Here is a 112,411-nt window from a genome sequence, read left to right on the forward strand (position 1 = left end):
CCCCGGTGGCCGGCAGCCCGGCGCCGAACGCGGCCAACGCCGCGCCGGTCGTGCCGGCCTCGGGCGCGGTGCCGGCGGCCGTGCAGACCACCGGCGTGGCCGTCACCGGCACGCCCATGCCGGGTGTGGCGCCGCGCGCCACCGGCGTCTCCGCCAATACCATCACGGGCACGCCGGCCGGCAATGCAGCGGCCGCTCCCGGCGGCGGCGCCGCGCCGCGCAGTCCGCAGGCGCTGCAGTCGGCCAACGTGCCGATCAAGAGCGAAAAGCTCGGCACGGCCGCGCCGAGCACGGACGTCAAGAACAGGCCGACCGGGTCGGTCAAGGCCGGCGCCTCGCCGGCGGTCGACAAGGGCAACGCGAAAGAGACGAAAAACTGATGAAAATGTCCAGCATGCCGATCGCGGTCATCATGCAGCGCCGCAAGGTTGAACACCGCTGGGCCGACGAGGCCTGGGCTGCCGTCGGGGTCGTGCCCGACCGCGGCAACCTGCCGCCGCTGCAGGTGCTCGGCGAAAGCCCGGAGCGCGACTACTACCTCGTCTCCGGGCTCGAGCTCGAGCTGTATACCGACGAGAACGAGGGCTACTACGAAAACTGCATGGCGCCCGAGTCGAAGGTATTCGTCCTGTGGCGCATGATCGACGGCCGCGCGATGCCGGTACGCGCCTCGGTCAGTTATGTCGAGGGTACGCGCATGTTCGACTCCGGCGAAGCGGCCGACGGCGTGACCATGCCGGCCGACATCTATGCATGGCTGGCCGGCTACCTGCGCGAGCACTACACGCCGCGTCCGCGCCGCGGCCGCCAGCACGGGTAAGGAGGCAGGATGCCCGAAGAAGGATTCCTGCGCCGTTGGGCGCGCGTCAAGGCAAGCGGCCCCGAGGCGCAAGCCGAGGTGCAGGCTCAGGTACAAGCCCAGGCACAGGCAAAGGTAGAGACCAAGGCGCAGCCGCCGGCCCGGGCGCTGGAAGCGCCGGCGGCAGTCGCGCCTTGGCCATGGGGCAGGGCCGGCGATACCCTGCCGGAGACCGCCGCGCCTGCCGCCGAGCGGGCCGATGCGCCCGCCACCGGGCCCGCGGATGGATCCGGGCGCGCCTCGCCCACGCTGGAAGACGTGGCGCGGCTCACGCCCGACTCCGACTATTCGATTTTCGTCGGCCAGGGTGTCGACAAATCCGTGCAGCGCCTGGCGCTGAAAAAACTGTTCGCCGATCCGCACTTCAATGTCCTGGACCGGCTCGACATGTACATGGACGACTACAACATCCCGAGCCCGGTATCGGCCGAGATGCTGGCCCAGCTCGACCATGCGCGCAGCGCCCTGCGCCGCTTCGTCGAGGAGCCTGCGGCCGCGCTGGCGGCCGACGGCAGCACCCCGGCCGAGGCCCTTGCAGCGGCCGATCCGCTCGAAGCGGCGCCGGAGCGCGGCGCACAGGAAGCAAACCCGGCAGACCCGGCACACGAAGCGCACCCGGCACACGAAGCACCCGAAACACACACTGCACCTTCGCATAAGGAAGCCGCGCTTGCCGCGGCCGCCCACGAGGATGGCGCGCCCGGCGAGCTGCCGGCCGCCACTCCCGGCGGCGCGCCCACGCACGACAACGGCCCCATTCCACCGTCCACACCAGCATTTGCCTGAAAGCCAAGCATGAACATCCGATTTCTAGAAGGGCAGGCCGGCGACCCCCTGCAGGAACGCCGCAATGCCCTCGCCAAGACGGCCGCCATCCTCGCGGCCGAGGCCATCGCCCCGTTCGAACCGGGCAGTTCCGTCAGCTACCGCTCCGGTGGGCGCACGCTCGTCGTCGGCAGTTCGGCCCAGGCCTTGCCCTGGGCCGACCACCTCGCCAACAGCCTCCCGGTGACCTTGCTGCTGCTCGACAACGTCGACGTCGGCGAACGCCCGTATCCGGTCTTCGTCGCGCGCGCGGTCGCGGTCGCCGGCTGGCTGGGCGCCTTCGAGGCGCGCTGGCAGGCGCCCGGCCAGCCGGCCGAGCAGGGCAAGTTCGACCTCGTGCTCGACCTGTGCCCGAGCCCGCTGATCGCCAGCCATCAGCCGCCGCATGGCTATTACGCGCCCGGCTTCGATGACGCCGCGCGCCGCCTGGCCGCCGCCGAACTGATGGAGATGGTGGGCGACTTCGAGAAACCAAAATATTTCGCCTACAAGGAGCGCCTCTGCGCCCACAGCCGCAACGGCCTGACCGGCTGCACGGCCTGCGTCGAGATCTGCTCGGCCAAGGCGATCTCCAGCGCCGGCGACCGCATCAAGGTCAATCCCTACCTGTGCGCCGGCTGCGGCGCCTGCACCACCGTTTGCCCCTCGGGTGCGCTCGGCTATGCCTACCCCTCGGCGGCGCATACCGGCAGCCGCATCAAGGCGGCCCTGCGCGCCTACCGCGAGGCCGGCGGCGAAGACCCGGTGCTGCTGTTCCACAGCGAAGGCGGCGCGCCGCTGATCGAAGCGGTGGGGGCGGATGCCGCCACCGGGGTCCCGGGACGCGTGATTCCGATGGCCCTGCACCATACGGCATCGACCGGCATCGACGTCTGGCTGGCGGCCCTGGCTTACGGCGCCGCCGGCGTCACGGTACTGATGACGGCGGCCGAGGCCCCGCAGTATGCCGCCGCGCTCGACACCCAGATGCGCATCGCCGAGACCGTGCTCGAGGGACTCGGTTATGCCGGCCCGCATTTCCAGCTGTTGCGCGTGAGCGCCCCGGAAGAGCTGGCGGTGGCCCTGCAGCACGCGCCGCGCGGCGAGGCGCCGGCCGAGATGGCGACCTTCAACCTGGCCGCGGAAAAGCGCAATACGCTCGACTACGCCCTCGACCACCTGTTGCGCCATGCGCCGCAGCCGGTCCGGGAAGTGGCTTTGCCGAAGGGCAGCCCGTTCGGCGCGATTGCCGTCAACAAGCAGTCCTGCAGCCTGTGCATGGCCTGCGTCGGCGCCTGCCCGACGTCGGCCATCATGGACACGCCGACCGCGCCGCAGCTGCGGTTTGTCGAGCAGAACTGCGTGCAGTGCGGCCTGTGCGCGAATACCTGTCCGGAGAACGCGATCACGCTGGTGCCGCGCATGGCCTTCGGCGAGGCGCGCAAGCAGACCGTGGTGCTGAACGAATCGCAGCCTTTCCACTGCATCCGCTGCAACAAGGCCTTCGGCACCGTGCAGATGATCGAGAACATGCTCGGCCGCCTGTCCCAGCACAGCGCCTTCGCCGGCCACCTCGACCGGCTGCGCATGTGCGGTGACTGCCGCGTGATCGACATGATGCAACCCGAAGGCGAATTCGCCGTACCGCTGCGCCGCCCGGTCTGACCGGGCCGTCGTCAAGACAGAGCACGGCTTTTTGCATGGAACTCCTGTGGCCTGCAAAGCCGTGGCAAAATGTGCGCAAACAGACAACGCACGGCGAGCACCGCCGGCAGCACAGGAGACACCATGACCCCTTACCAGCGTTTCGTGCAGGCACGCGACTTCCTGCAACAGCATCGCCTCGACTACGACACCGCCTACCGCGACTACAAGGCTCCCCAGCTCGACGCCTTTAACTGGGGCCTCGATTACTTCGACCACGAAGCGAAGGACAACCACACCCCGGCGCTGTGGGTGGTCGAAGAGGACGGGCGCGAACAGAAGATCTCGTTTGCCGACATGGCAGCCCGTTCGAGCCAGGTCGCCCAGTACCTGCGCCAGTGCGGGGTGGAGCGCGGCGACCGCGTGCTGCTGATGCTGCCGAACCGCGTCGAGCTGTGGGAAATCATGCTGGCCGGAATCAAGCTGGGCGCGGTGCTGGTGCCGACCACGATGCTGGTCTCGACCGCCGACCTGCAGGACCGCATGGACCGGGGCCGGGTGCGCCACGTGATTGCCCAGGTATCGGAAGCGCACAAGTTCGCGGACTTGAGCGGCAACTTCACGCGCATCGCCGTCGGCGGCAAGGTCGATGGCTGGCACGATTTCGACGATTGCCGCCGCGTGCTGAGCGTCTTCACGCCGCAAGGCGAGACCCGCGCCACCGACCCGCTGCTGCTCTACTTCACCTCGGGCACGACCGCCAAGCCGAAGCTCGTGCTGCACAGCCAGCAGAGCTATCCGGTCGGGCACCTGTCGACCATGTACTGGATCGGGCTGCAGCGCGGCGACGTGCACTGGAACATCAGCTCGCCCGGCTGGGCCAAGCACGCCTGGAGCTGTTTCTTTGCGCCCTGGAACGCCGGCGCCACCGTCTTCGTCTACAACTACGAACGCTTCAGCGCCAAGGCCGCGCTCGAGACCGTCATGCGCTGCGGCGTCACCTCGCTGTGCGCGCCGCCGACCGTCTGGCGCATGCTGATCAAGGAAGACCTGACGCAGTGGCAGCCGCCGCTGCGCGAACTGGTCGGCGCCGGCGAGCCGCTCAATCCGGAAGTGATCGAACAGGTCGAGCGCGCCTGGGGCATCCGTATCCGCGACGGCTTCGGCCAGTCGGAAACGACCGCCCAGATCGGCAATCCGCCCGGCCAGCCGCTCAAGCCCGGCTCGATGGGGCGTCCGCTGCCGGGCTACCGCATCGCGCTGCTCGACGCCGACGACCAGCCTGCCAGGGAAGGCGAAATTTCCGTGCGGCTGGATCCGCATCCGCTGGGGCTGATGATGGCCTACGAGGGCGACGAGGAAAAGACCGCGGAGGTCATGCGCGCCGGTCATTACCACACCGGCGACACCGCCTACGTCGACGAGGATGGTTATTACTTCTACGTCGGCCGCAACGACGACGTGTTCAAGTCCTCGGACTACCGCATCAGCCCCTTCGAGCTGGAAAGCGTGCTGGTCGAACACGAGATGGTGATGGAGGCGGCCATCGTGCCGAGCCCGGACGCGCTGCGCCTGTCGGTGCCGAAAGCCTTTATTACGCTGCGCCAGGGCGTCGAGCCCAGCCGCGAGCTGGCGCGCGAACTGTTCGCCTTTGCGCGCGAACGGCTGGCCCCCTACAAGCGCATCCGCCGCATCGAGTTCCGCGAGCTGCCGAAAACGATTTCCGGCAAGATCCGCCGGGTGGAATTGCGCAAGCAGGAAGCGACGCGCGACACGGTGCCGGGCACCGGCATCGAGTTCCGGGAAGAAGACCTCGGCAACTGAGGGGCGCCGGCGCGCGCAGCTCAGGCGCGCCGTCCGTCATGCCGGCGCCCTGGAAGAGGGAGGTCAGCCGGCCAGTTCCGAGCGCAGCAGCCCATAGACGAGCTGGTCGACGAAGACGCCGTTCAGGCACTCGCCCTGGCGCAGCAGGCCTTCGCGCGTAAAACCCAGGCGTTCGGCCAGGCGTATGCTGGGCGCGTTCGTCGCGGCGCAGCGCAACTCGATCCGGTTGAGCTGCATCGACGCGAACGCATACGCGAGCACTGCCCGCACCGAGCGCAAGGCAATGCCCTTGCCGCCAGACTCGCTGCCGAGGAAAAAGCCGATCTCCGCCTTGCTGTCGCCGGCATCGATGTCCTTGAGGCGCACGGCGCCGCACAAGCTTGCGCCGGCGAACACGTGCCATTCGAGCGTTTCCCCGCGAGCGGCCCGTCCGGCCGCGTTGTCGAGATGGGCGCGCGCAGCATCGACCGAGGACAGGGCGGCCACCGCAGGCAGATACGCGCCCAGGTGACGACTGTTGCGCGCGACCAGCGATGCGAGCAGGGCGGCATGGTCGACCGCGACGGGAACGAGGGAGAGATCCGAATCAGCTTCGAGAGCAATGGCTTTCACGGGCGTCCTTGCGGTGAGGGCGGCAGCGCGAGCCTGCGCCGGCCTTGTCGGGGAGCCGATGTGCCCGCAGGCAGGCATCGGCGCAAGCGGCATGATAACAGGGCGCGCCCTGCGGGCGAATGCGCGCAGGCGGCCGTGATAAGCTGCTTGCAGGACATCCGGGCAGCCTGCGTCCGCGCGCAGTGGGCGCTGATGCTCAAGTGCGGCACGGCGGCCCGAAACGTATCATAATAGTAACGATTTCAATTGCGCACAGCGCCATCCGCCACCCGAACCTTCCATGCCCAGCAAATCCGCAGCCAAGGCCGATCCGGCCTATGAAGTCAGACAGTCCCCGATCCACGGCAACGGCGTCTTTGCCCGGCGCTTCATCGATGCCGGCGAACGCATCATCGAATACCGCGGCGAGCGCATCAGCTGGGAGGATGCGACCCAGCGCGCGGCGGACCGTGGCGGTCCGATCAACCACACCTTCTACTTCAGCCTGCACGACGGGCGCGTGATCGACGGCGGCAGCCGCGGCAACGAGGCGCGCTGGATCAACCACGCCTGCTCGCCCAATTGCGAGGCCTATGAGGAAGACGGGCGGGTCTATATCCACGCACTGCACCCGATCGAGCCCGGCGAGGAACTGAACTACAACTATGCGCTCATCTACGACGAACGCCACACGCCGGCGCTGAAAAAACTGTTCGCCTGCCGCTGCGGTACGCCCGGCTGCACCGGTACCATGCTGGCGCCAAAAAAGCGTCAGCGAAAAAAGGCCTGAGGCCAAGGAAACACGCATGAAGCCCATCGTCCACAGCCTGCTGGAAACCGACCTGTACAAATTCACGATGTGGCAGGCGCTGCTGCACCGTCATCCGAACGCCCACGGCGAATATGAATTCCGCTGCCGTAACGAGCCCGCCTATCCGCTGGCCGAACTGAAGGAAGAAGTCGAACGCGAACTCGACCACCTGTGCGAGCTGCTGTTCACGGACCAGGAAATCGAGTACCTGCGCAACCTGCGCTTCATCAAGAGCGACTTCGCCGACTTCCTGACGGTGTTCCGCTTCCAGCGCAAATTCGTCACCGTCGAGACCGACGGGCCGCACCTGCGCATCCGTGCCTGCGGGCCGATCGTGCACGTGATGGGTTTCGAGATCTATGTGCTGTATATCGTCAACGAACTGTATTTTCGCCGCTTCGACCAGCAGGCAGCGTTGGAGGAGGCGAGGCGCCGCCTGGCCGGCAAGATCGAGCAGCTGCGCGCATTCGACCAGGAGCCCAAGCGCGCCAATCCTTTCGAGTTCTTCGACTTCGGCGTGCGCCGCCGCTTTTCCGGCGAGTGGCAGGACGAGGTGGTCTCGACGCTGGCGCGCGAGCTGCCCCAGTTCTTCCGCGGCACCTCGAACGTGCACCTGGCGCGCAAGTACAACCTGGTGCCGATCGGGACCATGGCCCACGAATACATGCAGGCTTTCCAGGCATTCGGAACCCGCCTGCGCGATTTCCAGAAGGCGGCACTCGAGGACTGGGTGCAGGAATACCGCGGCGACCTCGGCACCGCGCTGACCGACGTGGTCGGCATGGATGCCTTCCTGAACGACTTCGACCTGTATTTCGCCAAGCTGTTCGACGGCCTGCGCCACGATTCGGGCGATCCCTTCGAATGGGGCGAAAAGGCGCTGGCGCATTACGCCAGGCTGCGCATCGATGCGCGCACCAAGCGCCTCGTGTTTTCCGATGGGCTGACCGTGCCGAAAGCATTGAGCCTGTACCGCCATTTTGCCGACCGCACCATGACCGGCTTCGGCATCGGCACCCAGCTCACCAACGACACGCCCTACAAGGCGCTCAACATCGTCATGAAACTGGTACGCTGTAACGGCCAGCCGGTGGCCAAGCTGTCCGACACCGCCGGCAAGTCGATGAGCAACGACGAAACCTTCCTCGCCTACCTGCGCCAGGTGTTCAACCACGCCGAGCCGAGCGCGGAAGGCGCCTGAACCCATTCCCACAGCGCGCCGCTGCACGGCGCTACGAAAGGAGATCGCCTTGAACAAGCTTGCCGCACTCGTCCTGGCCTCTGCCGCCTGCGCCGTCCCGGCTGCCCATGCGCAGCCGGCGGCCGGCACGCCACCGGCCGCCACGCCGCCGGCCGCCTCCGGCGCCAACCCCGAGACCGCCGCGCACATTGCCGCCGCCAGCGAGGCCGCCAGGCGCTGGCTGGCGCTGATGGATGCCGGCAAGTCGGCCGACGCCTGGGATGCCGGCGCGCCGGCCCTGCAGGCTGCCGTCGCCCGCGCGACCTGGGGCGATGTGGGCAAGTCGGTGCGCGCGCCGCTGGGCGAGGTCAAGTCGCGCAGGGAAACGTCGAGCGTGTTCACGCGGACGCTGCCCGGCGCGCCGGAAGGGGAGTACGTGGTGATCCAGTACGCCACCGATTTTGCCGCCCGCCCGGGCGTCATCGAGACCGTGGTGCCGATGCGCCAGCCGGACGGCAGCTGGAAGGTGACGACCTACCGCATTCGCTAGCCCTGGCGCGCTTTTCCCGGCTCTTTTCCCGGCCTGAAACCGTCCCAGTGTTCGAACACGTCCATGAATCCGGGAACGGTTTGCGTTCGCGCCCAGTCGCGCTGCAGTTCGCAGTAGAGCTGGGTCTTGCTGATGATCCTGGCACCAGCCTGCTCGACGCGGCGCAGGGCCGACTCGTGGGCGACCACGGAAGTGCCGCCCACGGCGTCGGCGAGGGCATACACTTCGTAACCTTCTTCGATGGCGTCGAGTGCGGGAAAAGCCAGGCAGGCCTCGGTCCAGAGCGCAGCCATGATCAGCTTTTTGCGTCCGGTTGCCACGACGGCCTGCTTGAACTCGACGTCCTCCCAACTGTTGATCGTCGTCCGGTCGTAGACCGGATAGTCTTTTAGCAAGTCCATCAGCGGCTCGATCGGGGGCTTGTTCTTGCCCGTCGTAACGTTGACGGACGAATGCACGATCGGCAGCTTGTAATTGAGCGCGGCCTTGACGCTGTGAACGATATTGAAGACGAGTTCGTTTTGATCCATCGAACGAATCGAACTGACCTGGATCGGCTGGTAATCGATCAGGATGAACGTCGCATTCTGCGGCGTCAACAGGTGGTCCTGGAGCGGATCACGGACAGGTGTGCTGGTCATCGTCAACCTCCATGCGATGAAAACGGGATCGGGAATACGGGCGCTGTCCATTGCTCATGTAGCGGCCCCTCTCCGGAAGTGTCCGCGTCGAGCACAGCCTACCCGATTGACCGGTCCGGTTTCCCTCGGTCGGGACACAGGCCAGCGTACTCCCAAGTGGGACCTGCCGCCGTACCCGCGCGTTCAATCGTGCGCAGCGGCGCCCGGCGTCATGCCGCCCGCGATTGGGGACGTGACTGCGGTCGTGACCCGGCGGCCTCGGCATCGTGCGCCAGGCGCTGCTGGAGCATGGCCAGCACCGCCGCCTCCTCGGGCTGCAGCGTATGCAGTTCGTCGACCAGTTGCTGTTCGGTGCGCTCGCGCATGGCTTCCAGCACCGCGCCGTCCAGGTAGGCGTCGAGGACGGCCGGGTGCACATAGCACTTGCGGCAGACCGAGGGGGTGTTGCCGAGCTTCTCGGCCACCGATTCGATGGCGCGCACGATGTTTTTCTTGGCCTGGGTTTCGGAGTCGAACTTCTCGAATTCCTGCAGCGCGAGCGCGGCCAGCACCGTGCCAGACCAGGTGCGGAAATCCTTGGCCGTGTAGTCTTCGCCGGTGATGCCGCGCAGGTAGTCGTTGACGTCGCTCGAATCGACGCTGTGGGTTTCGCCGTCCTCGTCGATGTACTGGAACAGTTCCTGTCCCGGCAGCTCGCGCGTATTGCGGATGATGCGGGCCAGGCGCCGGTCGTGCACGTGGATCTTGTGGTACACGCCGCTCTTGCCGCGGAAGCGGAACTCGACGTCGCTGCCGTCGACCTTCACGTGGCGGTTGCGCAGGGTCGTCAAGCCGAACGACTTGTTGGTGCGCGCGTATTCCTCGTTACCGACCCGCATCATGGTCGCCTCGAGCAGGTAGACGATGGTGGCCAACACCTTTTCGCGCGGCAGGCCGGGCAGCTTCAGGGCACGGTCGACCTCGCTCCGGATCAGCGGCAAGGCCTGGCCGAAGTTGATCATGCGCTCGTATTTGGCCTCGTCGCGCACGCTGCGCCATTTCGGGTGGTAGCGGTATTGCTTGCGCCCGCGCGCATCGCGCCCGGTCGCCTGCAGGTGGCCGTTCGCTTGCGGGCAGATCCAGACTTCGGTCCAGGCCGGCGGGATGGCGAGCGACTTGATGCGCTTCTGCGTGGCCTCGTCCTCGACCGGCTCGCCCTTGGCGGAATAGTAGCGAAAGCCTTCTCCCTCGCGCTCGCGCCGGATGCCGGGGCGGTCGTCGTGCACGTAGCGCAGGCCGGCCGCCTTGGCGGCGGCGGGCGGATCGCTGAGCGGCGCCGGGTCAGCCGGCTGGCGGTCGTCTAGGGTCATGGCGGCAGTCGAGAGTGGAACACGCCCGGCCGATCTTACGCCACCTGCGCGGGCGCACTGTTCGGGAGCGCACGTATGCGCTGCTAGCGGTAGCGTGCCTCGACGAGATCGATCTCGCGCAGCAGTTTGCGCGCCGTGGCGTCCGACAGCGCATGCCGGTGCACCATCGCCAGGATCGCGCTCCTCTCGGCCTGCAGGGCGGCCAGCCGGTATTCGCGCTCGGCGCCTTCGGCCACGCGCGCGCGCGCCGGATCGAGGCTGTCGGCGGCCCCGAGCCGGTGCTCGTAGATGCCGCGCACGTGGTCGATCGCGCTGGCGTAGACGTCGGCGTCGCTCTCGCGGTCGAGGTGGGCGTGGCCGGCCTTTTCGATGGCGGCGATGGCGGCCATGGCGGCATCGTGGCGCGCCTGGTCTTCCTCGGCCGCCTCGGTCGATTCCTCCGGCACCTCGAGCCCGCGCAGCACGCGCGGCAGGCCGATGCTCGCTACCAGCAGCGAGACGATGATGACCGCGCTGGCGTAGAAGATGGCGAGATCGCGTGCGGGGAAGGGGGCGCCGCCGGGCATGGCCAGGGGCAGGGTCAGCACGCCCGCCAGCGTGATCGCGCCGCGTACCCCGGCCAGCGAGGTGGCCAGCACGAGGCGGAAGTTCGGCTGGTAGGCGTGGCGCTGGTGGCGCCGCGCCGTGAGCAGGGTCAGGCGCAGCGAGACCCAGACCCAGGCCAGGCGCAGCAGGATCAGCGCCAGGCTGATCGCCAGCGCGGTGCCGGCCAGCGACCAGGGCGTCATGCTGGCGTCGGGCCCGGCGTCGCGCAGCGCGCGCTCCACGATGTCGGGCAACTGCTCGCCGAGCAGGACGAACATCACGCCGTTCAGCGAAAACTGGACCGTGTCCCAGACCACGGCGCGCCGCACGCGGGTCGTGGCCAGCGCCCGCCCCGACAGCTCGACATAGCTCATGGTGATGCCGGCGGCGACCGCGGCCAGGATGCCGGAGGCGTCGATGTGCTCGGCGGCGAGGTAGGCGCCGAAGGGAATCAGGAGGTTGACCAGGATCGGCGAGCCCGGCTCCTCGCCGAAGCGGGTGGCGATCACGCGCTGGGCGAAGGACACGGCGAGCGTGATCGCCACCCCGCAGCCGATCCCGGCCAGCGCCACCCAGAGGAAGGTGAGCGAGGCGCTGGCCAGCGAAAAGGTCCCGGTGAGGGCGGCGGCAACGGCAAACCGGAAGCACACCAGGCCGGTTGCGTCGTTGAGCAGCGACTCGCCCTCGAGAATGTGCATCAGGCGCCGCGGCACCGGCACGCGCGCCGTGATCGAGGCCACCGCCACCGGGTCGGTCGGGGCGACGATGGCCGCCAGCGCAAAGGCGACCGGCAGCGGCATCGACGGCACCAGCCAGTGGATCAGGTAGCCGGCGCCGACCACGGTGAACACCACCAGGCCGAGCGCCAGTTCGAGGATGGTGCCCTTGTCGCGGAACAGCCCGACCTTGGGGATGCGCCAGCCGTCGAGGAACAGCAGCGGCGGCAGGAACAGCAGGAAGAAAATCTCGGGTTCGAGTATCACCCCGTGTTCGAACACGCCGGCGATGGTCGCCCCGAGCCCGATCTGCACCAGCGGCAGCGGCACGCCGAAAGGCAGCATGCGCACCAGGTAGCCGCTTCCGATTACCGCCAGCAGCATTGCCAGCACCACGCCTACCGATTCCATTCCCGCTCCATTGATGTGTAGGGTGGGCGGGTCCGCCGCCCACGCGTTCGACGAAAAGCAACCCATTCGCGATATTTCGTCGGCCGCTTGAACGCGTGGGCGGGGGGACCCGCCCACCCTATGGCGCCTTCGGCTGCCCCCGCGGGCAATATGTCACGGCCGCGTCCTCCGTACGAAATGCCAGATCTTACCTCGGGTGCTTCTCCGCCGCCGCCTCGGCCAGCAGGCCCGACAGCTCGGCCGTATTGACCGGCTTGACGACGTAGTGGTCGAAGCCGGCCGCCATCGCGGCGTCGCGGTCCTGCTGGCGGCCGTAGCCGGTGGCGGCGATCAGCATGGCGTTGGTGGCCTGCGGCAGGCGGCGCAGGCGGCGCGCCAGTTCGTTGCCGTCGAAGTCGGGCAGGCCGATGTCGAGCAGGCAGACGTCGGGCGCGAACACGCGCGCGACGTCGACCGCGACGGCGCCGCAATAGGCGATCTCGACCTTGTGGCCGGCGGCCTCGAGGAAGAGCTGGAGGGTGTGGACCGCGTCCAGGTTGTCGTCCACCAGCAGCACCTTGAGCGGGCGCGCGGGCGGCGGCTGGCCGACACTCTGCGCCACCGTCAGCGGCGCTTCCTGGCTGTGGCGCGGCAGGCGCACCGAGAAGGTGCTGCCCTTGCCGAGGCCGGGACTGGCGGCCCGCACGGTGCCGCCGTGCAGCTCGACCAGGCTCTTGGCCAGCGCCAGGCCCAGTCCCAGCCCGCCCTGCGAGCGGTCCGGGGTGCGCTCGGCCTGGGTGAACAGGTCGAACACGCGCGCCACCAGCTGCGGCTCCATGCCGATGCCGTCGTCGGTCACGGTCATCAGGTAGTCCGGCCCGTCGACCGTCAGGCGCAATTCGATGCGCCCGCCCTCGGGCGTGTACTTGGTCGCGTTGTTGAGCAGGTTCGCCACCACCTGCACCAGGCGCTTGTGGTCGCCCTTGACGAGGGCCGGCTCCGCCAGCAGGTCGAGCACGACGCTGTGGCGGCGGGTCGTGATCAGCGGGCGGATCTGTTCGGCCGCGTCGTCGATCACCTGGCGCAGGTCGAGCACCTGGGTCGAAATGGATACCAGGCCGCGCGTGACGCGCGAGACGTCGAGCAGGTCGTCCACCAGCCCGGTCATGTGCTCGACCTGGCGCGCGATGATGGCGCAGGTCTGGGTAATTTGCGCGTTATCCGAGTGCAGCAGCTTGAGCAGGTGCGCGCCGGTGCTGATCGGGGCCAGCGGATTGCGCAGCTCGTGGGCGAGCATGGCCAGGAATTCGTCCTTGCGCTGGTCGGCCGCGCGCAGCTCGCGTTCGGCCTGGCCGCGCGCGGCTTCCTTCTTCTGCAGCGCGGCCGCCATTTCGTCGAGCGCCTCGGCCAGCTGGCCGATTTCCTCGCGGCCGTAGGGGATGCCGGAACGCGCATCGAGCTTGCCGGCGGCGATGCTGCGCGCGGTGTCCATCAGCTTGCGCACGCGCTGCACGATCAGGACATCGCCCGCCAGCCAGGCCGCCAGCAGCGCCAGCATGGTGGTTGCGGCCAGGCCGATCAGCGACATCAGCTGGGCGCGCCGGGCGCCGGCGGTGACGGTTTCGACCGGAATGCCGATCGTGATCGTGTAGTCCGACAGGGCGGACGCGCCCACCCGCGCGAACGTGTGCAGGCGCTCGACGCCGTCGTCCCCGCGCAGCACCAGCGCCTTGCCGCCGGCGCTGCGCATGGCCTCGCGCAGGGCGGCGGACACCTTGGTGCCGAACCAGCGCTCGGGGTCTGGGCGGCGCGAGATGATGCTGCCGTTGGCGTCGCTCGTCACCAGGATCGAACCGGGCGGCAGGTTGATGTCGGCCACGAAGGTATCGAGGGCCGCCAGGTCCATGGCCGCGAACACCACGGCGACGACGCGGCCGGCGCGGTCGATCACGGGGTAGGTGAGGTTGATCGTATGGCGCCGGATCACGCGCCCGAACACGTAGTCGCCGGCGATGAAGCGGCGCTCGAGGATGGCGCGCTTGAAATGGCTGCGGTCGCCCAGGTTGACCGGGTGGAGCATCGGCACCGCGCTGCAGCTGACGTTGCCGTCCATCTGGATCAGGCCGAAGTTGGCATAGCCTTCGTTGCGGTCGAGGACATCGGCCAGCAGCGCGTTGCAGCGCGGCGTCTCGCCCAGCAGGTCGGGCACGCTGGCCAGGTCGACCAGGATCTGGCGCGCGCGCTCGATCGATTGGGCTTCGTTGGCGGCAGCCAGGTTGGTCAGGCGGCGCAGGTTTTCCTCGGAGGCTTCGATCGCCTGCTCGCGCTCGCGCACGCCGCCCAGGATCGTCATCAGGGCCAGCGGCAGGATCGCCAGCGCGACCAGCAGCATCAGGCGGCTGCGCAGGCTGCCCGACCTGAAGAACGCGCCCGAGGTCATCGGGCGGCCGCGCGGTCGGCTGCGAGCTCAGTGGCCGACTGAGCGGCGAGGCGGTCGCCGAAGGCCACCAGCCGCCGCACCCCTTCCATCAGCGTGAACACGTCGTCGCAGATGTAGCCGATGCGGATGAAGCCGGGCACGCCGAGCGCGTCGCCCGGCATGATGGCCACGCCTTCCTCGGCCAGCAGGCCTTCGGCGAAAGCTTCCGTATCGTGGGTCAAGGAGCGCACGTCGCCCCACAGGTAAGGCCCGGAGTCGGGGCATTGCATGCTCAGCCAGGGCACCTCGCGCAAGTGGCGCAGCACCGTGTCGCGCCGCTCCCGGTATTCGTCGACCATGTGCTGCTGGACGCCGCAGTCGAAGGCGGCGACGGTGGCGACCTGGGCCAGGTGCGACGCGGCCGCGGTGATCGGTCCCTGCAGCGTCTGCATGGCGCCGGCAATCTCGGCCGGGGCCAGCGCGAAACCGAGGCGCCAGCCCATCATCGCATAGCTTTGCGAGGCCGAGAACAGCGTCACGACGCCGAGCGCGCGCCAGTCGCACAGGGTGGCGAAGCTGGTGTGGACGGGGCCGAAGCTGAGGTGTTCGTAGCTTTCGTCGACGATGGCCTGGGCGCCGATGGCCTCGATCCAGCGCGCCAGGTGTCCGAGTTCCTCGCGGTCGAAGACCTTGCCGGTCGGGTTGTGCGGGTTGTTGATGATGACCAGGTCGGCCTTCGGCGCCGCTGCCAGCGCGTCGGGCGTGATCGTGACCGGCAGGTCGACCAGCACCGGACGCAGCCCGAGCAGCTGGCAGGTGGTGACGTAGGCCGGCCAGTGCGGCTTGAAGATCAGCACGCTGTCGCCCGGATCGGTCATCGCGTAGAGCGCTTCGTACAGCGCCTGCTTGGCGCCATTCGTGACGATGATGTCGCTGGCCTCGGCCTGGATACCGTTTTCGCGCGCCAGTTTGGCGCACAGGCTGCGCCGCACGTCGAGCGCACCGGCAACGCCCGTGTAGGGCATGGTGCGCTCTTCCTGCACGGCGCGCGTCACGGCGTCGAGCACCGGCGCCGGAGGAGAAAAGTGCGAGATCGCAATCGAGAAGTCGATGATGCCCATGCCTTCGTTGCGGAAGGCTTCGACACGGCCATGCATGGCGGTCGTTGCCAGCGGACGGGATGCGGCGATGCGGCGTGAGATCTTCATCTTGTTCTGTACCGTAATGAGGTTGGACCAACTGTGTCCGGGGTGGCTTCTCCATGCCACAACATTTCCTGATTGTACTAAAGATTCGTTCCCCGTCCAGCCCAATCGGAAGCAATCGAAACCACCCGTTCCGGGCCTGTCCGCAACCCGGCATGCGGGCGGTCGCAAGCGCCCCGGCGGGCGGGCGCCGCAGGCTCGGGCTTTCTGGTACGGTGGCCTTTAACGTAACAATGGAGCAACCATGAATAACCAGATCGTACGCATGCTGCCCAGCTTCGAGGCCGCCGCTCAGGCACGCAAGGGCTTGCTGGCAGAAGGTTTCGACGACGATGGCATCCACATCAAGGTGACCACCGACGAAGCAGGTCCCGCCGAAAGCAATTTTTATGTCGGCGATGCGCCTGAAGTGAAAGGGGGGACCGACTACCAGGACGTCTTCAAGCCCGCCGACCGGGGCGACCTGTGCGTGATGATCGTGACGGTCGCCAACGCATCCCAGCTGGACCGGGCAGCGGCCATCCTCGAGCACAACGGCGCCTTCGACGCCGACCCGGCGCACAATCCGCCGAGCCGGGCATAGTCAGGCATGCGCGGCGTCGGCAACGTGCGCGCCGCCCCGGGCGCCGAAGCTAACTCCAGCTCAGGTCGGTTTTACTGAGCGGGAGTTCGCGCACGCGCTTGCCGGTGGCGGCGAAGATCGCGTTGCACACGGCCGGCGCCAGCGGCGGCAGGACCGGCTCGCCCAGTCCCGTCACCGGATAATCGGTTTTCAGGAAGTGCATCTCGATCTTCGTCGGGGTGTCCGGCATGCGCAGCAACTTGTAATCGTGAAAATTGCTCTGCACGATGCGGCCCTTGTCGATGTCGAGTTCCGGATACATCAAGGTCGACAGGCCGTCGATCACCGAACCCTGCACCTGGTTTTCCGCGCCGCTCAGGTTGACGATCTGGGCGCCGATGTCGGTTACCACGACCACCCGGTCCACCTTCAGCTCGCCGCTCTTCGACACCGTCACCTCGGCGACTTCTGCCACGTAGCCGCGGTGGCTGAAGTGGAAGGCCACGCCGGCACCCTGGCCGCGCGCGAAGCTGCGCTTGCCCCAGCCGGCTTTCTGCGCCACTTCGCGCAGGACATTGCGCATGCGCGCCACGCTGTAGGGCTGTCCGCGCTCGCCGCTGCCCGGCACGATGTCCTGCTCGCCCAGCAGCTCCAGGCGGAACTCGACCGGATCGCGTCCGCCTGCGTGCGCCAGCTCGTCGATGAAGCTGTGGAAGACCCAGGAAAACACGCTGCTGCCCGGCGCGCGCCAGGGTCCCATCGGGATCCGGCATTCGAGCGCGGTCTGCTCGAGCAGGCAGTTGGCGAGCCAGCGGCCCGGGAACTCGTCGCCCGACAGGCTGCCGCCGCTGCCCGGCTGCAGGATGCTCTTGCCGTCGCGCTCGACCCGGTTGGCGAAGGTGACGAAATGGTTGTGCCAGCCGACCAGCTTGCCCTTGGCGTCGACGCCGCCGCGCAGGTGGTGGAAGCCGCCCGGACGGAAATGGTCGTGCTGCAGGTCGTCTTCGCGGGTCCAGGTCAGCTTGACCGGGGCGCCGACGCGTTGCGCGATCGCGGTTGCCTCGACGATGAAGTCGGAACTCAGGCGCCGGCCGAAGCCGCCGCCGCTGCGGATGATGTGCAGGGTGATCTTTTCTTTCGGGATGCCGAAGGTGCTCGTCACCAGGGCCTGGCCGGAACCCGGATTCTGGGTCGGCGCCCATAGTTCGAGCGTGCCCTCGGCCGGCTTGAACCAGGCAGTGCAGTTCTGCGGCTCCATGCTCGCGTGCGAGATGAAGGGGTAGCGGTAGCTCGCCTCCACCAGTTTCGCGGCGCCGGCAAAGGCGGTGCGCACGTCGCCGTCCTGGCGCAGCACGCTGGTGCCCGGCTTGCCGGCGGCGGCCTGGGCCTGGGCCGTGAAGTCGGCCCAGCTGTGGCCGGCGCCGGCGCCTTCGTCCCATTTCACTTCCAGCCGGCGGCGCGCCTTGAACGCGTTCCAGGTCGAGTTCGCCACGATGGCCACACCCGGGCGCAGCCCGTTGAGGTTGGCATTCCCCTCGACGATGAAGGCGTCCTTGACGCCGGGCAGGGCCTTGATTGCATCCAGGTTGGCGCTGACGGGCTTGCCGCCGAACACAGGACACTTGACGTAGACCGCGTACAGCATGCCCGGCAGCTGGACGTCGATGCCGAACAGCGGCTTGCCGCTGACGATGGCGGCATTGTCGACGCCGCCGATGCGCGTGCCCAGCAGCTTGTAGCGGGCCGGATCCTTCAGCTGGACCTGGGCCGGGTCGGGCAGGGGCAGGGCGATGGCGGCCGGTACCAGCGCGCCATAGCCGAGCCTGCGTTTGGTCGGGCCGTGGTGGACCGCGCCATGGGCGGCGCTGCATTCGGCCGCCGGCACCTTCCAGATCTGGGCGGCTGCCTGCACCAGAACGGTGCGCGCGGTGGCGCCGAGGCGGTGGAAATCATTGTAATTGTTCGGGGTCGAGGTCGAGCCGCCGGCGCCCTGGCTGCCATAGGCCGGGTCCAGGTCGCCCTGGACGATGCGGACATCCTTCCAGTCGATCTCGAGTTCCTCGGCGATGATCATCGGCAGCGAAGTCTTGATGCCCTGGCCGATTTCCGGCTGCTTGGAGACCAGGGTGACGACGCCGTCGCGGCCGATGCGGATGAACACGCTCGGGACGAAGGCGTCCTTGCCGGCCGCGGCCGTGGCATTGCTTGCGTTGGCCGGGTTGGCCGCATTCGCCAGCAGCGCGGCGCCCGGGGTCATGCCGATGAACAGGGCGCCGGCGGCGCTGCTGCCCAGGAAGCGGCGGCGCGAAGGGGAGATGCTCATTTCTTGCCCTTTCCGTGAACGGAAACCGCGGCGATCTCGGCGGCGCGGTGGATGCCGGCGCGGATGCGGGTATAGGTGGCGCAGCGGCACAGGTTGCCGGCCATCGCCTCGTCGATCTGGGCGTCGGCCGGACGCGGATGCTGCTTGAGCAGGGCGCAGGCGCTCATGATCTGCCCCGACTGGCAGTAGCCGCACTGCGGCACGTCCAGTTCCTGCCAGGCTTGCTGGAGCGGATGCTGGTGCTCCTTGTGCAGGCCCTCGATGGTCGTGATGTCCTGCTTCCCGATGCTCGATACCGGGATCAGGCAGGAGCGGGTCGGGGCGCCGTCGATGTGCACGGTGCAGGCGCCGCACTGGCCCATGCCGCAGCCGTACTTGGCGCCGACCAGGCCGAGCGAATCGCGCAGGGCCCACAGCAGCGGGGTGTCCGCTTCGACGTCGACCGTCTGGCGCTTGCCGTTGATGTTCAGCGTGTATTTACTCATGGCTTTCCTTGCCTGATAACAAACTTGAGCATCGTATCAAAATGGGGGGAGGTAGCGGTGGCCGGAGGAAAGTTTAATTGTTGTGGAATTGTTGCGGGGGAGGGGCGGGGCGGTTCGACCATGCGGCGGCAGGTGCGAATGGGCGTGGTGACCGTCGTCGGTGCGTTCCTGCGGGAGGTTCGGTATCGGGTCAGTGGGGGCAACCGGGCTGGCATCGGTACGACCGCGTGGGCACGAGTGCCTACCCTATGCGAGCTGGCATCGGTACGACCTGCAGCGCCAGCAACGCGTGGACACAGGTGTCCACCCTACGTTGGCGGCCTGATCGCTTGCAAGACCTGGCATCCGGAAACAACGACGCCGGCATTGCGCCGGCGCCGATCTCGTGCACGCTTCGTTTAAATCCCTTCCGGATAGGTCTCCGGCGGTTCGTCCGAATGCCAGCCGCTCGTGATGTCGAGCGGGGTCAGGGCTTCGGTGCGGTCGATGTGGATGATGGCGTCGAATTGCTGGGCCAGCTGGGCGTCGAAATAATGGCTCTGGCGTTCGGTGCGCGGCAGGTAGAGCACGCCGATGGCGCGTTCCAGGCGGCGCTCGAGCAGCAGGCGCCGCGCCGGGCTCTCCTCGCGCAGGTTCAGGTAATAGCGCGGCAGGCCGACCGCGTGCAGCAATTCTTCATAGCTGCCGGCCATGCCGGGCCGCACCCGCTTGTGCTCGGCCGGGCCGTCCCATTCGGAGGCTGCCGTCACATGGCCTTCGTAGGTCGAAAAGCCGATCAGGCAGGTTTGCCCGGGATAGGCCTTGCGCGCCAGTTCGCCGACATTCCATTCGCCTAGGCCGCCCATATAGGTCGCGCGGGCGTCGCCGATGTGCGAGTTGTGCTCCCAGACGACGATCTTCGCCGGCGTGCCGTCACGCGACAGGTGGCGGTCGAGGGCATCGAGGGTTTCCGCCATGTGGCTGTCGCGCAGGTTCCAGGACGATACCCGGCCGCGGAACATGGTGCGGTAATACTCTTCGGCGTTCTTGACCAGGCGCGCATTCTGCTGGGCGTAGAAAAAGGCATCCTCGGCCGAGGCGCCGTCGGCCTGCATGTAGTCGAAGGCGCGCTGCTGCAATTGCTGCAGCTGGGTCAGGACGCCTTGCTGGCAGGATTCGGACAGGCCGATGCCGGTGGCATAGCCGTAGTGCTGGCTGTCTTCGCCGTAATGGTCGAAACAGGCGTAGCGGCGCCGGGCTTCCTGGGCGGCGACCGGGTCGACCTGGTCGAGGTAATCGAGTACTTCGCGCACGGAAGTGAACAGGCTGTACAGGTCGAGGCCATAGAAGCCGACCTTCGGACCGGCACGCACGCCCGCGTTGTGCGCGCGCAGCCAGTCGGCGAAGGCGGCGACGTCGGTGTTGCGCCACATCCAGGCGGGGAAGCGCTGGAAACCCGACAAGGCCTCGTTCGCGGTCTTGTCCTGTCCTTCGCCGCGCACGTAGCGGTTGACGCGGTAGGCGTCCGGCCAGTCGGCCTCGACCGCCACGGCCGTGAAGCCCTTCTCGCGGATCAGGCGCTGGGTGATGCGCGCCCGTTCCTCGTAGAACTCATGGGTGCCGTGGGTCGCTTCGCCGATCAGCACGAAGCGGGCGTCGCCCACGAGGCGGAGCAGGGCGTCGTAGTCGCCCGGCCCGCCGCTGAGCGGGTGGGCGGCCGCCGCCAGGGCGGCTGCGCCGATCTCGATCGCGGCGGTCATGGCATCATTGCCTCAGTGCAGGAAGCGGCTGCCCGATTTTTCGCGGCGGGCCGCGTCGTGCGGAATGACGCCGCGCTCGACGAAATGCTTCATGCGCGCCAGGTCGTCGTCCATCTGGCGTTTCGGGTCGGAACCGAGCAGGGACGCGAGACCATGGCCGAGCGCGCCGGCCGGCGGCGTGTACGACAGGCGCACGGTGACCAGGGTGCCGCCGCGGTAGGGCTCGAACTGGACCGAACCGGCGTTCTCGATTTCAGCGCCGGGCTCGCTGCGCCATGCCAGGCGGCGGCCTTTCGACTGCTCGGTCAGGACCGAGTCGAACTCGAACTGGGTGCCGGCCGGACCCTGTACCACCCAGTGCGAGCGGCGGCGGCCCAGGTCGCGCACCTCGATCACGTGCGACATGAAGCGCGGGAAGTTTTCGTAGTTGCTCCAGAGTTCGTAGACGTCTTCCGGCGAGGCGTCGATGCGGATCGATTTTTCGAGTTCGATGCGCTTGCCGCGGCCGCGGCCCGATTGGGCGCTGCTTCGGTCGGCGCCGAAGAGGCTCGAGATGCCGCCGCCGCTGCTGCGGGTGGCCAGCGCCAGGCCGGCCAGGCCGAGCGCGGCAGCGAGCGGCGAGCGGCGCATCAGGCCGAACAGGCCGAGCAGGCCGCCGCCGACCACGGCCGGATTGCGCAGCAGCGCCGAGACGTCGTCGCGGTCTTCGAGGTGCAGCGCGCCCATCGCGCGGCCGGCGGCCTGGCTGGCCATGCGGCTGAAGCGCGTCGCCGCTGCATCGGCGCGCGCGCCGGCCTCGCCGGCCATGCGCGAAGCGCTGTCATAGGAGTTTTCCAGCGCGCGTCCGGCGCTGCCGTTCGGCTTGGCCGACTCGTAGGCGCGGCTGGCGCGGTTGCCGGCCTCGTCGAGGAATTTGCTGGCGCCGGTCGTGGCGTCGTCGGCCAGGTCGCTGGCGGCATTGCCCGCTTCACGCGCCGCCATGCCGATGCGCTCGCCAATGCCATGCCAGGCATTGCCCAGCGCATCGCCCGTACGCGAGCCGGCATGGCGGATTGCCGCAGTCGAGGTCGAACGGCGGGCACTGCCGCGGTCCGGGTCGAGCATGTACATCAACAGGGCGCCGGCGGCGGCCCCTCCCAGCATCATGGCCACGTCGCTCGTTTCAAGATTGAGGCTGCTATCGGTGGTGGTGGTGTGTTGTCGCATGTTCTATCCTCTCTGTTGGTTAGGAGCCTGTCCCGGACAGGTCCTGGTTTCACGGACGATCGGCCCGGCTGCGCCAGGCCATCGCCAGCAAGTCCTGCACTTCCTCGTCGCTCGTTTGATCGAACGAGTCGTACCACTGGCTGACGGCACGAAAGCGCGCCGGCGCCGCCAGGCAGACGAGCTGGTCGGCCAGGGGCGCCAGCATCGCCAGTGTCTCGGGCGGCGCCACCGGCACCGCCACGACGACGCGCGCGGCGCCGCGCCTGCGCGCCACCTGCACCGCCGCCAGCATGGTCGAGCCGGTAGCGATGCCGTCGTCGGTCAGCACCACATCCCGCCCGCTCAGGACGGGTTCGGGGCGTTCGCCCCGGTACAGGCGCTGGCGCCGGTCGATCTCCGCCAGTTCGCGCTTGGCGATGGCATCGACCTGCGCCTGCGTTATACCCATCAGGCCGGGCACGCCCGGCTGTAATACCTGCACGCCGCCGCTGCCGACGGCGCCGATGGCGTACTCGGACTGGCCCGGCATGCCGAGCTTGCGCACGAGCAGGATGTCGAGCTCCAGGCCAAGCGCCATCGCCACGGCAAACCCGACCGGCACGCCGCCGCGCGGCAAACCGAGCACGATCGTGTCGGGACGGGGCGCCGCATTGGCTCGCTTCGCGCCGAGCTCCTCCGCAAGCAGCTTGCCGGCGTGTGCGCGGTTCTTGAAGCGTGCCGATTCAGCCATCGCCGTCGATCCCGATCATGTCCCGGCAGTCGCCGGGCGTTCAGCCCAGGCAGATCGAGCCCGGGCTGGCGCCACGCCCTTACTGCACTTCCAGGCGCCTTACCGGGCTGCCCTGTTTCTTCGGCAGCGTCAGGTGCAGGACGCCGTTTTCCAGCTTTGCCTGCGCGCCTGCGTCGTCGACTTCCGACGGCAGGGTAAAGCTGCGCATGAACTTGCGTGCTGAGCGTTCAGAATACACCACGTTTTCGCCCTCGCGCCGCTCGTTTGCCTTGCGGCATTCTCCTTCGATGGTGACACGCTGGTGATCGATGGCGACCTTCAGGTCATCTTTCTCGACGCCCGGCATTTCGGCCTGGACTTCGTAGGCGGTATCGCTCTCGGTCATGTCGAGCCGGGGCACCGTGGCATTGGTGTCGGACCAGCGGCCGCCCTGGGCCATCGGCGCGAAGAAATCCTCGAACATGCTTTCGACGAGGCGGCCGAACTGATCCTCGACCACGCCTGGCCGATAAGTCGACAGTGGCGTACTGCCTCTCCGGACGAGATTCATGGTAAGCCTCCTTTCCTCACGGTGAACATGCGCGGCAAAGGTGCCGCACCTGATTTATAGGGCAGCGCCGGGCCAATTTCAAGGCAGGCTGGAAGGGGAGGGGCGCCCCTGTGCCGGGACTTTGCGCAAGGGCAGAAATCGTGCAGCCGACCGGAACCGACAGGGCTTGTCGTGGTCGGCGCAGGCTGGCGAAAGGGCGAGCGCCGCGGCTGCGTCAGCCGAGCTGGGCGCGGTGGAAGCGCAGGTGGTCTTCGATGAAGGTCGAGATGAAGTAATAGCCGTGGTCGTAGCCGGCGTGGCGGCGCAGGGTGAGCGGCTGGCCGGCCGCCCGGCAGGCGGCCTCGAAGGCGTCCGGATTGAGCTGGTCCGGCAGGAACTTGTCGGCCAGGCCCTGGTCGACCAGGATGCCGCCGGGGAAGCGCACCGGCCCGGCGGCCACCAGTTCGGTAGCGTCATGGGCGCGCCAGGCGGCGCGGTCGGCGCCCAGGTAGCCGCCGAACGCCTTTTCGCCCCAGGGGCAGCGCGCCGGCGCGGCGATCGGGGCGAACGCCGACACCGAACGGAACAGCTCGGGGTTGCGCAGCGCGATCGTCAGGGCGCCGTGGCCGCCCATCGAATGGCCGAAGATGCCGCAGCGCGCTGGGTCGCCGCCGAACTCCTCGAGCACCAGTTCGCGCAGTTCGAGGATGTGGCTGTACATGCGGTAGTGGCGCGCCCATGGTTCCTGGGTCGCGTCGAGGTAGAAGCCGGCGCCGGCGCCGAAATCCCAGCTGTCGGTCTCGCCCGGCACCCCGGCGCCGCGCGGGCTGGTGTCGGGGGCGACCAGGATCACGCCTTCCTGGGCCGCCACGCGCTGGGCGCCGGCCTTGGTCATGAAGGTCTCTTCGGTGCAGGTCAGGCCGGCGAGGTAGAACAGGACGGGCAGCCTGCGGGCATCGGCGCCGGGCGGCAGGTACACGGAAAAGCGCATCGGCAGCCCGATCGCCTTTGATTCGTACTGGTAGAAGCGCTGGAGGCCGCCGAAGCAGGCGTGTTCGCTGAGCAGTTGTAGCATACCGTTCTCCGTCTTGGTCAATGGTCAACAGTGCAAGTATGCCATCCCGAACGCGGCCGCGTGAGGGCACGCCCGTTCAGACGATGCCGGCCGCTCCCAGCAGGGCGCCGAGGGCGAGCACCCACAGCAGGTGCAGCCGCGTGCGCCAGATGAGCACGCAACTGCCCAGTGCCAGCAGCCACAGCCGCCACGGCTGGGCGCCGGCCGCCCCGCTCGCGGTGGAGGTGGCGAGGATCCAGCTGGTGGCCAGCAACAGGGCGATCACGACCGGCGCCATGCCCAGCTTGAAGGCGCGCACGCCGAGCAGTTCGCGGTTGCGGTGGCCCCATTGTGCGACCTGGTAGGTGAAGATGCCCGATGGCAGCAGGATGCCGGTCATGGTGGTGGCCACGCCGAGCCAGGCGGCCAGCGTGCTGCCCGCGTTCATGCCGACCTTCCAGCCCATCAGCGCCACGAACAGCACGTTCGGCCCGGGCGCCGCCTGGGCCAGCGCGATCGCATCGTTGAACTGGGCCTGGGTCAGCCAGCCTTGCTGCTCGACCAGGAAGCGGTGCATTTCCGGCGTCATCGAGATGGCGCCGCCGAAGGACATCGCGGACAGCATCAGGTAGTGGCCGAACAGGTTGAGCCAGTCGTGCCAGCCGAGGGTGATCTGGAGGCCGGTCATGGGCGCATCCGGTGCCAGGTGAGCAGGCAGCCGAGGCCGCCGAGGCCGAGCAGCACGTAGACCAGCGGCAGGCGCACCAGCGCCACCAGCACGAAGGCGGCCAGCCCGATCGCAGAGGAAACGGGCAGCGGCAGCGGATGGCGCAGCAGGCTGCCGGCCAGCTTCAGGCCGGCGGCGGCGATCAGCCCCGCCGACACGGCGGCCATGCCGCGCAGGGCGCCGGCCACCTGCGGGTTGTCGACGAAGCGGGCGTGGAGCGTGGCGAGCAGCAGCACCACGAGCAGCGGGATGGCCAGCATGCCGGCCACGGCCGCCAGGGCGCCGGGCAGGCCGAAGTAGCGCGCGCCGATCATCATCGAGATGTTGACGACGTTCGGCCCCGGCATGATCTGCGCCACCGCCCAGTCCTCGATGAATTCTTCCTGGGTCAGCCAGCGCTTGCGGTCGACCAGTTCGCGCTGGACGACGGCCAGCACGCCGCCGAAACCCTGCAGGGCGAGCACCGTAAAGGCGAGGAACAGGTCGAACAGGGAAGCCGGATGCGGGTGGCCGGGCGCGGATGCCGGGGATGCTGCGGCGGACGTCGATTCGGGAGGAGGGGAGCTCATCCCGCAATTATCGCGCCCGCCCGGCCTGTCTTGCAATCAGCCGCCGCCGATCCCCCGCATGACGCGTCCGCTGCCGCCGCATTGGGGGCAGGATCTGCCGTCGGCGAGCTTGCCGCTGCCGGCGCAGGCTTCGCATACGTCTTCGCCGGCGCCGGGCGTGCCGGGAGCGGCTTCGTCGCCGGGGTTGAGGTCGGGTTCGGGAGTGGTTGCCATGGGTTCCTCGCAGGTGCGTTGGAGGCCGGATCGGCCCGGAAGGGACTACGCGGCCATTCTAGGCCGGGCGCCGGCGCGGCGGCGCACCGGTTGCCGTGCGGTCGTCTGTACAACTTTTGATGTTTTCGATAGGAACTTGACATTGACTTTGCGAGCGATTGATCGATACTCAATGGCAACCCAATGCTTCCACACAGAAAGGGAGGTCACGATGACGGTCAGTGCAGTTGCCGCAGTCGCGGTTCCCGGCACCCGTGCCGACGCCAGCGGAGAAGCCCGCCACGACCTGCGCCAGCGCGCAATCGTCGACGCCGGCCTCGCCGTACTGGTCAGCAGCAACATGATGTCTGCCTTCGAATACCTGCGGACCCGCGACATTGCCACCGATGTCATCGAGCGTGTGCTGCTCGAACCCGACCAGCGCAGGTCGACCGGTTAAAGTTTCCTCCAATCTACTCATTGCGATATAAATCTGGCATTTTTGTGGCGCTCGAACAAGTGCTGTTATACACAAAAATTGCTTTTTTTTAATAAAGCACGAGACCGCGCTCCCTCCGCACAACTGCATGCAAGTCCTTGATTTGCCGTAGTTTGGGCGCTGCCCGTGGAACGGGCAGTTTGTTGAAAGCCGCATCCTGACGGGTTTGCGGCATGTCAAGCCCCACCTTTTCCACAAAGTTATTCACAGACTTTGTGGATATCCGAAAAACTGCTTTGTTTCCGGCGACTTAGCCGACTAGCGTCGTGTGTTACCTGAGCTTGACTCAAGCATGGGGCATGGTTTGGCCGTCACGGCCGCCGCTCGGGATTGCAAAATCTGCTTGCTAGCCGGCACTGGACAAATGTACAGTTGCGCTGTCCTCCAACACGATCCACCCATGTCCGCTGCCGCCGCCGTTTCCGCCTCCACACCCGCCTCTGCATCTGCTCCCGCATCTGCTCACGCCTCTGCGCCTGTATCCGACGATCCGTTCGCCGGCCTCAATCCCGAGCAGCGCAGGGCGGTCGAACACGACCTGGACACGGCCGCGCCCCGTCCCTTGCTGGTGGTGGCCGGCGCCGGCTCGGGCAAGACGAATACCCTCGCGCACCGGGTCGCGCGGCTGATTCTGGCCGGAGCCGACCCGCAGCGCCTGTTGCTGCTGACCTTCTCGCGGCGTGCCGCCAACGAGATGACCCAGCGCGCCTCCAACGTGCTGCACCGCGTGCTGCACCGCGCGGGGAGCCAGACCCAGGTGATGTCCTCGCTGCCCTGGGCCGGCACCTTCCACAGCCTCGGCGCCCGCCTGTTGCGCGAGTATGCGGGGCGCATAGGCCTGGACGAATCCTTCACCATCCACGACCGCGGCGACTCCGAGGACCTGATGGGCATGGTGCGCCACGAGATCGGCGCAACAAACACCCAAAAGCGCTTTCCGCTGAAGGGCACCTGCCTGGCTATCTATTCGCGCGTGGTCAATTCGCGCGAGCCGCTCGACCAGGTGCTGCAGAGCACCTTCCCCTGGTGCGGCGAGTGGGAAGCCGAGCTCAAACGCCTGTTCGGCGCCTATGTCGACGCCAAGCAGGAGCAGAACGTGCTCGACTATGACGACCTGCTGCTGTTCTGGGCCGAGATGGCCGCCGATCCGGAGCTGGGGCCGGAAATCGGCGCGCGCTTCGATCACGTGCTGGTCGACGAATACCAGGACACGAATCGCCTGCAGGCGGCGATCATCACCGGCATGAAGCCCGATGGCCGGGGCGTGATGGTGGTCGGCGACGACGCCCAGTCGATCTATTCGTTCCGCGGCGCCACGGTGCGCAACATCCTCGATTTCCCCGGGCAGTTCTCGCAGCCGGCCGAGGTCGTCACGCTCGACCGGAATTACCGTTCGACCCAGCCCATCCTCGACGCCTCGAACGCCGTGATCGCAGCAAGCGTCGAGCGCCACGCCAAGACGCTCTGGACCGACAAGGCGGCCGGCGGCCTGCCGCAGCTGGTGCTGATCCCGGACGAGGCGGAGCAGGCGCGCTGGGTGTGCAGGCGCATCCTCGAACACCGCGAAGCCGGCATCAAACTGACCCAGCAGGCGGTGCTGTTTCGCGCCGCCAGCCACAGCGCCGCGCTCGAACTCGAGCTCATGCGACGGAATATCCCCTTCGTCAAGTTCGGCGGCCTGAAATTCCTGGAAGCGTCGCACATCAAGGATGTGCTGGCCGTGCTGCGTTTCGCCCAGAACCCGAACGGCCGCATGGCGGGCTTCCGGGTGGCCCAGCTGATCCCCGGCATCGGTCCGGCCACGGCGACGCGCCTGCTGGACGCGGTGGCCGAGGCGCCCGAGGCGCTGAGCGCGGTCGAGGCCTTCGAACCGCCTGCCCGCAGCCGCGCCGACTGGGACGCCTTCGTGGTCCTGTACCGGCGCTTGCGCACGCCCGGCCTGCGCTGGCCGGCCGACATCGAGCTGGTCAAGAACTGGTACCTGCCGCACCTCGAGCGCCTGCACGACGACGCCCAGGTGCGTGCGGCGGACGTGGAGCAGCTGGCGCAGCTGGCAGGCGGCCACGGCAGCCGCGAAACCTTCCTCGCCGAAATCACGCTCGACCCGCCCGAGGCCACCAGCGACCGCGCCGGCCCGCCGCTGCTCGACGAGGATTACCTGATCCTGTCGACCATCCATTCGTCCAAGGGACAAGAGTGGAAATCGGTGCACGTGCTGAACGTCGTCGACGGCTGCATCCCCTCGGACATGAGCACCGGCAGCGCCGAGGACATCGAGGAAGAGCGGCGCCTGCTCTACGTGGCCATGACGCGCGCAAAAGAGCACCTGCACCTGGTAGTGCCGAACCGTTTCTTCATCAAGCAGCAGGCCCAGATGGGCGACCGCCACGTCTACGCGGCGCGCACCCGGTTCGTCACGCCGGCCATGCTCAAGCAGTTCGAGGAATGCGTGTGGCTCGACGCGGAGACGGCGCAGTCGAAGAAGCCGATGCCCGAGAGCGTCAGGATGCTGGTGCGTGACCGGGCGCGCAGTGCGTGGAAATGAACTCGGTACAGTTTCGGCTGGGGACTTATCCCCCGTTGTAGGACTTTGTAGGAATTTGCTGATGCTGAGTTCGCATGCGCCAGATATGCGTGTGCAAGTCCTTGATTTATAAGGGCTTCGTTTTTGCCTTCAGAATGGGCATTTTGTTGAAACCCGCATCACTACTGCCCTTGCGGCTTGTCAAGTGGCGCTTGTCCACATAGTTATCCACATTTCTTGTGGATATCGAACGAAAACCAATAAAATCAATGGCTTAAGCTCTAGTGTTTGCGATTGATCAAGCTCGACAGCGCCGTCAGCGCCTCACCCGCCGTGAGCGAAATTGCAACGCCCGGATGTCCGTCCAGCTGGGCGTCGCGCGGGTTGATGCGGATGAGCGGCACCCCTTGCGCCTCGCTCATGCGGCGTACCGACGGGATCGCCAGCCCGGCGCCGAGTTCGATGACGACCAGCCGCTCGACCCCTGCGCGCCAGGCCCGCAGCCGCTCGAACTGCGCCTCGGCGCGCTCGGCGATCCAGGCGCTGTCGTTGAACATCAGGATGTTCGGACGCGCCAGCGCCCCGCAATGCGGGCAGCGCGGCGCGGGCGAAAGCAGGCGGCAGGCCTGCACGTCGACCTCGGGCTCGAAGCCGTCGGCCGGCCAGGTCGCGTTCGAGCAGGGCAGGGTGCATTGCAGGTGGTGGATCGAACCGTGGCATTCCACCACCTGCTCTTGCGTAAAGCCGGCGCGCTGGAACTGGCCGTCGACATTGCTCGTGAAGACGAAGGCGCCGCCGGCCACGCGTTCGGCGAGGCTGCGCAGGACGGCGAAACCCGGGTGCGGGAGCGTGGCCCGGTAGAGCGCGAGCCGGTGGCCGTAAAAGCCCCAGGCCAGCAGCGGATCGCTGCGAAAGCCGGCCGGGTTGGCGATTTCCTGGAAGGCGATGCCCGCCTGCGCCAGGGCCGGGTAGGCTTTCCAGAAGCCCTGGGTGCCGCGAAAATCGGGCAGGCCCGAGTCGACGCCCATGCCGGCGCCGGCGCAGACCAGCAGTGCGCCGGCCTGGTCCAGCAGCTGCGCGGCGCGCGCGAGTTCAGGGCGCGCCATGGCCTTCCCCGACCAGCTTGGTGAGGCGCTCGAGTTCGGCGAGGAAGCGCTCGCAGGCCAGCCCCGGCGGCCAGGGCTCCCAGGGCTGGCCGCCGTAGACGCCGACCAGGGGATCGTCGCGCAGCACGGCGGCCTGGATTTTGAGGGTGCGCCTGACTTCCTCGCGCGACCAGCCCGCCACATGCACCGCTTCGCTGGCCGCGGCCAGGCGGTCGGCGCGCTTGTGGCGCGCGTGCTCGGCCGTCGTCCAGGACGGCAGGCCATAGCGCAGGAAGACCACGTGCTCGAGGCGCCTGGTGAGGGCGCGGAAACCCTCGCCGAGGAAGGGCTTGATGACGGACAGGGCATCGAAGCCGAGCAGGCCTTCCTCGGCGTCGTGCAGCAGTTCGCGCAGCTCGATCAGGGGATCGGCCTGGCCCTTGAGCTCGGCGCGCCGCAGCAGCATGACCGTGATCGAATGCTGGGCCACGGACAGCGGCAGCGGCCATGCCGAGTGGCCGCCCCAGCGGTAAGTACGGGCCAGGCCGAGCGCGAGGTCGGCGTCGTCCCAGTCGAACGGAGTCGGATTGAGCAGGTCGAGCCGTTTACCCGACGGCATGCGCACCCAGGCGCGTTGCTGCAGCATCAGCTGGCATTCAGTGTTGGGGTCATGCCGCGATTTTACACACCGGGAGCGCAGGGTGCCGGCGGCAGCGGCCGAATCGGAGCGCGCACCGGAGTGCGCACCGGAGCGACCCGGGAAAGGGCGCGGCGGACCGGAACGCCTTGATCTATGCGAACATGATCGCAGGGAGTCGCCAATACACTGGATCGATTGCGATTCTTCGGGAGAAGGCCGTGGGCGAAGCGGTGAAGCGGTTCGATTGCGACGTGCTGATCGTCGGCGGCGGCATCAATGGCGCGGCGATCGCGCGCGATGCCGCCGGCCGCGGCCTGCGCGTGGTGCTGTGCGAAAAAGACGACCTGGCCGAGCATACCTCGTCGGCGTCGAGCAAACTGGTCCACGGTGGGCTGCGCTACCTCGAGCATTACGAATTCGGCCTGGTGCGCAAGGCCTTGCTCGAGCGCGAAATCCTGCTGCGCAGCGCGCCCCACATCATGCGCCCGCTGCGCTTCGTGATGCCGCACGAGCGCGGCCGCGGGCCGGGGGCGCGGCCGGCCTGGCTGATCCGCCTCGGGCTGTTCCTCTACGACCGGCTGGCGCGCCGCGAGTTCCTGCCCGGCTCGCATGCGCTGAACCTGCGCAGCCACCCGGCCGGCGCCCCGCTGCAGCCGCGCTTTACGCGCGGCTTCATGTATTCCGACGGCTGGGTCGACGATGCGCGCCTGGTCGTGCTCAACGCCCTCGACGCCCAGGAACGCGGCGCGACCATCCTGACGCGGTCGCGCTGCGCGCCGCCGCAGCGTTACCCCGGCGGCTGGAGCGCAACGATTGAGCGCTGCGTCGAGGGCGGCGTCGACGGCGCCCGGCGCCTGCGCGTGACGGCGCGCCTGCTGGTGAATGCCGCCGGGCCCTGGGCCGCGCGCTTCCTGCAGGGCGCGACCAGGGCGCCGGACGCGGGCGCGCTGCGCCTGATCAAGGGCAGCCACATCGTCGTGCCGCGCCTGTTCGATCATCCGCATGCCTACCTCTTCCAGCACCCCGACGGGCGGGTCGTGTTCGCGCTGCCCTACGAGGGGGCGTTCACCCTGATCGGCACCACCGACATCGATTATCGGGGCGACCTCGACCGGGTAACGATCAGTGCCGAGGAAACCGCCTACCTGTGCCAGCTCGCCAACCGTTATTTCGCGCAGCGCATCACGCCTGCCGACGTGGTCTGGAGCTATTCCGGCGTGCGCCCGCTGGTCGAGGATGCGGCAGCCAGCGCTTCGGCCGCCACGCGCGACTACCGGCTCGAATGGGACAAGGCCGGGGACGGGGCGGGCGCGCCGCTGCTGTCCGTTTTCGGCGGCAAGATCACCACCAGCCGCAAGCTGGCCGAGGACGCCGTCGACCGCATCGCCGCGGCGCTCGGCCACGCCGCGCCGGCCTGGACCGCGAACGCCTGCCTGCCCGGCGGCGACCTGTTCGGCGTCGAGCCGGGACAGCGCGGCGTGCTGGAGTTCGACGCCTGGAGCGCGCGCCAGGCGGCGCGCTACCCCTGGCTGCCGGCACGCCTGGTCGCGCGCTATGGGCGCGCCTACGGCACCCGCATCGATACGCTGCTCGCGCATTGCAGCAGCCTGGCCGACCTCGGGCCGGAAGTGCTGCCCGGCCTCTACCAGGCCGAGATCGCCTACCTGATGACCCATGAATGGGCGGCCAGTGCGACCGACATCCTGTGGCGCCGCACCAAGCTCGGGCTGCATGTGCCGCCCGGCAGTGCCGCGCTGCTGGACGACTGGATGCGCGTGCGCCAGCCGGAGGCCGCGCCCCGGGCCGGATCGGCTATGATTGTCGGGCAAACAACTACCTGAAGGAGCGCCATGAAACTGTACCTCAGCCCGCACGCGCCGAACCCGCGCCGGGTCAGCATGTTCATCCTCGAAAAAGGCATCACCGGCATAGACACCGTCACGATCGACATCCTCAAGGGCGAGCAGCGCAGCGAGAGTTTCCTCGCCAAGAATCCGCTGGGGCGGGTGCCCGCGCTCGAACTGGACGACGGCCGCGTGCTCAGCGAAACGCGGGCAATCTGCACCTGGCTCGAGGGCGTGTATCCCGAGCCGAACCTGATGGGCGTGGACTTCGAGGAGCGCGCCTTCATCGAGATGGCCGACCGCCGCATGGAACTGCACCTGCTGCTCGAGACCGCGCACAGCGCGCGCCACTCGCACCCGGCGCTGGCGCCGCTGGAGCAGCCCCAGTTCAAGGACTACGGCGCGGCCCAGGCCGACAAGATGCGCATCACCGCGCGCTGGCTCGACCAGGTGCTGGGGCGCCAGCCGTATGTCGCCGGCGAGCGTTTTACGATCGCCGACATCACCGCTTTCTGCGCCCTCGAGTTCGGACGCGGCCTGCTGAAGTTCCGGCCGGGCGAGGAGGGGATGGCGAACCTGCAGGCCTGGCGCGACCAGATCGCGGAGCGTCCGAGCGCGGTGGGGTCGAAATAAGCGCGCGGTGCTAACGTAGGGTGGGCGGCTACACCTGTAACCGATGAGCACGCGCGGCCGGGATGCCGCCCACGCGTTCAACCAGCGGGCGCACAGCCACGCAGGTATTCATGCGTGATTTGGACGCGTGGGCGGCGCACCGGCCGCGAATGCTCACCTGCTGCAGGTGTAGCCGACCACCCTACGCCGGGTCTGAAAAAAAGGGCGGCCAAGGCCGCCCTCCGTCATCACCCCACTCGCCGATACCACGGCAAGGGCCCCAGCAGCGGCTGGTAGGCCGTTGCATGCGCGTCCCCGGGCGCCAGTTCGCGATCGATCCCGAGCACGCCGAAGCGCGACAGGCTGTCGTGGAACAGGCGCAGCGCGCGCTGGCGCAGCATCGGGCCGAAGTCGGCCAGGGCGCGGCAGCAGACGATGGCCTGGAACTCGTTGAAGGAGGCGTCCGTCACCAGGTTGTAGCCGGCCCAGGTGATGCGCGCGCGCAGGCGCGGCAGCAGCACGGCGCGGCCCGCGCGCAGCTCGAAATAGTCGGGCAGGGCGCCGCTGCCGCCGGCCTGCAGGTAGCGTTCCTGGAGCGCCGGCAGGTCGGCGGCATCGATGCTCGCATCGCGCACCTCGGCCAGCAGCTCCTCGTTGGCGAGGGTGGCGAAGATCTCGGTGCGGGCCAGCAGGCCTTCCTCATGCAGCAGGATGGCGAGGGTCCAGGCTTCGCCCACGCCCGCGCATTCGGGCAGCCACACTTTCGGCACCGCTGCCGAACGCAGGTTCGCGCCCAGCACCTGGCGCGCGGCGCGCGCGCAGGCCGGGTCGTCGAACAGCGCGCCCGGGGCCACGCTCAGGGCGCGCAACAGGCTCGAGGCGACGCCCGGCTCGTGCAGCACCCGCTCCTGCAGGGCCGATACCGTCTTGAGCGCGCGCGCCTCCATCACCGCGAGCAGTTTTCGCCGCACCGTCTGGCGGTCGTAGTCGCGGAAATCGTAGCCGTGGCGCTGGAACAAGGCTTCCAGCAACAGGTCGATTTCCAGCTCCTCGACGGCCAGCGGCGCAGGACCCAACTGGGCAAGGGCGGCAAAGGCGGTCAATGCAGCCACACTCGCATCAGCGACAGCAGCTGGGCCACATCGACCGGCTTGGTGATGTAGTCGGAAGCGCCGGCGGCGATGCACTTGTCGCGGTCGCCCTTCATCGCTTTCGCGGTCAGGGTGATGATCGGCAGCGACTTGAACTTCGGAATGCGGCGGATCGCCCGCATCGTGTCGTAGCCGTCCATCTCCGGCATCATGATGTCCATCAGGACGATCTCGATGCTCGGGTCCTTCTCCAGCACCTCGATGCCGTCACGGCCGTTCTCGGCGAACAGCACCTGCATCTGCTGGCGCTCCAGCAGCGACGACAGGGCGAAGATGTTGCGCAGGTCGTCGTCGACGATCAGCACCTTGCGTCCCGCCAGGCCGCCGTCGAGCGCGTGGATCTCTTCCAGCATCTTGCGCTGCAGTTCAGGCAGCGAGGCGTGCGAGCGGTGCAGGAACAGCGCCGTCTCGTCGAGCAGGCGCTCGGGCGAGCGCGCGTCCTTGATGACGATGGTCTTGGCGTAGCGCTTGAGTTTCGTCACTTCCTTGCGGTTCAGTTCCTGCGCGGTATAGATCACGATCGGCAGGTCGCGCAGCGCCGGCTGCTTCCCGATCTGGTCGAGCAGGTCGAAGCCGGAAATGTCGGGCAGGGTCAGGTCCAGCACCATGCAGTCGAAGTGCTGGCTGCCCAGCGCCTCGAGGGCTGCCTGGCCGGTTTCCACGGTCACCATGTTCAGGTCGCTGTCGCCGATCAGGGCCACGATCGACTCGCGCTGGGCCATGTCGTCCTCGACCACCAGCAGCGAGCGCTTGCCGCCGACCAGGAATTTCTGGATGCGGGTGAACTCTTCGGTCAGCGCGTCGCGGTCGACCGGTTTGCTGATGAACGAGATCGCGCCCTGGCGCAGCGCGCGCTCGCGCTCGCGCAGCGCCGAGACCACGTGCACCGGGATGTGGCGGGTGCTCGGGTCGCGTTTCAGGCGGTCGAGCACCGTGAAGCCGTCGATGTCGGGCAGGTCGATGTCGAGCAGGATCGCGGACGGCAGGTAATCGCGCGCCAGCGACAGTGCCGAGTCGCCGCGGTGGGTGACGATGCCCTTGAAGTTCTTCTCGCGGGCGAATTCGAGCACGGTCTTGGCGAAGCGGTCGTCGTCTTCCACGATCAGCACCGAGGGGTCGCCCGGCGCGATCAGGCTGCGGTCGTCCAGCATCGAGGCGTATTCCACCAGGCCGCCGTTGTTCGGCGCCTGCACTTCGATGGTGGCCACGCCGCTCTCGTCGGGCTGGGAGGCCGTGTAGACCACCGGCGCGGAGACCGGGGCCGCGCTCGGCGCGACCAGGCGTGCCGGCTGCGGCTGGCGCGTCGCTTCGTAGTTGATGAAGCCGGCGCGGTTGTACGGCAGGTACAGGGTGAACGTGGAGCCGACGTTGACGGTCGATTCGACGCGGATTTCGCCGCCCAGCAGGCGCGCCAGTTCGCGTGAAATCGACAGGCCCAGGCCCGTGCCGCCGTACTTGCGGGCGGTCGAGCCGTCGGCCTGCTGGAAGGCCTCGAAGATCAGCTGCAGCTTGTCGGACGGGATGCCGACGCCGGTGTCGCTGACCGAGAACGCCAGCACCGCGTCCGCATGCAGCAGGTAAGGGTGGTCGGCAGTCCAGCCGCTGGTCACCAGGCTGATGTTGAGCGCGACCTGGCCGTGGCTGGTGAACTTGAAGGCGTTCGACAGCAGGTTCTTGAGGACCTGCTGCAGGCGCGTCGTGTCCGTCATCACCGCGGTCGGCAGGTTGTCCGCCAGGTCGACCTTGAAGCCGAGGTGCTTGGCTTCGGCCATGTGGCGGAAGGTGCGGTCGACGTAGTTGCGCAGGTTCGCGAAGCGGTATTCCGAGACGTCCAGGGTGACGGTACCGGATTCGATCTTGGACAGGTCGAGAATGTCGTTAATCAGGGTCAGCAGGTCGGAACCGGAGCCATGGATGGTCTTGGCGAATTCCACCTGTTTACCGGACAGGTTGCCCTCGGGGTTATCCGAGAGCTGCTGCGCCAGGATCAGCAGCGAATTCAAGGGCGTCCTCAGTTCGTGCGACATATTCGCCAGGAACTCGGACTTGTACTTCGAGGACAGGGCCAGCTGGGTCGCCTTTTCTTCCAGCGCCAGCTTGGCCTGTTCCACTTCGCGGTTCTTGCGTTCCACCTCGATGTTCTGCTCGGACAGCAGGCGCGCCTTTTCCGCCAGCTCCTGGTTGGTCTGCTGCAGCTCCTGCGCCAGCGATTGCGACTGGGTCAGCAGCGACTCGGTACGGCTGTTCGCCTCGATGGTGTTCAGGACGACGCCGATCGATTCCATCAGCTGGTCGAGGAAGGACAGGTGGGTTTCGGTGAAGCGGTCGAGCGAGGCGATCTCGATGACGGCCTTGACCTGCTGCTCGAACAGGATCGGCAGCACCACGATGTTGTTCGGCGGCGCCGAACCCAGGCCCGAGGAGACCACGATGTAGTCGCGCGGCACGTCGGTCAGCCAGATGCGGTTCTTCTCGACCGCGCACTGGCCCACCAGGCCTTCGCCCGGCAGGAAGGAGGTCGGCAGCTTGCGGCTGGAACGATAGCCGTAGGATGCGATCATCCGCAGGCGCGCATCGGCTTCCTGCGAATCCATCATGTAGAACACGCCGTGGTGGGCCGAGACCAGCGGCGCCAGCTCGGACAGGATCAGCTTGGTCACCGCGCCCAGGTCGCGCTGGCCCTGGAGCAGGCGCGTGAAGCGCGCCAGGTTGGTCTTCAGCCAGTCCTGCTGCGCGTTCTTCTGCGTGGTCTCCTTCAGGTTACGAATCATCTCGTTGATGTTGTCCTTCAGGTAGGACACCTCGCCGCGCGCTTCGACCTGGATCGAACGCGACAAGTCGCCGCGGGTCACCGCGGTCGCCACTTCGCCAATCGCGCGCATCTGGTTGGTCAGGTTCGCCGCCAGCTGGTTGACGTTTTCCGTCAAGTCCTTCCAGGTACCTGCGACACCCGACACGTTTGCCTGGCCGCCGAGCTTGCCTTCCGTGCCCACCTCGCGGGCGACTCGCGTCACTTCGGAGGCGAACGAGGACAGCTGGTCCACCATGACGTTGATCGTGTCCTTCAGCTCGAGAATCTCGCCCTTCACGTCCACCGTGATCTTCTTGGACAAGTCGCCGCGCGCCACCGCGGTCGTCACCGCCGCGATGTTACGCACCTGGCCCGTCAGGTTCGAGGCCATGAAGTTCACGTTGTCGGTCAAGTCCTTCCAGGTGCCGCCCACGCCCGGCACGTAGGCCTGGCCGCCCAGCTTGCCCTCGGTACCGACCTCGCGCGCCACGCGCGTCACCTCGGATGCGAAGGAGGACAACTGGTCGACCATGACGTTAATCGTGTTCTTCAGTTCGAGAATCTCGCCCTTGACGTCCACCGTAATCTTCTTGGAGAGGTCGCCGTTCGCCACGGCGGTGGTCACGTCCGCGATGTTACGCACCTGGCCGGTCAGGTTACCCGCCATCGAGTTCACGCCGTCGGTCAAGTCCTTCCAGGTGCCCGCAACGCCAGGCACGTTGGCCTGGCCGCCCAGGCGGCCCTCGGTACCGACCTCGCGCGCGACGCGGGTCACCTCGGATGCGAAGGAGTTCAGCTGGTCGACCATGACGTTGATCGTGTTCTTCAGCTCGAGAATCTCGCCCTTCACGTCCACCGTGATCTTCTTGGACAAGTCGCCGTTCGCCACGGCGGTGGTCACGTCCGCGATGTTACGCACCTGGCCGGTCAGGTTACCCGCCATCGAGTTCACCGAGTCGGTCAAGTCCTTCCAGGTACCGGCCACGCCCTTCACCTGCGCCTGGCCGCCGAGCTTGCCCTCGGTACCCACCTCGCGGGCGACGCGGGTCACCTCGGAGGAGAACGAGGACAGCTGGTCGACCATGACGTTAATCGTGTTCTTCAGCTCTAAAATCTCGCCCTTGACGTCCACCGTGATCTTCTTCGACAGGTCGCCGTTCGCCACCGCGGTCGTCACGGTCGCGATGTTACGCACCTGGCCCGTCAGGTTCGAGGCCATGAAGTTCACGTTGTCGGTCAAGTCCTTCCAGGTGCCGCCCACGCCCGGCACGTAGGCCTGGCCGCCCAGCTTGCCCTCGGTACCGACCTCGCGCGCCACGCGCGTCACTTCGGATGCGAAGGAACGCAGCTGGTCCACCATGACGTTAATCGTGTCCTTCAGCTGCAGGATCTCGCCGCGCACGTCGACCGTAATCTTCTTCGACAAGTCGCCGTTCGCCACGGCGGTGGTCACTTCCGCGATGTTACGCACCTGCGAAGTCAGGTTACCCGCCATCGAGTTCACCGAGTCGGTCAAGTCCTTCCAGGTACCGGCCACGCCTTTCACCTGCGCCTGGCCGCCGAGCTTGCCCTCGGTGCCGACCTCGCGCGCCACGCGCGTCACTTCGGAGGAGAACGACGACAGCTGTTCCACCATCGTGTTCGCGGTCGTTGCCGCGCGCAGGTACTGGCCCTTCAGCGGATGCCCGTCGACTTCCAGCGCCATCGTCTGCGACAGGTCGCCCTTGGCCACGGCGCCGATGACGCGCGCCATCTCGGTGGTCGGACGCACCAGGTCGTCGATCAGGGTGTTGACCGAGCTGATGATGGTGCTCCAGCCGCCGACCACGCCCGGCACGTCGGCGCGCTGGGTCAGGTGGCCCTCGCGGCCAACGACGCGCGACACTTCGGTCACCGCTTCCACCATCTTCGATTTGGTCTCGATGATATCGTTCAGGGTGTCGGCGATCTTGCCCGACACGCCGGTCCAGTCGGAAGGCATGCGTACCGAGAAGTCGCCCTTCTTGAGGGCCATCAGCGTTGCGAGCAGGAGCTTGACGTCCAGCTGTTCGGCCATGTCGGTCATTGTGTTCATCGACGTGTAATCCTTGTTTTGGAAAGTAAGACGGCGTTCTTTTCGGCGCAGACAGGCGTGTGTCTCGCTCCGGAGAAACTGTTAAGCGGAAAGTATGAAAGGTTACTCTTGTGCGACATCAAGTCAAGCTCTACCGCCAGAATAAAACTTGCATTTAGGGAATGTTCAGGATCGAGCGCAGGAGGGTAGCTGAAAAGTGATTTCCAGTGCGCACGATTGCTTTATGCACCCTAGATCGTCGTTGTGCAACAACTACAAAATATCTGACTAAAAATTCATGAACATTGTTAAACTTGCTAGGATGCATTCTTTACGGGCATTTTTGAACTAGCATAGCCAACTCATTTTTCACACCCGCGGGCGAGCGCCATGATTGAAACTGCACAGCTGGTGCAGCTTTTGGAAGCAAAGAACACGGAGGCCTGGCAACAGGCGCTTCTGGCAATTGCGCGTACGCTGGGTTTCGAGCAGGTGCTGCTTGGTGTGGTGCATACGCGTCACGAACAGTTCGAACGTGCCTTCTTACAGAGCAATTACTCCCCTGAATGGCGCGAACGTTACGACGCCGAGCGCCTGGCCTATGTCGACCCGACGGTGAGCCACTGCCTGACGAGTACCGTGCCGGTGATCTGGGAGCCTGAGCTGTTCGGTACGCCCCAGGGGCATGCGCTATACGAGGAAGCGTGCGCGCACGGCATCCGGACCGGCGTGACCCTGCCGATCCACGGGCCCAACGCGGAGTTCGGCGTCCTGAGTTTTGCCTCGGACGGCTCGGCAGGGTCGGAATTCCGCCGGGATGTGGCACACGTCATGCCAATGCTCACGCTGGTGCGGGACTATGCGTTCGCATCGTCGGTGCGCTTCCTCGAGCAAGCCGGGGCCGACCCGGTGCCGCGCCTGACCCGGCGCGAGCTGGAAGTGCTCCAGTGGGTCATGGCCGGCAAGTCCTCGTGGGAGATCTCGATGATCACCCGCTGTTCAGAAGCGACCGTGAATTTCCACCTGGCTAACGTGCGTCAGAAGTTCAACGTCAACACACGTCAGCAGGCTGTGGTCAAGGCAATCGCGCTGGGCCTGCTTATCCCTGAAGATCGCCATCGTTGAGCTTGCCGTTGACGTAGAGCTTCAACAGGATCGCCACCGGCGCCGGGATCGCCAGCCCCGTCTCGAAGCGGCTGCCGCTCGATTGGGTGACGCCGAAACGGCCCCAGAACTTCTCCTGACTTTCGCGCTTGCTGATGCGGAACTGCCGCAGGTCGACGTGCGGCGCCCGCACGGGCATCGGCATGGCGGTGTGGGCGCCCGGGCGGGCAAGCATGGATTCGCTGATGTAGTCGTTAGGCATGGCCGATCTCCTGGTTGAACGGGTGAAAAACTTAGTATTCCACTGTGTCACTTCCTAGCCACCTAGCAAACTTGCTAGTACCGCTGCTGCCCGAATTGCATGAGGCTTCATGCCTGTCGCATAGTTTTTTTTCGTCAACATACAGGGAGAACGACATGGCACTGCAAATCAATATCGCAGCACGGCGCGAGTTCCAATCCCGCGACCTGTGGGAAATGCATACCCTTCGCGCAAAAGTGTTCCAAGGCCGCCTGGGCTGGGAAGTGCCGGTGTTATCGGGAATGGAAATCGATGGCTACGACGCGCTCGAACCGCATTACATGATGATGCGCGAGCCGGGGCAGGGCATCCTGCGCGGCTGCTGGCGCCTGCTGCCGACCGAAGGCCCGTACATGCTGAAGGATTCGTTCTCGCAACTGTTGCACGGCCAGCCGGCCCCGTGCGACGAACATATCTGGGAATTGTCGCGTTTTGCCATCGAGACCGGCGGCAGCGACCATTTCGGGTTTTCCCAAATCACGATGGAGTCGATCGCCGCGATCATCCGTTACGGGCACGAACACGGCATCGAGCGCTACGTGACGGTGACCACCACCGCCATCGAGCGGCTGCTGCGCCGCGCCGGGGTCGTCACCGAGCGTCTCGGGCCGCCGCTGGTGATCGGGGTCGAGACCGCAGTGGCGCTGTATGTGGACATCGAGCCGACCTGCGCGGCGCTGGGCCTGTTCGAGACGAGGCTGGCGAGCTGACGCTGCCGGGGTGAGGCGGCCGGCGCCGTCCTGCGCCCGGCTAGAGCGCCAGCCGCATCATCTGTTCCAGCCGCGGATCCCCGGGCCTGGTCGGCTCGGCCCTGCCGACCGCGACAAAGCCCGAGCGCTCGTAGAGGCGGCGCGCCGCCTCGTTCCCCTCCATCACGCCCAGCTGCATCGCGCGTCCCTGGCGCGCGCGGGCCCACCCGAGCGCCGCGGCCAGCAGCGCCGCCGCCACGCCGCGGCCGCGGAATTCGGGCGCGACCCACATCTGGAACAGGTTGACGAGCCGGGGCTCCCTGGCGTCGAACTTGGCCCAGGCCAGCCCTGCGGCGACACCGCCGACTTCGGCCAGCAGCGGCAGGTCGCGCCCGGAACGGGCCGCCAGTCCCAGGCGCCAGGCCCAGTCCTCGTCCTTGCCGTCCTGTTCCGCCGCCAGCGTGCTGCCGAAGGCCGCCGGCGCGTCGGCCAGCGAGCGCAGGCGCAGGCTGCGATACAGCGGCCACTCGCTGCCGGCGAACGGACGGACGGTCAAGTTGTTGCGTTCTGGCGTCATGCCTGGCCTTTCGCCTGTCTATATAGAAGAGGAGTCAGCGGAGGCGCGCTTCATTGCAGCTGCTTGCGCAGGAAGGAATACGTCAGCGCCCACATGCGCGCCTGTTGCGTGTTGTTGGCCGCGCCGGCGTGGCCGCCTTCGATGTTTTCCCAGTACAGCACCTCGTGGCCCTGTTCCTCCATCAGCGCCGCCATCTTGCGCGCGTGGCCCGGATGGACGCGGTCGTCGCGGGTCGAGGTGGTCAACAGCACGCGCGGGTAGTGCTTGTCCTTGAACACGTTCTGGTAGGGCGAGTACTTGCCGATGTACGCCCATTCCTCGGGAATGTCCGGGTCGCCGTATTCTCCCATCCAGGAGGCGCCGGCCAGCAGCTTGTGGTAGCGCCGCATGTCGAGCAGCGGCACCTGGCTGACCACGGCGTTGAACAGGTCGGGGCGCTGGGTGAGGGCGGCGCCGACCAGCAGGCCGCCGTTGCTGCCGCCCATGATGCCGAGGTGGCGCGGACTGGTGATCTTGCGCCGGATCAGGTCCTTGGCCACCGCCAGGAAGTCGTCGAAGGCCTTTTGCCGGTTTTCCTTGAGCGCGGCCTGGTGCCAGCGCGGGCCGAACTCGCCGCCGCCGCGGATGTTGGCCAGCACGTAGACGCCGCCCTGTTCGAGCCAGGCGGCGCCGATCATGCCGCTGTAGGAAGGCTTGAGCGACACCTCGAAGCCGCCGTAGCCGTACAGGACGGTCGGGTTGCGGCCGTCGTGCCTGGCGCGCCGGTCCATGACCACGAAATAGGGGACCAGCGTGCCGTCCTTCGATTTCGCGTGGTGCTGCGACACCGTGTACGGCGCCGCGTCGAACCAGGCCGGCATCGCCTTCAGGCGCTCGCGCGCGTCGACGCCCGCCGTGCCGAGATACAGCGTGGTCGGGGTCAGGAAGTCGGTCACGGTCAGGAAGTATTGGTCGGACTCGATCTCGTCCAGCGCCGCTACCCCGAGCGTGCCGATCGACGGCGCCGCCACGTCGCGCCGGCGCCAGCTGCCGTTATCAAAGCGCAGTTCGACGATCCGGTTCTTCACGTTGTCGAGCAGGGTCAGCAGGATCGCGCCGCGCACCACCGTCACGCCGTCGAGCGAACTGGTGGCGCTCGGCGCGAACAGCAGCTCGAAGTCGCGCCCGCCCTGCATGAAACGGTCGAAGCCGATGGCCAGCAGCGCGCCCTGCGGCCAGGTGCGCCCGTCCACCGTCCAGTTCGACCGCAATTCGATCAGCAACTGGTCGCGCACCGCGTAGGCGTTGGCGTCGTCCGGCTTGTCCACCTTCACCAGGCGGCCGCCGGGTTGGCCCGTCTCGCGCAGGAACAGCTCGCTGCTATAAAAGCCGATCTGGCGCGTGACGAATTCGCGCTCGAAGCCCGGCGTCATGTCCTTGTGCGCGGAGGCCGACAGGTCGTCGGCAGCGGCCTCGAACACGAGGCGCGCCTGCGACAGGGGCGTGCCGCGCTTCCATTCCTTGACCAGGCGCGGGTAGCCGGACGCGGTCATCGTGCCGGGTCCGAAATCGGTGGCGACGAACAGGGTGTCGCGGTCGATCCAGCCGGCGCTGCCCTTGGACTCGGGCAGCGCGAAGCCGCCGGCGACGAAGGCGCGCTGTTCGAGGTCGAACTCGCGCACCACGTCGGCGTCGCCGCCGCCGCGCGAGAGCGATACCAGGCAGCGCGTGCCGCGCGGCTCGAGGCAGGAGGCGCCGGCCCAGACCCAGTTTTCGTGCTCCTCGCGCGCCAGCGCGTCGAGGTCGAGCACGGTTTCCCAGCGCGGCGCTTGCTTGCGGTACTCGTCCAGCGTGGTGCGGCGCCAGATGCCGCGTTCGTGGTGTGCGTCGCGCCAGAAGTTGTACAGCCAGTCGCCATGGCGGCTGACATAGGGAATGCGCTCCTTGGCGTCGAGGATGGCCTGCAAGCGCTTGCGCAAGGCCTCGTGCGCGGCGCCGCCCAGCTCGCGTTCGGCGAGCGCGTTCTTCTCCCGGACCCAGGCCAGGGGCCGTTCGCCGCCCACGTCCTCGAGCCACAGGTGGGGGTCTTGCGGCGGCGCCGCCGTCTGCGCCTGCGCCTGCGCGCCGCCCAGCGCCGCCAATCCAAGGACTACCTTTGCCGCCATCTTGCGCATCCGTTCCGATCCGTTCTTCGCTACTGCCGAGCGCCACCGTGGCGTTTCGATGACGTATATTATCAACAATCTTGCATACTCTACATAACGACCGACACCATGGGCCTTTCGATCACCCGCAGCATCGGCGCGGCCGGCGGCGCGCGGCGCACCACGCGCCCGGTGCTGTGGAGCGCCGGCCTGTTGCTGGCCCTGTTCGTGGGCATGGCCCTGCAGATGGCCACCAGCCGCGCGGTCGAAGAGGAAGCGCGGCGGCGTTTCGATAACCGCGCCCGCGCCACCCAGGAAAAGCTGGCCAACGCCATCAATTCGTACACCGAGGTCACGCGCGCGCTGGCGGCGCTGTTCGCGGCCAGCGAGCGCCCGGTGACGCGCCTGACCTTCCACCGCTACGTGGACGCGCTCGACCTGCGCACCCACTATCCGGCGATCGACGCCGTCTCCTACACCCACGAGGTCGAGGATGGCGGGCGCGAGGCCTTCGAGGCGCAGGTGCGCGCCGACCGCAGCGTGGATCCACGCGGCTATCCGGATTTCGCGATCGGCCCCCCGGGGCGCCGCCCCCGCTACAACGTGCTGACCTATATCGAGCCGCCCGAAGCGCTGCCGGGAAAACTGGGCCTGGACATCACGGCCAACCCGGCGGTCGCCGCGTCGATGGCGCGCGCGCGCGACACCGGCGGCATGAGCGCATCCGGCCAGCCGGTGCTGGCCCCGCTGCCCAAGCCGCACCTGGCGCTGGCGATGCGCGCCCCCGTCTATCGCGGCGGCGCCGTCCCCGCAACCCTGGCCGAGCGCCGCGCCGCCTATGTCGGCGGCGTCGGAATCGCGTTCTCGGTGCCGGCGCTGGTCGACGGCGCGCTGGCGGGCGTGGGCGAGGCGAAGGTCGCGCTGTCGCTGTTCGCAGCCGATACCCGAGCCGGCGCCGGCGCCGGCCTGCCGACCCTGGCTCCGGCCCCCGGCGACCGCCTGCTGTACGGCGACGGCGCCGTGCGTACCCGGGCGCAGGATGACGAGGACGCGGACGACAGCTTCACCGCAGTGCTGCCGGTCGATTTCGGCGGCGCGCTCTGGAAGGCGCATTTCAGCGCGCCCAAGAACGAGGTCCTGCTCCCGCTCGACCGCCGCTTCCCGCTGCTGGCATTCGCCGCCGGCTTCGTCGCCACGCTGCTCGTCTACAGCCTGTTCCTGACCCTGTACTGGTCGCGCCGCGGCGCCATCGAAGAACGCACGCTGCTCGACACGGTGCTCGACAACCTCGATGCCTATGTCTTCATGAAGGACCGCGACCGGCGCTTCCTCTACGTCAACGCCAAGATGGCGCAGGCGCTGGGGCGCGGTGCCGAGCAGGTCGTCGGGCGGGTCGACCGCGAGGTGATGCCGGCCGACCTCGCCAACGGCGCCTGGGAGCGCGAGCGCGCCGTGTTCGACGGCACCCGCCGCGCCAGCCAGGTCGAGGTCGTGCTGCCCGGCGCCGTGCCGCGCCAGATGTGGGAAGTCAAGGTGCCGGTGCGCCTCGACGGCGATGTCGGCGCGGTGCTGTGCGTGGCCACCGACGTCACCGAACTGCACCAGCTCAAGGCCAGGGCCGACGCCGCCAACCAGGCCAAGAGCGACTTCCTGTCGAACATGAGCCACGAGATCCGCACACCGATGAACAGCATCATCGGCATGACCCACCTGGCGCTCAAGGCGGGGCCCGACCGGCGCCAGCGCGACTACCTGGAAAAAATCCACCACTCGGGCCAGCACCTGCTGGGCATCATCAACCACATCCTCGACTTTTCGAAAATCGAGGCGGGCCACATGGAACTGGAACTGCTCGACTTTCGCCTCGACGCCCTGATGGGCAACCTCGAAACCCAGCTCGGCGACGCCGCCGCCGCCCGGGGCCTGCGCCTCGAATTCGACATCGCGCCCGAGCTGGCCCGTCCCCTGCGCGGGGACCCGCTGCGGCTGGAACAGGTGCTGCTCAACTTCCTCGGGAACGCGATCAAGTTTTCCGAGCACGGCAGCATCACGATCCGCGCCCGCGCGCTGCGCGCCTCGGGCCACGAAACCCTGGTGCGCTTCGATGTGCAGGACCACGGCATCGGGATCGACCCGGCCGAGGTGGCGCAGCTGTTCACGCCCTTCCACCAGGCCGACCCGTCGACCACGCGGCGCTACGGCGGCACCGGACTGGGCCTGGTGATCAGCAAGCAGCTCGCCGAGCTGATGGGAGGCGAAGTCGGCGTCGACAGCCAGCCGGGGCGCGGCAGCACCTTCTGGTTCACGGCGCGCCTCGGGCAGGGCGGGAAAGCGGCGGCGCGCCCGGCGCGTGGCGTGGCGCCGGCCGCCGCCCGCCTTGACGGCCGCGCGATCCTGCTGGTGGAGGACAACCTGTTCAGCCAGCAAGTCGGGCGCGAGCTGCTCGCAGCGGCGGGCGCCACGGTGGAGGTCGCCGCGGATGGCGCCGAAGCGCTGCAGCGCCTGCAGGAGCAGCCTTTCGACTGCGTGCTGATGGACGTGCAGATGCCGGTGATGGACGGCTTCGAGGCGACCCGCCGCATCCGCGCCGACCCCGGCTTGCAGGGCACGGTCGTGATCGCCATGACCGCCAACGCCGGCCTTGTCGACCGCGAACGCTGCATGGCCGCGGGCATGGATGACTTCCTGTCGAAACCGGTGGCGCCCGAGCACCTGGCGGCGGCGATCGTGCGCAGCATCGCGCGCGCGCGGGCCGGCGCCTTGCCCGCCGCGGCGGCGCCCGCCGCGCCGGCGGCACCCGGCGCGGCAGCGCCCTTGCTCGACCTCCAGGTGCTGGCCGCCACCTTCGGCGACGAGCGCGCGAAGATGCGCAAGTTCGCCTTCATGTTCCTCGACAGCGCGCGCGAAGGGCTGGCCGAGATCGACAGCGCGCTGGCCGCCGGCGACCTGGCGCGCGCCGGGGCCTGTGCCCACCGCATCAAGTCGTCGGCGCGCGCGGTCGGGGCGATCGGTTTTGCCGACGCCTGCCACGCGCTCGAGCGCCAGGAGAAACTCGGAGCAATTGCCCCGGCGCGGGCACTGGGCGCGCGGCTGCGCAGCATCTTTGCGCGCCTCGAGCGGCAGGTCCCCGCGGAACTTGGCGCACGCGCCACGGACGGGCAGTAAACGGCCGGCCCGTCTACGCTCCGCCTTTCGCCGCGTCCGCAAAAAGAGTATCCTGTGGCACCCCCCAAGCTGCCCGACCATATTTCCCAGATGTCTACCCCGATCACGCCCGGCCTGCTGATTTTGCATGGCAACCAGATGGAAATGCTGCGCGAAGCCGTGTTCGACTGGCTGCGCCGCCATCCGCTCGGGCCGCTCGAGCAGGAGACCATCCTGGTGCAGTCGAACGGCTTTGCCGAGTGGCTCAAGATCGCGCTGGCCCAAGAGCTGGGCGTGTGCGCGGCGACGCGGGTGGCGCTGCCGGGCCGCTTCCTGTGGGAAGCCTACCGCACGATGCTGGGGCGCGAACGGGTCCCGAGCCGTTCGCCTTTCGACAAGGACCCGCTCGCGTGGCGCCTGATGCGCCTGTTGCCGACGCTGCTGCGCGAACCGGTGTTCGCGCCGCTGACCCATTTTCTCGGCGACGGCTGCCCCGAGCGCCGCCTGCAGCTGGCCGAGCGCCTGGCCGACCTGTTCGACGGCTACCAGGTCTACCGCGCCGACTGGCTCACCGACTGGGAAATCGGACGCGACCAGCTGCGCCGCCCAAACGGCGACCCGGTGCCGCTCGCACCCGACCAGCTGTGGCAGGCGCGCCTGTGGCGCGCGGTGCACGAAAGCGTGCCGCCGATGCAGCGCGGCACCGGGCGCGCCGCGATCCACGAAGTGTTCGTCGCCAGGATCCTGGCCGGGGAGGCGCCGGCTGCGCGCCTGCCGCGCCGGGTGGTGCTGTTCGGGATGTCGGCGCTGCCTTACCAGACCCTGCAGGCGATCGCCGCGCTCTCGCACCACACCCAGGTCCTGCTGGCGGTGCCGAATCCCTGCCAGTTCTACTGGGGCGACATCATCGAAGGGCGCGAACTGCTGCGCGCCGCGCGCAAGCGCCAGCCGGCGCGCGGCGGCGTCGACCTGGCCAGCATGCCGATCGAGGAACTGCACGCGCACAGCCACCCGCTGCTGGCCAGCTGGGGCCGGCAAGGGCGCGATTTCGTGCGCATGCTCGACGAGTTCGACAACGAAGAGGGACGCCCCGAGACGGCCGGGAGCGCCAAGCTGCGCATCGACCTGTTTTCGAGCGGCGAGGGCGAGACGCTGCTGCAGCAGGTGCAGGCCGCGGTGCGCGACCTGCTGCCGCTGTCCGAGCATCCGCATGTGCCGCCCGCGCTGGATGACCGCTCGATCGAATTCCACATCACCCACAGCGCCCAGCGCGAAGTGGAGGCCCTGCACGACCAGCTGCTCTCGTGGTTCGCCGCGGACCCGAGCCTGCGTCCGCGCGACGTGGTCGTGATGGTGCCCGACATCGACAGCTTCTCGGCCGCGATCCATTCCGTGTTCGACCAGCACCGCAGGAGCGACCCGCGCTACATCCCCTTCGAGATCGGCGACACGCGCGACCGCAGCGTCAATCCGCTGCTGGTCGCCCTCGAGTGGCTGCTGCGCCTGCCGCAGCAGCGCTGCCGCCAGAGCGAAGTGCGCGACCTGCTCGACGTGCCGGCCGTGGCCGCCCGCTTCGGCCTGAACGAGGAAGACCTGCACACGCTCGGCCAGTGGATCGACGGCGCCGGCGTGCGCTGGGGCCTGGACCGCGAGCACCGCACCGGCCTGGGCCTGGGCGCGGCCGGGGAACAGAACGCCTGGATCTTCGGCGTGCGCCGCATGCTGCTCGGCTATGCCAGCGGCGCCGGCGCGCGCTTCGGCGAGATCGAGCCGTATGCCGAAGTGGGCGGCCTGGACGCCGCGCTGGCCGGCTCGCTGGCGCAGCTGGTCGAATGCCTGCTCGAGTGGCGCGCGCGCCTGGCCGAGCCGCGCACGCCCGAGGAGTGGGGCAGGCAGGCGCGCGCGCTGCTGGCCGCCTTCTTCGACGGCCGCGAGGAGGGCGACCGCCTGACGCTGGCGCAATTGAACGAGGCGCTGCAATGCTGGCTCGAGATGACGGAGGCGGGCGGCTTCGACGAGCCGGTGCCCCTGAGCGTGCTGCGCGAAGCCTGGCTCGGCCAGGTCGACCAGCCGACCCTGAACCACCAGTTCGTCTCCGGCGGGATCACCTTCTGCACCCTGATGCCGATGCGCGCCGTGCCGTTCCGCGCCGTCTGCCTGCTCGGCATGAACGACGGCGACTTCCCGCGCCGCGCGCCCCAGGCCGACTTCGACCTGCTGGCGCTGCCCGGCATGAGCCGTCCCGGCGACCGCTCGCGGCGCGACGACGACCGCTACCTGATGCTCGAGGCCTTGCTGGCCGCGCGCGACAGGCTGTACATCAGCTGGGTCGGGCGCAACGTGCGCGACAACAGCGAGCAGCCGCCCTCGGTGCTGGTGTCGCAACTGCGCGACTACCTGCGCGCGGGCTGGGAGCTCGACCTGTCGAGCATCACCACCGAACACGCGCTGCAGCCCTTCAGCCGCCGCTATTTCGAGGAAGGCGGCCTGCGCACCTATGCGCGCGAATGGCGCGTCGCGCACGGCGCAGGGGCAACGCACGAGGGCGCGCCAATCGCCGGCGCGCTGCCTCCCTATGAGCTGGAACCGGAGTTCCGCCTGAAGCTGTCGGAGCTGGCCAGCTTCGTGAAGCAGCCGGCGCGCTTCTTCTTCCGGCGCCGCCTGGGCGTGGTGTTCGGCGAAGCCGAGGTGATCGGCGAGGACGAGGAACCGTTCGCGCTCGACGCGCTGGACCGCTACTTACTCGAAGACAGCCTGCTCGACGACGCCGGCAGCGCCGAGGAACTGGACGAGGTGCGCGCCGTCCTCGGCACCCGCGCCGAACGCCTGGCGCGCGAAGGGGTGCTGCCGATCGGCCTGGTCGGGCGCCAGTGGCAGGCGCAGCTGGTCGACGGCCTGGTGCCGGTGCGCAGCGCCTGGCTGAAACTGGGCCAGCGCTTTCCGCAGGCCGCGCCCAAGCTCGCGGTGCGCCTCGACTTCGACGCCGGCGCCGGCACTGAGTGCGGACGAGTGGTGCTGGAGGACTGGATCGACCGCCTGCGCACGGATGGGCAGCAGACCGCCTGGCTGATGCAGATTTCCTCGAAGGTGATGGACAAGTCGGGCAAGCCGCGCGGCGACAAGCTGATCGGCCCCTGGCTGCGCCAGCTGGCGGCCAGCGCCGCCGGTGCCGCCGATGCCGGCGCGGCTCCCGGCATCACCGGCTACCTGGTCGCGCGCGACGCCGTGGTCACGATGGCGCCGCTCGAGCCGGCCGCGGCGCAGGCCGCGCTGGCACACCTGGTCGCGCTCTGGCGCCGCAACCTCGACGCGCCGCTGGCCGTCGCCTGCAAGACGGCGCTGGCGCTGCTGGCCGAGGGCGATCCGCGCGCCGTTTACGACGGCGGCTTCGAAGTGTCGGGCGAGGTGGAGACCGAACCCTGCCTGGCGCGCCTGTGGCCGGATTTCGCGGCGCTCACTGCCGGCGGCGATTGGCCTGACCTGGCCTACGCGCTGTACGGCGGCCTGGCCGACTGGCTCGCGGCTTACGTCACGCTGACCCCGCATGCAGGCGCTGCAGGCGATGCAGGAGTAGCGGCATGAGCCAGTTGCTCGATCCCTTGACCTTCCCGCTGCACGGCTCGCGCCTGATCGAGGCCAGCGCCGGCACCGGCAAGACCTGGACCATCGCCGCGCTCTACCTGCGCCTGGTGCTGGGCCACGGCTTAGAGGCCGCCTTTGCGCGGCCCCTGCTGCCGTCGGACATCCTGGTGATGACGTTTACCCGCGCCGCCACCCGCGAACTGTCGAACCGGGTGCGCGAGCGCCTGGTGAACGCCGCCGCCTGGTTCCGCGGCGAACTCGACGAAACCGATCCCTACCTCGACCAGCTCGCCGCCGGCTATACGCTCGAGAGCGAGCGCCAGGTGGCGGCGCACCGGCTGGTGCTGGCCGCCGAGACGATGGACGAGGCGGCCATCTTCACCATCGACGCCTGGTGCCAGCGCATGCTGCGCGAGCACGCTTTCGATTCGGGCAGCCTGTTCGACGAGGAGCTGGTCAGCGACGAGCGCGCGCTGTTCGAGGACGCGGCGCACGACTACTGGCGCCAGCACGTCTATCCGCTCGACAGCGCAGCCCTGGCCGCGGTGCTCGGCACCTGGGGTGACGTGCGCAAGATGAAGGCCTCGGTGCGCGACCTGGTGCAGCGCACCGCCACCCTCGGCATGCCGGACCCGGAACCGCTGTCGGTCCTGGTGGCGCGCGTGCAAAAGGCGCAGCAGGCCGAGCTGGCGCGCCTGAAGGAAGGCTGGCACGAGCGCGCCAACGAGATGGAAGCCTGGATCGCCGCCCAGCAGCAGCTCAACCCGAAATGCTTCAACGGGAACATGATGCGCGCCGCCTCGGTGCCGAAATGGTTCGAGGCGCTGCGTGCCTGGGCGCTCGACCCGTCGCAAGTGCATCCCGACCTCAACGAGACGGCCTGGAAGCGCCTCTCTACCTACGGGCTGCTTGAAGCCTTCAGCAAGAATTTTTCGGCCGCCGTCCCGGCCTGCTTCGACTGCACCGCCGACCTGCGCGCCGCGCTCGACGCGATCGATCCGCTCGCGCACGCGCTGGTGCGCCATGCAGCCGGCCACATCGCGCGCCGCACGGCCGAACTCAAGGAGCAGCGCCGCCAGTTCGGCTTTGCCGACATGCTGGCGCGCCTGAAGGAGGCGCTCGAAGGCCCGAACGGCGAGGCGCTGCGGCGCCGTATCGTGACCCAGTACCCGGTGGCGCTGATCGACGAATTCCAGGACACCTCGCCCGACCAGTACCGCATCTTCGACCTGCTGTACCGCGTCGCCGCCAACGATCCGGAGCAGGGCCTGTTCCTGATCGGCGACCCGAAGCAGTCGATCTATGGTTTCCGCGGCGCCGACATCCACAGCTACCTGGCCGCGCGCCGCGCGACCGAGGGCCGCCATTACCAGCTCGGCACCAATTACCGTTCGACCGCCGCGCTGGTGGAAGCGGTCAACCAGCTGTTCCGCTACGCCGAAGGCGACGGCACCCATCCGGGCCACGCCCAGGGCGCCTTCCGTTTCCGGCGCGGCGAGGTCAATCCGCTGCCCTTCGAGCCGGTGGCGGCCAAGGGCCACAAGGCCGAACTGGTCGGCGTCGACGGCCCCTACCAGGCGCTGGCCCTGTGCACGACCCAGCGCGAGGACATGAAGGCCGGCGACTACCGCGAGTTCTTCGCCCAGCACTGCGCAGAACACATCGTCACGCTGCTGAACGATCCGCGCGTCGGGTTCAGGGAAGAGGGCAGCTTCAAGCGCCTGATGCCGGCCGATATCGCGATCCTGGTGCGCTCGCGCGGCGAGGCGGCTGCCGTGCGCCAGGCGCTGGCGCGGCGCCGCGTCGCCAGCGTCTACCTGTCCGACAAGGATTCGGTGGTCGAGAGCGAGGAGGCGCGTGATGTGCTGCGCTGGCTGCACGCGGTCGCCAATCCGCTCGACGGCGCGCTGGCGCGGGCGGCGCTGGCCACGCGCACCGCCGGCCTGCCGCTGGGCGAGCTGGCCAGGCTGTCGGGCGACGAAACCGTGTGGGAAGAGCGGGTCGAGCAGTTGAAATCCCTGCACGTGTGCTGGCAGCGCCAGGGCGTGCTGGCCATGCTGCGCCGCTTCATCCACGAACTCGGCCTGCCGGCGCGCCTGCTGGCCGAAACGGGCGGCGAGCGGCGCCTGACCAATCTGCTGCACCTGGCCGAACTGCTGCAGGAGGCGAGCGGCCAGCTCGACGGCGAGGGCGCGCTGATCCGCTGGTTCGCCGAGCAGGTGGAAGGCCTGGGCGAGGGCGGCGACGAGCGCGTGCTGCGCCTCGAATCGGACGCCGAGCTGGTCAAGGTCATCACGGTCCATAAATCGAAAGGCCTGGAGTACCCGCTGGTCTACCTGCCGTTTGCCGTCACCGCCCGCAAGACCGACAAGCGCAACCGCGCCTTCTTCGAGTACGTGCACGAAGACGGCGGGCGCCGCATCGACCTGGCCTTGTCGGACGAGGCGCTGCAGGCGGTCGACCGCGCCCGCATCGAGGAAGACCTGCGCCTGCTGTACGTGGCGCTGACCCGCGCGCGCCACTTCCTGTGGCTGGGCGTGGCCGCGGTCGCGGCCGCCAAGAAGGGAGAAAACCGCCTGCACGAATCGGCGCTCGGCTACCTGCTGGCGGGCGGCGCACCGGTGCCGGCCGCGGCCCTGGACGAGCATCTCGGCCGGCTGCGCGGCGGCTGCGGCCACATCGCCCTGCACTCGCTGGACCCGCTGGACGGCTGCACCATGCTCAACCGGGTCGAAACGCGGCCGGCGCTGGTCGAGCCGCCCGCGTTCGACGCCGATTTCGAGCGCAACTGGTCGGTCGGGTCGTTCACCTCGATCACCCGCCATACGACGGCCACGCCCGCCGCCACCCCGATGCGCGCCGCCGAGGAGACCCTGCTCGAGGACGAAGCGGGCCAGGCCGCCGCGCGGCGGCCCGAGGACACGCCGTGGCACCGCTTCCCGCGCGGTTCGGTGCCCGGCAACTTCCTGCACGAGCAGCTCGAGTGGATCGGCCAGGAAGGCTTCCACATCGTCGACGACGCGAACTTCGACGAGCGCCTGGCGCTGCGCTGCGAACGCGCCGGCTGGGGCCACCGCGCCGAGGACACCATCGCCTGGCTGCGCGCGGTGGTCGGCACGCCGCTGCCGCCGCTGGGCACGAGCCTGTCCCGGATCACGGACACCGTGCCGGAGATGGAGTTCTGGTTCCCGAGCGAGGGCCTGGCCCTGGGCGCGCTCGACCGCCTGTGCCGGCGCCGCCTGCTGGGCAAGGCCGCGCGCCCCACCCTGCCCGAACGCGTCCTGCACGGCATGCTCAAGGGGTTTGCCGACCTCGTGTTCGAGCACGAGGGCCGCTACTGGGTGCTCGACTATAAATCGAATGCCCTCGGCCCGAACGACGCCGCCTACACCAAACGGGCGATGGAAGAGGGCATGGCCGGGCACCGCTACGACATCCAGGGCGCGATCTACATGCTGGCCCTGCACCGCCTGCTCAGGAGCCGGCTGGGCGAGGACTACGATCCGGCGCAGCAACTGGGCGGCGCGATCTTCCTGTTCCTGCGCGGGATCGCCAACACCTCGACGCACGGCTGCTGCCTGCTCGAGCCGGACATCGAGCTGCTCGACGGCCTCGACCGACTGCTGACGCCGGGTGACGCATGGGGCGACCAATGAAGCACAATCGAGCCATCCGGCCGGCCCATGCATCGCCGGGCGCCCTGTGGGAAGAAATCGACCGCCTGACCGAAGCCGGCGAACTGCGCCGCCTGTCGGGCGCCTTTGCGCGCTTCGTCGCCTCGCTCGGGCCGGTGGCGCCGCCCGTGCTGCTGGCCGCCACCTTGCTGTCCGAACTGGAAGGCAACGGCCACAGCTGCCTGCAGGTGGCCGACCTGGCCGACGACCCGGCCCTGCTGCTCGGCTGGAGCCAGGAACAGTGGCAGGCGCTGGCCGCCAGCGCCAGCCGGGACGCGGCGCTGCCGAAAAACGCGAAAGCCTGGGCCGCGCAGTTCAACGCCTGCGAGGAAGTCTGGAAGGTCGGCGAATTCGACTACGGCGAGCCGCTCGTGTTCGACGGCGAGCGCCTCTACCTGCGCCGCTACTGGCGCGACGAAACCCTGGTCGCCGCCAGCATCCGCGCGCGCGCCGCCCAGGCGCGTCCTGTCGACCCGGAAGCGGTGCGCGCATGGCTCGAGCTGTTGTTCGCCTCCCAGCGCGCCAGCGAAAAACCGGACTGGCAGAAGCTGGCCTGCGCGGTCGCCCTGCGCGGCTCGGTCGCCATCATCACGGGCGGTCCCGGCACCGGCAAGACCTATACGGTGGCGCGCCTGCTGGCGCTGCTGTTCGCGACCGCGCCGGACGCGGCGCAGCAGCGCATTGCGCTGGCCGCGCCGACCGGCAAGGCCGCCGCGCGCCTGAAGCAGTCGATCGACAAGGCGCTCACCGAACTCGCCGGGCGCGTCGGCGACAAGCTGCCGCTGGAGGAGCTGCTCGAGCGCATGGGCCCGGCGCGCACCCTGCACAGCCTGCTGGGCGCGCGGCCCGATAGCCGCGCCTTTGCCCACCATGCCGGCAATCCGCTCGACGTCGACGTCCTGATCGTCGACGAAGCGTCGATGGTCCACCTCGAAATGATGGCCAGCCTGCTCGACGCGTTGCCCGCGGGCGCCACCCTGGTACTGCTCGGCGACAAGGACCAGCTGGCCTCGGTGGAGGCGGGCGCGGTGCTGGGCGACCTGTGCCACAACGCCCAGGCCGGCGGCTACAGTTGCGAGACGGCCGACTACGTGCGGAGCGCCAGCGGCGAAGACCTGCCGCCTGAATTCCTCGGCAACGGCGGCGCGCTGGCCCAGCAGACCGTCATGCTGCGCCACAGCCGCCGCTTCGGCGGCCCGATCGGCCAGCTGGCGCTGGCCGTCAATGACGGCGACGCGGCACGCGCCGAAGCGGTCCTGCGCAGCGCAGAGCAGGCCGTGCGCTGGATCGAGAACGCGCGCCAGCACGAGGTGGTCGAGCTGGGCCTGAACGGCTACCAGCCCTACCTGGAACTGCTGCGGGCGGGGCCCGGCGAGGCTGCCCATGAAGACTGGGTGCGCCAGGTGCTGCAGCAGTTCGAGGCCTTCCGCATCCTGTGCGCCGTGCGCGAAGGGGAGTGGGGCGTGGGCGGCCTGAACACGGCCATCGAGGGCAGCCTGGAGTCGGCCGGGCTGTTGCGGCGCGGCGGCGAGTGGTATGCCGGGCGCCCGGTGATGGTCACGCGCAACGACTACGGCACCCGCGTCTTCAACGGCGACATTGGCCTGACGATAATGGATCCGGCGCGCCCGGGTTCGCTGCGCGTCTACTTCATGGAAGGCGACAATGTCCGCAGCGTACTGGCCACCCGCCTGCGCAACGTCGAGACGGCGTTTGCGATGACGGTGCACAAGTCGCAGGGTTCGGAGTTCCGCCACACCGTGCTGGTGCTGCCGGAAGACCGGAATGCCATCCTTACGCGCGAACTGGTCTACACCGGCATCACGCGCGCCAGCGCCCGGTTCACCCTGGTCTCGCCGGCCGGCCCGGTGCTGGCCGAGGCGATTGGACGGCGTACCCACCGCACCAGCGGCCTGCGCCACCTGATCGAGCGCGACGGGACGCGCTGATGCCCGCCCTGATCCGCGCCGCCCGGCCCGGCGACGCGCCCGCCCTGGCGGCGCTGTTCGGACAGCTCGGCTACCCATCCACGGCCGACGCGGTGCGCAGCCGCCTGGCCGGACCCGGCGCCGACCGGGCCCAGGTGCTGGTGGCGGAGGCCGAAGCCGAAGCGGGCGTGGTCGGACTCATCGTGGTCAACTTGGTCGCCCCGCTGCACGTCGCCGGCCTGTGGGCGCTGGTCTCGGCCCTGGTCACCGACGAGGCCGCGCGCGGCAGCGGCGTCGGCGCCGCCCTGCTCGACGCAGCCGAGCGCCTGGCACGCGGACGGGGCTGCATCCGTATGGAATTGTCGAGCAGCGAATACCGCACGCGGTCGCATGCCTTTTATCTTCGGCATGGCTTCGCCGAGGTGCGCAAGCGCTTCGTGAAAGCCTTGTAGCCGCTCAGCCCGTCCTCCCAGCCGCCCGGCTTCAGCCCTGTTCGGGAAAGAAATTTCTTTTCGGTTTCTTTTTTTGGTGCAATACTTCGTTGGTATGCGGCAACCGGCTTCCGGTTGGCCGCGCGCGCTGCGCCGGCGCCCTATGCACGCGCCGGCCGCTTTGCCCTCCACCGATCCGCACCAGAGGAAGCGATGCCCGATCTGCCCCTGCTGCCGAAGCCCTTGCGTAAACCCGTCCTCTGGATCGCGGTGCTGGCCGTGTTCGCGCCGGCTGGCGGCGCCTTGGCCCACGGAGGCGGACTGAACGCGGAAGGCTGCCATATGAACCGCAAGACGGGCGACTACCATTGCCATCGCGCTGCGGCCAGCCCGCCGCTTGCACGCACGGCCTACGCCCCTGTCCGCGATCGGCAACAGGCGCAGCTGGCCGATGCGAACGCGCCCCGCGCCAGGCCACGTGGCGCGGCATTCGCCAACTGCGCCGAAGCCCGTGCCGCCGGTGCCGCGCCGGTGCGCCTGGGCGATCCGGGATACGGCCCGCACCTGGACCGCGACAACGATGGCGTCGGCTGCGAGCCTTACCGCGGGCGGCGCTAGCGCTTCGGGCAGCGCCGGCAACCTGCCGATCGACGAAAAAAAAGGGATTGCCGCAAGCGGCAATCCCTTTTTCATTCGCTGGCGGCCGCCGGGCGGCCTCGCATCAGTTACGGCGGGTACGCTTCACCGTCACTTTTTTCTTCTTCGGCACGACCTTGGCCTTGCTGCGCGGCTGGGCCTTGGCCTTCGCGCGGCCGGCGCTGGCCTTGATGCGCGGGGAGCCGCTGCTGGCCTGGAGCTTCGCCGAGCGTGCCACGCCGGCCACCGCCGGCTCTTCGCCCGTGATGAAGCGGCGCACGTTGAGGGCGTCGAGGATGCGGGCCGAGGAGGCGCTGGCGTTGAGCAGGACCATGGTCGCGTTCTTGCCTGCGACCTTGATGCTCATGATCAGGCAGCGGCCCGCTTCGCGGGTGTAGCCGGTTTTCGAGAGGCCGATGTCCCAGCCCTTGGCGCCGACCAGGCGGTTGGTGTTGCGGTACTCGACGCCGCGGCCGTTGATATTGATGATGTTCTTGGCGTCGGTGCTGCGCTCGGTGATTTCCGGGTAGCCGGCGGCGGCGTTGGCCATCTTGATCAGGTCGCCGGCGGTCGAGCGGTTGTTCGGCGACAGGCCGGTCGGCTCTTCGATGTGGGTCTGGTGCATGCCGAGCGCGGCGGCCTTGCGGCGCACCGCTTCCTTGAAGGCCGCGTGGCCGCCCGGATAGGTGCGTGCCAGCGAGGCCGCGGCGCGGTTGTCGGAAGACATCAGGGCTAGCTGCAGCACGTCGGCGCGCGGAATGCTGGCGCCGACCGGCACCCGCGAACTGCTGTGCTTGAGGGTGTCGACGTCGCTGCGGTCGATCTCGATCAGCTCGTTCATATCCTGCTTGGCGTCGAGGATGACCATTGCGGTCATCAGCTTCGTGAGCGAGGCGATCGGCACCACGTCGGTGGCATTCTTTTCCAGCAAAACTTTGCCGGTGTCATCTTCCACCACGAGTACCGATTGCGATCCGAACGGCACCGCGAATGCGGCAGCAGAAGAGATCGACAACAATACCGTGGCGAACAGTTTTTTGATCATGGTCTAGGGAAATGGTGTCGGGTTGAGCCCAAGCGCCGTTGCGGCGCATCGTTTACGCGTCTAGCTGTACGGCAACTACCTCAGCGATGGAAGATAGCACCATCATTTCTATGTGTCTATGGCGCACAGGAAAAATCAATCCGAATGTAGTTGTTTTACCGAAAAAAAGCCCCGCACGCTGGCGGGGCTCGTTGTCGTCGGCAAAAGCTTGGCAAGAAGGCCAGCTGCCGGGACGCAGCTCGTGCAACCCGCCGGCGCTTACTTCGACTGGTAGATCTTGTCGAACTCGCCACCATCGTCGAAGTGGCGCTTCTGCGCATTGCGCCAGCCGCCGAACAGTTCGTCCACCGAGAACAGGGTGATCGGCTTGTAGTTGGCAGCATACTTCTTCATCACCGCCGCGTCGCGCACGCGCAGGTAGTGCTTGGCGCCGATTTCCTGGCCCTGCGGGGTGTACAGGAAATTCAGGTAAGCCGTAGCCTGCTTGCGCACGCCGCGGCGATCGACGACCTTGTCGACCACGGCCACCGGCGACTCGGCCAGGATCGAGGTCTGCGGGTAGACGACCTCGAAGTTGTTGCCGAACTCGGCGCGCACCATGCTCACTTCGTTTTCGAAGGTCACCAGGGCGTCGCCGATCTGGCGCTGGGTGAAGGTCGTGGTTGCCGCGCGTCCGCCCGCGTCGAGGATAGGCACGTTCTTGAAGATGGCGCGCACCAGGTCGCGCGCCTGGGCTTCGTTGCCGCCTTTTTTCAGGACCGAACCCCAGGCCGCCAGGTAGGTGTAGCGGCCGTTGCCCGCGGTCTTCGGGTTCGGGATGATCACTTGCACGCCCGGCTTGGCCAGGTCGTCCCAGTTGCGGATGCCTTTCGGGTTGCCCTTGCGGACCAGGAACACCATGGTCGAGTAATAGGGCGCCGCGTTGTGCGGGAATTTCTTGGCCCAATCCTTCACGACCAGGCCGCGGTCGGCCAGCATGTCGATGTCGTTGGCCTGGTTCATGGTCACGACCGACGCTTCCAGGCCATCGGCCACGGCACGCGCCTGCTTGCTCGAGCCGCCATGCGATTGTTTGATCGAAACGGTCTCACCTGTTGCTTTTTTCCAGCTCTCGATGAACGCCGGGTTAATGTCCTTGTACAATTCGCGCGCCACGTCGTAGGAAACGTTCAGCAGCTCGACATTGGCGGCGCTGGCCGACAGCGGCAGGGCGGCGCCAACGGTCAGCGCGAGCAGCCAGCGGCGCAGGGGCTTGAAAGCTTGATTCGGCATATTCTTCTCACTTTTCGGATGCAATGGAAACAGGGTCCATGTTCCATAAGTTGCGCCGGAAACGGAAGAATACTTTCGTCATATGCTTAGACCTGTATCGAGGTATGCATGGGTTCCGGCAGGCTGCAGAGCTTTCGGTGTATAGTCCGCACATCCGCAGGCGCCGCGGCGCCGATGCCTGTGTGTCATGAATCATGCATTGAATCATGCATTAGTAGTCAGTAAATAGTCACGAGTCACTGGGTTAGATGGTTATGGGTATCGATATTCGCAAAGCAGCACCGTTCGACGCGGCCTCCGCCTGCAGCCTGCTGCGCCGCTCGATCGAGCAGGGATGCGAGGCGGACTACCGCGGCCGTCCCGCCATCCTCGATGCCTGGCTCGGCAACAAGACGCTGGAGAACGTCGCCGCCTGGTTCGCCTCGGCCACCAATTTCGCCATCGTCGCCGAGCGCGACGGCCAGTTGCTGGGCATGGCCCTGCTGACCCAGGCCGGCAAGCTGGCGCTTTGCTATGTCCAGCCCGAGGCCGTGCGCAGCGGCGTCGGCAGCGCCATGCTGGCCGCCGTCGAGCAGCAGGCGCGCGCATGGGAAATCCGCAAGCTGCACCTGCACAGCCCGGCCAGCGCCGCGCCTTTCTTCGCGCGCCACGGCTACACGGATGCCGGCCTGGAAAAAGCCTGCTTCGGCCTCGAATGCCACCTGATGTGGAAGATGCTCGATGCCGACCCGGCCGCGCTTGACTCGGCCCGCAAGCGTTTCTGCAACTGCAGCCAATAAGCCGCAAACGCCAACGAAAAGCAACAAAAAGCAGCCGGGCACGTCTTCTGTCGGGCATGTCCTTGCGCTATAGTACGGGACTTCCCAAAGACGAGTGTTTTATGGCTTCCCGTAGAGATTTTCTTCATCAAGGCATGCGCCTGTCGGCCCTCGGGGTGCTTGGCCCGACCCTGATCGGCCAGGCCCAGGCGGCAGCGCAAGCTGCCCCGGCCGACCTGACGCCGCCACCCGACCTCTTCGACGCACAACTGCTCGACCTCGATTTCTGGGTCAAGCCGCGCACGCTGTCGGTGACGCGCCCGCAAAGCGGCGAACGCGCCACCGTGCTGTACTGGAAGGATGGCGAAGTCATCGACTCCGCCTATGAGCAGCTCTGCCACCTGCTGCGCGACGTCAACGGCCGCGAAACCGCGCCGATCGACCCCAAGCTGCTGGAAATGCTGTGGGGCACCCAGGCCTTCATCGCGCGCTACGGCTTGCACCAGCCGCTCGAGATCCTGTCGGGCTACCGTACCCCGGCGTCGAACGCGCGCCTGCAGGAAGCCGGCATCCCTGCTGCCCGCAAATCCCTGCATATGTCCGGCAAGGCGGCGGACATCCGCATCGCCAGCCTCAGCGAGGAAGTGCTGGGTGGACTCATACGGAGCTTCCGCCAGGGCGGAGTCGGGTATTATTACCGTTCCGGTCCGAAAGGCGGCTGGATCCACGCCGACACGGGGCTCAACCGTACCTGGAAGGGCTAAGCACCTTCCGCCAACCGCACCGGCCGCCGCCGGGGCGGTAGCGAAACTTGCGTGGGTTTTTGCTGTCGTAGGGCCGGAACGGCATGCATTGCCGGAAGACCGACTCATCTTTCCAAAGGAGAAACACGATGGCAACGATGAATGCACCCACCATGGATCGCCGCACCGGACCCGAACGCCGTACCGCCGTGCGCGAAGGCCGCGGTTCGGCCATGTCGGCAATGGATTACCTCGCCATGTTCCTGTTGATCATCGGCGGCCTGAACTGGGCGCTGGTGGGCCTGTTCCAGGTCGACATGGTCGCCACCATCTTCGGTCCGGGCAGCGCGGCGGCGCGCCTGGTCTACGTGCTGGTCGGCCTGGCCGCGCTGTACTCGATCTACACGACCGCGAAGATGGCGGGCGCAAAACGGCATTGAGCGGCACCGAAAACGCGCCGGGGCCGGCGCTGCGCGTCGGCCTGATCTCCGACACCCACGGCTTGCTGCGGCCGGAGGCGCTGGCCTTCCTTGCCGGCTGCGACCATATCGTCCACGGCGGCGACATCGGCCACCCGGGCATCCTCGAGCGCCTGGCCGAACTGGCCCCGCTGACGGTCGTGCGCGGCAATAACGACCGCGAGGACTGGGCGCGCGGCATTCCCGCCAGCGCCCGGCTTGCCTTCGGCGGCGTCGCGCTCTACGCCATCCACGACATCAAGGACATCGACATCGATCCCGTGCGCGCCGGGGTGCGGGTAGTGGTGTCCGGCCATTCGCACCGGCCGGCGCAGGCCGAGCGGGCGGGCGTCCTCTACGTCAACCCCGGCAGTGCCGGCCGGCGCCGCTTCAGCTTGCCGATCTCGGCCGCCGAGCTCCTGATCCGGGGCGACAGGGTCGAGGCGCGTATCGTGACCCTGGTTGCCCCCTAGGCGCACCATGTACGGCTGGTCCGAAATGCCGTAGGATACGGCCCTTACCGCTTTCCCTTCGCAGCCGATGACCGCACCACTCGACCCGCCGCCGCGCTTCCGTCCGCGCCCCTGGATTCACCTCGAAACCCCGCAGGACGTCGAACTCTGGATCGACGAGCACAATCTCGCGATGCAGGAACTCATCGGGCCGCAGGAAACCGGCTACGGCATCTGTTTCACGCTGGCCGAAGGCGGCAACCTCTACCTGCAGACGGCGGAAGACGCGGTCGTGCTGGACGTGGAGGAAGAGGCGTCCTGGATCGCGCCGCTGATCGTCGCCGCCACCGGCGCCGAGCCGCCCCAGGGACACTACTGGCTGCTGCCTGCCGACAAGCTGACCCAGCTGATCATCGGCCTGTCGAGCCTGGTGGCGAGCACGACCCTGGTCGTCGGCCACCGTTTTGGTTCGCGCGGGCGCAGGGTCGCCTACTGACAGGCTGCTTGCGATGCGTCCGCGTGGCGCTGTTCAGAAGTGGTGCAGTATCCCGACCGAGGCGGTGCGGGTTTCGATGCCCGTCTGCGGGAAGGTGGAGCCGGCCTGGAAGGGTAGGGCAATCCCGTTCAGGATGATGGTCGAGGCGCCGAAATTGCGCACCGACCCGGCGCGCGCGTACAGCGAGGTGCGGCGCGACAGGTTGTAGTCGACGCCCAGCATCAGCCCCAGCGCCGACGACTCGACCGGATTGCCGAGGGCATTGCGTGCGCCTTCCGTATCGCGGTGCACCAGCGAGGCGCTCCAGCTCAGGCGGTCCTGGACCAGGATCGCGCCCAGCGTCGCCAGCCGCGCTTCGCCGCTCTGCGCCAGCCGCGGCGCGATGCGCACCCAGGACGCCGACAGCACCAGCTTGCCCGTGTCGTAGATGCCGCCCACGGCAGGCATGTCGGTGCGCACCGGCTGCGCGGCCTGGCCGGGCGCCGCGGCCACGGGCGCGGTCCAGGACTGGGTCAGGCTGGCCGCCAGGTAGAACTTCCCGTCGGTGAACGACAGCACGCCGCCGCGCGTGCCGACCTTCGGTTCGGTCGTGCCGTAGGGGTTGGTGGCGTAGATCGCCTGCGCGCCCAGGCCCATCACGCGTGGCGTGGCGTAGGTGACCGACTTCGGCACGCGCACCGGGATCGTCGCCGCGCCCGGACCGAGGTCCGTGTTCGCGCCCACCCCGCGCGGCCCCTGCATGGCGCCGCCTCCGACCCAGGTGTAGACCGAGTTGGTCTGCACCAGCATGAAGGGGTCGACGAACAGCGGCAGCATCGCGTTGATCTGGTTACCGAAGCGCAGCGTGCCGAGCGTGGCCGAGCGCAGGCCGACCCAGGATTCGCGGTTGAACAGGGCGCTCGCCTGCTGGGTGCCGGTATCGGCATTGAAGCCCGCTTCCAGCTTCGCTTCGGCCTTCAGGCCGCCGCCCAGGTCTTCCGACGCATAAAAGCCCAGCTTGGAACTGTAGGCGCCGCCGCTTTGCTGCTGCCAGCGGCCGCGGCCCTTGTCGGTGCGGCCGTACATGGCGCCCAGGTCGACGGTGCCGTAGATGCGCACGCTGTCGCCGCCGCTGCCGTATTCGGGCAGCTGGGCCAGCCGGCTCATCAGGAAAGACTCCGGCTGGGCCTGGGCCGAAGCGGAGAAGGCGACCGAGAGGAGGGCGGAGAGCAGGGCTGGACGAAGCAGGGGCGAGCGTGACATTCGGTGAGGTTTGCGGAGATGGACAAGCGTCGGATTATTGCACATGAGAAATCTCCGACAAAGATTTGACGGCAATGCAGTTGCCTTGAAACAACAGTGGTGCTTCGGCCAAAAAAAACGGGCGCCACTGGCGCCCGCTTCATCGACCTGTTCGTCCGCTTACATGTTCGGATAGTTCGGTCCGCCGCCGCCTTCCGGCGTCACCCACACGATGTTCTGGGTCGGGTCCTTGATGTCGCAGGTCTTGCAGTGCACGCAGTTCTGCGCATTGATCTGCAGGCGGTCCTGGCCGGCGTCGGTTTTCACGAACTCGTACACCCCCGCCGGGCAGTAGCGCTGCTCGGGGCCGGCGAACTTGGCGAGGTTGACGTCGACCGGAATGCTCGGATTCTTCAGCGTCAGGTGCACCGGCTGGTCTTCGGCATGGTTGGTGTTCGAGATGAACACCGAGGACAGGCGATCGAAGGTCAGCTTGCCGTCCGGCTTGGGGTAGACGATCGGCGTGAACTCGGAGGCCGGGCGCAGGCACTCGTGGTCGGCATGCTTGTGGCGCAGCGTCCATGGCGCCTTGCCGCGGAAGACCATCTGGTCGACGCCGGTCATGAAGGTGCCGAGGTACAGGCCCTTGCTCATCCACGGCTTGAAGTTGCGCGCCACGTGCAGTTCCTTGTACAGCCAGGACTGTTCGAAGGCGGCCGGGTAGGCGCTCAGCTCGTCGTGCTGGCGGCCGCTGCCCAGGGCCTCGAAGGCCGCTTCGGCGGCCAGCATGCCGGTCTTGATCGCGCTGTGGCTGCCCTTGATGCGCGAGGTATTCAGGAAGCCGGCGTCGCAGCCGATCAGGGCGCCGCCCGGGAACACGGTTTTCGGCAGGGATTGCAGGCCGCCCGCCGTGATCGCCCGCGCGCCGTAGGAGATGCGCTTGCCGCCTTCGAAGAACTTGCGGATTTCCGGATGGGTTTTGTAGCGCTGGAATTCCTCGTAGGGCGACAGGTAGGGATTCTGGTAGGCCAGGCCCACCACGAAGCCGACCGCGACCTGGTTGTTTTCCAGGTGGTACAGGAAGGAGCCGCCGTAGGTGTCCTTGTCGAGCGGCCAGCCGGCCGTGTGGATCACCAGGCCGGGCTTGTGCAGGGCCGGGTCGATCTCCCACAGCTCCTTGATGCCGATGCCGTAGGTCTGCGGGTCCTTGCCCTTGTTGAGGTCGTACTTGGCCATCAGCTGCTTGCCGAGGTGGCCGCGCGACCCTTCGGCGAAGAACGTGTACTTCGCGTGCAGCTCCATGCCCAGCTGGAAGGCGTCGGTCGGATTGCCTTCGCGGTCCACGCCCATGTTCCCCGTCGCTACACCTTTCACCGAGCCGTCCTCGTTGTACAGGATTTCCGCTGCCGGGAAGCCCGGGAACACTTCGACGCCCAGGCTTTCGGCCTGCTGGCCGAGCCAGCGCACCACGTTGGCCAGCGAAATGATGTAGTTGCCGTGGTTGGTCAGCATCTTCGGCACCATGAACGAAGGCGTGGCGTGGGCCTTCGTCTCGGTCAGGAACAGCACCCGGTCTTCGGTCACCGCAGTGTTCAGTGGTGCGCCGAGTTCCTTCCAGTTCGGGAACAATTCGTTCAAGGCGATCGGATCCATGACGGCGCCCGACAGGATATGGGCGCCCAGTTCTCCGCCTTTCTCGAGCACGCAGACGGACACCTCCTGGCCTTTTTCGCTGGCCAGCTGCTTGAGGCGAATGGCCGCCGACAGGCCGGCGGGGCCGCCGCCGACGATGACGACGTCGTACTCCATTGCTTCGCGCGGTCCATATTGTTCGAGGATGTTGATTGGCTCTGTCATGGTCTTGTAATGGTTAAGAAATTTAAGTACGAGTGTGCGGGTTTTCCGGGCCGATTGCAACTTAGCCAGCTATTTTAGGGCGAAAATTAGATGTGGCAATCTAATGCCGGCATTCTGTGACATCATTATGCCTTCGTCATCGTTTCGCTTGCAGCACATCGGGCAGGACATCAGGACAGGAGAGAGCGTGGGCATCGAAGTCAACTATGAAGGAAAAATCGCCATGGTCACCGGCGCCTCGAGCGGCCTCGGCGCGCGTTTCGCCAAGGCCCTGGCCGGCGCCGGCGCCCAGGTGGTGCTGGCCTCGCGCCGTACCGAGCGCCTCAAGGAGCTGCGCGCCGAGATCGAGGCCGACGGCGGCGCGGCCCACGTCGTCAACCTCGACGTGACCAGCCTCGACAGCATCAAATCGGCGATTGCCCACGCCGAAACCGAAGCCGGTCCGATCGACATCCTGGTCAACAACTCCGGCGTGCAGAGCACGCAGCGCCTGCTCGACGTGACCGAGGACGATTACCAGTACATCATGGACACCAACCTGCGCGGCGCCTTCTTCGTGGCCCAGCAGGCCGCCAAGCGCATGATCCAGCGCGCCAAGGGCGACCCCCGCAAGCAGCACCGGATCGTCAACATCGCCTCGGTGGCCGGCCTGCGCGTGCTGCCGCAAATCGGCGTCTACTGCATGAGCAAGGCCGGCGTGGTGCAGATGACCAAGGCGATGGCGGTCGAATGGGGAAAATACGGGATCAACGTGAATGCGATCTGCCCCGGCTATATTGCGACCGAGATGAACGAGGATTATTTCGAGACCGAGCAGGGCAAGAAACTGATCGAACTGCTGCCGAGAAAACGTCCGGGCAAACCCGAAGACCTGGACGGCTTATTATTGTTGTTGGCGGCCGAGGAAGCGCATTTCATCAATGGCGCCATCATCACCGCCGACGACGGCATGACCGCGCAGTAAGCCATTGCGGCATCCGCGGCAAACCGGCGCCGGCAACGGCGCTTTTTTTATTGTTGAACGAAAGACGAGTCAGGAAGTATGAGCGACAAGAAGTTGGTACACACGATGCGCATGCCGGTGCGCTGGGGCGACATGGACGCCATGGGCCATGTCAATAACACGGTCTATTTCCGCTATATCGAAACGGCGCGTATCGCCTGGCTGGAACAGGTCGGTGGATTGCCCGATCCGACCGCGACCGGGCCGGTGCTGATCAACGCCCGGTGCTCGTTCCTGAAACAGTTGAAATACCCGGCCGAAATCGAAGTCACTTCCTATGTCGGCCAGCCCGGCCGTTCGAGTTTCGAGGTGTCGCACGAGATCCGCCTGGTGGAGGCCGACGGCAAGGCGGGCGGCCTGCACGCCGAAGCCGCGGCGAAGGTCGTGTGGGTCGATTTTGCCGCCGAAAAATCGGTGCCGCTGCCGGATCGGATCCGCAGCTTGCTGGCCGAATGATCGCTCAAGGAGCATAGACCGGCAAATCGCGCCCGGATCGCACCATGCTCGGCTGTTGGCGCCGTTGCCGCTCGGCGCCACCGCATGCTCGACGGCATTCGGCCCCACGGAGCCCGGCGCGATACCCGGCGTGCATGATCGGGCCCTAGCGCGGGGGCGCGGTGTTGCAAGAATGCGCACAACACGTGCACATTCTTGATGAGAAGCAAAAAAAAAGGTCAGTTGTGATCTTTTGATAGATTTAATTGGTGTCCTTGGTGTTACCTTGCTCACGCAAGTTGATATAAAGCAACTGTAGCATAACCTCACTAGGGACAATCCATGGCACGACACATTCGCCGCGCAGCCCAGGCTGCCGTGGCATGCTCCGCACTCGCGGTCCTGGCTGGCTGCGCCTCTCCTGGCACGCCGGTCGCATCAAAAGAAGCGCCCCAGCCACTCGCCCAGCAAAAGCAGGCCCAACAAGCCGCAGCGGCACAGGCGACAGCGGCGCGTCCGGCCCTGAAGCGCAAGATCGCGATCGGCCGCGTTTCCAACGAAACCAATTACGGCCGTTCCCTGCTGCGCGACAACGCGGGCGATCCGGTCGGCAAGCAGGTTTCGGACATGCTCGCCAAGGCCCTCACCGAATCCGGCTCCTATGTCGTACTGGAGCGCAGCGACCTCTCCAAACTCCAGGACGAAGCGCGCCTAACGGGCGCCGCCCAGGAACTGGTCGGCGTTGACGCGCTCATCATGGGTTCGCTGAGCGAGTTCGGGCGCAAGGCTGTGGGACAGTCCGGATTCGTTTCCAACAGCAAAAAGCAGGTGGCATTCGCCAAGATCGACCTGCGCCTGGTCGACGTCAAGACCGGACAGAGTTTCTTTGCCGCTTCGGGCGCCGGAGAATCGTCGACCGAGTCCTCGACCACCTTCGGCTTCGGTTCGCAGGCAGGCTATGACGGCACGCTGAACGACGCTTCGATCCGCCAAGCCATTTCCGAGGTGGTCAACCGCCTGACAACGGAACTGCAGCGCCGCCCGTGGCAGACCTCGCTGATCGGTATGGAGCAGGGGAATTACTTTATCGCCGGCGGCAAAACCCAAGGGCTGACCCCAGGCATGGTGTTTTCGGTGCAGACGGTGGGCCAGAAGGTGAAGTCGCCCCAGACCGGCTTCGAGATCACGCTGCCGGGCAAGGAAGTGGCCCAGATCCGTGTCGACTCGCTGTTCGGTGACACCGAGATGAGCGAGGGCGCCAGCGCCAGCATCGTCAGCGGCTCGCTGCAGGGCTATAAGCTGGACCAGTTGACGGTGCGTGAGAAAGGAAACCTGTGATGCGAAACCCTATCGTTCTCAAGCGTGCGCTGGCCGCACTGACCCTCCTGGCCTTGACCGCCTGCGTATCGTATCCGACCGAAAAGCAGGGCGTGGTGGACCAGCGTCCGCAGATCTCGCTGCGCGTTGCCGCCGGCGCCGACGATGCACGTGTGCTCGTCGATGGACTGGACATGGGCCGCGCCGCCGATTTCGCCGAGGGCAAGGCCGCGCTGCGCGTCCTGCCGGGCACCCATCAGCTCACGGTGCGCGACGGCCGCCAGGTCTATGTATCCGAACAATTCTACGTCGCCGACGGTGTGTCGCGTACGTTCAACATGCAGGGAGCCGCACAATGAAGAAACTACTGATTGCCGCCGCGCTGCTCGCGCTCACCGGTTGCGCCACTAAGGGCGGCCTGTACGAGTGGGGCGGCTATGACGGACTGCTCTACCAGTCGTACAAGAACCCGGAAGCGACGGCGAAGAGCCGTGAATCGCTGGCGGCGCACATCGCCGTCCTGGAAAAGGGCGGCAAGCGCGTCGCCCCAGGCCTGCACGCCGACCTGGGCACGCTGCTGCTGCAGTCGGGCGACAAGGCCGGCGCACTGTCGAACTTCCGCCGCGAGCGCGAGCTGTGGCCTGAAAGCGCGGTCCTGATGGACGCGATGATCAAGAATCTCGAAACCACGAAGTCGAAAGAGGTACAGTCATGAAGCGCCTGTTCATCCTGCTCGCGGTCCTGTTGACCGGATGCGCCAGCAACGTCGTCAAGCAAGACCTGAGCGCGTTCGAGGCCGCCAAGCCGCGCTCGATCCTGGTGGTCCCCGCCGCCAACAAGTCGGTCGACGTCGACGCGCCGGCCTACTTGCTGACGACCCTGACGGTGCCGCTGGCCGAGAAGGGCTTCTATGTGTTCCCGGTACATACCGCGAAAACCGTGCTGGAACAGGAGGGCTTGTATGAAGGCGAGCAGATCCACCAGCAATCGCCGGCACACCTCGCGCAGATGTTCGGGGCCGACGCGGTCCTGTACGTCACGATCAACCAGTGGGACGCCAAGTACGTCGTGATCTCGACCACGGTCACGGTCGACTTCGACTATCGCCTGGTGTCGAAGGACGGTACCGAGCTGTGGCGCGCGAACAAGCGCATGCAATATTCGCCACAGCAGCAGAACACCGGACACCCGCTGGCGAATCTGATCGCTGCCGCGGTCTCGGCCGCGATCGAGCGCGCAAAGCCGAACTACATGCCGCTGGCCCAGATGGCCAACAATGACGTGTTCATCCTCGGCCCGACAGCGATCCCGAACGGACCCTACCTGAAGGCGCAGTAACTCGGGCGGTACCTCGCCGCGCAGACGGCGAGGGCGATCCGGCCAGAGGCGGCGGCCGGATCGCAGACGTCCATGCGCTTAGTGCGCCTTGACCGCCTGCTCCGGCGCGCTCGGCGGCAGGAACCAGTTCAGCAGCGCGGCGCAGATGCCGCCCGTGGCGACGCCCGACTCGAGCACGCTGCGCAGGGCCGCCGGCACGTGGGCCAGGAATTCCGGGACCTGGGTCACGCCCAGGCCGAGTCCCAGCGACACGGCGATGATCAAGAGCGCGCGCCGGTCGAGCTGCACGCTGGCCAGGATATTGATGCCGGCCGCGGCGACCGCGCCGAACATCACCATGGCGGCGCCGCCCAGCACCGGCTCCGGCACCGCCTGGATCACGCCGGCGACGCTCGGGAACAGGCCCAGCACCACCAGGAACAGCGCGATCCAGATCCCGACGTGGCGGCTGGCGATGCCGGTCAGCTGGATCACGCCGTTGTTCTGCGCGAAGATCGAGCTCGGGAAGGTGTTGAAGATCCCCGCCAGCAGGGAATTCGCCCCGTTGACCAGCACGCCGCCCTTGATGCGGCGCATCCAGACCGGGCCCTCTACCGGTTCGCGCGAGATCTTGCTGGTCGCGGTGACGTCGCCGATCGCTTCGAGCGAAGTCACCAGGTAGATCACCACCATCGGCACGAACAGCGACCACGAAAAACCGAGGCCGAAGTGCAGCGGCAGCGGCACCTGGAAGGCCGGCGCTTCGTGCATGCCCGTAAAGTCCAGGCGGCCCAGGTAGCCCGCCAGCGCATAGCCGGCGGCCAGCGCGATGACGATGGCGCAGCTGCGCATCCAGGTCACGGGCACGCGGTTGATCGCCACGATCAGGCCCAGCACCAGGCCCGACAACAACAGATTTTCGCCGTTGGCGAAACTGCCGTTGCTCATGGCCGAGAAACCGCCGCCCATGCTGATCAGGCCGACCTTGATCAGGGTCAGGCCGATCATCAGGACCACGATGCCCGTCACCAGCGGCGTGATCAGGCGCTTGATGAAGGGCAGGATGCGCGAGACGCCCATCTCGATGAAGGAGCCGGCCACCACCACGCCGAAGATCGCCGCCATCACGGCTTCGACCGGCGTGCCTTCCTTGACCATGGCGGCGCCGCCGGCGATCAGGGGGCCGACGAAATTGAAACTGGTGCCCTGCACGATCAGCAGGCCGGCGCCGAAGGGACCGAAGCGGCGGCATTGCACATAGGTGGCGATGCCGGATATGACCAGCGACATCGAGACGATCAGGTTGGTGTCGCGCGCCGAGACGCCGAGCGCCTGGCAGATCAGCAGGCCGGGCGTGACGATCGGCACGATGATGGCGAGCAGGTGCTGCAGCGCGGCCAGGATGCCGATCCAGGGACGGGGACGGTCTTCGAGTCCGAGGATGAGGTCGGGAACATGCCCGTCGGGAACATGGGTGTTCGGCGGGAGCGCTTCGCTGGCGCGCGCGGTTGTATGAGTGGTCATCGGGTGGCGGGCAAAATGCGGATTCTACAGTGACAACACGCCCAGCGGAACCCGGGCGGCCGATAAGGCTCCGCGGCCCGACCCGTCAGCGCGCCACCCCCACCAGCTTGTGCACCAGTTCCGACGAGGTCGAGGCCGAGAACTTGCGCATCAGCTTGGCCCGGTGCATCTCCACCGTGCGCGGGCTGAGGTCGGTCTGGCGGGCGATCACCTTGCTGGTCTTGCCCTCGACCAGCAGCGCGGCGATTTCGCGCTCGCGCGGCGTCAGCTCGGCCGTGACGGGGCGCTTTTCGCTGACATCCTCGAAGGTCCAGACGCCGGCTCCGAGCGGCTCGGCGGCATTTAACGCGCGTCCGGTCACGTGGCACCAGAACAGCTCGCCGTCGCCGCGGCGCATGATGCGCTCGTCGGAATAGCGCCCCTTCGCGTTCATGATCGGCACGATGCGGTCGCCGGTGCGCAGGAACTCGTCCATGGTCGGATACAGCACGGCGAAGGACTGGCCGTCGAGCCAGCCCTGGCCGTAGCCGAACATCGCGGCCAGCGCGAGGTTCGACGACTGGATCACCCGGTCCCTGGAAATACACATGCCGACCGGCGCATGCTGGAAAATCATCTCGTAATCGATGGCGTATGATGGATTCATCTGCTTGCTGTGGCACTCCAGTGGACGGCGACCGTTGCCGGTATTTCTACGGTATTGTACTTTCGCGGGGCGTATTCTAAGCTTGTCTTCTACTCTGCAGTATATAAAGCTGTACTTATAAAGCTTTACTTCGAAGCTTCACTTCGGCAAACCATAAAAGGGACGGGTATGAACAAAGTGTATCCTGATGCGGCATCGGCGCTGGCCGGTATCGTCCAAGACGGCCAAACGATCGCCGTCGGCGGCTTCGGCCTGTGCGGCATTCCGGAAGCGCTGATCGCGGCGCTGCGCGATTCCGGCGTCAAGCAACTGACCGCGATTTCGAACAACGCGGGCGTCGACGGCTTCGGCCTGGGCCAGCTGCTCGAAACGCGCCAGATCAAGAAGATGATCGCCTCCTATGTGGGCGAAAACAAGGAGTTCGCGCGCCAGTTCCTGGCCGGCGAACTCGAACTCGAATTCACCCCGCAAGGTACGCTGGCCGAAAAACTGCGCGCCGGCGGCGCCGGCATCCCGGCCTTCTTCACGAAAACCGGCTACGGCACCATCGTGGCCGACGGCAAGGAAACCCGCGAATTCGACGGCGAGCACTATGTGATGGAACGCGCGCTGGTGCCCGACGTCTCGCTGGTCAAGGCATGGAAGGCCGACAAGGCCGGCAACCTGGTGTACAACAAGACCGCGCGCAACTTCAACCCGAACGTGGCGACCGCAGGCAAGGTCTGCATCGTCGAAGTCGAGGAGCTGGTCGAGATCGGCGAGATCGATCCGGACCAGGTGCACACCCCGAGCATCTTCGTGCACCGCATCGTCCACAATCCGACGCCGGAAAAGCGCATCGAACAGCGCACCGTGCGCACCGCTTAAGACCAGAGAGACCGGAGAACAACATGGCATGGACTCGTGATGAAATGGCCGCGCGCGCGGCGAAGGAACTGCAGGACGGCTTTTATGTGAACCTCGGCATCGGCCTGCCTACGCTGGTGGCCAACTATGTGCCGAACGACATGGAAGTGTATCTGCAATCGGAAAACGGCCTGCTCGGCATCGGCCCGTTCCCGACGGACGACGAGGTCGACGCCGACCTGATCAATGCGGGCAAGCAGACCGTGACCGCCTTGCCGGGCGCCGCCTACTTCAGCTCGGCCGATTCCTTCGGCATGATCCGCGGCGGCAAGATCAACCTGGCGATCCTCGGCGCGATGCAGGTCTCCCAGCAGGGCGACCTGGCCAACTGGATGATTCCTGGCAAGATGGTGAAGGGCATGGGCGGCGCGATGGACCTGGTGGCCGGCGTCAAGCGCGTGGTCGTCGTGATGGAACACGTCGCCACCGCCAAGGATGGTTCGACCTCTCCCAAGATCCTCAAGAAATGCGACCTCCCGCTGACCGGCGTCGGCGTGGTCGACCGCATCATTACCGACCTCGGCGTGATCGACGTCACCGGCACCGGCCTCAAGCTGGTGGAACTGGCGCCTGGCGTGACCAAGGAACAGGTGGTCGAGGCCACCGCGGCTGAACTGGACGTATCGAGCGTCTGACGGGCCGATTGCAGTTCCGGTAACAAGGCGGGAGCCGGCACATGCCGGCTCTTTTTTTTATAAAACGTAATAGTAGACCGTGACATAGTGGGCGGCGCTGCCCGCCAGCACGAACAGGTGCCAGATGCCGTGCGCGTGGCGCAGGCGGGCGTCGAGCACGTAGAACACGATGCCGGCCGTATAGGCCAGCCCGCCGCCCAGCAGCCAGGCGAAGCCGGCCGGGCCGAGGCCGGCGTGCAGCGGCCTGAGCATGCTGGCGGCCGACCAGCCCATCGCCAGGTAGACCAGCATCGACAGCACCCGGGCGCCCGCGCGCGGCCGCATTTCCTGCACGATACCGAACAGCGCCAGGCTCCAGACCAGGGCGAGCAGGAACCAGGCTTCGCGGCCGCTGAGCATGAGCAGGCAGAAGGGCGTGTAGCTGCCGGCGATTAATAGATAGATGCTGAGATGGTCGAAGCGGCGCAGCGCCTGCTTGAGGGCGCCGCTGGCGGCGTGGTAGGCGCTCGAGCAGGCGTACATCAGCACCAGCGAGAAGGCGTAGACGCCGGTGCTGAACAGGCCAAGGCGGCCGTTCGCTTCCAGCGCCCGCGCCAGCAGCGGAATACTGGCGCCAAAGGCGAGCAGCGCGCCGCCGAAGTGGGTGAAGGCGTTGAGCCGCTCGCCGTACTGCATCGCGCCTCCCGCTGGAGCACTGTGCGACACCGGGGCGGTCGCACCATGATTCTAGCGCGCGCCGTCCGGCATCCCCGTTTCGGACGCGGCGCGCTGTGGCGCCATGCCGCGGCCGGGAAGGGGCCGGCCCTTAGCCCAGGCTCCAGACATACTGGACGCTGACCCATGCGTCGACCGGCTTGCCCATGCTGGTGGCGGGCGTGAAGCGGCATTTTTCGATGGCCAGGCGCGCGGCTTCGTCGAGCGATGCGTCGCCGCTCGATTTTCGCACGCTCGACTGGCGGACCTCGCCCGTGCCGCTCACCAGGAAACCGAGCGTGACCGTGCCCTCGGCCCTGCGCGCCAGCGCTTCCGGCGTATATTCCGGCTTCTTGCACGAGGCAAACTGCGCAATAGGGCGGGTGCTGGCGCCGCCGGCGCTGTCCTGCGCTGCCTGGCCGCCGACGGCCGTTTGCGCGCAGCCGGCCAGGCCGGCCATGACCACCGCCAGGGCGACGGCCGGAACCGCGGCGCGCCAGTTCGATGCTGGTGTTTCGGGACGAACCAATCGTTTGATGCGTGACATGAGATCTCCTCCGTTGGCCGCCTGGGCCAGGTGGTGGGTGGAAAACTGGAGACGTTCCAGTTCGGAAAGCGCAAGGGCCAGGCGCCGCGGTTCGCCCAGTTGCCTTGCCGCGATATCGTCCGCGATCTGCTCGCGTTCGGTACGGATCCGGTGCGACAGCCACCAGACCACGGGGTGGTAAAACAGGATGGTTTCGATCACGCTCTGCGCCAGGTTGACCAGGTAGTCGCAGCGCCGGATGTGGGCCAGTTCGTGGGCCAGCAGGGCCTCCAGCAACTGTGGCGGCATACCCGAGATCAGGGAGGCCGGCACCAGCACCACCGGCCGCCACCAGCCGGCCGTGACCGGGCTCGCGAGCGTATCGACCACGCGCAGGCGCACCTGGCGCGTGATGCCGAATTCAAGTGCCATCCCTTCCAGGCGCGCGTTCCAGTGCCGGTCGGTGCGCTCGCCGCGCGCCGAACGGCTGATCCATGCCATGCCCAGCGCCATGCGCAGGCCGAGCGCGCTGGCGCAGGCTGCCCAGCCGGCCACCACCCAGGCCAGGTGGGCCTGCAGGAAGCCTTGCCAGCCGGCGCCGCCGGCCATGCCGCTGCCCGGCAGCATCTGCACCAGCACGGCCGTGCCGCTGTTGGCGGCGCCGCCGTGCAGGCGCGCGATCAGCTCGACCAGCGGCCAGAACAGGCACAGCAGGAGTGAAGTGCAGGCGATCGCGTAGCGGGTCTGGGGCCGGGCGTGGCGCGTCCCGATCAGCGCGACGGCCGCTTCGAGGCCGATGAGGGCGCCTTGCCAGAGCGAGTCGAGCAGGACCACGCCGAGGTGGCCGACAATCTCCTGGACCGTCATTGCTCGTCCTCCTTGAGTAATTTCTCGATCTCGGCGCGCTCCTTTTTGGAGATGCCGCTCTTAAGAGCGGCGAGCACCAGCGCCTTGGCCGAACCGGCGAAGGCCTTCTGCATCAAGTCTTTCAGCAGGTTGGTCTGCAGCGAGGCCTGTGGCTGGGCCGGCGCGTACACGTGGGAGCGTTCGCTTTCGTCGCGGATCAGGAGGCCCTTGGTGTGCATGATCTGCATCAGGCGCAGCACGGTGGAATAGGTCACGTCGGGGCGGGTCTTCTGCATCGCCTCGTGCACCTGGCGCGCGGTGGCAGAGCCGAGCGGCCACAGGGTCTGCAGGAGGTCGAGTTCGGCCGCGGTCGGCTTCGGGAGTTCGGGCTGGGTGGACATGATTCTTCCTTCGGGTTGCAAGCTTGTAAATCTAGATTAGCTTGTCTAGAAAGGAATGTCTAGATTATTTCGTGGCGAACGTGGACGGGCGAAAACGACTAGACACGTTTGTCTATAAAGGTCTATGCTTGGGTTTCCGAAAACACAACAGGAGACCTCATGCTGAAACCGCTCGCCCTGATGTTGGCGCTGGCCGCTGCGCTGCCTTCCTCCGCCCAGGCATCGCCGTTGCCGGCCTATCCCTTCGTGCACGTCAGCGCCGACGCGACACGCTACACGACACCGAATATCGGCGTACTCGATTTCCTGGTCACGGCGCCCGACGGCGAGCCGGGGCAGGCGCGGGACACGATCGAGACGCGGATGGCGGAAGTGCGCGCCCTGCTGCAGGAGCAGGGCATCCCGCTCGAGGACCTGGAAACGCGCGACGTGCGCCGCGAGCCGGGCAGGAACGGGGCGGGCGAGGCGACGCCGCAGGAGCTGCGGGTCAGCGTGCACCTGGTCGTGCGCGACCTGTCGAAGTGGCGCGCCGTGGTGGCGCGGCTGCTCGACAAGCCGCACCTGAACAGTTTCTCGACTTCGTTCGACCTCGTCGAGCGCGAGCAGGTCGAGGCCGAGCTGATGGCCGACGCCCTGCGCGACGCGCGCCGCCGCGCCGAGATTATCGCCAGGGGATCGCGCCGCAAGCTCGGGGCGGTAACGGGCGTGACGCCGGGCGCGGTGAAGAACCTGGGCGCGGCGCTGGGCCTGGTGCGTACCGATGTCGGTCTTCAGCGCGGCAGGCCGGCGAACGTCGGCGCCCGCGATTTCCTGCAGGTCGACGCGCTCAAGCTGATGCAGCCGGTGGACGTAGTGTTCCGGCTGGAATAAGAAACAGGGGACTGGCGGACCTTATTTCTTCTCGATCCGGGCGTGCACCTGGTTGACCATCATCAGTGCCGCCGAGCCGTAGAACTTGTGGAATTCGACGGCCATTTCGCCGTTGATGACGACCGGATCGGTGCCGACCCAGGCTTTCGCGGCCTCGAGATCGGACGTATTGAGCACGAAGATGCCGCGCCGGCCATCCTTGCCGTCGAGCGGCCCGGCCAGCACCAGCTTTTTCTCGGCGGCCAGCCTGCTCATGTTGGCGAAGTGGCCCTTGAACATCTCGGTGCGGGCGGGACCTTCGGCCATCTTGTTCGGCCCGGTCTTGAGGATGACCAGCACGTACTGGCGCATGCCGCGTTCGTCGGCGCCGAGCGATGCGGCGAGGGCGGCGTCATAGCCCGATGCCGGGCTTGCCGCGGTGGCCGGGGTTGCTGCCGGCGCGGCGCCGGCCGCGGTGGACAGGGCGAGCAGGGTGCCGAGGGCGAGGGCGCGTTTCCACATTGTTTAGATCTCCTGGTAAGTGTGATTGGGACGGCCAGGCTGGTGCCGTTCAGCCGAGCCTGGCCGGTTTCCCGGTGGTGCGTTCAGCGGGTGGTGGCGATGCCCCGTGCCTATGGCTTCGCCGCGGTGAGCTCGATGTCCTGCACCTTGGGTTCGTGCTCGGGCGTGAGCGTGAACTTGACGTTCACGGTGCCGCGCTCGCCGATCAACGGGAAGCTGCCGCGCAACTGGTTTTCGGCCTCGATCGGGCCGACCGCCGTGATCTTCCCGATCGGATCGAGCTTTTCCCGCGCGTGGACGATCCAGTCCGCACGCGAGCGGTCGAGGAAGAAGTTGTCGGCCGTGATCGCGCTTCCGAGGGCGGCGTCCCAGGACTGCACCAGCTGCGCCACTTGCGCATGGCGCGCCGCCAGGATCGGTGAAATGGGAACCGGGCGCGGCCCGAGATCGGCACGCTCGACCAGCATGGCCAGCGCCTTGCCCGTGCGCCCGTAGACCGGCCCATAGCGCAGGTTGGTGAAGGCAAAGACGCCGACCCCATGGTCCGGCGCGAAATAGTATTGGCTGCCGAAGCCGGGCAGCCCGCCGCCGTGGCCGACCGTCACCACATCGCGGCTGTCGCGCCACACGGACAGGCCGTAGCTGTAGAAGCTTGCCCGCGGATTCGGCGTCTTGCCGTCGGTGGTGGTTGCCTTGGCGCTCAAGCCGGCAAACACCTGCGGCAGGTGCATCTCGCGCACCGATGCGCGGCGCAGCGGTCCGCGCTCGGGATCGTTGCGGGCCGGCCAGGCGTCCAGGTGGAAGGCGAGGTAGCGCACAAAGTCGTCCGCCGTCGTGATCAAGCCGCCCATCGCCGCGCCGTCGCCATCGGGCAGGATCGGCTCCGTTTCCCAATGGTCGCGATCCCAGCGGTAGCCCAGCGCGAGCTTGCCCGGCGCCGCCTGGGTATATTCCCAGCGCGTGTTGTTCATCCCCAGCGGGCGCAGGATCTCGCGCGTGACGTACTCCTGGAAGCGCATGCCGGATGCCTTGCTCACCACCTTGCCCAGCATGATGTAGCCGAGGTTGCTGTACTCGAAGGTGGTTCCGGGCGCATTCGAGAACGACAGCCCGGCGCCGATCAGCTGTTCGAGCCGGGCGTTCGGGACGGCCATCTGGCGGTCGCCCCAGGGATTGTCCTCGGGCAGCCCGGTGGTCATGGTCATCAGCTGGCGTATCGTCAGCGCCGGCGAGTCGGCCGTCGGTAGCCGGACGCGGCGCAGTTCGGGCAGGTAATTGGCGACCGGGTCGTCGAGGCGCAGCTTGCCCTGGTCACGCAATGCCAGCGCCGCCATCGCCACGAAACTCTTGGTCATCGAGGCGATGCGGAATTCGGTGGAATTCGTTGCCGGAATCTTGCGCCCGACATCGGCCAGGCCGAGCGAGCGGAGATGCACCAGCTTGCCGTCCAGGACCACGCCGTAGACCAGGCTAGGGAGGTGCTCCTTGGCGGCAAGCTCCGTGTACATCTGGTCGATTTCGGGCAGCAGGGCTGCCACGCGTTCGGCACGGCCAGGGGGCTGTGCTTGCTGCGGCACCTGCGCATGGCTATTCTCGACGGCCGCGCTGCCGAGGACGAACACAAGGCCACACAGGGCAAGGCAAAATCGGGGATTCATGCTGGTCTCTTCTCCGGTCGCGCGACGTTGAGAAAAGATTATGCCCTGATTTTCATGTCATTCAGCAAAAACAAAAGGCCGTTCAGCTGAACTGAACGGCCTTTGCGCCGAAGCGGGTTTGTTACGAAGGCGAAAGCAGGTCAGGCGGCTTCGCGCACTTTCTGCAGCGACTTCGGATCTTCCTCGACATAGGTGCCTGCCAGCACGGCATTCATCCGGTCATGGTCGAGTTCCTTCTCCCACTTCGACACCACCACCGAGGCGACGCCGTTGCCGACGAAATTGGTCAGCGCGCGGCATTCGCTCATGAAACGGTCGATGCCGAGGATCAGCGCCATGCCCGCCACCGGGATGCTCGGCACCACGGCCAGGGTCGCAGCCAGGGTGATGAAGCCGGCGCCGGTGATGCCGGATGCGCCTTTCGAGGTCAGCATGGCGACGGCCAGGATGGTCAGCTGCTGGGTGATGGTCAGGTCGGTATTGGTTGCCTGGGCCACGAACAGGGCGGCCATCGTCATGTAGATGTTGGTGCCGTCCAGGTTGAACGAGTAGCCGGTCGGCACGACCAGGCCCACGACCGATTTCGAGCAGCCGAGCTTTTCGAGCTTGCGCATCAGGGCCGGCAGGGCGCTTTCCGACGAGCTGGTGCCGAGCACGATCAGCAGTTCTTCCTTGATGTAGGCGATGAACTTGAAGATCGAGAAGCCGGTCAGCTTGGCGATGGTGCCGAGCACGATGAAGACGAACAGGGCGCAGGTCAGGTAGAACGAGCCCATCAGTTTTGCCAGCGGCACCAGCGAGGCCAGGCCGTACTTGCCGATGGTGAAGGCCATCGCACCGAAGGCGCCGATCGGGGCCAGCTTCATGACGATGTTCACGACGCCGAAGATCACGTGCGAGAAGTCCTCGATGATGCGGGTCGTCGCACGGCCGCGTTCGCCGAGCATCGACAGCGCCACGCCGAACAGGATCGCGATCAGGAGCACCTGCAGGATGTCGCCCTTGGCGAAGGCATCCACAAAGGTGTTCGGGATGATGTTCATCAGGAAGTCGACCGTCGACTGCGATTTCGCCTTGTCGGTGTACTGGGCGATCGCGCTGGCGTCGAGGTGGGCGACGTCGACGTTGAAGCCGGCGCCCGGCCGGGCGACGTTGGCCACGACCAGGCCGATCACGAGCGCGAAGGTCGACACGACTTCGAAGTAGAGCAGCGCCTTGCCGCCGACGCGGCCGACCTTCTTCATGTCCTGCATACCGGCAATACCGGCGACCACGGTACAGAAGATGACCGGAGCGATGATCATCTTGATCAGCTTGATGAATCCGTCGCCGAGCGGCTTCATCTTGGTGCCGAGCTCGGGGTAGAACACGCCGAGCAGGACGCCCATCACGATGGCGAACAGCACCTGGACGTACAGGATTTTGTAGAAAGGCTTTTTCATGACGACTCTTCACGAGAGGGGAAAGTGTCGCCATGATCACGAATACGCACATGTGGCGCTATTGTGGATATCCCCAACCCCGTGAATGACCGTTATTCGGCCTGTTGATCGGCACGCGCCGGTGAATGACAGCCATTTCGCCGGCGAATGTGCGGGTCAACGCGCGCCGAGGAAGGCCTTCATCTCCGCCTGGAAGCGCGCGGGCTGGTCCCACATGATGAAGTGCGCGCTGTCCGGAATGCGTTTGAGCGTCAGCTGCCTGAGGGGCGCGTAGGCGGCCTTGTAGCCGGCGTCGAACTGCGCCGGCGGCAGCGGCACGCTTTTCGGCTGCACGTAGAGCACCGTGACCGGCACCGTGATCTTCGCCAGCTCCGGAATCAGGTTGGTGGCGATCAGTTCGCGGTAGGCGCGCGCGTTGACGTCGACGTCGCTCGCCTGCGAGTCCGCGATCGCCACCGGCCGCATCGCCTCGGTGTCGACCATGCCGGCGATGGTGTCGCGGGTCGCCAGGGCGCGCTGCTCGGGCGTGGCGCTGCGGATGCGGGCGGCGACGCCGTCGGCGAGCGCGGCCACCTTCTCGGGAGGAGCGGCGGGACCGGCGAACAGCATGCCCATGTAGGGGACCATGTCGACCACCATCAGGCGCGAGAGGGCGTCGGGATGGCGGCTCGCGAGCATCATGCCGATGGTGCCGCCCAGCGAATGGCCGATCACGGCCGGCTGCTTGAGCTTGGCTTCCTGGATGTAGCGCGCGATCTCGGCGGCCACCGGCGCGGCGACCAGGCCCTCGTTGTTGCCGCCGGCCGGCTGGCCGGCGAAGCCCGACACCTGGACCAGGTGGTAGCGGTAGCCCGGCACCGCCGCGACCGACGAGGCCCAGGCGCGCGGCGAGGAATTCAGGCCGGGGATCAGGACCACGTCCGGGCCCGTGCCCTCGCTGCGCACGGTGATGCGGTCGGAACTGAAGGGCGCATCCAGCGCGCTCGCCAGCGGCAGGGACAGGGTGCCGGCAAGGGCGGCGGCAAGGGCCGCGGACAGCAGGGAACGGCGCGTAGGTGACGATGGTTTCATCCAGGCTCCTTGTGGGTGAACGGTAAACCATGAGGGCCATGGCATCCGAAAAGTATAGTACGCGGCGCGTGCCGAAAGCTCACCAAGAACAAGCGGACGGCCCGGCGCGGATCAAGGCCTGCGGTAGACCTTGCCGGCCTTCATCACGAAGCCGACGCGGCGCAGGGCCGCGATGTCGGCGGTCGGATCGCCGTCGACGGCGACCACGTCGGCCAGCAGTCCCGGCGCCAGACGCCCGAACTCCTTGTCCCTGCCCAGGATGCCGGCCGCCACCACCGTGGCCGCGCGCAGCGCCTCGACCGGGGTCATGCCGAGGCGGACCATCCATTCCAGCTCGCGCGCATTGCTGCCGTGGGCGAACACGCCGACGTCGCTGCCGTTGCCGATCACGACACCGATCCTGCGTGCCAGCGCGAAGGCGCGCGCCGCGTCCTGCATGGCCGGGGTCGGGGCGCCGCCGCGCACGTGCTTCTGGAAATATTCGCCGATCGCCTCGGGCGCGGTCAAGGTCGGGATGTAGGCCGTGCCGCGCTCCTTCATCAGGCGAAAGGTCGCCTCGGAGGCGCCGTAGCCGTGTTCGATGGTGTCGGCGCCGGCCAGCACCGCCATCCGGATCGCGTCGTCGCTGCTGGCGTGGGCCGCCACCTTGCGCCCCGTGACGTGGGCGGCATCGACCATCGCCTTCATCTCCTCCAGGGTGAAGGTGGGGCGGCTGGTGCCGTCGACCCCGGTGCGGTAGTCGGCATAGAACTTGATCCAGTCGGCGCCGCGCGCGGCCTGCTCGCGCACGGCCTTGGTGACCTCGACGACGCCGGTGGCGGGCTGGGCGCCGTAGGGAAGCTCCATGTCGGGGCGGTAGCTGCGCTCGGCCGGACCGTAGCTGTAGCTGGCGACGATGGCGCGGGTCGCGATCAGGAGGCGCGCGCCATCGACCACGCCGCCCTCGATGGCGCGCTTGATGGCGACGTCGGCATAGTGGGCGCCTTCGGTGCCGAGGTCGCGCAGGGTGGTGAAGCCGGCCTGCAGGTTGTCGGCCGCGTGCTTGCCGGCGAGGAGGGTGCGGTATTCGACTTGCTCCTTGATCACCTGGTCGTCCCAGGTGGTCTCGTTATACGGGTGCAGCAGGACGTGCGAGTGCAGGTCGATCAGGCCCGGGATCAGGGTCTTGCCGGGCAGGGCCACGCGCTCGGCGTCGGGCGGCACCGTCATGCGCTCGAGCGGTCCGACCTCCTTGACGCGCCCATCCACCACCAGCACCGCCCAGCCGGCCTGGGCCTTGCCCTCGCCGGTCCAGACCCGGTCGGCCGAGAGCAGGGTGCTCTTCGTGCCGGCGGGGCCGGCCGCCTGGGCGGCTGCCGCGAGCAGGCTGAGGGTGAGGATGGCAAGTTTCCTGGTCCAGGGGCGCATGGCGATTCCCAAAAAATTGTGAAGATGCAATGATAGCGAAGCGCGCGCCCAGTGCGCGGTATGCTGGGGCGAATATCAGGAAAAAACGAAGAATGAGTCAGGAAAATTCGCAGGTAGTACCCTTGTTGAAGGAGGCGGTCGCGCTGCACCAGGCCGGCAGGCTGGAGCAGGCCGCGGCGTGCTACCGCCAGGTGCTGGCGCTCGCACCGCGCCAGTTCGACGCGCTGCACCTGCTCGGCGTGATTGCGCGCCAGCAGGGCGATGCGGCCGGCGCCGCCGGCCTGATCGAACAGGCGCTGCAGGTCAAGCCGGGGCAGGCCACGGCGCATTGCAACCTCGGCGCGGCCTTGCAGGACCTGGGACGCAGCGCCGACGCGCTGGCCAGCTACGACAGCGCGCTCGCACTGAACCCCGACTATGCGATGGCCCACTACAACCGCGGCAACGCCCTGCGCAAGCTCGGCCGGCCCGGCGACGCGCTGGCCGCCTACGACCGCGCCCTGCAGTTGCGCCCGGCCTATCCGGAAGCCTGGTGCAACCGCGCCGCCGCGCTGCTCGACACGGGCGACGCCCGGGCCGCGCTCGACAGCAGCGAACGGGCGCTGGCCGGGTGCCGGCCGTATGCCGAGGCATCCTGCGTGCGCGCCAACGCCTTGTTCGCCCTGCGCGCCTTCGAGGCCGCGCTGGACGGCTACGATGAAACCATCGCGCACGACGCCCGCCTGCCCGAGGCCCACGCCGGACGCGGCCTGGCCCTGCTGCGCCTGGAGCGCCCGCGCGAAGCGCTGGCCTGTTTCGATACGGCGCTCGCCCTGCGCCCGGACGCGCGCGGCCACCGGCAGCGTGGCGACGCGCTGCTGGCCCTGGGCCGGCGCGAGGACGCCATCGCGGCCTACCAGCGGGCGCGCGCACTGGCGCGGGAGGCCGGCCTGGAGGCGGACGATGTCGAGTTTGCGCTGGCCGCGCTCGGCGTCGGCACGGCGCCCGAACGCGCGCCGGCAGCCTACGTGAAGGCCTTGTTCGACCAGTACGCGGGCCACTTCGAGCGCCACCTGACCGGCGTGCTGGCCTACCGCACCCCGGCCCTGGTCGGCGCGGCGCTGGAACGCCATGTGATGGACACCCGCCTGGACAGCGTGGACCTCGGCTGCGGCACCGGCCTGTGCGCGCCTTTCCTGCGCCCGCGCTCGCGCAGCCTGGCCGGAGTCGACCTGTCCGCCCGCATGCTGGAGCAGGCGCGCGCGACCGGGCTGTACGACGAACTGGCCTGCGCCGACATCGAGGCCTGGCTGGGCGCGCGCGAACATGCCTGCGATCTCGTGGTGGCGGCCGACGTGCTGGTGTACTTCGGCGCCCTCGATGCGCTGTTCGGGCAGGTGCGCGCGGCGCTGCGCCCGGGCGGCTGGTTCTGTTTCTCGACCGAAGCCAAGGATGAAAGCGAGGACGACGGCGACTTCATGCTGCTGCCCTCGAGCCGCTACGCGCACTCGCTGGCCTACCTGCGGCGCCTGGCCGCGCGGCACGGCTTCGCGCTGATCGAGGCCGAACGGGCGGCAGTGCGCAGCGAGGACGGCGCCGACGTGATCGGCCACCTGCTGGTGCTGCGCGCCGCCTGAACGCTAGGCTGCCAGGAAGGGCAGCACATGCCCGAGCAGGACCTCGGGCGCTTCCTCGGCGATGTAGTGGCCGCAGGGCAGGGCCTGGCCGCGGACATCGTCGGCGATCGCGCGCCACTCGCTGAGCGGGTCGAAGCAGCGGTGCACCACGCCCTGTTCGCCCCACAGCACCAGCAGCGGCAGCGCCAGGCGCGCGCCGCCTTCGCGGTCGGCGCGCTCGTGCTCGAGGTCGATCCCGGCGGCGGCGCGGTAGTCCTCGCACAGGCCGTGCGCCGCGCCGGGCAGGGCCAGGCAGCGCTCGTACTCGGCCAGCGCGCGCGGGTCGAACACGCCCAGCCCTCCGCTGCGGCGCCCCATCACGTCGCGCACATAGGCGGCCGGATCGGCCTCGATCAGGCGTTCCGGCAGCGGCGCCGGCTGGATCAGGAAGAACCAGTGCCAGTAGGCGCGCGCAAACGCTTCGCTCGTCTGCGCATACATCGCCAGGGTCGGCGCGATGTCGAGCAGCACCATGCGCTCGACGGCCTGCGGGTGGTCGGCGGCGAGCCGGTGCGCGACGCGCGCGCCGCGGTCGTGGGCCAGCACGGCAAAGCGTTCGAAGCCCAGTGCGCGCATCACGGCCAGCGCGTCGCCGGCCATGGCCCGCTTGCTGTAGTTGGCGTGGTCCAGGTCGCCCTTCGGTTTCGACGACTCGCCATAGCCGCGCAGGTCGCAGGCGACCACCGTGAATTGCTGCGCCAGGCGCGGCGCGACCCGGTGCCAGATCGCGTGGGTCTGCGGATGGCCGTGCAGGAGCAGCAACGGCGGGCCGCTGCCGCCGACGATGGCGTGGATGCCGATGCCGGGCGCGGTCGTGATGCGGCGGGCGTGAAACGAGGGGAAAAGGCTTGTTGTCATGGTTTTAATCGCGAGAAGGTGTAGCGCCCGCCGCGGGAATGTGCCCCGTTCCCGATCGCTGCCTGGGCGATATCGATGAAATCGTTCCGATTTTATTCCGGGTTGGAGAGGCTGGGGTAGTTAACATAGGTTTATTTTCCCCTTGGCATTTATTGTGCTGTGGAAATAAAATATCCGATCATCGCAATCCGCGAACCAGAAGAATGAAGAAGATGCCATGAATTTACAGTTGCCGAGTGATTTTTATAGCAGCGTGCTTTCCGAAATCGACACGATTTTATGCGGCCTGAAGGGACTCTCGTCCGATAAGGACGTTTCGAAAGCAAAAAACGGAGCGGTCGAGATTTTCGAGAAACTCAGTGGGGAGCTGAGGGCGAATATCGAGGTTCTGGGCAAAAATGCGGAATGGGACCGGTTTACGATTGCGTTCTATGGAGAAACCAACGCTGGTAAGTCGACGATTATCGAAACGATGCGCATCCTACTCGCGGAGACCTGCAAACTGACGCAACAGGAAGAGTTCAGGGCGCTACAGGAAAAATACGGCGCCAGCGCGGAAAACCTTGCCCGGTTACGCGCCGACCTTGCGCAGGCCGAGCAGGTATGTGCCCAGTTGAATAGCGGCCTCGCCGCATTGGAGGGAGAACGACAAGCCGAGGTGCAGGAGGTACGCGGCCAATTGAACGACCTGCAGCAAGCCGTGAGGCTGCACAAGGAAACCGCCTCGTTATGGCAAAAGCTGCTCGACCTTTTCATCGAGCTGCCGCAGAAGAAACAGATCGCCGCGCTCGAAACGCATTTGCAAGGGCTTGAAACGAGCTGGGCGCACAAGCTTGCAGGCCTGGGTCAGCAGCAATTGGCGGCACAGCAGCAATATCGCGCGCGCGAACAGGCGCTCAAGGATGCGGAATCGTCCCTGGCGCACCTGGAGGCCTATGCCGATGGCAGCATTATCGGAAACGGCCGCTCCGATTTCACGCTCGATACCACGGCATATGCTTTTACCGGCGGCGAACAGGAATTCGCCTTGCTCGACGTGCCCGGTATCGAAGGCAAGGAAGCAAAGGTCACGGACGCGATCTGCCTGGGTGTGCAGAAAGCGCACGCGGTGTTTTATGTGGCGAACAAACCTGCGCCGCCGCAAAAAGGTGATGAGCAGAATCCAGGAACGCTGGAAAAGATCCGGCAGCACCTGGGTGCGCAGACCGAAGTCTGGACCATCTACAACAAGCGCGTGACCAATCCGATGCAGTTGGCCCAATTAGGCCAGCCAGGGGACGACGAGCAGGCCAGCCTGCGCGAACTCGATCGCCGCATGGAAGAAGTGCTCGCCGATAAGTACCGTGGAAGCATTACCCTGAGTGCATTTCCGGCCTTCCTCGGGGCGGCATCCTGCCTGGTGCCTGGGTCGCCGAATGCCCTCAGCCAGGCGAAATTCCTGGCGAAGCTGGGGCGCCAGGACTTGCTCGAAAGATCCGGCGCCTCCGCTTTCCGCGACTTGCTCGTCGGCGACCTGGTGAAGGATTTCAGGGCCAAGATCACCCGCTCGAACTACAACAAGGTGAACCGGGTGGTGCGCGACTGTATCGACCAGGTGTGCTTGACCCTGAGGCAGTCGTTCAGGCCGCTCGCGAAAGAGTTGCGGAAGGACGCGGACCAGGCCCGGCTGCAGCTCGACACCGCGCTCGACGCGCTCAAAACCCGGCTCGACTCCAGGGGCCAAACGGCCATCGCACAGTTCACCAATACCGTGCGCAAGGAAATCTACGCCCGCATCGACGATGACATCGACAACGACGATTTCAAGGATGCTTTCGAGCGCCTTATCGAGCGGGAGCAGGCCCGCCTCGTGGAAAAATTACCGGCCGTCATGCAAGCCGAAGTCGAGCAATTCCAGGTCCAGATCGGTGACATCGTGGAGCGTTTCCAAGCATTCGCCGCCGAGCTGATCGACGCCTACGGTGACATTCGGATCGCGGGGCTAGGCCGCACATTCGACCTGAAAATCGACATCGACAACGGACTCAACGTGCCTGGCCTGCTGGGCGCGCTGGTCGGCGGCGCCCTGTTGTTCTGGAATCCAGCCGGATGGGTCCTGCTTGCCGTCGGCGCCATCACGGTGCTGGTCGGAGCCGTCAAGGCAGTCATCGGCTTCTTCAGTTCCGACTACAGGAAAGCCCAGCAGCGTAAAGCGGCCGACGCCAACCTCGAGAAGATCACGGCAAAGATGCGCGAATCGCTGCGCGACAGCCTGGAGGAAGCACTGCCGCAACTGGAACCGAAGATCGAGGCGCTCAAGGCCGCCCTGGACGGTCCTGCCGATCAGGTCACGGAAATGATCGGCATTCTCGGCAAGTCGGAACGTCAATTAAGAAACTTGTCCTACACCATCGAAACCGCAGGGGCTCTGTAATGGAAAATACGCTGGGCGCATTCAAGGCGCAACAATCGAAATCGCTGGACCTGCTGAAGAAGCTGCAGGCTTTCCTGCATCAGGGTGCACAGGTGGGGGTGCCGATCGATGCCAGCCTGACCCATAAACTCGACACTGCGGTGCAGTCGGTTTCCGGGGAAAAGCTCAAGGTCGCGCTGGTCGGTGGCTTTTCGGACGGTAAGACGTCGATCGCTGCCGCCTGGATGGAAAAGCTCGACAAGTCGACGATGAATATCAGCCACCAGGAATCGTCGAACGAAGTGCGCATCTACGATGTCAGCCAAGACTTCGTGCTGATCGACACTCCCGGCCTGTTTGGCTTCAAGGAACAGGTCAACGCGGAAACGCACGCCATCGAGAAATACAAGGACATCACGAAAAAATACGTCAGCGAAGCGCACCTGATCCTGTATGTCATGGACCCGGCCAATCCGATCAAGCAGAGCCACCAGGATGACCTGATGTGGCTGTTCCGGACCCTTCACCTGCTGCCGCGCACCGTGTTTGTCCTGAGTCGCTTCGACGAAGTGGCGGACGTCGAAGACGAAGCCGAATATGCCCGGGCACTGGCCATCAAGCAGGACAACGTCGCCGGCCGCCTGGCGGACCTGATCGGGCTGCAGCCCCAGGAAAAGGCGGACCTGTCGATCGTGGGCGTCGCCGCCAATCCTTTCGACATGGGAACCGCGCACTGGCTGGGAAACCTGGAACAGTTCAAGGCACTGTCGCATATCGCGTCGTTGCAGGAGGCTACGGCCCGCAAGATCGCCTCGAACGGCGGGGCGCCGGCCGTCGTCCAGGAGGCGAGGAAGAGCGTGATCCGCGATGTGTTGTCGAAGCAGCTGCCGATCGCGATTGCGAACGACGAACGGATCGCTGCCGAAGTCGATAAACTCGAAAAAATGAGTGTGCGCATGAAAACGCAGCTGGTCGGCGCCAGGTCGCAGATCGCCGATGTGCGCACCAGCCTGCGCGGCTTCGTCGTCGACTACTTCGCCGACCTGATCCTGCAGGCCAAGGGCGTCAACATGGACACCTTCACCGACTTCTTCGAGCGTGAAGTCGGCAGCGACGGTATTGTCGTGTCAACGCGCCTGCAAAACGAATTCGAACGCCAGCTGAAATCGGTCACGCAAGACATCAGCAACATGCAGATCGCCTTCGATGCCGAGGTCAACCACTTCAACTCGACCGTCACCCAGCTCGGCAGGCAGGGGCTGGACTATCTCGTGAAGAGCAAGGTGATCAATAACACGACGGTGCTGGCAACCCGGGACGGCCTGGTCGGTGCAGCCAGGTATATCGGCGTCGACCTCGGTCAAATGCTGAAGTTCAAGCCGTGGGGGGCTACCAACATGGCAAAAGGCATCAATGGGGCGCTGGCCGTGCTCGGCCTCGCGATGGAGGCGTGGGACAGCTGGGAACAGGCCAGGCGCCGCGAAGAATTCCAGAAGGCGATGGCGAAAATGGTCGAGAACTTCGAACTGCAGCGCAAGGAGCTGGTGGCGCTGCTCGCAAGCGACGAGTTCGAGGAAAAATTCTTCGCCAGTTATGTCGAACTGGCGCGCGATGTCGCCGAGGTCGAGAACAACGTCAAGGAGCAGCACGTGCGGCGTTCGCGCTTCCATGCATGGCGCGAAACGGGGCAGGCCATCGACGTCGAATTTGCCGAGGTGTTGGCCTGACCAATGGCCTGGATGCCTGCCGTCGGCCTCTAGGTCGGGCTTCGAGGATCCGGCCGCAGGGCCTGCGCCGGGAGTAAACTCGGAGCGTCATCCACGAGGAGGTGCGCCATGCGATCCCTGTCGTTCGCGCTGCTCGCCAGCGCCGCCCTTGTTGTCAACGTCAACGCCGCCGCCGGTCCGGCCGGCTACGTCGATCTCGACGCGCCCGGCGCCCTCGCGCGCCTGCGGCACGACCATCCCGAACACGTCGAGGCCGTCACGCGGATCCTGCGCGAGGCGCCGCAGCGCCGTCCCCAGGCGCTGGCCGGCTGGGTGCGCACGGCCTTCGACGCGCGCATGGCCTCGGCCATGCTGATCAAGACCAGCTACCCGCCCCAGGCCAGGCTCGAGTTCGTGCTGGACGATACCGAGTACCGCGCCATGGTCACGCTGCGCAATGTCGAGCCGGCCGTGATGCCGGCAACCGGACGCTGACGCGGCTTACGCCATCATCGCGTCCAGCTCCGCGGCGACCTGCTGCGCCAGCAGGTGGACGTGGTAGCCGTCGACGAAGCCATGGTGGGCCTGCACCGAAAACGGCACTTGCAGGCGTCCCTTGGGGCCGTCCCTGAACTTGCCCCAGGCCAGCGAGGGGATGTCCGGCGAGCCGAGCGTGGCCGTCGGGTGCTGGATCGAGGTGAAGTCGAGCCAGGGGATGCAGGTGACGAAGACCTGGTCCTTCACGGCGCGCGGAGAGAGGGCGGCGTAGCGGTTGTTCAGGACCGTCATCGCCGTCGCCTCGTCGCGCGCGGCGATGCTGCGCGCGACAAATTCGCGCAGGTCGCCGGACCAGTCGAACAGGGCGAAATTCAGGTCATTGTGGCGGTTCACGACCGTGAACGAGGGCATCAGGCGGTCGATGGCGATCACCTCGCCTTCGAACACGCGGTAACGGAAGTTCTCGATCTTCAGGGTCGCGCGCAGCACGGCGCACAGCAGCACGTGGAAGGGTGCCAGGCCCTGCTCCTTGCACCAGGGGCGGTAGTCGGGCAGGTCGAGGGTGAAGCAGAGGTTGACCGCCGGGCTGTCCATGCGGTCGAAGAGGTCGAAGCGGTCGCGCCGCAGGTCGAATTGGTGCATCGTGGTTGGCTGAGGTGGAACGGGGCCGGATTGTCGCATACCGGCCCCGCCGGGCGGGCGACGCTTACTGCGCGGCCCAGCCCCCGTCCATGTTCCACGCCACGCCGCGTACCTGCGAACCGGCCGGCGAGCAGAAGAACACGGCCAGCGCGCCGAGCTCGTCGGGGGTGACGAACTCGCCCGACGGCTGCTTTTCGGCCAGCAGCGCGCGGCGCGCTTCGTCGTTCGACAGGTTCTCGCGCACGGCGCGGTCGTCGACCTGTTTCTGTACCAGCGGGGTCAGCACCCAGCCCGGGCAGATCGCATTGCAGGTGACGCCGGTCTGCGCGGTTTCCAGCGCGGTCACCTTGGTGAAGCCGACCAGGCCGTGCTTGGCCGCGACATAGGCCGATTTCTGCGCCGAACCGACCAGGCCGTGCACCGAGGCCAGGTTGATGATGCGGCCCCAGTTCTTCTGCTTCATGCCGGGCAGGGCCAGGCGCGTCGTGTGGAAGGCCGAGCTCAGGTTGATCGCGATGATCGCGTCCCATTTCTCGACCGGGAAATCCTCGATGTTCGATACGTGCTGGATACCCGCATTGTTGACGAGGATGTCGACGCCGCCGAACTTGTCACTTGCAAAACGCATCATCGCCTCGATCTGTTCGGGCTTGGACATGTCGGCGTTATGGTAGGCGGTCTGCACGCGGAATTCCTGGCCGATGTCGATGTACAGTTTCTCGATCTGCTGGGCGTCGCCGAAGCCGTTGAAGACGATGTTGGCGCCCTGTTCCGCCAGGGCGCGGGCGATGCCGAGCCCGATGCCCGAGGTCGAGCCGGTGACGAGTGCCGTTTTACCGCTTAACATCCTGGATTCGATGCTGGAGTTCATTGTTTCCTCTGTAAGTAAGGGTGTTCTGGAGTCTTCCTCGGAATTGGTAGAATTCTAATCGCACGGGCAGTTAAAATGTGGGGTTGGGCAAGCCAAAGCGACAATATTGTCAGCGCAGTAGAGGATCGGGAGCCGGTAATGACGACGAATGCGAGATGGAAAAGCGTGCAGTGCAGCTCGCCCGCCGGCCTGCATCGCATCGCCTACAAGGAGTGGGGCGACCCGGCCAACCCGCGGGTGCTGGTCTGCGTGCATGGGGTGACGCGTGTGGCCGACGACTTCGACGCGCTTGCCGCCGCGCTGTGCGGCGACTACCGCGTGGTGTGCCCCGACGTGGCCGGGCGCGGCCGCTCGGAGCGCCTGCGCGACCCCCAGCTCTACGCCTTGCCGCAGTACGTGGCCGACATGGTGACCGTGGTCGCGCGCGCCACGGCCGGCGGCCCGGACACGGTCGCCTGGTTCGGCACCTCGATGGGCGGCCTGATCGGCATGGCGCTGGCCTCGCTGCCGGGCACGCCGATCACCAGGCTGGTGCTCAACGATATCGGCCCGACCCTGGACGGCGCGGCGATGGCGCGCATTGCCGACTACATCGGCCAGGACTTGCGTTTTCCCGATTTCGAAAGCGGGGCGCGCTTCATTCGCGAGGTATCGGGCTCGTTCGGCCCGCACTCGGACGAACAATGGAACAAGCTGGCCCGCGACGTGCTGCGCCGGCAAGCGGACGGCGCCTGGGTGCGCCACTACGACCTGGCGCTGGCCGAGCCGTTCAAGGCGATGAGCGAGGAACGGGCGCAGCATGACCAGGCCGCGCTGTGGCGCGCCTACGATGCGGTGTCGTGTCCGACGCTGCTGGTGCGCGGCGCGCTGTCCGATCTGCTCTCGCACGAGACCGCGCTGGAGATGACGCGGCGCGGGCCGCGTCCGCGGCTGGTCGAGATCCCGGGCGTCGGCCATGCGCCGACCTTCCTGCAGGAAGACCAGATCGCGATCGCACGCGACTTTTTATTAATTGAATAACCGAGTTGAATTCTGAAAGAGATTATGCAAATCCAACGCCACCATGTAGGCAAGCGCCTGTCCGAAATCGCCATCCATAACGGCACCGTGTACCTGGCCGGCCAGATCGCGGAAGACACCACCCAGGACATCGAGGGCCAGACCCGCGAAGTACTGGGCCACGTCGACCGCCTGCTCAACGAAGCCGGCAGCGACAAGACCTGCATCCTGATGACCCAGATCTACATCGCCGACATGGCCCACTTCGCCGGCATGAACGCGGTCTACGACGAATGGGTCGCGCAAGGCCACACGCCGCCGCGCGCCACCGTCGAAGCGAAGCTTGCCAATCCGGCCTGCCTGGTGGAGATCGTCGTTACCGCGGCCCTGCGCTGACAGCGTGGGCTGAACGAATGGTATCCACCGCCGCGCTCGGCGACGCCACCACCCAGCTGATCCAGGGCCTGAGCCCGGAGGAGTGCGTGCGCGTGCACGACGCGCTCGACTATGCCGCCGTCGCCTATGGCGAACGCCCCTGCGCGACCGGGCAGAACGCCTTCGAGTTCTCGCTCGGCGTGGCCGGGACGCTGGCCTACCTGCGCAGCGACGTCGAGACGCGCATCGCCGGCCTGCTGTTCGAGCTGGTGGTGTTCGAGCCGCCGCTGATCGAGACGATCGAGCGCCTGTTCGGGCCGGAAGTGGCCAGCCTGGTGCGCGGCGTCCAGCAGCTGATCCGCCTGCGCGACCTCACGGTCGGGCACCAATCGGTGGGGCGCGGCAAGAACGCGGCCCAGGAGGCCGCCGCCCACGTCGAGACCCTGCGCAAGATGCTGCTGGCGATGGCCACCGACATGCGCGTGGTCCTGATGCGCCTGGCGTCCTGCGTGACGACCCTGCGCTGGTTCGCCGACCAGAAGCGCTTCGACCCGCTGACCCACGACTACGGGCGCGAGGTGATGGACCTGTATGCGCCGCTGGCCAACCGCCTCGGGATCTGGCAGCTCAAGTGGGAACTGGAAGACCTGTCCTTCCGCTTCCTCCAGCCCGAGACCTACCGGCGCATCGCGAAGATGCTCGAAGAAAAGCGCATGGCGCGCGAGGGCTTCGTCGCTTCCGCGATCGCGCGCCTGCAAGGCGAACTGGCGCAGGCCGGCATCCGGGCCGAGGTCAGCGGGCGCCCGAAGCACATCTACAGCATCTGGAACAAGATGCGCGGCAAGGACCTCGACTTCTCCTCGCTGTACGACGTGCGCGCCTTCCGCGTGATCGTGCAGGATGAGAAGAGCTGCTACACGGTCCTGAGCCTGGTACACAACATCTGGACCCCGATCCCGAGCGAATTCGACGACTACATCGCGCGCCCCAAGCCGAACGGCTACCGCTCGCTGCACACCGTCGTCACCGCCGAGGACGGGCGTCCGCTCGAAGTGCAGATCCGCACCCAGGAGATGCACAACTTCGCCGAATACGGTATCGCCGCCCACTGGCGCTACAAGGAAGAAGGCGGCTCGAATTTCAAGAGCCAGAAGTACGACGAGAAGATCGCCTGGCTGCGCCAGCTGCTGGCCTGGAAGAGCGACGTCGCCGATGCCGTGGCCGGCGAGGAAGACCAGAAGGAGTGGGTCGAGAAGCTGAAAGCGGCGACCCTCGACGACCGCATTTTCGTGCTCACGCCGCAGGCGCGGGTGCTGGAGCTGCCGGTGGGCGCGACGCCGATCGACTTCGCCTACCACCTGCACAGCGAGGTCGGGAACCGCTGCCGCGGCGCCAAGATCGACGGCGTCATGGTGCCGCTGAATACGCCTTTACGTAATGGCCAGACCTGCGAGATCATCACCGCCAAGGGCCCGGCCGGCAGCGCCGGCCCATCGCGCGACTGGCTCAGCCCCGGCTACGCCGTCAGCACCCGCACGCGTTCGAAGATCCGCGCCTGGTTCCATGCCCAGGAACTGGCCGAGACGCTGGCGCAGGGCAGGGTGCTGGTCGAGAAATCCCTGCAGCGCGAAGGCAAGACGGCGGTCAACCTGGAAGCGCTGGCGCACAAGCTGGGCTTTGCCAAGGTCGACGACCTGTTCGTCGCGGTCGGCAAGGAGAAGTTCAGCCTGCGCCACGTGGAAGCGGCGCTGCACGAAGCGGTCGAGGCGCCGCCGCCCGACGATACCGCGGTGGTCAACAAGAGCCGGGCCTCGAGCGTGGAGCAGGGCGCCAAGTCGGGCGTGCTGGTGGTCGGCACCGAGGGCCTGATGACGATGCTGGCCAAGTGCTGCAAGCCGGCGCCGCCGGACCCGATCGTCGGCTTCGTCACGCGCGGCAAGGGCGTCTCGATCCACCGACTCAGCTGCAAGAACTTCGCCGAAATGCGCAGCAAGGCGCCCGAGCGGGTGATCCAGACCGAGTGGGGCAAGGGCGTGATCGAGACCGTCTACCCGGTCGACATCTTCGTGCTGTCCGGCGACCGCCAGGGCCTGCTGCGCGATATTTCCGACGCTTTTTTGCGCGAGAAGATCAACGTCACCGGGGTCAATACGCAAAGCACGAAAGGCCAGGCGCGCATGCTGTTTACCGCCGAAATCGGCTCGACCGCCCAGCTCCAGAAGGCGCTGTCGTCGATCTCGGAGGTGCCCGGCGTGCTTGAAGCGAGAAGGGCGTAGGGTGGGCTCCGCCCACGCGGTACGGCATCGGAACATGATACGAAAACCCATGCATACCCATCAAAATCGTATCATGTAAAGCATGCCCCAACGCCTACGCCTCTACGCCCGCCCCAGCCTCTGGGGCTACGCATTCGGCCGCTACCTGCGCAGCTGGTGGTACATGCTCCGTCTCGGCGCGATCGCGCTCGTCACGGCGCTGTCGCCGTCGACCTACAACCGCGCGAATCGCCTCGCGACGGCGCGCTACATCTACGCCAGCACCTGGCAGGTGCTGCCCTGGTTCACGCTGCTCTCGGCCCTGATCAGCCTGGTCGTGATCCGCATCGTGCTGGTCACGGCGCTCAGCTACGGCCTGTCGCGCTACGCGCTGGAGATGGTGGTGCGGGTGCTGGTGCTGGAGCTGATTCCGCTGTCGGCGGCGCTGTTCGCCGCGCTGCGCGCGGGCATGGCCTTCGACGCCTCGGCGCTGGGCCTGGCCCGTGCCGGGCTGCCGGCGGCCGAGGTCAATGCCGAAGCGCTGCGCCGCATGCGGCGCGACCTGGTGCCGCAACTGTTCGCCAACGCCTTTTCCGTCCTCAGCCTGGCCATGGTCAGCAGCAGCGTCGTGCTGGTGCTGGCTTACCTGAACGTCTACGGCCTCTCGCCCTGGGGCCTGCCGGACTATACGCGCACGGTCGGACGGGTGTTCGACCCGGTCGTGACCTCCGGCTTCGTGCTCAAGACCGTCCTGTTCGGCCTGGCGGTCGCGGTGATCCCGACCGCCGCCATCCTCGAGTTGCAGCGCTATCCGCGCCGGCTGGCGTCGAGCGTGCAGCCGGGCGCCCTGCGCCTGCTGTTCGTGCTGCTGCTGATCGAAGGTTCTTCGCTCGCCCTCAAATACATCTGACCTCATGATCGATACCACCCCTGACGAGCCGGCCCATGTCGAAACCAAGGCGATGATCCTGCTGGGCGTCGTCGCCGCCCTGATCATTGCCTTCGTGCTGTACGTGATGTACGCGCGCGGCGTCTTCGAGCCCACCCAGAAGCTGGTGCTGGTGACCGAGAACTCCGAGGGCGTCATTCCCGGCATGGACCTGACCTTCGCCGGCTTCCCGATCGGGCGCGTGCGGCTGGTGGACCTGGCGGCGGACGGCAAGGTGCAGATCGTGGTCGACGTCTCCAGCAGCGACGCCAAGTGGCTGCGCGCATCGAGCGTGTTTACCCTCGAGCGCAGCGTGGTCGGCGAGACGCGCCTGCGCGCCTTCACCGGCGTGCTGGACGACGCGCCGCTGCCCAACGGCGCGATTCGCCCGGTGCTGCGCGGCGACGTGACGGCCGAGATCCCGGGCCTGGTGGCCACCGCGCGCTCCCTGCTCAACAACCTGGAAAACCTGACCGCGGACGGCTCCTCGGTGAGCACCAGCCTGGAGAACGTGGAGACGCTGACCGGGCGCCTCTCGGGCAAATACGGGCTCCTGAGCGGCGCCCTGGGCGACGACGAGGCGAAAAAATTCGTCGGCACCCTGCAGCGCCTGGACACGCTGCTGGCGCGCACCGACCAGCGCCTGTACGGCAAGAACGGCGTGGTGGACGACGTCCAGGCCAGCGTGGTCGAGCTCAAGGGCGCGCTGCAGGATGCGCGCGGCACCCTCAAGCGCATGGACGCGGTGCTGGTCGAGGCCCAGGCCGTGGGTGCGAACGCGCGCGTCGCCACCGAAGACCTGGGCGCCCTGCGCGGCGAAGTCGACGCCAGCCTGCGCAAGGTGAACCGCCTGGTCGACCAGCTCAACAAGAAGTGGCCGTTTGCCGGCAAGACCGAGGAGCTCACGCTGCCATGAAGATTACCGCCGCCTTTACCGCCTGCGCCGCCGCACTGCTGCTGGCCGCCTGCGCCAGCAAGCCGCCCGTCCCGTCCTGGCAGCCGAACGCGAAGGACGCGCTCGACGGCTTCACGGACGACTACCTGCGCGGGAACACCTCCGCCGCCGACGCCGAATTCGCGCGCGCGCGGCGCGAAACCACCAGCACCGGCCGCGCCGACCTGGTGGCGCAGGTAGAACTGGTGCGCTGCGCCACCCTGGCGGCGAGCCTCGAGTTCGACGATTGCCCGGGCTTTGCGGCCCTGGCAGGGGATGCGACCGCCCGGCAGCGCGCCTATGCGGCGTATATCGCCGGACGCTGGGACGGGCTGGACGTGGCCGCGCTGCCGGAGCAGCATCGGCCGGTGGTGGCGAGCGGCTCGATGGCGGGCGTCGCCGATCCCTTGTCGCGGCTGGTGGCGGCCGGTGCCCTGTTCAAGGCGGGGCGGATTCGGCCGGAGGAGGTCAAGGCAGCGGCGGAGACGGCCTCGAACCAGGGGTGGCGCCGGCCTTTGTTAACGTGGCTGGGGGTGCAGTTGAGACGCGATGAGGCAGCTGGAAACATGGCGGCAGCCGACAGTATCCGCCGTCGGATTGCGCTCGCGTCCGGGGAAAAGTGAGCATGGCCCTCCCTGATTATTTACTACAGAAGGTTTTTTTATGGCAACATAGTTACCAACACTTACTGCCCAAGAGCATAAATTGACCTTAGCCGCCAAACCACCCACCGACAAGAACGACTTTGACGATACGCTCAAGGCCAAACTACACAGGGACATCATTTTCCGTATGGTTTTTTGGACAGTCCTGTCCTTTTCGTCCGGGTATTTCGCAATCGCGGGTACAGGTAGTACAGCTCTCGAATTTCTCCTTCGAATCAGTCATTCCACAATGCCGCTGATTAACACGTTTGGGGTCGCAGCGCTTCTTTTTTGCGTTCTTGCCATGGCTCTCAAGGATATCGAGGTGACGAGCCGCAATCCCAAGGTCATCGCCGCTACAAAAGGAATGGTCGGAGGATTTGTGCGGCGGGGCGCTGGCGATTTGTCGCTCTGGGCTCTAGGAGTTATCAATGCAATGATTTGTGCCGTTGTCCTGGTCTTTCTCTTCGAAACCTTGAGTGAGAGGGACAAGGCCGCCGGGCACGGATTGCTCTTCCTTCTGCTGGTGCTGTTCTTTTTCTTGGCAGTTGCCAATGTCTGGGTCAGGCGGAACGACCCGTCTCCAATTGTGAAAGATTCCAACCTGCCTGCCTGGGCCGTCTTTCTGATCTGGGGGAGCATCGGGGCCGTCCTGGGAGCCGTGCTACTTTGGAACGTTCTTTCCTGATTCGTGCCCTTCCTGGGGTACGCTCCGCTTGCCTTCAAGCGAAGCAGAAGCAGCAAGGGGCGCGGAGTTGATCGCATCCGGGTCTCGCACCGCGAAGGGCGCCGACACGCCTGTAATCGTCAGCTGACGCTTCGTGTAGAGTGGAGTGCCGATTAGAAAATCGGTCCGACGCCAGTATTTTGGTCGTGCTCAGCAGGCCTTTGCGCAATGCAGAATCCTAGGCCGCCTTCTGCGCCTCCACCTTCGGCCGCAAGGCCCACGGCAGGGCATTGTGAATCGTGGTCGCCGCGATCGCCGCCTGGCCCGCCGCCACCGCGATCTGGTTCAGCCCCATCACCACGTCCCCGATCGCATACAGTCCCGGCACGCTGGTGCGCTGGTGGTCGTCCACGACCAGCTTGTCGCAGTCGCCGGTTTCCGCGCCCAGCTCGGAGGCGAGTTTGGAACGGGCCGACTCGCCCAGCATCGGATAGAAAACGTCGAATTCGCGGCTCTCGCCGTCGGCGGTATTCAGGATCGGCTTCATGTCCGGGCTCATGCTCACGCCGAGCAGCGGCGACTCGATGTAGCGCACCCCGGCGACCTCGATCTGGCGCCGCTCGTCCTCGGACAGCATCGATTCCTTGCCGCGGTCGAACAGGGTGACGTCGGCGCTGAACGAGCGCATGAAAAGCGCGTGGCCGACCGGGTTGGTTTCGTTGGTGACGACGGCGATGCGGCGGTCCATCACGTCGTAGCCGTCGCACACCGGGCACAGGCGCACCGCGCCGGCCTGCACGGCCTCGGCCCAGTTCTCGATCGGCAGGCCGGCATCGGCCACGCCGGTGGCCAGCAGCACGGTCAGGGCGCGGATCTGGCGCACCTCGCCGGCATCGTCGAGGTAGTCGCCGACGAAGGTGCCGTCTTCCAGGCGCAGGCCCGTGATTTCGCCGTGCAGCACGCTGCCGCCGTATTTCTCCAGCTGGCAGGTGAGGTTGGTCAGCAGTTGCGAGCCCGGCACGCCTTCCGGGAAGCCCGGATAGTTGTGCGAGACCGGGATCAGGCACAGCCGGCTGTTACCCTTGTCGACCACGACGATGTTGCGGGTGAAGCGGCGCAGGTAGATGGCCGCCGTCAGCCCGCCGGGGCCGCCGCCGACGACCAGGGTATCGTGCACATGAGCACTGAGATGATTGGTGATATCGTCCATGCTGCATTGTCATGGATCGGCCGACACGGTTCTATCGGCGTGCGTGCCCAGGCCGGGTAAGAGCCGGCTTACAAATGCTGGCATCGAGCGGGTGGCCGTCGGGGCCCTCTGGCTGCAGGGTCACGTGGTCGATACCGTGTTTTTCCAGCAGCATCTGCTTGACGGCGCGCAGCACCGCCGGCCATTCGGCCAGGCTGCGGATCTCCAGGTGGCCGATCAGGGCAGGGTGGCCGGGCGACATGTCCCAGACGTGCAGGTCGTGCACCGACAGCACGCCATCGACCTCGGCCACGTCCGCGCCCACCTGCAGGTAATCGATCCCGTGCGGCACGCCTTCCATCAGGAAGTGGTAGGACTCGCGCAGGATGCTCCAGGTCGAGCGCAGGATCAGGAGCGCCACAAAAATCGACAGGATCGGGTCGATCCTTACCCAGCCGGTAAAGTAGATGATGGTGCCGGCGGCGATCGCCGCCACCGAGCCGAGCAGGTCGCCGAGCACGTTGACCAGGGCCATGCGCGTGTTGATGGTCTGGGCGCCGCGCGAGAGCAGCCAGGCGACCAGGATGTTGATGCCGGCGCCGATGGCCGCCACCACCATCACCACGCCGCCCTGCACCGGTTCCGGCCGCATCAGGCGCTGCACCGCTTCCCAGCCGATCCAGGCGACCAGGGCCAGCATCGCCAGGCAATTGACGAAGGCGGCGAGCGCCTCGGCGCGCACGAAGCCGAACGAGTGCCGGCTCGACGGCGGACGCTTGGCGATCAATTGCGCCAGCAGGGCGAGCCCGAGGGCGGCGGCATCGGTCACCATGTGGCCGGCGTCGGAAATCAGGGCCAGCGAATTGGAAATGAAGCCGGTGACGACCTCGATCACGGCGAACAGCAGGGTCAGCAGGAGCGCCAGGGCGAGCGCTTTCTGGTTGCGTCCCTCGAAGTAGTGCCCGTGCTCGGCGTCGCCGTCGAGGTGGGCGTGCAGGTGTTCGGAAGTCGGTGCGTCGTGGTCGGCCATGGTGTTTCGATCTGCGTTCGGAGCCCCCAGTGTAATGGATTAGGCAATGCAAGGCAGGCAACTGGCCTCCATGCAAGTTTGCCCTGCCGTCACTTTATTCAGAACAGCCCTTGCAGAACGCGGGCGCGGTCCCTATAATGCACGTCATTGGGCGGTTAGTTCAGCTGGTTAGAATACTTGGTCGACATCCAAGGGGTCGCAGATTCGAATTCTGCACCGCCCACCAGAATATCAGGCGCAGCGAAGTCCCTTCGCTCACCAACTTAGTAAGAGCGAGAAAGGCATCCACGGTTATGACACCGCGAACTACGACTCTGTTGTGGGGGAATCGCTAGACGCGGTATGGTGTTCTTTTGCTCAACACACTGAAAACAACGCGCCTGGTGCGCGTTTTTTTTCGTCTCGAATTTTTATCTTAATACTTCGCTAATTTATCGGCGCCGTGCGCCAGGAGATCACTATGCTTAACGTGCGACTTCCCGATGGCTCCAGCCGTCAGTTCGACGGCCCCGTGACGGTCGCCCAGGTGGCGACCTCGATCGCCCCCAGCCTTGCCAAGGCGGCGCTCGCCGGCAAGGTCGACGGCAAGGTGGTCGATACCTCCTTCCTGATCGAGCAGGACGCCGATCTCGCCATCGTTACCGAGCGCGACCCGGAAGGCCTGGACGTGATCCGTCACTCGACCGCCCACCTGCTGGCGTATGCGGTAAAGGAGCTGTTCCCCGAAGCGCAAGTGACGATCGGCCCGGTCATCGAGAACGGCTTCTATTACGATTTCTCGTACAAGCGTCCGTTCACCCCGGACGACCTGAAGGCGATCGAAAAGAAGATGCAGGAACTGGCCAAGAAGGATGAGCCGGTAACCCGCAAGGTGTTGCCGCGCGACGAGGCGGTTGCCTACTTCAAATCGATCGGCGAAGACTACAAGGCGGAGATCATCGCTTCGATCCCGGCCAACGAAGACGTGTCGCTGTATTCGGAAGGCGGTTTCACCGACCTGTGCCGCGGCCCGCACGTGCCGTCGACCGGCAAGCTGAAGGTGTTCAAGCTGATGAAGCTGGCCGGCGCCTACTGGCGCGGCGACTCGAACAACGAGATGCTGCAGCGTGTCTACGGCACCGCCTGGACTAAGAAGGAAGACCAGGAACAATACCTGCACATGCTGGAAGAAGCGGAAAAGCGCGACCACCGCAAGCTCGGCAAGCAACTGGACCTGTTCCACTTCCAGGAAGAAGCGCCGGGCCTGATCTTCTGGCACCCGAAGGGCTGGACCATCTGGCAGCAGGTGGAGCAGTACATGCGGCACAAGTACCAGGTCAACGGCTACGACGAGGTGAAGGCGCCGCAGATCCTCGACGTCACCCTCTGGCAGAAGACCGGCCACTGGGACAACTACCGCGAAAACATGTTCACGACCGAGTCGGAGAACCGTTCGTATGCGCTCAAGCCGATGAACTGCCCGGGCCACGTGCAGATCTATAACTCGGGCATGAAGAGCTATCGCGACCTGCCGCTGCGCTACGGCGAGTTCGGCCAATGCCACCGCAACGAGTCCTCGGGCGCGCTGCACGGCATCATGCGCGTGCGCGGCTTCACCCAGGACGACGGCCACGTGTTCTGCACCGAAGAGCAGATCGAAGCGGAAGTGACCGCCTTCCACGCCCAGGCGATGGAAGTCTACGACGACTTCGGCTTCAACAACATCGACGTCAAGCTGGCCTTGCGTCCGGACAGCCGCATCGGCTCCGACGCCATCTGGGACGAGGCGGAAGAGGCGCTGCGTTCGGCCCTGCGCGCCTGCGGCGTCGAGTGGACCGAACTGCCGGGCGAGGGCGCCTTCTATGGCCCGAAGATCGAATACCACCTGAAGGACAGCCTCGGCCGCCCATGGCAGGTCGGCACGATGCAGGTCGACTTCTCGATGCCGGGCCGCCTCGGTGCGGAGTATGTCGCGGAAGACAACACCCGCAAGGTGCCGGTCATGCTGCACCGCGCCATCGTGGGCTCGATGGAGCGCTTCATCGGCATCCTGATCGAGAACTACGCGGGTGCGCTGCCGCTCTGGCTCGCTCCGGTGCAGGTGGCTGTGCTCAACATTTCTGACGCCCAGGCAACGTATGTGAAAGAGGTGGAAGCACGCCTGAAGAAGGCGGGTCTGCGCGTTCACGCTGATTTGCGGAACGAGAAGATTACCTATAAAATACGTGAACATTCCGTCCAAAAATTGCCGTACATCCTAGTTGTCGGCGATAAAGAACGTGAAGCAAACACCGTGGCCGTGCGCGCACGGGGCAATGTCGACCTGGGCGTGATGTCCGTCGATGCCCTGATCGAGCGCCTTGTTGGCGAAGTGGCATCCAAAGCCAAATAAGCCCAGGCAAGCCGGCTGGTTATTCAGACATTAAAAGGAAACAACATAGCTACTGACAAGTCGTCGCATCGCATCAATGGCGAAATCAATCACCCGGAAATGCGTTTGTCGGGTGTGGACAACGAGCCGCTGGGCATTGTGAGCCTGGCTGAGGCGTTTCGTCTGGCCGAGGAAAAGAATGTAGACCTGGTGGAAATCGCACCGAACGCGGTTCCGCCGGTCTGCCGCCTCATGGATTACGGCAAGTTCAAGTACTCCGAGCAGAAGAAGGCCCACGAAGCCAAGCTCAAGCAGAAGATCATCCAGGTCAAGGAAGTTAAGTTCCGTCCGGGTACCGATGAAGGCGATTACAGCATCAAGCTGCGCAACCTCATCAAGTTCCTGGAAGACGGCGACAAGACCAAGATCACGCTGCGCTTCCGCGGCCGCGAAATGGCCCACCAGGACATCGGCTTCCGTATGCTGGAGCGCCTCAAGGGCGACCTCGAGCCTTATGGCCAGGTCGAGCAGTTCCCGAAGATGGAAGGCCGCCAAATGATCATGATCATCGCGCCTAAAAAGAAGAAGTAATTCTTCGGTGTCGAGCGGACGCTCAAGAGACCGGGCCTAGTGAGACAGTGCATGCTGTCCCACTAGGCCCGGTTTCGTTCCGTATGTAGGTTCCGACGATTAAAAGACCGGGACGCGTTGGACGATATTGGGCTGAGCATGTCGGAAAGATAGCGCGGCAGCGCCGGTGATCTATTGGGGATTCGATTTCGATAAATGGTCCTTAACGAATTCGTAAGTCTTCTTGAAATTTGTTTTCGTATTTTCAGACGCTGCGAACGGGATCTTCTTAACGAGCAGCTCTTGTATCGCCCGTCCAAAATGCGTTTTGTTTATTTTTTTATCAGTGGGATAGGCTAATTGCTGTATTTCCAATATTTCATCGTTGCTGAAAAGTTTTTCGACTGCAAAGTTTTTCCATTCTGGCGAAATATCACTCAAAATAAATAATTTACCTTCGAGAATTGCTCCGAATTTTTCTTGGTATCTGTTTTTCTCTTTTGCTCCCGCGCTATCCGAATCAAGTAGAACGATGAAAGGCCTATTCCACGCTACGTAAAGCTGTATAAGCGCATCTAGTGTGCCGCTTCCAGTTCCCGGGGCCAGATTTAGTGGCTTAAGCTTGCATACAATGTCCCACATATACTTGAACGTGTAAAAATCACTCTTGCCCTCCATCATGAGAACGTTTGGTATGTTTTCGAGTTTGGCGGGGTAGTACTGTAGGACGTCCAAAATTGGTTGGAAGTAACTCGTTTGGTTCGGGTGCTTTGTTGCAAAGTCGCGATATTTTTGAACTGTGATATTCGTCGCCTCTGAGCTGATATCCCCTAGCTCGTCCACCGCATCGAATGCATTATTTTTAACGATAAATGTATTTTCAAGCCATTCTGGATTAATTAGGTGCGGGCTGTGCGTCGTGTATATGAGCGAGCAGTTCTGTCCTAGACGTTCAAACGATTTGAGTAGTTGTGATTGCGCGCTCGCGTGAAGATTTGCTGCTGGCTCATCCAGCAGAAACAGCACGGCTGGAGCATCTTTCGCACGGTATCCGCGGTATTGCGTGAGGAGCAGAAAGGAAAAAAACCAACGAAAACCAAGCGAGCGCTCATTGATTTTGTAGATTCCGTCGTCGGACTCGAGCAAAAAACTAACGTATACTGCTCCAGCTTCGTCCCGGTCGCATTTTATGCGTACAACACGATTTCCCGTCCCTTGCTTGAATACCTTATTCCAAGAACCAAAAACGACAGCCGTCACGTTTTTGCTCATTTTTTGGAGGACGTTGTCGAGGTGTGAGCGGTCAAGCCCTGAGTTTGACTTTGCTCTCGCCAGAAGATGGGTTCCAATATTTAAGTCAAGATTTAACGCGTCAAGAATGTCCTGAACAACGGCGCGATAAAAAATGTGCTTTTTGTTGTTTTCCTTATCCTTGTGCTCCAAATAGATGCGATCAGGGAAATCTAAGAGTGATGTAGGAAAGTAGACTATGTTAGGGAAGTAGTTTTTAGTGAATTTTACTAGCTGGAACCAGTCCTCTTTCTCCAGGTTGACATCTTTCTTTTGGCCCGGATAGCGCCCCATGCGGCCCCATGTCCACATGATTTGGCTTTTGGACGAATCGTGCTTCGAATCTTTGAACGTTAAGGAATGCGTGACTACGAGCGATTTTCCCAAACTCGAAAATTTAAAGTTTAGTGTGTCTTTCGCGAACTTCTGAATTTCGGATAAATCTGTCGGCGATAGCTGAAACTCGATCTGAAAGGATATTTCCTCGCTGAAATTCGCATGTTGTGAAATTGGAATGAGCGTCGAATAGTCCGTCGGTCGGTCCCGAAAGTCTGAAAAAGGGTCTAGGCTATCACTTTTTTCTGAGAAGTGATTAATTGCCTCTAATATAGTTGTTTTGCCTGATTCATTTAGGCCGACCAAGCAAAAGACGTTCGACTTCGGATTCCCGTTTAAGTCAATAGTTAGCCCTTGAATGCCCTTGAAGTTTAGGATCGTTACTCTTGTGATCTTCATTGAGAAAATTTTTTCTGGTTGTTGTGGACACTGCCGCGCCAAATCGACATTGGTCCTGTCTCGGTCAGGGGCGATAGATGTATATGAGCTCATCAACAAGCATAGTGTTGCGTGCACGCCTCGGTTACGCAGGGGGGGGCAGAGAGCTCCGTCCTTGCTTGTTCAATATGCCATTAAGCTTGCGCTGACGCAAACGTTGCTAGCTCGTCGTAGCTTTTTAACTTCGTTGTGCACGTCTCCCGCCGAGGTGAGGCCAATAGCATTTGCGGCTCGACGGTCTGGTGACCTTGATAACGCGCTGCAAGAACTCTCCTGTCGGGCCCGTGCTAACAACGGAAGTTGAACGTGTCTATGTTGCTCGCCACGCTGACGAAGTCCTGTGCTACAATCTGCGGTTCCTGTTTTTAGAAGCAGGTTGTAGCAGACTCGAATCTGCTGCAAGACAAGTGAAAGTAGGCATCCAAGAGCAGCGTTGCTGCCACCTGCAATCCTGTCACATATGAGGCTGTCCGCGAGGACAGATGACTATGCCAAAAATGAAAACCAAAAGCAGCGCGAAGAAGCGTTTTCGCGTGCGTCCGGGCGGTACCGTCAAATCGGGTATGGCGTTCAAGCGTCACATCCTGACCAAGAAGACCACCAAGAACAAGCGCCAGCTGCGCGGCACCCGTAACATCAATGCGTCGGACGTGACCAGCGTCTACCGCATGATGCCATCTGCTTAATCTCACACTAAGGAGCGAATATGCCTCGAGTAAAACGTGGGGTTACTGCACGTGCCCGTCATAAGAAAGTTCTTGAGCTTGCTAAAGGCTACCGCGGCCGTCGCAGCAAAGTATTCCGTATTGCCAAGCAAGCAGTCATGCGCGCTGGCCAGTACGCATACCGCGACCGCCGTAACAAGAAGCGCGTCTTCCGCGCACTGTGGATCACCCGTATCAACGCAGCATCGCGTTCGCACGGCATGACCTACAGCGCGTTCATGAACGGCCTGAAAAAAGCCGCGATTGAACTGGACCGTAAGGTCCTGGCCGACATGGCCGTGCACGACAAGCCGGCTTTCGCCGCGATCGTCGCTGCCGTCCAGGCCAAGCTGGCTGCCTAACAGCAGTTTGCTAGTACCTAGCGCCGCGGCAACGCGGCGCACAAAGAGCGGGGCACGGATTTTTTCCTGTGCCCCGTTTTTGATTATGGGCGCTGTGAATTGTTGCGGTAAATTGGCTAACGTGTTGCGTTCCCGCTACAATAACGGATGACCCGTGGCCCCTGCCACCCGATACAGGAAAAGAACAAAGCATGAACTCGCTCGAAGAACTCGTCGTCTCGGCCCAGGCTGACTTTGGCGCAGCCCCGGATGCGGCCGCGCTGGAAAACGCAAAAGCGAAATACCTGGGCAAGACCGGCCAGGTGACCGAACTGATGAAGGGACTCGGCAAGCTCGACCCCGACGCGCGCAAGGCGCAGGGCGCCCTGATCAATGCCGCCAAAGAAAAAATCGAACAGGCATTGACCGGCCGCCGCGAAGCCCTCGCGTATGCCCAGCTGGAAGCGCGCCTGAATGCCGAGGCCATCGACGTCACCCTGCCTGGCCGCGGCCGCTCGCTGGGCGGCATCCACCCGGTGATGCGCAGCTGGGAGCGCGTCGAGCAGATCTTCCGCTCGATCGGTTTCGACGTCGCCGACGGCCCGGAAATCGAAAACGACTGGACCAATTTCACCGCCCTGAACAGCCCGGAAAACCACCCGGCGCGCTCGATGCAGGACACCTTCTACATCGAAGGCCAGGACACGACCGGCAAGCCGCTGCTGCTGCGCACCCACACCAGCCCGATGCAGGTGCGTTACGCGCGCACCCACACGCCGCCGATCAAGGTGATCGCGCCGGGCCGCACCTACCGCGTCGACAGCGATGCCACCCACTCGCCGATGTTCCACCAGGTCGAAGGCCTGTGGATCGGCGAGGACATCAGCTTCGCCGACCTGAAGGGCGTCTACCTGAACTTCGTGAAGGCCTTCTTCGAGACCGAAGACCTGCAGGTGCGCTTCCGCCCGTCCTACTTCCCGTTCACCGAACCGTCGGCCGAGATCGACATCGCCTTCGGCTCCGGTCCGCTCAAGGGCCGCTGGCTGGAAGTGTCGGGCGCCGGCCAGGTGCACCCGACCGTGGTGCGCAACTTCGGGCTGGACCCGGAAAAATTCATCGGCTTCGCGTTCGGCTCCGGCCTCGAGCGCCTGACGATGCTGCGTTATGGAATCAACGACCTGCGTCTCTTCTACGAAGGCGACCTACGATTCCTGAAGCAATTTAATTAATCCGGCTGCCGATTCAGTACGCCCAATAATAAGTCACCTGGTTACAAGGTAAAGATTATGCAATTCTCCGAAAACTGGCTCCGTTCCATGGTCGATCCGAAACTGTCTTCGGATGAGCTGTCCCACCTGCTAACGATGTCCGGCCTCGAGGTCGAGGAAGTCGAACCGGTCGCGCCGCCGTTCTCGAACGTGGTCGTGGCCGAAGTGGTCGAAGTGGCCAAGCACCCGAATGCGGACCGCCTGAACGTGTGCCAGGTCAATGTCGGCACCGGCGAGCTGCTGAATATCGTCTGCGGCGCGCCCAACGTGCGCGTGGGCATGAAAGCGATCTGCGCCAAGGCCGGCGCCGTGCTGCCGCCCGGCAGCGACGGCAAGCCCTTCGAGATCAAGGTCGGAAAACTGCGCGGCGTCGAGTCGCAAGGCATGATGTGTTCGGCGAAAGAGCTGAAAATTTCGGAAGAGAGCAGCGGCCTGATGGAGCTGCCGCCCGATGCCCCGGTCGGCACCAGCATCCGCGACTACCTCGGACTGGACGACCTGAAATTCACGATCAAGCTGACCCCGAACAAGGCCGATTGCCTGTCGGTGCTAGGCGTCGCGCGCGAAGTGTCGGCGCTCACCGGCACCCCGCTGCACCTGCCGACCACGGTGCCGGTGCCGGTCACGTTGGACGAAGTGCTGCCCGTCAAGATTTCGGCGCCGGACCTGTGCGGTCGTTTTACCGGGCGCGTGATCCGCGGCCTGAACGCGAAAGCGGCAACGCCCGACTGGATGAAGCAGCGCCTGGAGCGCTCGGGCCAACGCTCGGTCTCGGCCCTGGTCGACATCTCGAACTACGTCATGCTTGAAGTCGGCCGTCCGTCGCACGTGTTCGACCTGGCAAAGATTCACGGCAGCATTGACGTGCGCTGGGGCAAGAAGGGCGAATCGCTCAAGCTCCTGAACGGCAACACCGTCGAGGTCGACGAGTGGGTCGGCGTGATTGCCGACGACAAGGAAATCGAGTCCCTGGCCGGCATCATGGGCGGCGATTCGACCGCCGTGACCCTGGACACGACCGACATCTACCTGGAAGCGGCCTTCTGGTGGCCCAACGCGATCCAGGGCCGTGCCCGCAAGTACAATTTCTCGACCGACGCGGCCCACCGTTTCGAGCGCGGCGTCGACTACGCCACGACCGTGGAGCACATCGAGCGCATTACCGCCCTGATCGTGCAGATCTGCGGTCTCGAGAGCACCCGTGTCGGCCCGATCGACGACCAGGTCGCCAACCTGCCGCAGCGCCAGCCGGTCGTGATGCGCACGGCGCGCGCCCAGAAAGTGATCGGCGTGCCGCTCACCGACGAGGTCGTGGCCGACATCTTCACCCGCCTGCACCTGCCGTTCACCCATGAGGCAGGGCAGTTCGCCGTGACCGCGCCGTCCTACCGTTTCGACATCGAGATCGAGGAAGACCTGATCGAGGAAGTCGCGCGCGTGTACGGCTTCGAGAACATTCCGGCCAACCCGCCGGTCGCACCGAGCGCGATGCTGATCGAGCCGGAAGCGACCCGCTCGCTGTTCGCGGTGCGCCACCTGCTGGCCGACCTCGGCTACCAGGAAGTGGTTAACATGAGCTTCGTGGAAACGGCCTGGGAAAAGGATTTCGCCGGCAACGAGCAGCCGATCAAGCTGCAGAACCCGATCGCCAGCCAGATGAGCGTGATGCGCTCCTCGCTGATCGGCGGCCTGCTGGCCAACGTGCGCTACAACATGAACCGCAAGGCGGGGCGCGTGCGCGTGTTCGAAGTGGGCGCCGTGTTCCACCGTAACGACACCACGGCCGACGGCCCGCTGTCGGTGGCGGGCTTCGACCAGCCCAAGCGCGTCGGCGCCATGGCCTACGGCCCGGCCTTCGACGAGCAGTGGGGCCAGGGCGCGCGCGCGGTCGACTACTTCGACCTGAAAGCCGATCTGGAAGCGCTGTTTTCGCCACGTGTGGTACGCTTCGTCAAGGCAGAGCACCCGGCGCTGCACCCGGGCCGCTGTGCCAATGTCGAGCTCGACGGCCGCGTCGTCGGCTTCATCGGCGAACTGCATCCGCGCTGGCTGCAGAAGTACGACCTGCCGCAGGCCCCGGTACTGTTCGAGGTCGATGCCGCCGCGCTGCAAGAACGCGTGGTCCCGCGCTACGTCGAGATTTCGAAGTTCCCGGGCGCCACGCGCGACCTCGCCCTGGTGGTGAAGGCGGACGTTCCGGCCCAGGCCGTGATCGATTCGTTCCAGGCGGCCGTAGCCGCTCACCCCTTGGGTAAGATCGTGCAAGCCATTGTTTTATTTGATGAATACCGCGGCAAGGGCCTGGAGGCGGACGAAAAATCGCTTGCTTTCCGCTTTGGCTTGCAAGATACTCAATCGACCTTGCAGGACGATGCCGTGGAGGCCGTGATGGCTGCCGTGGCCGAGGCCGCAAGAGAAAAACACAGCGCAAAAATGCGCGGATAAGAGCGCCTGGCCTCGTGCCGGGGCTCCAGGTTAGCAAACGTCCAAATTGTGTCCATCTGAATGAAGGCAGGGCTTCAAAATTAATAACAACGACGTTGATTCGGCCGTATTCCAGGAGGCTCTGGCGGCCGACCTGCATCGCGCGATGCAGGTGGCACGGGTCCGCAAGGAAGCCGAGCGGGACCTGCCGACCCTTACCAAGGCCGAGTTGGCCGAGTTGCTCTTCGAGCAGGTCGGCCTGAACAAGCGCGAAGCCAAGGACATGGTCGAAACTTTCTTCGACGAAATCCGCAACGCGCTCGAGCGCGGCGAGGCCGTCAAGCTGTCGGGATTCGGCAACTTCCAGTTGCGCGACAAACCGCAGCGGCCGGGCCGCAATCCGAAAACCGGGGAAGAGATCCCGATCACGGCGCGCCGCGTCGTGACTTTCCACGCCAGCCAGAAGCTGAAGGGCATGGTCGAAGAAACCAGCCCGCCGCCGTCTTCGCTGGCGCGCGCCGCCTGAGCGCCAAGATAAGTGAGCCATGAACGACCGCCCCAACAAGACTGAATTGACCGCGCTGCCGCCGATCCCGGCCAAGCGCTACTTCACGATCGGCGAAGTCAGCGATTTGTGTGGCGTCAAGCCGCACGTGCTGCGCTACTGGGAGCAGGAATTTACTCAGCTCAAGCCTGTCAAACGCCGTGGCAATCGCCGCTATTACCAGCACCACGAGGTGCTCCTGATCCGGCGCATCCGCGAACTGCTCTACGAACAGGGCTTCACGATCAGCGGGGCCCGTAACCGGCTCGACAATCGTGCCAGCGCCCTGGCCGGCGGCATCGAGCCGGTCCAGGTCGAGGAGGCGCCGACGGTCGACGTGGTCAAGCTGCGCGAAGAACTGCTGGACATCGTTGCGCTGCTAAAACAAGGCGTGCAACAGCCGGCCTGAAGAGCATGATCCGCCGGCCCGGACGCAAGCGGGCAGGGCAACAAGGCCTGCCGGCGTTGCGCCGCAGCGGTTTCGTTACGGTTCAGTTAGCCCAGCATTCGTGCGCCTGTTGTAGATGGGCGTCGGAGTGCTAAAATGTTACATGCGGTTTAAGTAGATCAACGCATGACAGCCGGGCAAATGTTACCGGCTCTTTCCTGTGCCAGGAAAATTTAAGGGAAGACAATGATACGCGTTGCCATTTGTGACGATCACCAGATAGTTCGAGCAGGCTTCAAACAGATTTTCTCGTCGTCCGGCGACTTCGAGGTCGTGGCCGAAGGGGCCACCGGCCGCGAAGCGCTCGATATTGCGCGGCGCGAAATCTGCGACGTCCTGCTGCTCGACATCGCCATGCCCGACCAGAGCGGGATCGACATTTTGCGTACCATCCGCCAGGGCCAGCCGAACCTGCCGGTGCTGATCCTCTCCGGCTATCCGGCGCAACAGTACGCACTGAATTTGTTCAAGATGGGCGCCAACGGCTACCTGAACAAGGAGTGCGATGCCGACGAGCTCAAGACAGCCGTGCGCACGGTGTTCCAGGGCCGCCGCTACGTCAGCTCGACCGTCGGCGAATTGCTGGCGCAGAGCTTCGACCGCGACCCGAACACGGCGCTGCACACCGAGTTGTCGGACCGCGAGTTCCAGGTGTTCCTGCGCCTCGCCAAGGGTGCCACCGTCTCCGATATCGGCACCGCGCTGTCGCTGTCGATCAAGACCGTGTCCACCTACCGTACCCGCATCATGGAAAAGATGGGCTTGCAGTCGAACAGCGACCTGACTTACTACGCCATGAAGAACAACCTGCTCGACTAGCAGGCTTGCGGACGCCGCCCGGCGTCCGCCCTGGCCGGCGATTCGAGCCGGCACCGCGGCCGCCCGGCCGCGTGCACGTCAACGCAAGGCGCCCGGCCCGGCCTCCGCTCCCGCCGTCGGCCGCGCGGAAGCGGCACCGCTTTCCTCCTGTAACACCCCCGTCACCGTACATGCCGCTGTGCAGCATTTCCGTACGGACAGGTCTATAATCTGGGGCTTGTCCGGTAAGTTGCGCGAAAGGAATCCGACACATGTATTTCACCAGCGATCCCGTTCCTTCCCGGAGCCGCAGCCTGCCCTGGTACCAAACCCTGATCTGCGCCGTCTGCGTGCTGATCCTGCTGGCCAACGGCTTCAGCCTGCTGCGCAACCTCGACGGCCTGAAGGCCGCCAACAGCCTGCAGGACCAGACCGCCCGCGTCACCGACGAGCTGCAGCACCTGAACCTGCTCGTGACCGACGCCGAAAGCAATATGCGCGGCTATTTCCTGTCCGATAACCCGACCTACCTGGGCGCGGTGCAGGGCGCCCCGGTCCAGATCGAGAACCAGCTGCGCACCTTGAAGGAGCTGCTGGCCGACAATCCGTCACAGCAAAAGAACCTGGCGCAACTGCGCACGCTCGTCATGCGCCAGCTCGACATGATGAACCAGGCCCTCGCGAT

At 66.2% G+C, this 112,411-nt stretch carries 98 protein-coding genes, 1 tRNA gene and 1 pseudogene (1 of these 100 cut by a window edge); 57 read left to right on the forward strand and 43 right to left on the reverse strand.

Annotated elements, in window-relative coordinates; translation table 11 throughout:
- From ACFPAH_RS02720 to ACFPAH_RS02740, 5 genes and pseudogenes are all read left to right on the forward strand, one after another.
- Window positions 1-380 (forward strand): annotated as a pseudogene (locus ACFPAH_RS02720) (hypothetical protein); the annotation flags it as partial.
- Entirely contained in the window at window positions 380-820 is a 441-nt protein-coding gene (locus ACFPAH_RS02725) for a DUF3305 domain-containing protein (RefSeq protein WP_379740252.1), read from the forward strand. The pseudogene ACFPAH_RS02720 and the gene ACFPAH_RS02725, both read left to right, overlap by 1 nt.
- 9 nt (window positions 821-829) lie before the next feature.
- Window positions 830-1,645 carry a DUF3306 domain-containing protein gene (locus ACFPAH_RS02730; protein WP_379740255.1) on the forward strand — a complete coding sequence of 272 codons (816 nt, stop codon included), beginning with the start codon at window positions 830-832 and terminating at the stop codon, window positions 1,643-1,645.
- 9 nt (window positions 1,646-1,654) lie between these two features.
- A complete protein-coding gene (locus ACFPAH_RS02735; protein ID WP_379740258.1) occupies window positions 1,655-3,328 on the forward strand; it encodes a 4Fe-4S binding protein in 1,674 nt (557 codons plus the stop codon).
- A 123-nt stretch (window positions 3,329-3,451) separates the two neighbouring features.
- On the forward strand, window positions 3,452-5,131 hold the full coding sequence (locus ACFPAH_RS02740) for an AMP-binding protein (protein WP_379740261.1): 1,680 nt from the start codon (window positions 3,452-3,454) through the stop codon (window positions 5,129-5,131).
- A gap of 63 nt (window positions 5,132-5,194) precedes the next feature.
- On the opposite strand, the gene ACFPAH_RS02745 is transcribed toward ACFPAH_RS02740, so the two are convergent.
- Window positions 5,195-5,743, reverse strand: coding sequence for a GNAT family N-acetyltransferase (locus ACFPAH_RS02745; RefSeq protein WP_379740264.1), 549 nt, complete (start codon window positions 5,741-5,743; stop codon window positions 5,195-5,197).
- 280 nt (window positions 5,744-6,023) lie between these two features.
- Here ACFPAH_RS02745 and ACFPAH_RS02750 point away from each other — a divergent pair, with 280 nt between their 5' ends.
- From ACFPAH_RS02750 to ACFPAH_RS02760, 3 genes are read left to right on the forward strand one after another with little or no spacing between them, the layout of a single operon-like run.
- Window positions 6,024-6,512, forward strand: coding sequence for an SET domain-containing protein (locus ACFPAH_RS02750; protein ID WP_379740267.1), 489 nt, complete (start codon window positions 6,024-6,026; stop codon window positions 6,510-6,512).
- A gap of 16 nt (window positions 6,513-6,528) precedes the next feature.
- Window positions 6,529-7,734 carry a nicotinate phosphoribosyltransferase gene (pncB, locus tag ACFPAH_RS02755; RefSeq protein ID WP_379740269.1) on the forward strand — a complete coding sequence of 402 codons (1,206 nt, stop codon included), beginning with the start codon at window positions 6,529-6,531 and terminating at the stop codon, window positions 7,732-7,734.
- A gap of 49 nt (window positions 7,735-7,783) precedes the next feature.
- Window positions 7,784-8,263 (forward strand): DUF4019 domain-containing protein, encoded by a 480-nt coding sequence (locus ACFPAH_RS02760; protein WP_379740272.1) that lies wholly within the window; start codon window positions 7,784-7,786, stop codon window positions 8,261-8,263.
- On the opposite strand, the gene ACFPAH_RS02765 is transcribed toward ACFPAH_RS02760, so the two are convergent.
- The 5 genes from ACFPAH_RS02765 to ACFPAH_RS02785 all read right to left on the reverse strand — a co-directional run bounded on the left by ACFPAH_RS02765 (window position 8,260) and on the right by ACFPAH_RS02785 (window position 15,571).
- Entirely contained in the window at window positions 8,260-8,904 is a 645-nt protein-coding gene (locus tag ACFPAH_RS02765) for a hydrolase (RefSeq protein ID WP_379740275.1), read from the reverse strand. The two genes, ACFPAH_RS02760 and ACFPAH_RS02765, sit on opposite strands and share 4 nt — an antisense overlap.
- Before the next feature lie 209 nt (window positions 8,905-9,113).
- Entirely contained in the window at window positions 9,114-10,253 is a 1,140-nt protein-coding gene (locus ACFPAH_RS02770) for a DNA topoisomerase IB (RefSeq protein ID WP_379740278.1), read from the reverse strand.
- An 83-nt stretch (window positions 10,254-10,336) separates the two neighbouring features.
- Window positions 10,337-11,965: a Na+/H+ antiporter gene (locus ACFPAH_RS02775; RefSeq protein ID WP_379740281.1), complete on the reverse strand. Its 1,629-nt coding sequence runs from the start codon at window positions 11,963-11,965 to the stop codon at window positions 10,337-10,339.
- Between the two features lie 187 nt (window positions 11,966-12,152).
- Window positions 12,153-14,384 (reverse strand): ATP-binding protein, encoded by a 2,232-nt coding sequence (locus ACFPAH_RS02780; RefSeq protein WP_379740284.1) that lies wholly within the window; start codon window positions 14,382-14,384, stop codon window positions 12,153-12,155.
- Window positions 14,381-15,571 carry a pyridoxal phosphate-dependent aminotransferase gene (locus ACFPAH_RS02785; protein ID WP_379740287.1) on the reverse strand — a complete coding sequence of 397 codons (1,191 nt, stop codon included), beginning with the start codon at window positions 15,569-15,571 and terminating at the stop codon, window positions 14,381-14,383. The genes ACFPAH_RS02780 and ACFPAH_RS02785 overlap by 4 nt, the downstream gene beginning before the upstream one ends.
- A gap of 241 nt (window positions 15,572-15,812) precedes the next feature.
- On the opposite strand from ACFPAH_RS02785, the gene ACFPAH_RS02790 reads away from it, so the two are divergent.
- Window positions 15,813-16,151: a hypothetical protein gene (locus ACFPAH_RS02790; RefSeq protein WP_379740290.1), complete on the forward strand. Its 339-nt coding sequence runs from the start codon at window positions 15,813-15,815 to the stop codon at window positions 16,149-16,151.
- A 49-nt stretch (window positions 16,152-16,200) separates the two neighbouring features.
- On the opposite strand, the gene ACFPAH_RS02795 is transcribed toward ACFPAH_RS02790, so the two are convergent.
- The 10 genes from ACFPAH_RS02795 to ACFPAH_RS02840 form a co-directional block, all read right to left on the reverse strand.
- A complete protein-coding gene (locus ACFPAH_RS02795; protein ID WP_379740293.1) occupies window positions 16,201-18,453 on the reverse strand; it encodes a xanthine dehydrogenase family protein molybdopterin-binding subunit in 2,253 nt (750 codons plus the stop codon).
- Window positions 18,450-18,938: a (2Fe-2S)-binding protein gene (locus ACFPAH_RS02800; RefSeq protein ID WP_379740296.1), complete on the reverse strand. Its 489-nt coding sequence runs from the start codon at window positions 18,936-18,938 to the stop codon at window positions 18,450-18,452. Before ACFPAH_RS02800 ends, ACFPAH_RS02795 begins: the two co-directional genes overlap by 4 nt.
- Window positions 18,939-19,336: 398 nt before the next feature.
- Window positions 19,337-20,677 carry an erythromycin esterase family protein gene (locus ACFPAH_RS02805; protein ID WP_379740299.1) on the reverse strand — a complete coding sequence of 447 codons (1,341 nt, stop codon included), beginning with the start codon at window positions 20,675-20,677 and terminating at the stop codon, window positions 19,337-19,339.
- 12 nt (window positions 20,678-20,689) lie between these two features.
- Complete coding sequence (locus ACFPAH_RS02810; protein WP_379740302.1) at window positions 20,690-21,883, reverse strand: SRPBCC family protein; 1,194 nt, start codon at window positions 21,881-21,883, stop codon at window positions 20,690-20,692.
- Between the two features lie 49 nt (window positions 21,884-21,932).
- On the reverse strand, window positions 21,933-22,613 hold the full coding sequence (locus ACFPAH_RS02815; protein WP_379740305.1) for a phosphoribosyltransferase: 681 nt from the start codon (window positions 22,611-22,613) through the stop codon (window positions 21,933-21,935).
- Between the two features lie 79 nt (window positions 22,614-22,692).
- Window positions 22,693-23,163 (reverse strand): Hsp20/alpha crystallin family protein, encoded by a 471-nt coding sequence (locus ACFPAH_RS02820; protein ID WP_379740308.1) that lies wholly within the window; start codon window positions 23,161-23,163, stop codon window positions 22,693-22,695.
- A 214-nt stretch (window positions 23,164-23,377) separates the two neighbouring features.
- Window positions 23,378-24,217 carry an S-formylglutathione hydrolase gene (gene fghA, locus ACFPAH_RS02825; RefSeq protein WP_379740311.1) on the reverse strand — a complete coding sequence of 280 codons (840 nt, stop codon included), beginning with the start codon at window positions 24,215-24,217 and terminating at the stop codon, window positions 23,378-23,380.
- A 76-nt stretch (window positions 24,218-24,293) separates the two neighbouring features.
- The gene (locus ACFPAH_RS02830) at window positions 24,294-24,884 is read right to left on the reverse strand and encodes a chromate transporter (RefSeq protein WP_379740314.1); all 591 of its coding nucleotides are present in this window, start codon (window positions 24,882-24,884) and stop codon (window positions 24,294-24,296) included.
- Complete coding sequence (locus tag ACFPAH_RS02835) at window positions 24,881-25,492, reverse strand: chromate transporter (protein ID WP_379740317.1); 612 nt, start codon at window positions 25,490-25,492, stop codon at window positions 24,881-24,883. Before ACFPAH_RS02835 ends, ACFPAH_RS02830 begins: the two co-directional genes overlap by 4 nt.
- A gap of 36 nt (window positions 25,493-25,528) precedes the next feature.
- Window positions 25,529-25,705 (reverse strand): hypothetical protein, encoded by a 177-nt coding sequence (locus ACFPAH_RS02840; protein ID WP_379740320.1) that lies wholly within the window; start codon window positions 25,703-25,705, stop codon window positions 25,529-25,531.
- A 211-nt stretch (window positions 25,706-25,916) separates the two neighbouring features.
- Between ACFPAH_RS02840 and ACFPAH_RS02845 the strand changes: the two genes are divergently transcribed.
- Window positions 25,917-26,144 (forward strand): hypothetical protein, encoded by a 228-nt coding sequence (locus tag ACFPAH_RS02845; protein WP_379740323.1) that lies wholly within the window; start codon window positions 25,917-25,919, stop codon window positions 26,142-26,144.
- Between the two features lie 439 nt (window positions 26,145-26,583).
- Window positions 26,584-28,728 (forward strand): ATP-dependent helicase, encoded by a 2,145-nt coding sequence (locus ACFPAH_RS02850; protein WP_379740326.1) that lies wholly within the window; start codon window positions 26,584-26,586, stop codon window positions 28,726-28,728.
- Window positions 28,729-28,988: 260 nt separating this feature from the next.
- On the opposite strand, the gene ACFPAH_RS02855 is transcribed toward ACFPAH_RS02850, so the two are convergent.
- On the reverse strand, window positions 28,989-29,813 hold the full coding sequence (locus ACFPAH_RS02855; protein ID WP_379740329.1) for an SIR2 family NAD-dependent protein deacylase: 825 nt from the start codon (window positions 29,811-29,813) through the stop codon (window positions 28,989-28,991).
- Window positions 29,800-30,438 (reverse strand): phosphohydrolase, encoded by a 639-nt coding sequence (locus ACFPAH_RS02860; RefSeq protein WP_379740332.1) that lies wholly within the window; start codon window positions 30,436-30,438, stop codon window positions 29,800-29,802. The genes ACFPAH_RS02855 and ACFPAH_RS02860 overlap by 14 nt, the downstream gene beginning before the upstream one ends.
- A 212-nt stretch (window positions 30,439-30,650) precedes the next feature.
- On the opposite strand from ACFPAH_RS02860, the gene glpD reads away from it, so the two are divergent.
- Window positions 30,651-32,273: a glycerol-3-phosphate dehydrogenase gene (gene glpD, locus ACFPAH_RS02865; RefSeq protein ID WP_379740335.1), complete on the forward strand. Its 1,623-nt coding sequence runs from the start codon at window positions 30,651-30,653 to the stop codon at window positions 32,271-32,273.
- Between the two features lie 9 nt (window positions 32,274-32,282).
- Window positions 32,283-32,909 carry a glutathione S-transferase family protein gene (locus ACFPAH_RS02870; protein ID WP_379740338.1) on the forward strand — a complete coding sequence of 209 codons (627 nt, stop codon included), beginning with the start codon at window positions 32,283-32,285 and terminating at the stop codon, window positions 32,907-32,909.
- A 227-nt stretch (window positions 32,910-33,136) separates the two neighbouring features.
- Here the strand turns inward: ACFPAH_RS02870 and ACFPAH_RS02875 are convergent, their stop codons facing one another.
- Together ACFPAH_RS02875 and ACFPAH_RS02880 are read right to left on the reverse strand one after the other, a co-directional pair.
- Window positions 33,137-34,000: a CheR family methyltransferase gene (locus ACFPAH_RS02875; RefSeq protein ID WP_379740341.1), complete on the reverse strand. Its 864-nt coding sequence runs from the start codon at window positions 33,998-34,000 to the stop codon at window positions 33,137-33,139.
- Window positions 33,988-38,904, reverse strand: a complete 4,917-nt coding sequence (locus ACFPAH_RS02880) for a response regulator (protein ID WP_379740344.1) — start codon at window positions 38,902-38,904, stop codon at window positions 33,988-33,990. Before ACFPAH_RS02880 ends, ACFPAH_RS02875 begins: the two co-directional genes overlap by 13 nt.
- 369 nt (window positions 38,905-39,273) lie before the next feature.
- Here ACFPAH_RS02880 and ACFPAH_RS02885 point away from each other — a divergent pair, with 369 nt between their 5' ends.
- Entirely contained in the window at window positions 39,274-40,008 is a 735-nt protein-coding gene (locus ACFPAH_RS02885; RefSeq protein WP_379740347.1) for a helix-turn-helix transcriptional regulator, read from the forward strand.
- Here the strand turns inward: ACFPAH_RS02885 and ACFPAH_RS02890 are convergent.
- Window positions 39,983-40,192, reverse strand: coding sequence for a hypothetical protein (locus tag ACFPAH_RS02890; RefSeq protein ID WP_379740823.1), 210 nt, complete (start codon window positions 40,190-40,192; stop codon window positions 39,983-39,985). The two genes, ACFPAH_RS02885 and ACFPAH_RS02890, sit on opposite strands and share 26 nt — an antisense overlap.
- Window positions 40,193-40,404: 212 nt before the next feature.
- Here ACFPAH_RS02890 and ACFPAH_RS02895 point away from each other — a divergent pair, with 212 nt between their 5' ends.
- The gene (locus ACFPAH_RS02895) at window positions 40,405-40,998 is read left to right on the forward strand and encodes an acyl-homoserine-lactone synthase (protein ID WP_379740350.1); all 594 of its coding nucleotides are present in this window, start codon (window positions 40,405-40,407) and stop codon (window positions 40,996-40,998) included.
- Window positions 40,999-41,038: 40 nt separating this feature from the next.
- Here the strand turns inward: ACFPAH_RS02895 and ACFPAH_RS02900 are convergent, their stop codons facing one another.
- Both ACFPAH_RS02900 and ACFPAH_RS02905 read right to left on the reverse strand, forming a co-directional pair.
- Entirely contained in the window at window positions 41,039-41,554 is a 516-nt protein-coding gene (locus ACFPAH_RS02900; protein ID WP_379740353.1) for a GNAT family N-acetyltransferase, read from the reverse strand.
- A gap of 50 nt (window positions 41,555-41,604) precedes the next feature.
- On the reverse strand, window positions 41,605-43,698 hold the full coding sequence (locus tag ACFPAH_RS02905) for a prolyl oligopeptidase family serine peptidase (protein WP_379740356.1): 2,094 nt from the start codon (window positions 43,696-43,698) through the stop codon (window positions 41,605-41,607).
- 108 nt (window positions 43,699-43,806) lie between these two features.
- On the opposite strand from ACFPAH_RS02905, the gene ACFPAH_RS02910 reads away from it, so the two are divergent.
- The 6 genes from ACFPAH_RS02910 to ACFPAH_RS02935 all read left to right on the forward strand — a co-directional run bounded on the left by ACFPAH_RS02910 (window position 43,807) and on the right by ACFPAH_RS02935 (window position 57,054).
- Window positions 43,807-46,842: a CHASE domain-containing protein gene (locus ACFPAH_RS02910; RefSeq protein WP_379740359.1), complete on the forward strand. Its 3,036-nt coding sequence runs from the start codon at window positions 43,807-43,809 to the stop codon at window positions 46,840-46,842.
- Window positions 46,843-46,932: 90 nt separating this feature from the next.
- Window positions 46,933-50,403 (forward strand): exodeoxyribonuclease V subunit gamma, encoded by a 3,471-nt coding sequence (gene recC / locus ACFPAH_RS02915; protein WP_379740826.1) that lies wholly within the window; start codon window positions 46,933-46,935, stop codon window positions 50,401-50,403.
- On the forward strand, window positions 50,400-54,059 hold the full coding sequence (recB, locus tag ACFPAH_RS02920) for an exodeoxyribonuclease V subunit beta (RefSeq protein WP_379740362.1): 3,660 nt from the start codon (window positions 50,400-50,402) through the stop codon (window positions 54,057-54,059). The genes recC and recB overlap by 4 nt, the downstream gene beginning before the upstream one ends.
- On the forward strand, window positions 54,056-56,026 hold the full coding sequence (recD, locus tag ACFPAH_RS02925) for an exodeoxyribonuclease V subunit alpha (RefSeq protein WP_379740365.1): 1,971 nt from the start codon (window positions 54,056-54,058) through the stop codon (window positions 56,024-56,026). The genes recB and recD overlap by 4 nt, the downstream gene beginning before the upstream one ends.
- Window positions 56,026-56,457, forward strand: a complete 432-nt coding sequence (locus ACFPAH_RS02930; RefSeq protein ID WP_379740368.1) for a GNAT family N-acetyltransferase — start codon at window positions 56,026-56,028, stop codon at window positions 56,455-56,457. The genes recD and ACFPAH_RS02930 overlap by 1 nt, the downstream gene beginning before the upstream one ends.
- A 192-nt stretch (window positions 56,458-56,649) precedes the next feature.
- Window positions 56,650-57,054 carry an excalibur calcium-binding domain-containing protein gene (locus ACFPAH_RS02935; RefSeq protein ID WP_379740371.1) on the forward strand — a complete coding sequence of 135 codons (405 nt, stop codon included), beginning with the start codon at window positions 56,650-56,652 and terminating at the stop codon, window positions 57,052-57,054.
- Window positions 57,055-57,157: 103 nt separating this feature from the next.
- On the opposite strand, the gene ACFPAH_RS02940 is transcribed toward ACFPAH_RS02935, so the two are convergent.
- Window positions 57,158-58,117 carry a serine hydrolase gene (locus ACFPAH_RS02940; RefSeq protein WP_379740374.1) on the reverse strand — a complete coding sequence of 320 codons (960 nt, stop codon included), beginning with the start codon at window positions 58,115-58,117 and terminating at the stop codon, window positions 57,158-57,160.
- 258 nt (window positions 58,118-58,375) lie between these two features.
- Window positions 58,376-59,389: a sulfate ABC transporter substrate-binding protein gene (locus ACFPAH_RS02945; protein ID WP_379740377.1), complete on the reverse strand. Its 1,014-nt coding sequence runs from the start codon at window positions 59,387-59,389 to the stop codon at window positions 58,376-58,378.
- A gap of 254 nt (window positions 59,390-59,643) precedes the next feature.
- Between ACFPAH_RS02945 and ACFPAH_RS02950 the strand changes: the two genes are divergently transcribed.
- The 5 genes from ACFPAH_RS02950 to ACFPAH_RS02970 all read left to right on the forward strand — a co-directional run bounded on the left by ACFPAH_RS02950 (window position 59,644) and on the right by ACFPAH_RS02970 (window position 62,296).
- Window positions 59,644-60,168, forward strand: coding sequence for a GNAT family N-acetyltransferase (locus ACFPAH_RS02950; protein ID WP_379740380.1), 525 nt, complete (start codon window positions 59,644-59,646; stop codon window positions 60,166-60,168).
- Between the two features lie 101 nt (window positions 60,169-60,269).
- The gene (locus ACFPAH_RS02955; RefSeq protein ID WP_379740383.1) at window positions 60,270-60,911 is read left to right on the forward strand and encodes a YcbK family protein; all 642 of its coding nucleotides are present in this window, start codon (window positions 60,270-60,272) and stop codon (window positions 60,909-60,911) included.
- Window positions 60,912-61,039: 128 nt separating this feature from the next.
- A complete protein-coding gene (locus tag ACFPAH_RS02960; RefSeq protein WP_379740386.1) occupies window positions 61,040-61,330 on the forward strand; it encodes a DUF378 domain-containing protein in 291 nt (96 codons plus the stop codon).
- Window positions 61,327-61,821 (forward strand): metallophosphoesterase family protein, encoded by a 495-nt coding sequence (locus ACFPAH_RS02965; protein ID WP_379740389.1) that lies wholly within the window; start codon window positions 61,327-61,329, stop codon window positions 61,819-61,821. The genes ACFPAH_RS02960 and ACFPAH_RS02965 overlap by 4 nt, the downstream gene beginning before the upstream one ends.
- 67 nt (window positions 61,822-61,888) lie before the next feature.
- Window positions 61,889-62,296: a hypothetical protein gene (locus ACFPAH_RS02970; protein ID WP_379740392.1), complete on the forward strand. Its 408-nt coding sequence runs from the start codon at window positions 61,889-61,891 to the stop codon at window positions 62,294-62,296.
- Window positions 62,297-62,329: 33 nt separating this feature from the next.
- On the opposite strand, the gene ACFPAH_RS02975 is transcribed toward ACFPAH_RS02970, so the two are convergent.
- Window positions 62,330-63,538, reverse strand: coding sequence for a porin (locus ACFPAH_RS02975; protein ID WP_379740395.1), 1,209 nt, complete (start codon window positions 63,536-63,538; stop codon window positions 62,330-62,332).
- A gap of 159 nt (window positions 63,539-63,697) precedes the next feature.
- A complete protein-coding gene (locus ACFPAH_RS02980) occupies window positions 63,698-65,374 on the reverse strand; it encodes an electron transfer flavoprotein-ubiquinone oxidoreductase (protein WP_379740398.1) in 1,677 nt (558 codons plus the stop codon).
- A gap of 187 nt (window positions 65,375-65,561) precedes the next feature.
- Here ACFPAH_RS02980 and ACFPAH_RS02985 point away from each other — a divergent pair, with 187 nt between their 5' ends.
- The 6 genes from ACFPAH_RS02985 (at window position 65,562) to ACFPAH_RS03010 (ending at window position 69,467) form a co-directional block, all read left to right on the forward strand.
- Window positions 65,562-66,338, forward strand: coding sequence for an SDR family oxidoreductase (locus tag ACFPAH_RS02985; RefSeq protein ID WP_379740400.1), 777 nt, complete (start codon window positions 65,562-65,564; stop codon window positions 66,336-66,338).
- 78 nt (window positions 66,339-66,416) lie between these two features.
- Window positions 66,417-66,833 (forward strand): acyl-CoA thioesterase, encoded by a 417-nt coding sequence (locus ACFPAH_RS02990; protein WP_379740403.1) that lies wholly within the window; start codon window positions 66,417-66,419, stop codon window positions 66,831-66,833.
- A gap of 321 nt (window positions 66,834-67,154) precedes the next feature.
- Window positions 67,155-68,150, forward strand: coding sequence for a CsgG/HfaB family protein (locus ACFPAH_RS02995; protein WP_379740406.1), 996 nt, complete (start codon window positions 67,155-67,157; stop codon window positions 68,148-68,150).
- Window positions 68,150-68,488 carry a hypothetical protein gene (locus tag ACFPAH_RS03000; protein ID WP_379740409.1) on the forward strand — a complete coding sequence of 113 codons (339 nt, stop codon included), beginning with the start codon at window positions 68,150-68,152 and terminating at the stop codon, window positions 68,486-68,488. The genes ACFPAH_RS02995 and ACFPAH_RS03000 overlap by 1 nt, the downstream gene beginning before the upstream one ends.
- The gene (locus ACFPAH_RS03005) at window positions 68,485-68,844 is read left to right on the forward strand and encodes a DUF4810 domain-containing protein (protein ID WP_379740412.1); all 360 of its coding nucleotides are present in this window, start codon (window positions 68,485-68,487) and stop codon (window positions 68,842-68,844) included. The genes ACFPAH_RS03000 and ACFPAH_RS03005 overlap by 4 nt, the downstream gene beginning before the upstream one ends.
- Complete coding sequence (locus tag ACFPAH_RS03010; protein WP_379740415.1) at window positions 68,841-69,467, forward strand: DUF799 domain-containing protein; 627 nt, start codon at window positions 68,841-68,843, stop codon at window positions 69,465-69,467. The genes ACFPAH_RS03005 and ACFPAH_RS03010 overlap by 4 nt, the downstream gene beginning before the upstream one ends.
- A gap of 78 nt (window positions 69,468-69,545) precedes the next feature.
- Here ACFPAH_RS03010 and ACFPAH_RS03015 read toward each other — a convergent pair whose 3' ends face one another.
- Complete coding sequence (locus ACFPAH_RS03015; RefSeq protein WP_379740419.1) at window positions 69,546-70,970, reverse strand: nucleobase:cation symporter-2 family protein; 1,425 nt, start codon at window positions 70,968-70,970, stop codon at window positions 69,546-69,548.
- An 85-nt stretch (window positions 70,971-71,055) separates the two neighbouring features.
- On the reverse strand, window positions 71,056-71,616 hold the full coding sequence (locus ACFPAH_RS03020; RefSeq protein ID WP_379740422.1) for a LuxR C-terminal-related transcriptional regulator: 561 nt from the start codon (window positions 71,614-71,616) through the stop codon (window positions 71,056-71,058).
- Between the two features lie 168 nt (window positions 71,617-71,784).
- On the opposite strand from ACFPAH_RS03020, the gene ACFPAH_RS03025 reads away from it, so the two are divergent.
- Both ACFPAH_RS03025 and ACFPAH_RS03030 read left to right on the forward strand, forming a co-directional pair.
- Entirely contained in the window at window positions 71,785-72,483 is a 699-nt protein-coding gene (locus ACFPAH_RS03025) for a CoA transferase subunit A (protein ID WP_379740425.1), read from the forward strand.
- A 23-nt stretch (window positions 72,484-72,506) separates the two neighbouring features.
- The gene (locus ACFPAH_RS03030; protein WP_379740428.1) at window positions 72,507-73,157 is read left to right on the forward strand and encodes a 3-oxoacid CoA-transferase subunit B; all 651 of its coding nucleotides are present in this window, start codon (window positions 72,507-72,509) and stop codon (window positions 73,155-73,157) included.
- A gap of 57 nt (window positions 73,158-73,214) precedes the next feature.
- Here ACFPAH_RS03030 and trhA read toward each other — a convergent pair whose 3' ends face one another.
- The 3 genes from trhA to ACFPAH_RS03045 all read right to left on the reverse strand — a co-directional run bounded on the left by trhA (window position 73,215) and on the right by ACFPAH_RS03045 (window position 75,623).
- On the reverse strand, window positions 73,215-73,832 hold the full coding sequence (trhA, locus tag ACFPAH_RS03035) for a PAQR family membrane homeostasis protein TrhA (protein WP_379740431.1): 618 nt from the start codon (window positions 73,830-73,832) through the stop codon (window positions 73,215-73,217).
- Between the two features lie 130 nt (window positions 73,833-73,962).
- A complete protein-coding gene (locus tag ACFPAH_RS03040; protein ID WP_379740434.1) occupies window positions 73,963-75,243 on the reverse strand; it encodes a M56 family metallopeptidase in 1,281 nt (426 codons plus the stop codon).
- The gene (locus ACFPAH_RS03045; protein ID WP_379740437.1) at window positions 75,240-75,623 is read right to left on the reverse strand and encodes a BlaI/MecI/CopY family transcriptional regulator; all 384 of its coding nucleotides are present in this window, start codon (window positions 75,621-75,623) and stop codon (window positions 75,240-75,242) included. Before ACFPAH_RS03045 ends, ACFPAH_RS03040 begins: the two co-directional genes overlap by 4 nt.
- A 159-nt stretch (window positions 75,624-75,782) precedes the next feature.
- Here ACFPAH_RS03045 and ACFPAH_RS03050 point away from each other — a divergent pair, with 159 nt between their 5' ends.
- Window positions 75,783-76,493, forward strand: coding sequence for an SIMPL domain-containing protein (locus tag ACFPAH_RS03050; RefSeq protein WP_379740439.1), 711 nt, complete (start codon window positions 75,783-75,785; stop codon window positions 76,491-76,493).
- Between the two features lie 21 nt (window positions 76,494-76,514).
- Here the strand turns inward: ACFPAH_RS03050 and ACFPAH_RS03055 are convergent, their stop codons facing one another.
- The 5 genes from ACFPAH_RS03055 to ACFPAH_RS03075 form a co-directional block, all read right to left on the reverse strand.
- A complete protein-coding gene (locus ACFPAH_RS03055) occupies window positions 76,515-76,994 on the reverse strand; it encodes a YciI family protein (protein WP_379740442.1) in 480 nt (159 codons plus the stop codon).
- A gap of 110 nt (window positions 76,995-77,104) precedes the next feature.
- The gene (locus ACFPAH_RS03060) at window positions 77,105-78,652 is read right to left on the reverse strand and encodes a serine hydrolase domain-containing protein (RefSeq protein ID WP_379740445.1); all 1,548 of its coding nucleotides are present in this window, start codon (window positions 78,650-78,652) and stop codon (window positions 77,105-77,107) included.
- Between the two features lie 140 nt (window positions 78,653-78,792).
- Complete coding sequence (locus ACFPAH_RS03065; RefSeq protein ID WP_379740448.1) at window positions 78,793-80,094, reverse strand: dicarboxylate/amino acid:cation symporter; 1,302 nt, start codon at window positions 80,092-80,094, stop codon at window positions 78,793-78,795.
- 156 nt (window positions 80,095-80,250) lie between these two features.
- Window positions 80,251-81,165, reverse strand: a complete 915-nt coding sequence (locus tag ACFPAH_RS03070) for an alpha/beta fold hydrolase (RefSeq protein ID WP_379740451.1) — start codon at window positions 81,163-81,165, stop codon at window positions 80,251-80,253.
- Between the two features lie 111 nt (window positions 81,166-81,276).
- Window positions 81,277-82,572, reverse strand: coding sequence for a metal-dependent hydrolase family protein (locus ACFPAH_RS03075; protein ID WP_379740454.1), 1,296 nt, complete (start codon window positions 82,570-82,572; stop codon window positions 81,277-81,279).
- Window positions 82,573-82,664: 92 nt separating this feature from the next.
- On the opposite strand from ACFPAH_RS03075, the gene ACFPAH_RS03080 reads away from it, so the two are divergent.
- Window positions 82,665-84,188, forward strand: a complete 1,524-nt coding sequence (locus ACFPAH_RS03080) for a tetratricopeptide repeat protein (protein ID WP_379740457.1) — start codon at window positions 82,665-82,667, stop codon at window positions 84,186-84,188.
- Window positions 84,189-84,191: 3 nt separating this feature from the next.
- Here ACFPAH_RS03080 and ACFPAH_RS03085 read toward each other — a convergent pair whose 3' ends face one another.
- Complete coding sequence (locus ACFPAH_RS03085; protein WP_379740460.1) at window positions 84,192-85,085, reverse strand: alpha/beta fold hydrolase; 894 nt, start codon at window positions 85,083-85,085, stop codon at window positions 84,192-84,194.
- Between the two features lie 217 nt (window positions 85,086-85,302).
- On the opposite strand from ACFPAH_RS03085, the gene ACFPAH_RS03090 reads away from it, so the two are divergent.
- The 3 genes from ACFPAH_RS03090 to ACFPAH_RS03100 all read left to right on the forward strand — a co-directional run bounded on the left by ACFPAH_RS03090 (window position 85,303) and on the right by ACFPAH_RS03100 (window position 89,678).
- Window positions 85,303-87,498, forward strand: a complete 2,196-nt coding sequence (locus ACFPAH_RS03090) for a hypothetical protein (protein ID WP_379740463.1) — start codon at window positions 85,303-85,305, stop codon at window positions 87,496-87,498.
- Window positions 87,498-89,204: a LeoA/HP0731 family dynamin-like GTPase gene (locus ACFPAH_RS03095; RefSeq protein ID WP_379740466.1), complete on the forward strand. Its 1,707-nt coding sequence runs from the start codon at window positions 87,498-87,500 to the stop codon at window positions 89,202-89,204. The genes ACFPAH_RS03090 and ACFPAH_RS03095 overlap by 1 nt, the downstream gene beginning before the upstream one ends.
- 108 nt (window positions 89,205-89,312) lie before the next feature.
- Window positions 89,313-89,678: a hypothetical protein gene (locus tag ACFPAH_RS03100; RefSeq protein WP_379740469.1), complete on the forward strand. Its 366-nt coding sequence runs from the start codon at window positions 89,313-89,315 to the stop codon at window positions 89,676-89,678.
- Window positions 89,679-89,684: 6 nt separating this feature from the next.
- On the opposite strand, the gene ACFPAH_RS03105 is transcribed toward ACFPAH_RS03100, so the two are convergent.
- Both ACFPAH_RS03105 and ACFPAH_RS03110 read right to left on the reverse strand, forming a co-directional pair.
- The gene (locus ACFPAH_RS03105) at window positions 89,685-90,323 is read right to left on the reverse strand and encodes a CatA-like O-acetyltransferase (RefSeq protein WP_379740472.1); all 639 of its coding nucleotides are present in this window, start codon (window positions 90,321-90,323) and stop codon (window positions 89,685-89,687) included.
- Window positions 90,324-90,387: 64 nt separating this feature from the next.
- Entirely contained in the window at window positions 90,388-91,170 is a 783-nt protein-coding gene (locus tag ACFPAH_RS03110; RefSeq protein WP_379740829.1) for a 3-hydroxybutyrate dehydrogenase, read from the reverse strand.
- A 162-nt stretch (window positions 91,171-91,332) separates the two neighbouring features.
- Between ACFPAH_RS03110 and ACFPAH_RS03115 the strand changes: the two genes are divergently transcribed.
- The 7 genes from ACFPAH_RS03115 to ACFPAH_RS03145 all read left to right on the forward strand — a co-directional run bounded on the left by ACFPAH_RS03115 (window position 91,333) and on the right by ACFPAH_RS03145 (window position 98,017).
- Window positions 91,333-92,214 carry an alpha/beta fold hydrolase gene (locus ACFPAH_RS03115; protein ID WP_379740475.1) on the forward strand — a complete coding sequence of 294 codons (882 nt, stop codon included), beginning with the start codon at window positions 91,333-91,335 and terminating at the stop codon, window positions 92,212-92,214.
- Between the two features lie 24 nt (window positions 92,215-92,238).
- A complete protein-coding gene (locus ACFPAH_RS03120) occupies window positions 92,239-92,589 on the forward strand; it encodes a RidA family protein (RefSeq protein WP_379740478.1) in 351 nt (116 codons plus the stop codon).
- 17 nt (window positions 92,590-92,606) lie between these two features.
- Entirely contained in the window at window positions 92,607-94,844 is a 2,238-nt protein-coding gene (locus ACFPAH_RS03125) for a RelA/SpoT family protein (protein ID WP_379740481.1), read from the forward strand.
- Window positions 94,845-94,926: 82 nt separating this feature from the next.
- Window positions 94,927-95,733, forward strand: a complete 807-nt coding sequence (locus ACFPAH_RS03130; RefSeq protein ID WP_379740484.1) for an MlaE family ABC transporter permease — start codon at window positions 94,927-94,929, stop codon at window positions 95,731-95,733.
- 4 nt (window positions 95,734-95,737) lie between these two features.
- Window positions 95,738-96,667: an MlaD family protein gene (locus tag ACFPAH_RS03135; RefSeq protein ID WP_379740487.1), complete on the forward strand. Its 930-nt coding sequence runs from the start codon at window positions 95,738-95,740 to the stop codon at window positions 96,665-96,667.
- On the forward strand, window positions 96,664-97,308 hold the full coding sequence (locus ACFPAH_RS03140) for a hypothetical protein (protein WP_379740490.1): 645 nt from the start codon (window positions 96,664-96,666) through the stop codon (window positions 97,306-97,308). Before ACFPAH_RS03135 ends, ACFPAH_RS03140 begins: the two co-directional genes overlap by 4 nt.
- A gap of 82 nt (window positions 97,309-97,390) precedes the next feature.
- On the forward strand, window positions 97,391-98,017 hold the full coding sequence (locus ACFPAH_RS03145; protein ID WP_379740493.1) for a hypothetical protein: 627 nt from the start codon (window positions 97,391-97,393) through the stop codon (window positions 98,015-98,017).
- Between the two features lie 217 nt (window positions 98,018-98,234).
- On the opposite strand, the gene ACFPAH_RS03150 is transcribed toward ACFPAH_RS03145, so the two are convergent.
- Window positions 98,235-99,206 carry an NAD(P)/FAD-dependent oxidoreductase gene (locus ACFPAH_RS03150; protein WP_379740496.1) on the reverse strand — a complete coding sequence of 324 codons (972 nt, stop codon included), beginning with the start codon at window positions 99,204-99,206 and terminating at the stop codon, window positions 98,235-98,237.
- A 31-nt stretch (window positions 99,207-99,237) separates the two neighbouring features.
- The gene (locus ACFPAH_RS03155; RefSeq protein ID WP_379740499.1) at window positions 99,238-100,215 is read right to left on the reverse strand and encodes a cation diffusion facilitator family transporter; all 978 of its coding nucleotides are present in this window, start codon (window positions 100,213-100,215) and stop codon (window positions 99,238-99,240) included.
- Window positions 100,216-100,364: 149 nt separating this feature from the next.
- Here ACFPAH_RS03155 and ACFPAH_RS03160 point away from each other — a divergent pair.
- The 3 genes from ACFPAH_RS03160 to infC all read left to right on the forward strand — a co-directional run bounded on the left by ACFPAH_RS03160 (window position 100,365) and on the right by infC (window position 103,156).
- A tRNA-Val gene (locus ACFPAH_RS03160) sits at window positions 100,365-100,441 on the forward strand.
- Window positions 100,442-100,675: 234 nt separating this feature from the next.
- Window positions 100,676-102,586, forward strand: a complete 1,911-nt coding sequence (gene thrS / locus ACFPAH_RS03165) for a threonine--tRNA ligase (protein WP_379740502.1) — start codon at window positions 100,676-100,678, stop codon at window positions 102,584-102,586.
- 21 nt (window positions 102,587-102,607) lie between these two features.
- Entirely contained in the window at window positions 102,608-103,156 is a 549-nt protein-coding gene (gene infC, locus ACFPAH_RS03170) for a translation initiation factor IF-3 (RefSeq protein WP_379740832.1), read from the forward strand.
- A 171-nt stretch (window positions 103,157-103,327) separates the two neighbouring features.
- Here the strand turns inward: infC and ACFPAH_RS03175 are convergent, their stop codons facing one another.
- On the reverse strand, window positions 103,328-105,253 hold the full coding sequence (locus tag ACFPAH_RS03175; RefSeq protein ID WP_379740505.1) for an ATP-dependent nuclease: 1,926 nt from the start codon (window positions 105,251-105,253) through the stop codon (window positions 103,328-103,330).
- A gap of 434 nt (window positions 105,254-105,687) precedes the next feature.
- Here ACFPAH_RS03175 and rpmI point away from each other — a divergent pair, with 434 nt between their 5' ends.
- The 8 genes from rpmI to ACFPAH_RS03215 form a co-directional block, all read left to right on the forward strand.
- Window positions 105,688-105,885, forward strand: coding sequence for a 50S ribosomal protein L35 (rpmI, locus tag ACFPAH_RS03180; RefSeq protein ID WP_026354218.1), 198 nt, complete (start codon window positions 105,688-105,690; stop codon window positions 105,883-105,885).
- 20 nt (window positions 105,886-105,905) lie between these two features.
- Window positions 105,906-106,265 carry a 50S ribosomal protein L20 gene (gene rplT / locus ACFPAH_RS03185; RefSeq protein ID WP_056334468.1) on the forward strand — a complete coding sequence of 120 codons (360 nt, stop codon included), beginning with the start codon at window positions 105,906-105,908 and terminating at the stop codon, window positions 106,263-106,265.
- 191 nt (window positions 106,266-106,456) lie between these two features.
- Window positions 106,457-107,473, forward strand: a complete 1,017-nt coding sequence (gene pheS, locus ACFPAH_RS03190) for a phenylalanine--tRNA ligase subunit alpha (RefSeq protein ID WP_379740509.1) — start codon at window positions 106,457-106,459, stop codon at window positions 107,471-107,473.
- 57 nt (window positions 107,474-107,530) lie between these two features.
- Window positions 107,531-109,957 (forward strand): phenylalanine--tRNA ligase subunit beta, encoded by a 2,427-nt coding sequence (gene pheT / locus ACFPAH_RS03195; RefSeq protein ID WP_379740512.1) that lies wholly within the window; start codon window positions 107,531-107,533, stop codon window positions 109,955-109,957.
- A 145-nt stretch (window positions 109,958-110,102) separates the two neighbouring features.
- Window positions 110,103-110,462 (forward strand): integration host factor subunit alpha, encoded by a 360-nt coding sequence (locus ACFPAH_RS03200; RefSeq protein ID WP_379740515.1) that lies wholly within the window; start codon window positions 110,103-110,105, stop codon window positions 110,460-110,462.
- A 19-nt stretch (window positions 110,463-110,481) separates the two neighbouring features.
- Entirely contained in the window at window positions 110,482-110,889 is a 408-nt protein-coding gene (locus tag ACFPAH_RS03205; RefSeq protein WP_379740518.1) for a MerR family transcriptional regulator, read from the forward strand.
- Between the two features lie 225 nt (window positions 110,890-111,114).
- On the forward strand, window positions 111,115-111,747 hold the full coding sequence (locus tag ACFPAH_RS03210) for a response regulator (RefSeq protein WP_379740521.1): 633 nt from the start codon (window positions 111,115-111,117) through the stop codon (window positions 111,745-111,747).
- Window positions 111,748-111,998: 251 nt separating this feature from the next.
- Window positions 111,999-112,411, forward strand: the start of a protein-coding gene (locus tag ACFPAH_RS03215) for a CHASE3 domain-containing protein (protein ID WP_379740524.1). It continues 1,078 nt past the right edge of the window; 413 of the gene's 1,491 nt are visible here — the first part of the coding sequence; its start codon is at window positions 111,999-112,001; its stop codon lies off the right edge, out of view.

The organism is Massilia sp. GCM10023247, assembly GCF_042653325.1.
In the GTDB taxonomy this organism is placed as follows: domain Bacteria; phylum Pseudomonadota; class Gammaproteobacteria; order Burkholderiales; family Burkholderiaceae_D; genus Telluria.

What these genes read in the sequence shown, in the direction of transcription:
- ACFPAH_RS02775 (WP_379740281.1), bottom strand. Translation starts at nt 11,965, where the DNA reads ATGGAATCGGTAGGCGTGGTGCTGGCAATGCTGCTGGCGGTAATCGGA.
- ACFPAH_RS02740 (WP_379740261.1), top strand. Translation starts at nt 3,452, where the DNA reads ATGACCCCTTACCAGCGTTTCGTGCAGGCACGCGACTTCCTGCAACAG.
- ACFPAH_RS02730 (WP_379740255.1), top strand. Translation starts at nt 830, where the DNA reads ATGCCCGAAGAAGGATTCCTGCGCCGTTGGGCGCGCGTCAAGGCAAGC.
- ACFPAH_RS03005 (WP_379740412.1), top strand. Translation starts at nt 68,485, where the DNA reads ATGAAGAAACTACTGATTGCCGCCGCGCTGCTCGCGCTCACCGGTTGC.
- ACFPAH_RS03095 (WP_379740466.1), top strand. Translation starts at nt 87,498, where the DNA reads ATGGAAAATACGCTGGGCGCATTCAAGGCGCAACAATCGAAATCGCTG.
- ACFPAH_RS02835 (WP_379740317.1), bottom strand. Translation starts at nt 25,492, where the DNA reads ATGAGCTCCCCTCCTCCCGAATCGACGTCCGCCGCAGCATCCCCGGCA.
- recB (WP_379740362.1), top strand. Translation starts at nt 50,400, where the DNA reads ATGAGCCAGTTGCTCGATCCCTTGACCTTCCCGCTGCACGGCTCGCGC.
- ACFPAH_RS02765 (WP_379740275.1), bottom strand. Translation starts at nt 8,904, where the DNA reads ATGACCAGCACACCTGTCCGTGATCCGCTCCAGGACCACCTGTTGACG.
- ACFPAH_RS02980 (WP_379740398.1), bottom strand. Translation starts at nt 65,374, where the DNA reads ATGACAGAGCCAATCAACATCCTCGAACAATATGGACCGCGCGAAGCA.
- pncB (WP_379740269.1), top strand. Translation starts at nt 6,529, where the DNA reads ATGAAGCCCATCGTCCACAGCCTGCTGGAAACCGACCTGTACAAATTC.
- ACFPAH_RS02855 (WP_379740329.1), bottom strand. Translation starts at nt 29,813, where the DNA reads ATGGCGCGCCCTGAACTCGCGCGCGCCGCGCAGCTGCTGGACCAGGCC.
- ACFPAH_RS03030 (WP_379740428.1), top strand. Translation starts at nt 72,507, where the DNA reads ATGGCATGGACTCGTGATGAAATGGCCGCGCGCGCGGCGAAGGAACTG.
- ACFPAH_RS02830 (WP_379740314.1), bottom strand. Translation starts at nt 24,884, where the DNA reads ATGACCGGCCTCCAGATCACCCTCGGCTGGCACGACTGGCTCAACCTG.
- ACFPAH_RS02805 (WP_379740299.1), bottom strand. Translation starts at nt 20,677, where the DNA reads ATGACCGCCGCGATCGAGATCGGCGCAGCCGCCCTGGCGGCGGCCGCC.
- ACFPAH_RS03105 (WP_379740472.1), bottom strand. Translation starts at nt 90,323, where the DNA reads ATGCACCAATTCGACCTGCGGCGCGACCGCTTCGACCTCTTCGACCGC.
- ACFPAH_RS02945 (WP_379740377.1), bottom strand. Translation starts at nt 59,389, where the DNA reads ATGCCGAATCAAGCTTTCAAGCCCCTGCGCCGCTGGCTGCTCGCGCTG.
- ACFPAH_RS02890 (WP_379740823.1), bottom strand. Translation starts at nt 40,192, where the DNA reads ATGCCGATGCCCGTGCGGGCGCCGCACGTCGACCTGCGGCAGTTCCGC.
- ACFPAH_RS02820 (WP_379740308.1), bottom strand. Translation starts at nt 23,163, where the DNA reads ATGAATCTCGTCCGGAGAGGCAGTACGCCACTGTCGACTTATCGGCCA.
- trhA (WP_379740431.1), bottom strand. Translation starts at nt 73,832, where the DNA reads ATGCAGTACGGCGAGCGGCTCAACGCCTTCACCCACTTCGGCGGCGCG.
- ACFPAH_RS02810 (WP_379740302.1), bottom strand. Translation starts at nt 21,883, where the DNA reads ATGCGACAACACACCACCACCACCGATAGCAGCCTCAATCTTGAAACG.
- ACFPAH_RS02885 (WP_379740347.1), top strand. Translation starts at nt 39,274, where the DNA reads ATGATTGAAACTGCACAGCTGGTGCAGCTTTTGGAAGCAAAGAACACG.
- ACFPAH_RS03020 (WP_379740422.1), bottom strand. Translation starts at nt 71,616, where the DNA reads ATGAATCCATCATACGCCATCGATTACGAGATGATTTTCCAGCATGCG.
- rplT (WP_056334468.1), top strand. Translation starts at nt 105,906, where the DNA reads ATGCCTCGAGTAAAACGTGGGGTTACTGCACGTGCCCGTCATAAGAAA.
- ACFPAH_RS02800 (WP_379740296.1), bottom strand. Translation starts at nt 18,938, where the DNA reads ATGAGTAAATACACGCTGAACATCAACGGCAAGCGCCAGACGGTCGAC.
- ACFPAH_RS03000 (WP_379740409.1), top strand. Translation starts at nt 68,150, where the DNA reads ATGCGAAACCCTATCGTTCTCAAGCGTGCGCTGGCCGCACTGACCCTC.
- ACFPAH_RS02910 (WP_379740359.1), top strand. Translation starts at nt 43,807, where the DNA reads ATGGGCCTTTCGATCACCCGCAGCATCGGCGCGGCCGGCGGCGCGCGG.
- fghA (WP_379740311.1), bottom strand. Translation starts at nt 24,217, where the DNA reads ATGCTACAACTGCTCAGCGAACACGCCTGCTTCGGCGGCCTCCAGCGC.
- ACFPAH_RS02795 (WP_379740293.1), bottom strand. Translation starts at nt 18,453, where the DNA reads ATGAGCATCTCCCCTTCGCGCCGCCGCTTCCTGGGCAGCAGCGCCGCC.
- ACFPAH_RS03090 (WP_379740463.1), top strand. Translation starts at nt 85,303, where the DNA reads ATGAATTTACAGTTGCCGAGTGATTTTTATAGCAGCGTGCTTTCCGAA.
- ACFPAH_RS03075 (WP_379740454.1), bottom strand. Translation starts at nt 82,572, where the DNA reads ATGCGCCCCTGGACCAGGAAACTTGCCATCCTCACCCTCAGCCTGCTC.
- ACFPAH_RS02845 (WP_379740323.1), top strand. Translation starts at nt 25,917, where the DNA reads ATGACGGTCAGTGCAGTTGCCGCAGTCGCGGTTCCCGGCACCCGTGCC.
- ACFPAH_RS03120 (WP_379740478.1), top strand. Translation starts at nt 92,239, where the DNA reads ATGCAAATCCAACGCCACCATGTAGGCAAGCGCCTGTCCGAAATCGCC.
- ACFPAH_RS02735 (WP_379740258.1), top strand. Translation starts at nt 1,655, where the DNA reads ATGAACATCCGATTTCTAGAAGGGCAGGCCGGCGACCCCCTGCAGGAA.
- ACFPAH_RS02995 (WP_379740406.1), top strand. Translation starts at nt 67,155, where the DNA reads ATGGCACGACACATTCGCCGCGCAGCCCAGGCTGCCGTGGCATGCTCC.
- ACFPAH_RS02780 (WP_379740284.1), bottom strand. Translation starts at nt 14,384, where the DNA reads ATGACCTCGGGCGCGTTCTTCAGGTCGGGCAGCCTGCGCAGCCGCCTG.
- ACFPAH_RS03045 (WP_379740437.1), bottom strand. Translation starts at nt 75,623, where the DNA reads ATGTCCACCCAGCCCGAACTCCCGAAGCCGACCGCGGCCGAACTCGAC.
- thrS (WP_379740502.1), top strand. Translation starts at nt 100,676, where the DNA reads ATGCTTAACGTGCGACTTCCCGATGGCTCCAGCCGTCAGTTCGACGGC.
- ACFPAH_RS03015 (WP_379740419.1), bottom strand. Translation starts at nt 70,970, where the DNA reads ATGACCACTCATACAACCGCGCGCGCCAGCGAAGCGCTCCCGCCGAAC.
- ACFPAH_RS03085 (WP_379740460.1), bottom strand. Translation starts at nt 85,085, where the DNA reads ATGACAACAAGCCTTTTCCCCTCGTTTCACGCCCGCCGCATCACGACC.
- ACFPAH_RS03130 (WP_379740484.1), top strand. Translation starts at nt 94,927, where the DNA reads ATGCCCCAACGCCTACGCCTCTACGCCCGCCCCAGCCTCTGGGGCTAC.
- ACFPAH_RS03175 (WP_379740505.1), bottom strand. Translation starts at nt 105,253, where the DNA reads ATGAGCTCATATACATCTATCGCCCCTGACCGAGACAGGACCAATGTC.
- ACFPAH_RS03140 (WP_379740490.1), top strand. Translation starts at nt 96,664, where the DNA reads ATGAAGATTACCGCCGCCTTTACCGCCTGCGCCGCCGCACTGCTGCTG.
- ACFPAH_RS02790 (WP_379740290.1), top strand. Translation starts at nt 15,813, where the DNA reads ATGAATAACCAGATCGTACGCATGCTGCCCAGCTTCGAGGCCGCCGCT.
- ACFPAH_RS03110 (WP_379740829.1), bottom strand. Translation starts at nt 91,170, where the DNA reads ATGTTAAGCGGTAAAACGGCACTCGTCACCGGCTCGACCTCGGGCATC.
- recC (WP_379740826.1), top strand. Translation starts at nt 46,933, where the DNA reads ATGTCTACCCCGATCACGCCCGGCCTGCTGATTTTGCATGGCAACCAG.
- ACFPAH_RS03040 (WP_379740434.1), bottom strand. Translation starts at nt 75,243, where the DNA reads ATGACGGTCCAGGAGATTGTCGGCCACCTCGGCGTGGTCCTGCTCGAC.
- ACFPAH_RS03050 (WP_379740439.1), top strand. Translation starts at nt 75,783, where the DNA reads ATGCTGAAACCGCTCGCCCTGATGTTGGCGCTGGCCGCTGCGCTGCCT.
- ACFPAH_RS02950 (WP_379740380.1), top strand. Translation starts at nt 59,644, where the DNA reads ATGGGTATCGATATTCGCAAAGCAGCACCGTTCGACGCGGCCTCCGCC.
- ACFPAH_RS03025 (WP_379740425.1), top strand. Translation starts at nt 71,785, where the DNA reads ATGAACAAAGTGTATCCTGATGCGGCATCGGCGCTGGCCGGTATCGTC.
- pheT (WP_379740512.1), top strand. Translation starts at nt 107,531, where the DNA reads ATGCAATTCTCCGAAAACTGGCTCCGTTCCATGGTCGATCCGAAACTG.
- ACFPAH_RS03055 (WP_379740442.1), bottom strand. Translation starts at nt 76,994, where the DNA reads ATGTGGAAACGCGCCCTCGCCCTCGGCACCCTGCTCGCCCTGTCCACC.
- ACFPAH_RS03100 (WP_379740469.1), top strand. Translation starts at nt 89,313, where the DNA reads ATGCGATCCCTGTCGTTCGCGCTGCTCGCCAGCGCCGCCCTTGTTGTC.
- ACFPAH_RS02850 (WP_379740326.1), top strand. Translation starts at nt 26,584, where the DNA reads ATGTCCGCTGCCGCCGCCGTTTCCGCCTCCACACCCGCCTCTGCATCT.
- ACFPAH_RS03155 (WP_379740499.1), bottom strand. Translation starts at nt 100,215, where the DNA reads ATGGCCGACCACGACGCACCGACTTCCGAACACCTGCACGCCCACCTC.
- ACFPAH_RS03125 (WP_379740481.1), top strand. Translation starts at nt 92,607, where the DNA reads ATGGTATCCACCGCCGCGCTCGGCGACGCCACCACCCAGCTGATCCAG.
- ACFPAH_RS03200 (WP_379740515.1), top strand. Translation starts at nt 110,103, where the DNA reads ATGCAGGTGGCACGGGTCCGCAAGGAAGCCGAGCGGGACCTGCCGACC.
- ACFPAH_RS02860 (WP_379740332.1), bottom strand. Translation starts at nt 30,438, where the DNA reads ATGCTGCAGCAACGCGCCTGGGTGCGCATGCCGTCGGGTAAACGGCTC.
- ACFPAH_RS02930 (WP_379740368.1), top strand. Translation starts at nt 56,026, where the DNA reads ATGCCCGCCCTGATCCGCGCCGCCCGGCCCGGCGACGCGCCCGCCCTG.
- ACFPAH_RS02935 (WP_379740371.1), top strand. Translation starts at nt 56,650, where the DNA reads ATGCCCGATCTGCCCCTGCTGCCGAAGCCCTTGCGTAAACCCGTCCTC.
- ACFPAH_RS03210 (WP_379740521.1), top strand. Translation starts at nt 111,115, where the DNA reads ATGATACGCGTTGCCATTTGTGACGATCACCAGATAGTTCGAGCAGGC.
- ACFPAH_RS02870 (WP_379740338.1), top strand. Translation starts at nt 32,283, where the DNA reads ATGAAACTGTACCTCAGCCCGCACGCGCCGAACCCGCGCCGGGTCAGC.
- ACFPAH_RS03205 (WP_379740518.1), top strand. Translation starts at nt 110,482, where the DNA reads ATGAACGACCGCCCCAACAAGACTGAATTGACCGCGCTGCCGCCGATC.
- ACFPAH_RS03070 (WP_379740451.1), bottom strand. Translation starts at nt 81,165, where the DNA reads ATGAAACCATCGTCACCTACGCGCCGTTCCCTGCTGTCCGCGGCCCTT.
- ACFPAH_RS02940 (WP_379740374.1), bottom strand. Translation starts at nt 58,117, where the DNA reads ATGATCAAAAAACTGTTCGCCACGGTATTGTTGTCGATCTCTTCTGCT.
- ACFPAH_RS03115 (WP_379740475.1), top strand. Translation starts at nt 91,333, where the DNA reads ATGACGACGAATGCGAGATGGAAAAGCGTGCAGTGCAGCTCGCCCGCC.
- ACFPAH_RS02955 (WP_379740383.1), top strand. Translation starts at nt 60,270, where the DNA reads ATGGCTTCCCGTAGAGATTTTCTTCATCAAGGCATGCGCCTGTCGGCC.
- ACFPAH_RS03135 (WP_379740487.1), top strand. Translation starts at nt 95,738, where the DNA reads ATGATCGATACCACCCCTGACGAGCCGGCCCATGTCGAAACCAAGGCG.
- ACFPAH_RS02725 (WP_379740252.1), top strand. Translation starts at nt 380, where the DNA reads ATGAAAATGTCCAGCATGCCGATCGCGGTCATCATGCAGCGCCGCAAG.
- ACFPAH_RS02975 (WP_379740395.1), bottom strand. Translation starts at nt 63,538, where the DNA reads ATGTCACGCTCGCCCCTGCTTCGTCCAGCCCTGCTCTCCGCCCTCCTC.
- ACFPAH_RS02970 (WP_379740392.1), top strand. Translation starts at nt 61,889, where the DNA reads ATGACCGCACCACTCGACCCGCCGCCGCGCTTCCGTCCGCGCCCCTGG.
- ACFPAH_RS03150 (WP_379740496.1), bottom strand. Translation starts at nt 99,206, where the DNA reads ATGGACGATATCACCAATCATCTCAGTGCTCATGTGCACGATACCCTG.
- recD (WP_379740365.1), top strand. Translation starts at nt 54,056, where the DNA reads ATGAAGCACAATCGAGCCATCCGGCCGGCCCATGCATCGCCGGGCGCC.
- ACFPAH_RS02785 (WP_379740287.1), bottom strand. Translation starts at nt 15,571, where the DNA reads ATGAAGATCTCACGCCGCATCGCCGCATCCCGTCCGCTGGCAACGACC.
- ACFPAH_RS02880 (WP_379740344.1), bottom strand. Translation starts at nt 38,904, where the DNA reads ATGAACACAATGACCGACATGGCCGAACAGCTGGACGTCAAGCTCCTG.
- ACFPAH_RS02895 (WP_379740350.1), top strand. Translation starts at nt 40,405, where the DNA reads ATGGCACTGCAAATCAATATCGCAGCACGGCGCGAGTTCCAATCCCGC.
- ACFPAH_RS03065 (WP_379740448.1), bottom strand. Translation starts at nt 80,094, where the DNA reads ATGAAAAAGCCTTTCTACAAAATCCTGTACGTCCAGGTGCTGTTCGCC.
- ACFPAH_RS02840 (WP_379740320.1), bottom strand. Translation starts at nt 25,705, where the DNA reads ATGGCAACCACTCCCGAACCCGACCTCAACCCCGGCGACGAAGCCGCT.
- ACFPAH_RS03080 (WP_379740457.1), top strand. Translation starts at nt 82,665, where the DNA reads ATGAGTCAGGAAAATTCGCAGGTAGTACCCTTGTTGAAGGAGGCGGTC.
- rpmI (WP_026354218.1), top strand. Translation starts at nt 105,688, where the DNA reads ATGCCAAAAATGAAAACCAAAAGCAGCGCGAAGAAGCGTTTTCGCGTG.
- ACFPAH_RS02905 (WP_379740356.1), bottom strand. Translation starts at nt 43,698, where the DNA reads ATGGCGGCAAAGGTAGTCCTTGGATTGGCGGCGCTGGGCGGCGCGCAG.
- ACFPAH_RS02990 (WP_379740403.1), top strand. Translation starts at nt 66,417, where the DNA reads ATGAGCGACAAGAAGTTGGTACACACGATGCGCATGCCGGTGCGCTGG.
- ACFPAH_RS02960 (WP_379740386.1), top strand. Translation starts at nt 61,040, where the DNA reads ATGGCAACGATGAATGCACCCACCATGGATCGCCGCACCGGACCCGAA.
- ACFPAH_RS02770 (WP_379740278.1), bottom strand. Translation starts at nt 10,253, where the DNA reads ATGACCCTAGACGACCGCCAGCCGGCTGACCCGGCGCCGCTCAGCGAT.
- ACFPAH_RS03010 (WP_379740415.1), top strand. Translation starts at nt 68,841, where the DNA reads ATGAAGCGCCTGTTCATCCTGCTCGCGGTCCTGTTGACCGGATGCGCC.
- ACFPAH_RS02815 (WP_379740305.1), bottom strand. Translation starts at nt 22,613, where the DNA reads ATGGCTGAATCGGCACGCTTCAAGAACCGCGCACACGCCGGCAAGCTG.
- ACFPAH_RS03060 (WP_379740445.1), bottom strand. Translation starts at nt 78,652, where the DNA reads ATGAATCCCCGATTTTGCCTTGCCCTGTGTGGCCTTGTGTTCGTCCTC.
- pheS (WP_379740509.1), top strand. Translation starts at nt 106,457, where the DNA reads ATGAACTCGCTCGAAGAACTCGTCGTCTCGGCCCAGGCTGACTTTGGC.
- ACFPAH_RS02750 (WP_379740267.1), top strand. Translation starts at nt 6,024, where the DNA reads ATGCCCAGCAAATCCGCAGCCAAGGCCGATCCGGCCTATGAAGTCAGA.
- ACFPAH_RS02900 (WP_379740353.1), bottom strand. Translation starts at nt 41,554, where the DNA reads ATGACGCCAGAACGCAACAACTTGACCGTCCGTCCGTTCGCCGGCAGC.